This is a genomic window from Sphingomonas sp. Mn802worker (assembly GCF_000382485.1).
Lineage (GTDB): Bacteria > Pseudomonadota > Alphaproteobacteria > Sphingomonadales > Sphingomonadaceae > Sphingomonas.
This window is the reverse complement of the sequence record NZ_AORY01000015.1, coordinates 112519-225931: the sequence shown is the minus strand read 5'-3', so window position 1 is coordinate 225931 and position 113413 is coordinate 112519. Positions and strand designations below refer to the sequence as shown.

The following is a 113413-nucleotide window of genomic DNA, read 5'->3' as shown; positions in this document are numbered from 1 at the left end:
GGCGCGTTCGCGTCCTTGCCGGTGATGGTGAGCGGGATGCGTAGCGGGGCCGTTTGGCGAAATCGCTGCGTTCGCATCGCTGTCGCAGTGGGGTTACCGACTGCGCGGAAGCGCCAGTCGGGCTGGCTGGTCACCAGCACGACGCCGGCACGATCTGTCGCCACGCTGACGCCGGCGGTGCGCGCCCATTGCGCCTCCACGCGGTCGAACTCGACCTTGACGACGACGACGCCCAAAGTGCGGCCATCGCGCACGACACGGCGCGACAGGTAGAGGCCGGGACGGCCGCTGACCGTGCCGAGCGCGAACAATTCGGCCGAGCCGCGCTGCATCGCGTCGATGAAATAGGGACGAAAGCCGTAATCCTGCCCGACGAAGCTGGTCGGCAAGCGCCAGTTGCTCGCCGCCACCGTCCGCCCGGTACGATCGATCGCGTAGATCACCGCGGCATTGGTGCGACCGGCAAGCAGTTCGAGCGTGCGGTCGAGCCGATCACGCGCGCCTTCGCCCGCCAGCGCAGCGGCGACGTCGGGATATTCGACCAGCACCAGCGGCAGTAGGCGGAATTTTTCCAGCTCGCTCGACAACAGCCCCGCGTGGTTGGCGGCGATCGTCGCGGCGGCGACATCGGTGTCCGCGCGCGCGCGCGCCTCGGTCCAGCGCCACCCGATCCATCCGAGCGCCGCACACGCCAGGCTCGCCAAAACGACGAACAGGATCGAGCGCCGCCAATGTGCGGTTTTCCACACACTTTCGTGTCCGACAGCGCCGTCCGACATGGCTAGCCGAACACGCCCACGCCTCGCCCACCCGACATTTCCGCCAAGATCACAGCTACTTGCCCCTCTTGTCGCCCCGATGTGGTGCGTGCTTCATCCTTCTCTACACTGTACGCAACGTTCCGCCCACGAGAACGCGGAAAAGGTGAGGATCATGAACGGCCCGTCTGTCAGCCAGAACGCACATTCGAGCGACGCCCATGCGGCGGCGGCGCGTCGGCCGTTCTACACGCACCTTTACGCGCAGGTGCTGTTCGCGATCCTGCTCGGCGCGCTGATCGGGCACTTCCGTCCCGAGACGGGCGAAGCGCTGAAGCCGCTGGGTGACGCCTTCATCAAGCTGGTGAAGATGGTGATCGCACCGGTTATTTTCCTGACGCTAGTCAGCGGCATCGCGGGCATGAAGGAGCTCGGCGCAGTCGGCCGCGTCGCGGGCAAGGCCTTCGCCTATTTTCTGTTCTTCTCCACGCTGGCGCTGATCGTCGGGCTGATCGTCGCCAATGTGGTGCGGCCGGGCGCGGGGATGAACATCAATCCCGCCGGGCTCGATGCCGGCGCGATCGCGGGCTACGCGCACCAGGCGCACGAGACGACGCTGACCGGGTTCCTGCTCGGCATCATCCCCGACACGCTCGTCTCCGCGTTGATCCAGGGCAACATCCTGCAGGTGCTGCTGGTCGCGATCCTGACCGGCATCACGATCAGCCTGGTGGGCGAGCCGGCGCAGCCCGTGCTCGACCTGATCGAGCGGCTGGGCACGATCGTCTTCCGCCTGACCGGCATCCTGATGCGCGCCGCGCCGATCGGCGCGTTCGGCGCGATCGCGTTCACCGTCGGCAAATACGGGGCGGGCAGCCTCGTCAATCTGGGCGGGCTGGTCGCGACGTTCTACGCGACATCGCTGCTGTTCGTGCTGGTGGTGCTCGGCACGGTCGCGCGGCTGCACGGCTTCTCGATCCTGAAGCTGATCGCGTATCTGAAGGCGGAGCTGCTGCTCGTGCTCGGCACCTCGTCGTCGGAAGCCGCGCTGCCCAATCTGATCGCCAAGCTGGAGGCGGCGGGATGCGACCGCGGCGTCGTCGGCCTCGTGGTGCCGACTGGCTATTCGTTCAACCTCGACGGCACCAACATCTACATGACGCTTGCTGCGCTGTTCATCGCGCAGGCGTGCAACGTCGACCTGACGCTGGGCCAGCAATTGCTGCTGCTCGGCGTCGCCATGCTGTCATCGAAGGGCGCGGCGGGGGTGACCGGTGCGGGGTTCATCACACTCGCCGCCACCTTGTCGATCGTGCCGTCAGTGCCGGTCGCGGGCATGGCGCTGATCCTCGGCGTCGACCGGTTCATGTCGGAATGCCGGAGTCTCACCAATTTCATCGGCAACGGCGTCGCCGCGATCGTCGTCGCGCGCTGGGAAGGCAAGCTCGATCTCGATCGCCTGCGCGCCACGCTCAACAACGAGGAGCCCGTTCAGAAGGCTCCCGCCACCACGATACAGGGAGAGTGATTGTGAACCGTTTCCAACACCTGCTGGCGGGCACCAGCATGCTCGCGGCACTCGTCGCCGCCAGTGGCGCAACCGCGCAGACTACGCCGGCACCGGCGCAGGAAGCCGTACCCGGCCTCGCCGAGGCGACGCCGCAGGCCGATCCAAGTCCCGATACCGCCGCACAGGCGCCCGAGCCGGTCGCCGACATCGTCGTCGTCGGTACGCAGATCAAGGGCGCGAGCGCGACCGCCGCGCTGCCCGTCACGGTGATCGACCAGTCGCAGATCGACGCCACCGGCGCGCTGTCGGGCGACGAGCTGTTCCGTTCGATCCCGCAGGTCGGCGACGTGACGTTCAACGAGGCACAGGGCGCGCAGACGTCGAACTCGGCACGCGGCGACGTCAATTCGATCAACCTGCGCAATCTGGGCGTCGGCAACACGCTGGTTCTGCTCAATGGCCGGCGCCTCGTCCAGCATCCGACCAGCCAGGCGGGCGACGGCAACGTGCCCGTGCTCGGCTACAATTCCAACTCGCTGCCGGTCGCGGGCATCCAGCGGCTGGAGGTGCTGCGCGACGGCGCGGCCGCAATCTACGGCGCGGACGCGGTCGCAGGCGTGGTCAACACCGTGACGAAGGACAAGTTCGACGGCGGCAGCCTCGACTATCGCTTCGGCTTTGCGGAAGGGACCCACCGCAAGGAATTGCAGGTGACGGGCACCTACGGCAAGAATTTCGACGAAGACCGCGGCAACGTGTCGGTGTTCCTCGACTATACGCGCCGCACCGCGCAGCTGCCGCAGGATCAGGATTACACCGCCAGCGATAATCTGCTGCCGCTGTTCGCGAACGATCCCGCTTTCGCCGGCAACCTCGCCGCCGATGGACGCGCGACGCAATCGCCGTGGGCGAACCTGGCGGTGGTCGGAGGACCCGGCACGATCCGCCGCGGGACGACCGCGCTGACCTCGGCGGCGGGCGCGTTCCACACGCAGTCGGCGGCGAACCCAGGCTGCGCGTACATCCTGAACGGCAACACCTGCTACGGCACCGGCACGCGCGCGACCGCGTCGACGCTCAGGTCGGAGCGGTTCGACACGCGCCCGGGCACCACCGTGACGCCGTCGTTCAACCGCTACAATACGTTCCTGTCGGCGCATTACGACGTGTCGAACGCGCTGACCTTCTACACCGAGCTGGGTTACTACCAGGCCGATACGGTGCGTATCCAGCCGCCGACGATCAACCTGAACGCGATCGTCATCCCCGCGTCCAATTACTGGAACCCGTTCGGCCCGGTGCGCTTCGCCGACGGGACGCTCAACCCCAACCGCATCCCCGGCCTGACCAACGTACCCGCCGCCGGTCTGCCGGTACGGCTCAGTACCTACCGCTTCGTCGATGCCGGGCAGCAGCGCGTCGACGTAGCCAACTGGCAGTCGCGCTTCCTGGGTGGCGCGCGCGGCAAGATCGGCAGCTTCGATTTCGACAGCGCGCTGCTCTATTCGGAAGCCAAGTCGACCGATCGCTCCAACGCGATCAACATGACGCGGCTGCAGCAGAACCTCGCGCTCTCGACGCCGGACGCGTACAATCCGTTCTCGGGCGGTTGCTCGGCGACGCCCTCGGTCGGCGATTGCTCGCCGTCCAGCCAGGCATCGATCGACAGCTTCTCGTTCGACCTCGTCCGCCGCAGCAAGACGACGCTGGCGCTGGGCGATTTCAAGCTGTCGAACGCCAGCCTGTTCGCGTTGCCCGGCGGCAACGTCGGCGTGGCGCTGGGCGTCGAGGCGCGGCGCGAGACGCAGGCCGATATCCGCGACGACAATCTGAACGGCACCAACATCTTCCGCGACGCAGTGACCGGCGAGGTCAATTTGTCGAACGTCGCGGCGGTCAGCCCGACGCCCAGCGTCTACGGCCGGCGCACCGTCTTCTCCGCGTTCGGTGAGCTCGCCGTCCCGATTGCCTCGCCCGAAATGGGCGTGCCGCTGATGCATCGCTTCGACGTGCAGCTCGCCGGGCGGTACGAGCATTACAGCGACTTCGGCTCGGTCGCGAAGCCCAAGATCGCCGCCGCCTGGGACCTGGTCGAGGGGTTCCGCCTGCGCGCCTCCGCATCCAAGGGGTTCCGTGCGCCCAACCTCGAGCAGGTCAACACGACGCGCTATTCGCGGCTCGGCTCCAACACCGACTTCATCCGCTGCGAGGCGGACCTGCGTTCAGGGCGGATCGCGACGTTCAATGCTTGCGGCCGCGCCAACAGCTACCAGATTGCGGTGTCGGGCAATCAAGACCTGAAGCCCGAGGACAGCACCAACTGGACCGTCGGCACGGTGCTGCAACCCGCGTTCATTCCGCGCAAATACGGGCGTCTCACGCTGACCGCCGATTTCTGGTCAATCAAGCAGGTCGGCATCGTCGGGCAGTTCGGCGCGCAGAACGCGCTGGTGCTCGACTATCTGCTGCGCCAGCAAGGGTCGTCCAACCCGAACGTCATTCGCGCGGCGCCGACCGCCGACGACACGCCGTTGTTCGCCGGCACCGGCATCGCGCCCGCGGGCACGATCACGCAGATCAACGACCAGTTCGTCAACCTGCTGCCGCAGACGGTACAGGGCCTCGATCTCGCGCTGCTCTACAATGTGCGCACCGACGTGGGTAAGTTCGATCTGGCGATCAACGGCGCGCGTTTGACCAAGTTCAGCCGCGACACCCCGCCCGCGGTGCAGGCCCTGTTCGACGCGCGCGCGGCGGGCCAGATCAATGCCGCCACCCCGCTGACCGACGCACGCGACCTGTTGCAGGACCGCGGTCGCCCGAAATGGCGCGTGACCGGTTCGCTCACCTGGTCGCTCGATCAGTGGCAGGTCGGCGCGTTCGCCAATTACATCGGCCCGGTCAACGACACCAACTTCCTAGACACCGACGGCAATCCCTACGTCGTCGACGGCACCACGACGTTCAACCTGTACGGCCAGTACCGCGTCAAGGGCGGGTTCATGGACGACACGCGGCTGCGCATCGGCGTGCGCAACCTTTTCGACAAGCAGCCGCCGGTCACCGCCGACGGCTATCTCGGCTCGCTCTACGTGCCCTACGCGCGTTACTGGTACCTGACCGTTGGGAAGCGTTTCTGATGCTACGCCTGCTCGCCACCATTTCGCTCCTCGCCGCCACGCCCGCCTTCGCGCAGCAGGCGCCGCCAGCCCCGGCCCCGGCCCCGGCCCCCGCCTCGACCGCGCGGACGAGTGCACCGATCCGCGTGCTGTTCATCGGCAACAGCTTCACGCAGGGCGCGCATTCGGCGGTGCGCAACTGGCATGCGGGAACGGTCACCGACCTCAACCGCGCCGGCTACGGCGGGGTGCCGGCCTTGTTCAAGGCGTTCGCCGACCAGGCCGGGCTCAACTATGAGGTCAGCCTGGAGACGCAGGGCGGCAAGACGCTCGGCTTCCACTATGACGAGCGGCGGCAGCTGTTCGACCGTGCGTGGGACGTGGTGGTGTTGCAGGAACTGTCGACGCTCAACCGCGCGCGCCCCGGCGACGCGACCGACTACGTCCGCGATGTCGGTCGGCTGACGCGGCTGCTCACCGCACGCAACCCGCGCGTGCGCGTCGAACTGATGTCGACGTGGAGCCGCGCGGATCTCGCCTATCGTGGGCAGGGCCGCTGGGCGGGCAAGCCGATCGCGACGATGGCGCTCGACCTGCGCGCCGCCGCCGATCAGGCGCGCGCCGCCACCCCGGGCGTCACGGGCGTGCTGCCGGTCGGACAGGCGTGGAACCGCGCCTTTGCACGGGGGGTCGCCGATCCGAACCCGTATGACGGCATCGCGTTCGGGCAGGCCGACCTGTGGACCTACGACCAATATCACGCCAGCGCCGCGGGCTATTACCTCGAAGCGTTGATCGTGTTCGGGCAGCTGACCGGCGTCGACCCGCGCACGCTCGGCCGGAGCGAGCGATCGGCCGACGAGCTCGGCCTGTCGGAGGACATGGCGGCGGCGTTGCAGGCAATCGCGTCGGACGAGCTGCGCGCCGCCCGCTGACCGCTCACGCGTCCGGCAGCGCGTACCCCGCCATACGCTGCCGCAGCAGTCTCTTGTCGATCTTGCCCGTCGCGCCGAGCGGGATCTCATCAACCACGACGACGTCGTCGGGCATCCACCAGCGCGCGATTCTACCGTCAAGGAAGGCGAGCAGCTCCGCCTTGCCGCAGGTCGCGCCGGCGTGGCGCTGGATCAGCAGGATCGGCCGCTCGTCCCATTTCGGATGCGCGACGCCGATCACCGCGGCAAGCGCGACCTCCGGGTGGCCGACGGCGATATTCTCGATCTCGATCGAGCTGATCCACTCGCCGCCTGATTTGACGATGTCCTTGGCGCGATCGGTGATCTGCATGTAGCCTGCTGCGTCGATCGTCGACACGTCGCCGGTGTCGAAAAACCCTTCCTCGTCGAGCACGTCGCCGCCCTCGCCGCCGAAATAGCCGCTGGTGATCGTCGGACCCTTGATCATCAACCGACCGGCGGTACGCCCATCGTGCGGCAAACGGTTGCCCGAGTCGTCGGCCAGCTTGAACTCCAGCCCGCAGACCAGCCGCCCCTGCATCCCCTTGCGCCGCACCTGCTCGTCGTATGGCTGTTGCAGCACCTCGGGGCTTGGCGTCGACAAGGTCGCGAGCGGCGACGTCTCGGTCATGCCCCAGCCCTGCACCACCTCGACGCCGTAATCGTCCTGGAATGCGCGGATCAGTGCCTCAGGCGGCGCAGAGCCACCGATCACCACGCGCTTCAACGTCGAGAAGCGCGCCCCGCTCGCGCGCAGGTACTGGAGCAGCCCCTGCCACACGGTCGGAACGGCGGCGGAAAAGGTCACGCCCTCGTCCTCGATCAGCCGGTAGATCGACTCGCCATCCATCCGCGCACCCGGCAGCACCAGCTTGGCGCCGACCGCCGGCGCGGAATAGACCACGCCCCAGGCATTGGCATGGTACATCGGCACCACCAGCAGCACCGTGTCGCGCGCCGTCAGCGCGAGCGCGTCGGCCTGCAACGTCATCATCGTGTGCAAATAGTTGGATCGGTGCGAGTAGAGCACGCCCTTCGGGTTGCCCGTCGTGCCCGAGGTATAGCACAGCCCGCACGCCAGCCGCTCGTCGAACCCGCCCCAGGCATATTCGGCCGGCTCGTCCGCGATCCAGTCATCGAAGGCGACGGAAGGGTAATCGGTCGCAGGCAGGTCGGCGGCGGCACACAGGAACACCACCCGCTCGATCGACGGCGCGGCGGCGAGCAGCGGTGCGATCAATGGCGCACAGGCCGGATCGGCGAGCAGGATGCGATCGCCCGCGTGGCTCGCGATATAGGCGATCTGTTCGGGGAACAGCCGCGGGTTGAGCGTGTGGAGCACAGCGCCCATGTTGGTCGCGCCGTACCAGGCGGCGAGGTGCCGCGCGCTGTTCCACCCCATCGTCGCGACCCGGTCACCCTGCCCGATCCCGGCGCGAGCGAGCGCGTTCGACACGCGCTTGGCGGTCGTGTGCAGCCAGGCATAGTCGAGCCGGGTGACGCTGCCGTCCGCCTCGCGCGCCACGATCTCGCGCGCGCCGTGCCAGGTGTTCGCGTGGTTGAGAAAGCCGTCGACCGTCAGTGGCACGTCCTGCATCAATCCGAACAGCGGCTGCGTCATGGCGTCAACTCTCCTATTCACACCGGCTGTGTCGCCGGTTCCGTGCCTTGTGGCCGTTTCCGCCCCAACTTGTCGTGTTTCGTTTGGTGTCGCCAGCCCGCTTACGTAAATTCTGTGGCGGACGCGTCAGACGATCCAGCGCCAGATGCCCGCCGCCCAGCCAGCGAGCGGCATGTGCGCCCAGGTCGCGGCCAGCCACAACACGATGCCGCCGCCAAGCGCGTGACCGCCGAGCCTGCCGATCCGCACGCGTCCAGCCGTGACCGCGGCGAACGGCAGGTAGCTCGTCCGCCGCTCCCACTCGGGCCAGAAATCGGGCTGGAGCCGTGACTTCTTGCGGTCCTGCATATGTGCGCCGACCAATGCCAGGATGATGATCGCGCCGGCCAGCACGACGTTCGAAGGATCGGGATAGACGAGGATGTGCGCCGCGCCCCACAGCGCAAACGCCCACATCATCGGGTGGCGCGTGATCGCGTAAACGCCGCTCGGCTCGGGAACCGGTCTGGTCTTGGCCGTAGGATCAGGGAGCGCCGGGTTGCGGACCAGCGACCCCATGAACAAGACGCTCGCCACCAGCATGATGATCGTCGCGATTGCCCACAATCCGTCGCCGACCGGCCACAGCGGCGCCGCCGCCGGCGCGGCGCGGTACGCGACGACGAGCCAGCCGAGCGTCACCACCGCGACCAGGCTGTAGAGCCCAAGGAACCCGCCCTCGCCGATGCGCCGCACCAGCGGCGCGCGCAGCGGGTGCGACAGGAGGAAGTGCGTTCCCACGAACGCGACCGCGGCAAGTCCCACTTCCTCCATCCCGGCTCTCTCCTGATTTCCGTTCGTCGTTACTGGACCCCGTGCATCCAGCGCTTGATGAACGGCGACAGCGCCAGCAGCACCGCACCGATCACCGCCGCGGTCAGACCGATCGTCCAGAACACCTGATTGTAGGTGTCGAGGCTGACCTTCAGGTTGGTCACCTGCCCGCCGACCGTCTCGACCGAGGCGACTTGGGCCACGATGCCCGCGACGTACTGCGCGACCGAGATCGACAGGAACCAGACGCCCATCATCAACCCGACGATGCGCGCGATCGACAGCTTGGTGATCATGCTCAAGCCCACCGGCGAGATGCACAGTTCGGCGACCGAGTGGATCAGGTACAGCCCCGCCAGCCACCAGATCGCGACCTTGAAGTCTTGGCCGGCGAACTGTCCGCCCCAGACGAGGAACAGGAAGCCCAGCCCGACGCCGATCAGCGCGAGGCCGAACTTGACCGGGATCGTCGGCTCGATCCCGCGCGCGGCAAGCTTGGTCCACAGGATCGACATGACCGGCGCTAATGCGACGATGAAGAACGCGTTGAAGAACTGCGTCTGCGGCGCGGTGATCGCGAACCCGCCGGCGATCGTCAGGTCGGTGTTGCGATCGGCGAACAGCGTCAGGCTCGACCCCGCCTGCTCGAACAAGGTCCAGAATACGACGTTGAACACGATCAGGATCATCGCCGCCAGCATCATCTGAAACTCGGCCTTGCTGCCCTTTGCATAGGACCAGATCAGGATGCCCGGCACGCTGACCAGGAAAGTGCCGAACAGCAGCTTACCCATCAGCGACAAGGACGCGATATAGCCGAGGATACCCGAACCGGGTTCCGGCGCGGTCGAGTTCATCAGGTTGACGAACAGGAAATAGAACACCGGCACGGCCAGGATCGCGCCGGCGAAGATCGCGAGCGTGCGGTCAGGGCCGGCACGCACCGGCGCCTCGCCGATGCCGTTCAGCTTGCCGCCGTTGAACTGGATCAACGCCCAGGAAATCAGCATGCCGAATGCGGCGAGGCCGAACCCTGCCCACCAGCCGACCTTGTCGGCGAGCAGCGGACAGAGCAGCTGCGAGCCGAGCGAGCCGAGATTGATCCCCATGTAGAAGATCGTGAACCCCGCGTCGCGGCGTCGGTCGCCGCCCGCATAGAGCTCACCCACCATGGTCGAGATGTTGGGCTTGAAGAAGCCGTTGCCGACCGAGATGAGACTGAGCGCCAGGAGCAGCACCGCGGTCAGCAGCGCGCTACGCTCACCGCCGGTCTCGAACCCGCCCTTGGCGACGGTCTGCGCGACCGACTTGTCGGGATTGAGCAGCGAGACCGACCCGTCCTCGTTGCCCTTGATCTCCAGCCGTCCCTGCGGCGTCACGAGATAGCGCACCTCGGCCGCGGCGCTGGTCGGCGCATCGCGGAAGCCGTCGACCTGCACCTCGTAGCGCTGTCCGTCGATGGTGGCATACGGCCTGGCCGTCTCACCGCCGAAGCATAGCGTGAAATAGCCGATCGCCATCATGATCGCGCCGAACTTCACCGACCGCTTCGAGCCGAGATACTGGTCGGCCAGATACCCGCCGACCAGCGGGGTCAGGTACACCAGTGCAGTGAAGCCGCCGTAGAGCCCAGTCGCCTCACGGTCGCCGAATACGAAATGCTTGGTGAGGTACAGCGTCAGGAGCGCGCGCATCCCGTAGTAACCGAACCGCTCCCACATTTCGGTGGTGAACAGCCGCGCGAGCTGTCGCGGATGGCCGAACCAGGTTTCCTCGGCGGCCGGATTGGTGTGGGTGATGTCGGGCTCGCCGCGATTGTCGGCCGTCGGAGTGTCCACCATTGTTCGAAATACGCTCCCTGAACTCGGTCCGCGCTTACGCCCAGGCGGCGCGCGCGATGGTTGCATGGGAGACTAGCGGCAAAGCCCGTGCTGTAAATACGCGTTAACACTTCCTAGATGCACGCCCATGTTCAACGATCGCTCCTCGCTTCTCGCGCATCTGTCCACCCGCCGTTCGGGCAAGCCGCGCGATCTGGTCGCGCCCGGGCCTGATCATGCCGAATTGGTGCGGATGATCGCGCTCGCCGCGCGCACCCCCGACCATGGCAAGCTCGCACCGTGGCGCTTCGTGATCGTGGGCGACGATCAGCGCGAGCGGCTGGCGACGTTGCTGGTCGAGGCGTACCGCGCCGAGAAGCCGGAGGCGCGGCAGGCGGAGCTCGACAACATGGTGCAGTTCGCGAACCAGGCACCCGCGCTGGTGGTCGCGCTGTCGTCACCGCGTACCGACAACAAGATACCGTTGTGGGAACAGGAGCTGTCGGCGGGCGCGGCGTGCATGAACCTGCTCCACGCGGTGCACGCGCACGGCTATGCGGCGGGCTGGCTGACCGGCTGGCCGGCCTTCTCGAACACGGTGCGCGACGCCTTCGGTGCGCCGCACGAGCGGATCACCGGCTTCGTCTTCATCGGCACGCCTGCCCGCGCGCTGGACGAGCGGCCACGTCCCGCGATCGAACAGGTGTGGAGCGACTGGCAGGGTTGAGGCATGAGGGTGAGGCTCGACTCCGCTCCCATTTGCTGTATTAAAGCACCATGGCAGCATTGAGCAACGAGGACAGCCCGGTCTACATCCGGCTGCGCGCAACCATCGCCGCGGGGATCCTGCGCGGTGACTTCGCTGCGGGTGACCAGCTTCCCTCGGTACGTGCGCTGGCGGCCGAACACGGCGCCAACCCGCTGACGGTCGCGAAGGCATATCAGAGTTTCCAGGACGACGGCTATGTCGAGGTGCGTCGCGGCGTCGGCATGTTCGTGCTGACGGGCGCGGTGGAGCGCCTGCGCACGGCCGAGCGCGATACGTTCATCAAAACGCAGTGGCCGCGCATTCGCGGGCATATCGACCTGCTCGGGCTCGATCTCGCCGATCTGCTGGAACGTAGCGACGCCTGAGTGACGGGCAACCCGCGACCGGTTCATCCGTTATCGCGAACATGAGCCTGATCGTGTCCTTCCTGCTCGCCAGCGCCGCCGCCGCGCCCGCCGCCACCCCCGCCGAGGCCCGCGCGGTCGTCCAGCATTACTATGCGGCGATTGACCGCGGCGACTATCGCACTGCTTATCGTTCATGGTCGCGCGGCGGGCAGGCGAGCGGGCAGCGCTATCGGCAGTTCGCTCGAGGCTTCTCGAACACACGCCACACCAGCGTCGTCACCGGTACGCCGAGCGACCCCGAGGGGGCGGCGGGATCAAGCTACATCCGCGTGCCGGTCACCGTGCGCGCGACGCTGAAGAACGGCATCGCGCAGCGCTTCACCGGCAGCTACACGCTTCGCCGCGTCAACGACGTCGACGGTTCCACCACGGAGCAGCGGCAGTGGCACCTCGAAGACGCGTCGCTGCGCCGGCGATGAGGAACACGCTTCTCCTGTTGGTCATGGGCGCGCTTGCCGCGTGCAACCGGGCACCCGAGCCGCAGCCTGTGCCGACGCGCGTCATCGGAGCTCCGCGTCCCTCGCCGACGCCGGGTGCGACCATCGTCGCGGTCGATCTGTCACGCTACGTCGGCAAATACCCGTTCGACCTCGTTGCGGGCACGCGCTTCGTCGACGAGCCGACGGTGCGTACCGCCGTTGCACGTGTCGTTTCCGACGCCAGCGTGCGCGACACGGTGCTGAGCCGTGATGCCACCGCCAACCCGGTCGCCGAGTGGGACGGCAGCATCCTGTCCTGGGCGTGCGAGGCGCATAATTGCGGGCCACACAATTGGGCAATCGCGATCACGCCAGACGGTCGCGACGCAGCGGTATGCTATTACGATGCCGATGCGCATGTCTCGCGTTGGTACCCGGCCGGGTACCGCGCCACCACGCCCGACGGTTGCCCGTCGGGCGAGTAAGCATCAGAATGCGTCGGCGCTGAGCGCGTAGAGCTGCGTCGCGGGTGCACTCGCCGCCGCTTCCAGTCCCATCGCCTCCGGCACGACCTGATCGAGGTAGAAGGCAACGCTCGCCCGCTTGGTCACATCTGCTCCATCGGCACGCGCCTGCCGCTCCAGCAGCCAGCCGCAGGTCGCGACGGACAGCATGGTCAGGAACGGATAGCTCGCCGCCTGGCGGTCGTCGGTATCTGCTGTCTGCAACCGGCGCCCGACAGCCTCGCACGCGTCGACTAGCGCGGTCAGCCGCGGATGCTGCGCTTCCCCGCGGATATCGGCGATCAGGCTGGCGAAGGCGGCACCGTTCGACAGCGACAGCTTGCGCCCGACGAGGTCCGCGGCCTGGATGCCATTCGTCCCCTCGTAGATCGGGGTGATCCGCGCGTCGCGGAAGAACTGCGCCGCGCCCGTTTCCTCGACGAAGCCCATTCCGCCATGGACCTGCACGCCGATGCTCGCGATCTCGTTGCCCAGATCGGTCGCGTGCGCCTTGGCGAGCGGAGTGGTGATCTCCAGCCGATCCTTCGCCGCCGCGTCACCCAGCCCGGCGCGGTCGACCTGCCCGCAAGCGTAGTAAACCAACGCACGCGCCGCCATCGTCTGCGCCTTCATCCGCATCAGCATGCGACGCACGTCGGGATGCTCGATGATCGCCGACTGCGCACCCGCGCGCGCGCCCTGCACCCGCTCGCGCGCGTACTCGACCGCCTTCTGCGTCGCCGCCTCGGCCACCTGCACCCCTTGTAGCCCCACGTTGAGGCGCGCGTTGTTCATCATCGTGAACATGGCGCGCATCCCGCCGAACTCGGGGCCGATCAGCTCGCCCGTACAATCGTCGTGGTCACCGAACGACAATACGCAGGTCGGCGAGGCGTGCAGCCCCATCTTGTGCTCGATCGACACGACGCGCACGTCATTCTGCGTGCCGTCCGCGAGGACCTTCGGCACCAGGAACAACGAGATGCCGCGCGTGCCCGCAGGCGCATCGGGCGTGCGCGCAAGCACGAGGTGGACGATGTTGTCCGCCATGTCGTGGTCGCCGAACGAGATGTAGATCTTGGTGCCCTTGATCGCGAACGTGCCGTCACCCCGCGGGGTAGCGGTGGCACGCAGCGCCCCCACGTCGCTGCCCGCCTGCGGCTCGGTCAGGTTCATCGTGCCGGTCCATTCGCCGGTCGCGAGCTTGGGGAGGTACAGCGCCTGCTGCTCAGGCGAGCCGTGATGCTCGATCGCCTCGATCGCGCCGACCGTCAGCGTCGGGCATAGCGCGAAACCCATGTTGGCGCTGCCAAGCGTTTCCAGCACTGCCGCCTGTATGACGAACGGCAGCCCCTGTCCGCCGTGGCTTTCCGACACGCCGATCGTGCCCCAGCCACCCTCAACATAGGCCTGGTACGCCGCGCGGTAGCCATCGGGCATGACGACGCCGTCGGGGGTCCATTTCGCTCCCACCGTATCGCCGGCCCGGTTGAGCGGGGCCCATTCGCCCGCGGCGAACTGCGCCGCGCCCTCCAGCACTGCGTCGATCACGTCCGGGGTCGCGGCGGCAAAGCGTTCGGTATCGGCGAGCGCACCGATGCCGGCGACGGTGTCGAGAACGAAGCGCTGCTCGGCGACAGGGGCGGTGAAGGCCATTTCTCTCTCCTGATTGCACCCGCTATAGCGTGGCGCGATGGCGGCTCAACCACCCCTTCTTTACGCGTTCGGAAACCTCGCGATCGACCGGGCCGCCGCGATCATCCGCGCAGGCGGAATCGTCGCGGTGCCGACCGAGACGGTCTACGGCCTCGCCGCGGATGCGCGCAACGCGCAGGCGGTGGCGCAAATCTATGCGGCGAAGGGGCGGCCGAGCTTCAACCCCTTGATCGTCCATGTCGCCGATCTGGCCGCGGCCAAGGCGATCGCAGTGTTCGACGACGACGCGCTGGCGCTGGCAGAGCGGTTCTGGCCCGGGCCTTTGACGCTGGTGCTGCCGTTGCGTCCCGATGCGGGCATCGCCTCGCTGGTCACCGCCGGGCTGGATACGATCGCGCTGCGTGTGCCGGCGCACCGCGCGATGCAGGCGTTGATTGCCGCCTCGACGGCGCCACTCGCCGCACCGTCCGCGAACATGAGCAACGGCATCAGCCCGACGCGGGCCGAACACGTCGCCGCGAGCCTGGGCGCGCGCGTGCCGCTGATCATCGACGACGGCGCGACCATGGCGGGGGTGGAATCGACCATCGTCGCGGGCAGGACGATCCTGCGACCGGGGCCGGTCACCGCCGAGATGCTCGGCGACGTATTACCGGTCATGCCTGGCACGACCGCGCATGTCAGCGCGCCGGGACAGCTCGCGACGCACTACGCGCCCACCAAGCCGCTCCGGTTGAACGCACGTGAGGCTGGACCCGACGAGTGGCTGATCGGCTTCGGCGAGGTTGCGGGAAATGACACGTTATCGTTGGACGGCGATGTGGTCGAAGCCGCGGCGCGGCTGTTCGACGCGCTGCACCGCGCCGACGCATCGCCAACCGCGCGGATCGCGGTCGCAGCCGTAACGGAGACGGGCGTCGGCGTCGCGATCAACGACCGCTTACGCCGCGCCGCACACAACTAGCGGGGTAAACGGCGCCCGCACATCCACGCTGGCGCGCTCGCAAAAGTCATGCTGAAACCCGGCGCTTCGGTTGAGGCACCGGATCGCGTAGCCTCAGCGGACCGCGGGCGCCTGATTGGCGACGATCGCCGCCTTTTGCTCGGGGCTCATCGCATGCGTGTTGAGGTCGGCGGCATCGATCGCATCGGCGCGCTTCTCACCCGTCTTGCGCACCTGCTTGGCCTCATCCTTCAGGTCGTCGGCACGCTGCTCCAGCTGATCGGCGCGGTTGTCGGCGGCTTTCTTGACCTGATGCGCGAGCTTGTCATCACCCGAGCCACCACATGCCGCCAGCGGCGCGGCAAGGAGCAGAACGGCGGCGGCAAGACGAAACGTGGACATGAACTTTTCCCTGTAGATACGCGGCCGGTCATTCCGGCAGCGCATCAACACGGTCCGATCCGGTACGTTCCCTTGGTCGTCGCCCTCTGTGCTCAGCCCTGCGCCTCGGCCATGCTCTTCGTCCGCGCGGCGTAGCTCTTGCGCAGCTTCTGCAGCTTGGGCGGGATCACCGCCATGCAATAGGGATTGCTGCGCCCTTCCGTTTCCCAATAATCCTGATGGTACCCCTCAGCTGGATACCAGGTGTCATTCGCCTCGATCGTGGTGACGATCGGCTTCGATTGCTCGCCCTGCGCGCGCTGGATCGCCGCCTTCGCCTCGACGGCCTGCTCGTCTGACTGCGGGAAGATCGCCGAGCGGTACTGCGTGCCGACATCGTTGCCCTGACGGTTCAGCTGCGTCGGATCGTGCGTCGCGAAGAAGATGTCGAGCAGGTCGCCGTATTCGATCTTCGCCGGGTCAAAGCCGACCTTGATCGCCTCAGCATGGCCGGTGTCACCGCCGCACACCTGCTTGTAGGTCGGGTTGGGCGCGTGCCCGCCGATGTATCCGCTTTCGACGCTCTCAACGCCGATCACGTCCTTGAACACGGCCTCGGTGCACCAGAAGCATCCGCCGGCGAGGATGGCATATTCGGTCATGGATGAAGTCTCCTTTGAGAAGCATGTAGGAAGCCGCTACCGCGCTCGAAAGGGAGACTGGCATGACGCAGGCAGCGACGCTGGACGGCAAGGTGATGGTGACGGGCGGGGCTGGCTATATCGGCAGCCACGCGGTGCTGGCGCTGCTTGACGCAGGATACGAGGTGGTCGTGCTCGACAATCTCGTCACCGGGTTCGACTGGGCGGTCGATCCGCGCGCGACGCTGGTCGAGATGGCGGTAGAGGACCCCCGCGTCGCCGACGTACTCGCCGACCATGATGTGCGCGCGATCATGCATTTCGCCGGATCGGTAGTGGTGCCCGAATCGGTCAGCGATCCGCTTAAATATTACCGCAACAACACCGCGGCGACGCGCAGCCTGATCGAAAGCGCGGTGAAGGCGGGCGTGCCGCACTTCATCTTCTCCTCGACTGCCGCGACCTACGGCACGCCCGAGCGCGTGCCCGTCGCCGAAACCGATCCAACGGTGCCGATCAACCCATATGGCATGTCGAAGCTGATGAGCGAGGCGATGCTGCGCGATGTCGCGGCGGCACACCCGATCAACTACGCCGCGCTGCGCTACTTCAACGTCGCGGGCGCGGACAGTCAGGGACGCAGCGGACAATCGACCGTGGGGGCAACGCACCTGATCAAGATCGCGGTCGAGGCGGCGACCGGCAGGCGCGCCGCGGTTAGCGTGTTCGGCGAGGATTTCGCCACGCGTGACGGAACGGGGGTGCGCGACTACATCCACGTCAGCGACCTCGCCGAGGCGCATGTCGCGGCACTCGGCTGGCTCGTTGAGCACCCGGCGGAGAGCGTGACGCTCAACGCCGGCTATGGCCGCGGCTTCTCGGTGCTGGAGGTGCTCGACGCGGTAGATCGCGTCACCAACATGCGCGTCGAGCGGCGGATGGAGGGACGCCGCGCCGGCGACCCGGCCGAGCTGGTGGCGAACAATGAAGCGATCCTTGCCACGCTCGACTGGACGCCCACACGTGCCGACCTGGACGGGATCGTCCGCGATGCCTTGGCGTGGGAGCGCAAGCTCGCCGAGATGGGACGCTGAAGGTGCGGCTACGCTCACTGTTGTTCGTCCCCGGCGACCGGCCCGAGCGGATGGAGAAGGCGCTGTCGCTCGGTGCCGACGCGCTGATCCTCGACCTTGAGGATGCGGTCGCGGCGAGCGCCAAGGCAGCGGCGCGCCGCGCGGTGCGCGCGTTCGTCGACATGCGCAGTGCCGATGCGACGCTGTTCGTCCGCGTCAATCCGCTCGACGGCGACTTCATCGCCGACGATCTGGCGGCACTCGACGGCGCGGCGATGGCGGGCGTGGTGCTGCCCAAGGCGGAGGGGCGCGCCTCGATCGCCGAACTGCGCCGACGCCTGCCCGGCGATTATCTGATTCTGCCGATCGCGAGCGAGACGCCGCGCGCGGTCTTCACACTCGGCGACTACGACGGCGTCGATGAGCATGGGGGCCTCGCCGGGTTGACCTGGGGCGCGGAGGATTTGCCCGCGGCTATCGGCGCGTCGACCAGCCGCGAGTCGGATGGCAGCTACACCGACCCATACAAGATGGTGCGCGCGCTCACGCTGTTCGGTGCGCACGTCGCCGGAGTGCCCGCGATCGAAACGGTCTACCCCGACCTCCGCGACCTGGACGGCCTCGCCGCTTATGCTGCGCGCGGGAGGCGCGACGGCTTCACCGGCATGATGGCGATCCACCCGGCGCAGGTGCCGGTCATCAACGCTGCCTTCTCACCCAGCGATGCGGAGATCACGCACGCGCGCGCGGTCGTCGACCTGTTCGCGGCCAACCCCGGCGCTGGCGCGCTGCAACTGGACGGCAAGATGGTTGATGCGCCGCACCTGAAGGCGGCGCAGCGCCTGCTCGCGCTCGCCGGCGTCTAGCGCGACAGCAGCGGCCGCGTCCTCCGCGCGATCTGCCACCAGCCGATCGCCCACAGCGTGCCGTAGCTCCACCCGGCGAGTACGTCCGACGGCCAGTGCACGCCCAGGTAAACGCGACTGGTACCGATCGCGCCGACGAGGATGATCGCCAGCATCAACACCGTGCTGCGCGTCGCCCTCCCCGGCGTCACCTGCGTCACCAATGCGGCGAGCGTCAGATAGACGAGCGCCGAATTGGCGGCATGACCGCTCGGAAAGCTGTCACCCGATACTTGGATCAGCCGATCGGCGATCGGCGGGCGTGGCCGTTGGAAGACGAGCTTCAGCAGGTTGCTGCTCGCCGTTCCCGTGATTACCGCCGCCGCGACCATGCCGGCGGTCAACGCCAGCCGCTGCGCGACCAGCAGCGCCACCGCACCGATCGTGACGATCGTCAGCACCGTGCCGCCGCCGAGCGCGGTCACGTCCGCCATCGCATGGCGCAGCCACGCCGGACCCGACCCCCGCAGCGCATTGCTGATCGCGAGGTCGAACTCGAACGCGTGCCGGCTGAGCATGAAGCCGATCAGCAGCAACAGCGCAATCGCACCGGCGCACAGCCCCGCCGCACGAAGGACGGAAGGCAGATGCCAGCCACCCACCTCTTGCGCAGGCTCGGCCGCGGTCAGCGTGGGAGCAATCGAAGCTACATTGTTGGTCATCGCTCAGCCTTGTCAGCGCTCAATAGGTGTCGTCATCGGCCTCGTCGAACAGGTCCTTGAAGCGATGCGGCTGCGAACGGAGGTACTGGTTCGGCGCGCGCACCCGCCCGCCTAGCGCTGCCGCCGCATGCCAGGGCCAGCGCGGATCGTAGAGGATCGTGCGCGCAAGCGCGATCATGTCGGCGTCACCCGTCGCGACGATCGCCTCCGCCTGCTCGAAGTCAGTGATCAGCCCGACCGTGACGACGGGCATCGACACTGTCGCCTTCACTGCGCGCGCTAACGGCACCTGATAGTTCGGCCCGACCGGGATCTTCTGCGCCGGATCGAGCCCGCCGCTCGACACATGGATCGCGGCGCACTCACGCGCCTCCAGCGCCTTCGCAAAGGCGATCGTGCCATCCACGTCCCAGCCGCCGTCGACCCAGTCGGTGCCCGACACGCGCACCGTGACCGGTTTGTCGGCCGGGAATGCTGCGCGCACCGCGTCGAAGATTTCGAGCGGGTAGCGCATCCGGTTGTCCAGGCTGCCACCGTAATCGTCGTCGCGGGTGTTGGAGAGCGGCGACAGGAACTCGTGCAGCAGATAACCGTGCGCGGCGTGAATTTGCACTGCGTCGAGCCCGAGCCGCGCCGCACGCCGCGTCGCCTCGGCAAAGGCATCGCGGATTTCATCCATCCGCGCGCGCGTCAGCGCATGCGGCGCGGCCTCACCCTCGGCAAAGGGCAGCGCCGACGGCGCCTCGGTCTGCCAGCCGTTCGCGTCGGCCGCCGCGATCTGCTTGCCGCCGGTCCACGGCAGCTCGGTCGACGCCTTGCGCCCGGCATGCGCCAGCTGGATCGCGATCGGCATCTTCGAATAGGCACGGACGCCGTCCAGCACCCGCTTCATCGCCGCTTCGGTCGCATCGTTCCACAGGCCGACGTCGCCGTAAGTGATGCGCCCCTCCGGCACCACCGCCGTCGCCTCGATCGTCAGCACGCCCGCACCCGACAGCGCCAGATGACCGAGGTGGATCAGGTGCCAATCGGTCATGCAGCCATCGACGGCCGAATATTGGCACATCGGCGCGATGACGATGCGGTTGGCGAGTGACAGGCCGCCGACCTGCGTCGGGGTGAACAAGGTCGGGGTGGTCATAAGTCTACTTCTCTCGGTGAGCGGCCCCAACGCGCCGATGGCGGAAGGGATGCCGTCCTGCTCACGCTCGCGCCGGCTGCGGTGCGTCGAGCAACGTGCGGGTCAGCGCGTGATACGCCTCGCTGTCGGCGATCACCGCCGCCTCTGCCTCCAGCGTACGATAGGCGGCAAGCACCGCACGCCCGTCCGCCGTCAACCGAGCGCCGCGGTTCTGCCCGCCGCCCGCCGCCGCCTCGACCAGCCGATCGGAGAAACAACGGTTCATCTCGTCGACCAGCAACCAGGTGCGGCGGTAACTCATGCCAAGCGCGCGTCCGGCCGCCGAGATCGACCCCTCGCGATTGATCGCCTCCAGCAGGTCGGCCTTGCCCGGCCCCATCGCGAACCCGTCGCCGCAGACGAGCTGCAGCTTGAGCTTGAGCGCGCCCAATCTCACCCTCGCATCCTCACCATCGCGTACCTGGGCGTGTCCCTGCCATGGTTGCGGCATATCGCCTCGCGCCGCCGCGCGCTACGCTGACGCGCAGGGAGAGCGGATCAGGCACGAACGGCGCGGCGCAGACATGTTGGGCCATCGCTGGCGTGATCGCGCTCGCGGCCGTGGTCCTGCTCGCGATGGGACGCAGCGCGGTCTGCACCTGCGGGCGCATCGCTTTATGGCATGGTCAGGTGGCCTCGCCCGAGAACAGCCAGCAACTGCTCGATCCCTACAGCGCGACACACGTCGTGCACGGTTTGCTCTTCGACGCCACCGGCTGGTCGCTGTTGCGCCGCGTCGACGGGCGCACACGCCTGCTCGTGGCCGTCGTCATCGAAGCGGCATGGGAGGTGGCGGAGAACTCGCCCACCGTGATCGAGCGCTACCGCAGCGTCATCGCCGCACTCGGCTACACCGGCGACAGCGTGCTCAACTCCGGCGGCGACATTGCCTGCATGATCGCAGGCCTCCTGCTCGCACGTTCCCTGCCGGTGTGGACCGGCATCACGGTGGCGATCGCGCTTGAGCTGCTGCTGCTCGCCACGATCCACGACAATCTGACGCTCAACGTGCTGATGTTGCTCGCGCCCGATCCGCGCATCCTCGCATGGCAACAGGCGGGTGGCTGAGCGTGGTGGTTTGGCGTGCTTCACGTGTCGCTTACCAATGCACGGCTATGTCGACGGCCATGTTCCACGACTCAGCCCTTGCGGGTGCCGCACGCGTCGATCCTCGCCCTACCAGCGCGGTAAGCCACGGCGTCGGCATGGCGGGGCTCGCCGGGCTGATCGCCTGGATCGTGGTCGCGCGACACTTCGGCATGGACGGCACTTATGCTGCGCTGATGAACGTCGCGGCCTGCGCGGTGCCGATGATCCTTTGGTCGCTGTTGGTCGACAAGGTCCACCGCCGCGCGTCGACCGGGATCGACTGGTCGCATGCCAAACCGCTGCGCGAGACGATCGACGTCAGTCTGGTGAAGCTTGCCGGGCTGTGGATCACCTGGGCCGGGATCGCGCTCATCTACATGACCGGGCGGTTTTACTGGGACGGTAACTACCGTTTCGCGATGTGGTGCCTGGAGAGCGCCGCGCCGTGGCTGCTCGCGGCCTCGATCCCTTATGTGTTGTGGCTCGACCGTTATCTGGTCGATGCGCGCGACGGCGCCTGGTCGCTCGGCGCCTGGATCACCGGCACCGCGGTCGCCGACCGCGAGGCGATCTACGCGCACCTACGCGCCTGGGGCGTGAAGGCGTTCTTTCTCGCCTTCATGCTCGCGATCGTGCCGCCCGGCTTCGCCGATTTCGTTGACGCCGATGGCGCCAACCTGCTCGGCTCGCCGACCGCGCTCGCCAATTGGCTGATCAGCTTCATGTTCGTGGTCGATGTCGCCTTCGCGACCGTCGGCTACCTGCTGACGATGCGTCCGCTCGACGCGCATATCCGCTCCGCCAACCCGTTCATGGCCGGCTGGACCGCCGCGCTCATCTGCTACCCGCCATTCATCATGATGGATGACGGACGGCCGTTCGATTATCGCCCCGGCACCGCCGACTGGACGCACTGGATGCAGGGACATCCGACGATGCTGGCGGCGACCGGCGCATTGCTGGTGGTGCTGACCGGCATCTACGCCTGGTCGACCGTCGCCTTTGGTTTGCGATTTTCCAACCTGACCAACCGCGGCATCCTGACGCACGGACCCTATGCGCTGTCGCGGCACCCGGCGTATCTGTCGAAAAACCTGTTCTGGTGGATATCGACGATCCCGTTCCTCACCACCGGCAGCCTGACGGACGCCGTGCGTGCGACGATCCTGATGGCGGCGGTCAGCGGCATCTATTTCTGGCGCGCGAAGACCGAGGAGCGCCACCTGCTACTCGATCCCGACTACCAGGCCTATCACGCCTGGATGGCCCGCCGCGGTGCAGTACCGCGCTTCCTGCGCTGGGCGCGGGGTAGCTCAGCCACGCCGGTAGAGCACGCGCCAGTCTAGGCGCGTCCTCATCCGAACGACCGTCCCGACGTCAGAAGCTCGCCTCGTCGTACACCTTCGACACGTCGCCGCTCCATGCGCCGTGATATCGCTCCAGCAGCACCTCCGCGGGCACCTTGCCGCTACGCACGACCTCGCGCAGCGGGTCGAGGAAGCCGGTCTCGTCGTCACCCGCCGCGTTAAACCGCGCGCGTGCCTTCAACCCGGCATGTGCGATGTCGAGCACGCGTCCGGCCACGTCACGCAACTGCCCGCCATCCGCTATCGGCGCCGACAGCCCCTGCGCCGGCACCGCGTCCCGCAACGCCTGCCGCTCCTCCAGCGTCCAGTCCTTGACCACATCCCACGCCGCATCCAGCGCGGCGTCGTCGTACAGCAAGCCGACCCAGAACGCTGGCAGCGCACAGATGCGGTTCCACGGCCCCCCGTCGGCACCACGCATTTCCAGGAAGGTCTTGAGCCGCACCTCGGGGAAGGCGGTCGACAGATGGTCGTTCCAGTCCTCGATCGTCGGCCGCTCGCCCGGCAGCACCGACAGCTCGCCGCGCAGGAAGTCGCGGAAGCTCAGCCCCGCCGCATCGATGTACTGCCCGTCGCGGTAGACGAAGTACATCGGGACATCGAGCATATAGTCGGCATAGCGCTCGTAGCCGAACCCGTCCTCGAACACGAACGGCAGCATGCCCGTCCGCGCCGGGTCGGTGTCGGACCAAATATGGCTGCGATAGCTGAGGAACCCGTTGGGCTTGCCTTCGGTAAACGGTGAATTGGCGAACAGCGCGGTGGCGAGCGGTTGCAGCGCCAGACCGACGCGGAACTTCTTCACCATGTCGGCTTCGCTGGCATAATCCAGATTCACCTGGATCGTGCAGGTACGCAGCATCATGTCGAGCCCCATCGTGCCGACGCGCGGCATATGGCGCAGCATGATCGCGTAGCGACCCTTCGGCATGATCGGCAGCTCGGCGCGTGTCTTGTCAGGCCACATGCCAAGCCCGAGGAAGCCGATTCCCAGCTTCTCGCCCGCTGCCTTCACCTGCTCCAGGTGGCGGCCCGTTTCGGCGCAGGTCTGGTGCAGGTGCTCGAGCGGCGCCCCCGAAAGCTCGAACTGCCCCGCCGGCTCCAGGCTGACCGATCCGTCGGCGCCAGTCAGCGCGATGACCTTGCCGTTCTCCTCGACCGGACGCCAGCCGTGCTGCTCCAACTCGCCCAGCAGCGCGCGGATGCCAGCCGGCTCATCCCACGACGGCGCATGGTGATCGCTTCGCGCGTAGACGAACTTCTCGTGCTCGGTGCCGATCCGCCAGCGGCTCTGCGGCTTCTCGCCCGAGGCGAAATGTTGGATCAATTGGTCGCGCGATCCGATGACCGCTGCGTTGCTGTCCGAAACGGTCTTCGTCGTCATGCCCGCGCGCTTACGCGTGGATGAACGACAGCGCTAGTGGGCGTGTGGTGGCGTTCGCGCAGTGCCCGACCTGCCTCAGTCACAACGAAAAAAGGAGGCCGGCGATGCGCCGACCTCCCCTCTTTTCGTACGTCAGTGACGATCGACTTACTGGCCCGAACCCGGACCGTAGGTGATCTCCACGCGACGGTTCTGCACTTCGCGCACACCGTCGGCGGTCTGGACGCGCAGGCGGGTTTCGCCGAACGCTTCCGTGGTCATCACGCCGTCCGGAACACCCTTCGACGCGAGGTAGGCCTTCACCGAGTCCGCGCGGCGCTGCGACAGGCCGACGTTGTACTGCGAGGAACCCGACGTATCGGTGTAACCAGCCAGCATGACCTGCGCGTTGCTGCAGTTCTGATACTGGGTGACCGCGTTGTCGAGGATCGACGCTGCTTCCGGCGTGACGTCCGACTTGTCCCACTCGAAGAACACGATGAACGGACCAGGCGAGCAGACCACTTCCGGCGGAGGCGGCGGAGCCGGCTCGGGCGGAGGCGGCGGCGGCGGCGGGGGAGGCGGCGGCGGTGCTGCCGGCTCACCGAAGTTGTAGGTCACGCCGCCCAGGATGCTGTGCGAACGGAACCGGCCGTCGTAGTTGCTGCCGCGCGCATCAACCAAGTTGACGCTGTCCGCGTTGAAGAAGCGATACTTCAGCGAGACGTCGACGTTCTCGCTCAGCGGAGCGCGGATACCCGCCAGCGCCTGCCATGCGAACACGGTGTCCGAATCGTCGACCAGACGGTAGCTGCGGGTCAGAGCGTACTTGCCCTTCACGCGTGCCACACCGGCACCACCGCCGACGAAGCCCTGCAGGCCATCGTCCGGACCGAAGTCCAGCAGGCCATTGACCATGAAGCTGAGCGCCGAGCTGCGGCCGCCTGCATAGTCGTAGCTGCCGGCCGGAACCGACTGACCGGCGTTCGGGCCGACCGGGATACGACCCGACGAACGGATCGCGTCAACAGTCGCCGAGCGATAACCGACCTCGGTCTCGAGGCGGAACGCGCCGAAATCGTAACCGATCACGCCGTCAACGTCGTAACCGTAATTGTGGTCGATGGTGGTCTGACCGGTCAGCGTCGTGTTGGCGCCGCCGTTCACGTTGTAGTCGATGTCTTCGACGATCATCGCACCGCCCTCAACGCCCACGTACCACGCCTTGTCGCGGGCCAGTGCGGGCGAGGCGAGCGCGGTCGAAGCGAGCGCCACAGTTATGGCAAGCTTCCGCATACTATTCCCCTTTCCTTGGTGTCACTACGGACAGCGCAAACCCACTATCCGAGCGTTGGTTTCCACACAAGCGATCAAAATAGCTGACTGTGGCAGGAACAACACACTTTTGGATCAGCCGATCAGCCCATGCGCCCGCATCGCGTTCAGGATCGCGTCGACCGCGACGCGCGCCTCGACATCGATCGTCGCGCCCGCCACCGGTGCCACAATCGCGGGTTGGCGGGCACCGATTACGGGAATGCCGTCGACGATCACGCGACGCGCGCGAACCACGCCGTCCTCCCATTCACCGGCGAACGCGACGCGACGCGCGCGCTGCGTGCACCACACCGACAGCCCTGGTGTCGCCGGTACGAAACGCCACCCGCCATCGGTCCAGCCCGCGATCGCGCGCGCATTGCCGGCCCATTCCGCGACCGGTTCGTCGCCCACGATCCAGCATTGCCCGACTGCGGGATCAGCCGGCGGCACGTTGACCCCGACATCCTCGACGACACCCGCCACGACGATGTCGAGCAGCGCAAGTGCTTCATTGTGCGTCTGTTCTTTCGCCGCCTGGCCGAAATGCAACACTGGCAGACCAAGGCGCGGCGTCGCGTCCTCACTCATGATTTGTTCCCTTCGCTGTTGGCTGATCGATGACGGCGATGCGGGACGTGGCGAACGTGCCGACCTGCGCGACCGTGACGCGTACGTTCCCGCCCGCGACCTCCGCCGGCGTGATCGTCAGCGCCGGTTGGGCGAGCATCTCGACGCGCTCCCCAAACTTGCTCGACACGACGACGCGGTACGTTTCGCGCTCCTCGCCTAACGGCACTTCGCCGTCGTTCCAGCGCCAGCCGACCCGGCTGCGTCTGGTCCAGCTGACGGTCGCACCGCCATCCGGTCTCGCGGTCCAGCGCAGGTGAACCGGGGCAAGCGGCGCGACCGAGCGGCCGTCCAGAAAAGTTTCGGAACCCGCCCGCTCGTCCCTGTCGCCGACACCCTGCGCGCTCACCCGGACGCGATCGCCGAGTCGCACCGCGCCGTCTGCCACCACCAGCAGCGACTCGCGCGCCAGCAGCACGAACCGCGTACCCGGCTCGTGGGCCTGCGCCGGACTGCCGCCGACCCCGCGGGTCAATCGGGACAGCCGCCACAGCGCCGACGCGACCTGCTCGGCGCGCGCGAACTGGATCACCTCGTCGCCGAGCAGCGCCAGATTGTCACCACGCGCCAGCCCCGACGCATCCGCGCTCTGCAACACCATGCCGTCGTGCAGCAGCGTCACCTCGATCACGCTTGCCTGCGCGCCGCCGTCGACGCGTTCATCACCCAGCACGCACCCTGCCGATAGGGGCTGCGCAGGCTCTGCACCAGATCGATCAACCGATCGGGCGCGCCGCTGCCGAAATCGCCCGCCGCCCCGCTAGCGAGATATTGCAGCGTCCCGAAGGCGCGCGTCGCATCGCCCGCATTGCTCGTTGCGGCTTGCAGGAACCCGCGCGGGCGATTGACGCCGTTGCCGTTCACGAACGCCGCGCCCTCCGCCTTGGCGAACTCCGCTGCGATCTCGCCCGCCAGCCAGCTTTCGACGTCGAACAATGCATCGTCCAGCATCGCCTGGCTCGCCGAGGGGTTGGCGAACAGCTCGCCCATCGGCGGCGCGATCTCGGCGAAGACCGGCGTCGCCATCGCCGGCCGCGCATCGGTCTCCGCCGCCCAGCCCGATGGCGTGCCCCCCGTCGTCACCAGCTTGCGATATCCGGCCGATCCCACCTGCACCACGCTGGCGATTCCGCGGATCGGGCTGGCGCTCTTCAGCGTCGCATCGATCACCGCGTCGATCTCCTTTGGGATCGCGTAACCGCCGGCATCCCCGGTCACCCCGGTGAACGCCTTGGTTTCGATCACCGCCCCCGACCTGACAAAACCGTCGAACGCGCCCAGCGCCGCATGCCGCCCCCCTTTTCTACGTTGAACCTCGCACGTCAGATGCGTGCCGGCATTCACCGCTCGCTCGACGCGCATACATCGGCTCGATCGATGGTCCGTCTCAGATACACACCGCTGCCGACCCCCACCTGCGCGCGCGCATCCCCGCCGTCCGGCACGCTTCCCATGCATATCGAGGCTAACCAAACAACAACGGGCCGGCGCAGTGGAGTGTGTCACCCCGCCGCCCGGCCCGCTGTCGCATCATCTCGATGTTCACGTTATGTACTCAAACAGCGTCACGCTGTCAAGCACTTTGTCGCGCCGCCCCTGCTCGGCCGTCCCCGTCCGACGGCACGATCCGACCGCCAGCCTGATCGGCACCCGTCACGCGTCGCGGTCGTCGCTACGCCACCCGCCGGCGCCGCAACCGTAACCACCGTCGCATGTCGCGCTTCGCCTTGCGCAGCCCCATCCACATCCCCGTCGCGCACACCATCGTCACGCCCGACAGCAACACCAGCACGATCACGTCCCAATATGGCCGGGCGCGCAACCCCGGCAGGTCGAGCCGGTGCGCCCCGTCCTGCAACCAGCGGAACAGCCGCGCATCGCGGTTCGCCGCCTGGATCAGCGCGCCCGTCTCCGGATCGATGTAGAGCCGCGTCGTCTCGGCATCCCGCAGGATCGCGCGCCACACCGGCAGCGTCACCGCGCGCTTGTGTCCGTAGTAATAGCTGTCCTCCTCCGCGATCAGCCGCAACGAGCCGAGTGCGGGCCCGCGCCGCAACGCCGCGACGATGTCCTCGCGCCGCAGCGCCGCGACTTGCGCCGCCGCATCGAAGCGCGTGGCGACTCCGGCGTGATCCACCGAGAGCAGGTACACCCGACCATTCAGCGGCGCGCTCTCGATCCGGCGCGTGTCCGCCGGCAGCGCGGTCATCGCACCGATCGCCGCTCGCACGTCGCCCCAGCGCATCGCGCCCGACAAGCGTTCGCGCGCGGCACCGCCCGCGTCGCGGCCGAGCAAGCCCCACGGGTTCATCGACAGCAACCCGCTCGCTACCCAGGTCAGCACCAGCACGCCGAAGAAGAGCCCGGCCATATGATGCCACCACCACAGCCGCTTGTATGGTGACGCCAGTCGCCCGTCGCGCCCGCGGCGCAGCCGTGCGACGCCGACCCACAATCCCGTCACGGTCAGGAAACAACCGAGCAGCGAGGTCCAGATCACCACCTGCGCCCATGCCGCACCATCCTGCCGCAGCATTGTCGGGTAGAGCCAGTGCGGCACCGCACCCAGCCAGCCCCAGAACCGCTCCCGCCGCGTCGTGTGCTGCACGACCTCGCCGCTACGCCCCGAAATGTAGATCGTCGTTCCCGCCGCATCGGCGAAATCGGCGCGGTACAGCGGCCGGTTGCGGCGGAACGTCTGCACCGTCCATTGGTCGATGCCGGTGGCGGCGATGCTGCGCACCCCTCCCGCGATCCCGCTTTCCCGCGCAAACGTCTCGGCGACCCGGCGTACGTCCGCGCGCCCGACTGTCGTCAGCGTCCTGCCGGTGCCGAGATCGACCGTCGAGGGTGCGGCACGCTGCTGCGCGATCCGCCGCTCGGCGACCGCCGCCGGCACGACGCGCAGCACCGCGCGCCCCGCCATCGTCTCGACCCGCACCGAGGCGAGCCGCGCGTCGTCGCGCAGCTCCACCCGCGCCAGCGTCGCCGCGTCGGGCGATCGCGCCGGCGCGAGCCCGCGCAGCTGCGCCTCACCCGTCAGTCGCGGATAATCGGCGTACATCATGACGAAGCCCGACAGGCACCATATCGTCATCACCGCGCCGACCAGAACGCCGAGCCACCGGTGCACGACAAGCACGCCGCGCGGCACCCTCAAAACGTCGCCCCGTAGCTGACCCGCAGCGTCCGCGGCACGCCGCGCGCAAAGTACAGGAAGCGCGCGCCGCCGCTGTCGGGCACCGCCGACTGGAAGCCGCGCGTGGCATAAGCGCGGTTGAGCACATTCTCCACCGACAGGTCGAAGCGGTGGCGGCGCTCCGCATCGGGAAACAGGTGCAGCCCCGCATCGACCAATGCGTAATCACCGTAGTTGCGCCGCCCGAAACCGCTCGCGGTCGAAAAGGCATCGCCGACCCAGTTCACCGACGCATTTGCACCGACCGGCAGCGTCGTTGGCCGCCACGCGACCGAACCCCGCGCCAGCTGCTCGGGCGTGCGATCGCGCTGCACGTCCGATCCGCGATTGCGCGCCTGCACATAGGTGTAGCTGGCATCCAGGTGCCACGCCGCGCCCAGCACCGCGCCCAGTTGCGCCTCGGCACCACGCACGTTCACGCGCGCGTCGGAATTGCTGTAGATGCCATCGGGATAGGCCGGATCGTCGTGCGAGATCGAAATCAGCCGATCGATCCGCCGTGCGAACGCGGTCGCCTGCCACGTCACGCGTCCTTCTGCGATCGACCCGCCGACACCGACGTTGACGCTCAGGCTTTCCTCCGGGCGCAGGTTCGGATTGCCGCGCTCGCAGCATGGATCGATCTGGTACAGCTGCGACGCACTCGGCAGCAGGAACGAGGTGCCGCCGTTCGCTTGCAGGTACAGGCCGTCGTTCACGTCGAACCGTCCGGTGACGTTCCACACCGTCTTCCGCGATCCGCTACCGTCGTTGTAGCGCAACCCGGCCGACGCGCGGGCGCGCCGCGACAGATCGTCGGTGGTGCGGACCTGGAACGTGCCGGCATGGACGCGCTCATTGGTGGCGCCGATCAGCAGCACGTCGTCGCGCCCGTTGAACTGCTGGAAATCGTAACCGATCAGATATTCGAGCCCGCGGTGCAGGCGCAGTTGCGCCAGCGCACTGCCGCCGTAATCCTTGAACCCCCAGAAGGTACCGGCCGGATAGACGACCTCAGGCGCGCCGCCGCCGATCCGGTTGCGGATCTGCACATAGGCCGTGCTCCAATCGTGGTAATAGCCCTTCAGGAACAATTGCACCGCGTCGCTGCCGACATAGTCGAGCCGCGCGCTGGCGGTTTCCTCGTTGCGGTCGTTGCGGCTCTCGCGCGTGCGCGTCACCGCCAGATTGTCGAGCTTGGCCTCGGTATGGATGTATTGCAGGTTCACCTGCCATTCGGGGCCCAGATCGTAGCGGTATTTGCCGCCGGCGCACCACAGGTCATACCCGCGCGCGCGGTCGGTCGCGCTCGGCTCCATCCGGCTGAACGGCTGATAGCCCGCCGACCGGTTGTAAGATCCCCAGGCGACGAACTGATGCCCGCCCGCGCCGCCGCGCACATAACCGCTCAGCGCGGTGCCGCCGAAACTGTCGACGCTCGCATCGACCTGCCCGCCGAGCCGATCGGAGAAACCGCGGGTGATGACGTTGATCACGCCCGCCGCGGCCTGCGTGCCGTAGAACAGGCTCTCGCCGCCGCGCAGCACCTCGACCCGCTCGATCATGCTCGCAGGCAGCGTGTCGTTGGGCGAGGTGCCGCCGTACAGCCGGTTGTTGATGCGGATGCCGTCGATCGTCCACAAAACATCCTGCGTGCGTGATCCCTGCAACGACACGTCGACGTAGCTGAACGGCCCGTTCGCAGGCTGGACGTACAGGCCCGGCATTGCGCTGAGCGCGGTCGCGACATCGACCGCGCCGCTCTCCTTGACCTGCTCCTCGGTCACGATCGCCAGGTCGCTGCCATAGCGTGCCCGCTCCTGCGGCAGCGTTTCCTCCAGGCTCCGGCCGGTGACGAGGATGTCGTCGGTGTCCGGCGTCACCTGCGCGCACGCGGCATCGATCGCGGCAGCGAGAACGGCGGACGCGATCGCGACCCGCCAAACGGTATGTATCGTCATGTATAACCCCCCATCGGCGTCGTCGACGTCGGGCCGGGGCGTGCCGTTCGCGCGAACGGTCGGCCACGCGCGCCGCCCGGACGCCCTTTCGCGACCGACGCACGTATCCGATGCGGCCCCCGCCGCTCGTTCGTCGCTCAGACGGGTTCACCGTGCCGCGGCCATCCCCTGGGCCAGGGCAAGAGCGACCAGACGCCGGCAGGTATCCTGGCTCGCGGGTCATCGCTTGATGCACACCTTCCCAGGCCCTTCGGCCCAGTGGCTGCCCCCGCGAAGGGAGCCTGTGCATCGCGCTCACCGCTTACAGTTGCAGGGACAGCCTCGGCTTCGGGCGACGCATCGCCTTCACCGCGTTCCCTTTTAAGCCTCTCGTCGAGGCACCGGCGCGATCATTCGTCCGCGGCGAAAAACACCACGGACGGCGTCACCGTAGATGCGCACGCGCTGCCCGGCAAGATCGTATCAGACGCTGTGCCCTGCGCCGCGCACCGTCACTGATAGTGCGAGCGGCGGTCGAACCCGGTGTTGCCCTTCGCCATCCGGCGCACCTTTCTGACCGCAGCCCGGACGTGGCGGTCGAAACGGCGGTCGTCATACACGCCGCGCCAGATGTAATCGTCGCGATGGGCCAGTGCGTCGAGCGCGACGATGAAGCCCGCCTGCGTCGCGGTCATGGCGGCGTTGTCGACATGGGAGCAGACCAGTTCCTCCGCCGCGGCCACGTCGCAATCGTCCTCGCCGTCCCGCCCGCGCCGCTGCGCCGTCACCTGATCCGCCCGCGCCGCGGCGACACGACCGCTGAGCCAGGCGCGCACCGCGGCACCGTCCCACTCGCCCGCCGCTCCGCTCCCTGATCCCGCGGTCACGCCCGGTCCTCCATCACCGCCGCGTCACCGCGATCAGGTCCAGCTTGCGCAAGCCCCGCGCAACGCGCCGCGCCTCCAGCAGCCCCAGGCCGCCCTGCCGCAACGCGGTGACCAGCTGCCGCTCGGTCAACGGCGCCGATACCGCATCGAGCAGGTCGAGCGCGGCCGCGCGGACCTCGGCAGGGGCGGCGTGCAGGGCATCGAGGGCAGTCATGCTTCTCCGAACGACAGGGTACAGCGCAGGCTCGGCAGCCGTGAACGCGACGGGGCTGCACACGGCGACACGACGACGCCGGAACGATCGTTATGCCGCGTTTGTCCGCCCCGATCGATCCCAAAACGTCGCGGTCGCACGTCGGCGGCGAAATCCTTGCCGCAAGCGCCTAATCGACGCTGCGGTCGCGCCGCCCCGGCAATGAACGGAAACCCTCCGCGGGGGTGACCTCGCGCGCAATCGCAGTACAAGGCACCTGCCAACCACCGGAGCCTGTATTGAACGTCGTCACCTTGTGCCTCTTCCTGTTGCTCGCGGTTGTCGCCAGCAGCATCGTCTCGCGCCTGCTGCCCTCGGCCCTGCCGCGCCCGCTCGTTCAGATCGGCCTCGGCGCGCTGATCGGCCTGTTCGCCGGCATCCGCGTCGAGCTCGATCCCGAGCTCTTCTTCCTGCTGCTGGTGCCGCCGCTGCTGTTCCTCGACGGCTGGCGCATCCCCAAGGACGAACTGTTCCGCGACAGCGGCGCGATCCTGGGTCTCGCGCTCGGTCTCGTGTTCCTGACCGTGCTGGGCGTCGGACTGTTCATCCACTGGCTGATCCCGGCGATGCCGGTCGCGGTCGCCTTTGCGCTCGCCGCGATCGTCTCGCCGACCGATCCGATCGCGGTCAGCGCGGTCGCGCAAAAGGTGACGGTGCCCAAACGGATGATGCACATCCTTGAGGGCGAATCGCTCCTCAACGACGCGTCCGGCCTCGTCTGCCTGCGCTTTGCGATCGCGGCGGCGTTGAGCGGTACCTTCTCGCTCGGCAGCGCGGCGACGACCTTCGCGTGGATGGCGCTGGCGGGCGTCGCGATCGGGGTCGCCACCGCCTGGGCTGCCGTGCGCGGCAAGGCATTGTTCGCCGACCGCTTCGGCGACGACACCGGCTCGAACATCCTCGTCAGCCTGCTGATCCCGTTCGGCGCCTACCTGCTCGCCGAGCATGTCCACGCCTCGGGCGTGCTCGCGGCGGCGGCATCGGGGATCGCGATGTCCTTTGCCGGCAGCGGCGTCGCGCTCGGCGCCGCCGCGCGGATCAGGCGCGGCGCGGTGTGGGACATGCTCCAGTTCACGTTGAACGGCGTCATCTTCGTGCTGCTGGGTGAGCAATTCCCCGATCTGGTCCACCGCGCACGCGAAACGATTGCGGTCACCGGGCATGACAGCATGTGGTGGCTGCTGCTCTACGTCGGCGCGATCGTCGCCGCGCTCGGCGCCCTGCGCTTCGCCTGGGTGTGGGTGTCGCTGCGCTTCACGCTGCTGCGCGCGCGTCGCGCCGGTGCAACGAACACCGCCAGCCCGCCGCAGCGGATCATCGCCGCGATGTCGGCGGCGGGCGCGCGCGGCGCGATCACGCTGGCGGGTGCGCTGACGCTGCCGATGACGATGAACGACGGCTCGCCCTTCCCGGCGCGCGATCTCGCGATCCTGCTCGCTTCGGGCGTGATCCTCGCGTCGCTCGTGATCGCCTCGGTCGGCCTGCCGCTGCTGCTGCGCGGGCTGCACCTGCCCGTCGACGAGGGCGCAGCGGAGGAACGCGACCGCGCCCGCATCAAGGGCGCGAAGGCCGCGATTGCGGAGATCGAACGGGTGCAGCACCAGATGGCCGAGGAACACGGCGACGCCGATCGCTCGACCGAGATCGCGGCGCGGATCATGGACCAGTACCGCGAACGGATCGACAGCATCACGGGCGACGAGGACGAGCGGTCGCAGCAGGCGCAGCTGACCGCGATCGAGCGCACGCTGCGCCTCGCGGGCATCCGCGCCGAACGAGCGACCACGTTCGCGCTCGCCCGCGGCGGCGAGATCAGCAACACGCTGGCGGATCAGCTCGGGCGCGAACTCGACCTCGCCGACGCACGACTGACGCGGCTCGGTGCGTGAGCGCTAGGGGCATCGATGTGACCGCCCGCAAGCCTGTCGGAACAAAGCCGAGCATCCGTCCCTTGTTCAACGATCGCGCCAAAGGCGTGGCGGGGGAGTTGCAATGAATCATCTGGCCTTCGTGCTGGCGCTCGTCGGGCTGCTGGGCATCGGCGCGCAGTGGATCGCGTGGCGCACCGGCCTGCCCGCGATTGCGCTGATGCTGGTCGCGGGGTTGCTCGCCGGCCCGGCCACCGGCCTCATCCGGCCGGCGGAGGATTTCGGCCACCTGCTCGAACCCGCAGTATCGCTGGCCGTCGCGGTGATCCTGTTCGAGGGCGGGCTAAGCCTCAACCTGCGCGAACTTCAACATGCCGAGGGCGCGGTGCACCGGCTGGTGCTGATCGGCGTACCGCTCGGCTGGGTGCTCGGCGCGCTTGCCTGTTATTATGTCGCGGGGCTCGTCTGGCCGGTCGCGATCCTGTTCGCGGGCATTCTGGTCGTCACCGGCCCGACGGTCGTCCTGCCGCTGCTGCGGCAATCCAGCGTCGCGGCGCGCCCGCGCGCGATCCTGAAATGGGAAGCGATCGTCAACGATCCGATCGGCGCGCTCTGCGCGGTCGTCACCTATGAGGTGTTGCGCCAGGCCGGCAGCGGCGCGACGATCCTCGAAAGCCTGCTCAGCCTGCTCGCCGCCGCGGCGGTCGCGGGGCTGCTCGGCTACGGCGTCGCACGGCTGCTCGGCTGGGCGCTGCCGCGCGGCTATGTGCCCGAATATCTGAAGGCGCCGGTGATCCTCGTCGCAGTGATCGGCACGTTCGTGGGCTCGAACGCGATCCAGCAGGAAACCGGGCTGCTCGCGGTCACCGTCATGGGCGTCGCGCTCGCCAACATGCGGCTGGCGTCGTTGCGCGATTTCCTGACCTTCAAGGAGAATATGACGATCATCCTCGTATCGGGGGTGTTCGTGCTGCTCTCCGCCTCGCTCGATCTCGGCGTGCTGCGCCAGTTCGAGTGGCGTTTCGGGCTGTTCCTCGTCGCGTTGCTGTTCGTCGTGCGCCCGGCAACCGTGCTGCTCAGCCTGTCATTCAGCCGTATTCCGTGGCGCGAACGGTTGCTGATCGGCTGGATCGCGCCGCGCGGCGTCGTCATGATCGCGATCACCGGACTGTTCGCGCTCCGCCTCGATGACCTGGGCTACGGCGACGGCGGTACGCTGGTCGCCTTGTCGTTCGCGGTTGTCGCCTCCACCATCGTCGCGCATGGCTTTACGATCGCCCCTTTCGCCAGGGCGCTGGGGCTCACCGCCGCGGGCGGGCGCGGCGTGCTCGTCGTCGGCTCGACCCGCTGGAGCCTGTCGCTCGCGCGCGCACTGCGCACGTTGGGGATCGGCGTGACGATCAGCGACACCAGCTGGCAGCGGCTCAGCGCCGCCCGGGCCGAGGGGGTGCCGACCTATCACGGCGAAATCCTGGCCGAGGCGACCGAGGAACAGCTCGACCTGCAACAATTCGGCCTGCTCGCCGCCACGACCGAGAACGAGGCGTACAACGCGCTCGTGTGCAGCGAATTCGCCCCCGAGCTCGGCCGCGACAACGTGTACCAGTTGGGCGACGCCGCGGGTGACGATCCCAGACGACTGCCCGATGCGCTGCGCGGCCGGGCGATGTTCCGCTCCGGGCTGGGCGTCGAGGATGTCGCAATGCGCGAGCGCGCGGGCTGGACCTTCGCCGCTGCCGAGGTGGAGGACGCCGCCGACTTCGCCGGCGCGGCGCGGAGCCTGCCCGAGGATGGCGGCCCGCTGCTGCTGCTGCGCAAGGACGGGTCGCTGCGCATGTTCTCGCACGCCTCGACACCGACGCCGTCGACCGGCGACACCGTGCTGCTCTACGTGCCGCGCAGCCGGATCGACCAAACCGGCTGGAGGCCGCTGGGTGCCGCCGACACGCCCCGCCAGACAGAGGAGATGACCGCATGAACAGGCTGCGACTTGCGCTTCCGACGCTGCTGCTGCTCGCCGCCTGCGACGTGCGCGCGCCCGCGCCGGCGCCGAAACCGTCCCCGACGCCATCGTCCGGCTTCGACAATGGCGCCGCGGCGCAATCGATCATGCAGCCCGACGTGATCGCGGCAAGCAAGCCCGAGCCTACGCCCACGGTGTCACCGCCGCCGACCGGTGCGACGATCCTGTTCGAACAGGGTGCCGCCTTGGATGACGAGGGACGCGCCGCGCTCGACGCGCTGCTTGCCGCACCGGCGCTGCCGGCGGACGCGCGCTGGGTTCTGCGCGGCAGCAGCGACAACGACGGCAGCGCCGCCGCGAACCTGCGCGTGTCGGGGCGGCGGGCGGAGGCGGTCCGCGCCTATCTCGTCGCGCACAAGGTCGACCCCGCGCGCATCACCGTGGTCGCGCTGGGTTCGGGCCGCCCCGCTGCGCCCAACGTCAACCTCGACGGCAGCGACGATCCCGCCGGCCGTCGCAAGAACCGCCGCGTCGACGTCGAGATCGTCGCGCCGACCACCGAACCGGCCCCGCCGACGACTGGTGCCGATCAGCCGGTCACAAACGCGCAGGACTGATCCGCATGGCGCGTCCTGTCCGTCGCCCCATCCCGCGTCGAGGCGCCGCGCCCCGCCTGCGCCGCAACACCGCGCCCAGCTGGGCGGCGCTCGCCTGGCGCGTGCTGCTCGTCGCCGGGTTGATCGGCATCGCGCTTGCCGGACACTGGTTCGAACGCGAGGGACTGCGCGACAACATCGACGGCCGCATCAGCGTGGTCGACGTGATCTATTTCACCATGATCACCATCACCACCGTCGGCTACGGCGACATCGTGCCCGTGACCGACGGCGCACGGCTGTTCGACACATTCGTGGTGACGCCGATCCGGCTGTTCGTGTGGCTGATCTTTTTAGGGTCGGCCTATCAATTCCTGCTGCGCGGTGTTTGGGAGAAATGGACCATGCGCTCGATCCAACGCAATCTGAACGCGCACACGGTCGTCGCCGGCTTCGGCACCAGCGGCGAGGAGGCGGTGAGCGAGCTGATCCGCCGCGGCGCCGACCCGCAGACGATCGTGGTGATCGATCCGCGGGCCGAGGCGACCGCCGCCGCCGAGGCCGCGGGCACGGTGGTGATGGAGGGCGACGCGACCCGCAACGTCACGCTGGAGGCGGTTCGCGCCAGCCAGGCGAGCAGCATCCTCGTCTCCGCCGGACGCGACGACACCTCGATCCTGATCGTGCTGACCGCGCGCCGCATCGCGCCTGATGTGCCGATCAGCGTCGTGATCCGGTCGGAGGACAACGAGGTGCTGGCACGGCAGGCAGGCGCGAACACCGTCATCAACCCCGCAAGCTTCGCCGGCCTGCTGCTCGCCGGATCGCGTCACGGCCCGCACATCGCCGATTACCTCGCCGATCTCGCCAATGCGGGCGGTCGCGTGTCGCTGACCGAGCGCACGGTCACCGCCGATGAGATCGGACAGCCCTTGTCCGCGATTACGACCGGGCTCGGCCTGCGCATCTATCGCGGGACCGAGCCGTACGGTTACTGGGATCCGCAGGCCGCGTCGCTGATGGCGGGTGACGTGATCGTAGAGGTTGAGCGCCGCTGCTGAGCCCGCCCCGGCGTCACCCCGCGTCGTAGAGCCGTTCCTCACGCACCTGCGCGATTGCCGCCTCCATCTTCTCGACCGAGCCGAACTGAAAGCCGATCTGCGACGCATAGGCCGCGCACATCACGGTGCGCTCATGCCGATCCTGCGCGCTCAGCACATGTTGCTCCCGCACTGCTTCAACGGGCGTGTGCGAGGCGCGGGTCAGGTAGGGCCAATCCTCCCACAACAACATCGGCCTGTCGATCGCGCTCAACGCATCGCGCACCAGCCAGTGGTCGACGTGGTTGCCGACCGCCAAAGGGGCGAGCAGCACGTCCGGCCGCAACCGGTCGATCGTCTCTTCAAGCTGCTCGGTCAGCGGCTCCTGCATCATGTCGTCCGCACGTCGCGCGGCAAACAACTCGGGTGCGCTCGCATAGCCGCGGTGCGGCGCCTCCAATAGCGGCAGGTGAACCGCGTGTGCGCCGATCACCGCACAGGCCGCGATATCCTCTGCGCGGCGTAGCGCCATGTAATCGAGGTCCGCCGACAATCCCTTGTCGAGCTGGCACGCCAGCGCAAAACCGGTAGGCCGCGCGACGTTCCCGGTGAAGCAGGTGACGATCGTCACCCGCACGCCCGCCCGCGCCCGCGCGGCGAGCAGCCCGCCGACCGAGAAGGCGGCATCGTCCAGATGCGGTGAGATCGCGACGATGTGGGTCATGCCGCCACGCTCACAACAGGTGCGGCTCGGCACGGAAACGGCATGGCGTCATCGCAATGTACGGATCGATGCCCCTGGCGGGCTGGCTACCGCGCAGGTCCTCGTAGATACCCGCGATCTGCGCGCCCACCGCGTGCCAGCTGTACACGCGACGACATTCGGCGAGTCCCGCCGCCGCCAACCGCTCACGCAAGCCGTTATCGATGACGAGCCGCGACAGCGCCGCGGTCAGTGCGGGCACGTCGCCCGGCTCGACCAGCAATCCGTTCTCACCGTCGCGGATGCAGTCAGTCACCCCGACCGCACGACACGACAACACCGCCTGCCCACTCGCCATCGCCTCCAGGATCGTGTTGGAAAACCCCTCGGCATAGGTCGGCGAGACGAACACGTCGTGGTCGCGGTATCGCTCGGGCACGCTGTCATAGTCGGCGTAGCCGGTGAAGCTGACACGATCGCCCAGCTCCAGTTCGGCGGAAAGCGCGTGCGCTGCGTCCACGTCGGGTCCGATGCCCGAGATCGTGCAATGCCACCGGCCCGCGACACCCGGCAGCACGCGGAGCAGGTCGAGTACGCCTTTGCGGCGATCGACACGGCCGTGATAGAAGAAGCGTGTGACGCCATCGGATGCGCGGTCGCCCGGCGTGAAGCGTTGGGTGTCGACCGCGCCGGGCACGATCGTGAACCGCTCCATCGGTGTCCCCAGACGGTCGTGCACCTCCTGCGCGAAGCTTTTCCCGCCGATCAGCAGCGCACCCGCATGGTCGAGCACGCGTTCCATCGCGACGCGGTGCGTGTCGCAGCACGATCCGACCCAATGCCCGTCGCCGCCCTGGATCGACACGACGCACGGCACACCCAGCCGCTCCGCCGCGAGCAGGGTCGCCCAGCCGGTCGGATAGCCATATTGCGCATGCAGCACGTCGAACGGCGCGCGCGCGTGCTCGGCCGTGATCGCCCTGATCATCGTCTCGACATCGCGCTCGAAGTCCCCGCCCGACTGCTCGCCCAGCGCCTCCAGCCCGATGACGCGAACACCCTCGACCGGCGGAGGCGGGCCGCCGCCGTAGACGCGCGCGCGCTTGGGATCGCCGTAATATTGGCTCACCATCGTCACGTCGTGCCCCTGCGCCACCAACTGCCGCAGCAGGTTGATCGCATAGATCGACATGCCCGAGATCGCCGGAAAGAACCGCCGCGAGACGAAGCACACCCTCATCGTGCGCTCACCGGGCGAGGTTCTTAAGATAGTCGATCGACTCCGGGATCGCCGCATGCGCGCGCGGGCTCTCGCGCGACAGTTCCACGCAGACGAGGCGTGTGAAGCCGATCGCGTCGAGCGCGTTCAGCACCGCCGGCATGTTCATGTCGCCCTGCCCGAACGGCAGATGCGTATGGTCGCCGCGCCGCATATCCTCGATCGCAACGGTGCCAAGCCAGGTCGCATAGCGGCGGATCGCATCGGCGGGCTCGATATCCTCGGTGACCAGACAATGGCCGGTATCAAGCGCGAGGCGCAGCCGCGGGTGCCGCTCGACCAGCGTGTCGTAATCGGCGACCGTTTCGATCAGCATGCCGGGCTCTGGCTCGAAGCTCGCGTCCACCCCGACCGCCTCGGCGTGGTCGAGCACCTGCTCCAGCCCCTCGTCCATCCACACGCGCGCCTGCGCATGATCGACGCCGGACAACGGCACCCCCGCCCAGAACGACACCGTCTCGCTGCCCAGCCGGCGGGCGACATCGAGCGCGCGGTTGAGGAAGGCGACGCGGCGCGCGCGTCCGTCCGCGTCGGGGGTGATCAACGTCGGCTCGTGCTTCTGCCGCGGATCGAGCAGATAACGCGCACCCGTCTCGATCACGCTGCCGAGCCCCAAGTCACCCAGCAACCGCGCAACGCGGTCGCACTCCCGTTCCCACGTTTCGGCGAATGGATCGAGGTGATGGTGATCAAGCGTCAGCGCGACCCCGGCGTAACCCGCGTCCGCGATCAACCGCAGCGCATCGTCCAGCCGGTGGTTCGCCGCGCCGTTGGTGTTGTAGGCGTAACGCAACGTCATGCGCCCGCCTTCCACGCGACGTGATGCGCCTCGGGCTCGCGGTACAGCGGGTAGAGCGGGCCCACGAGCCGATCGGCAGCCGCGGTGTCGAACAGCGGATGGTTCAACCGCTCCGCGTCCGCCGGCGACAGCCGGATGCGCCGCAGCGCCGCCCCCTCCTCGCGCCCGAACTGGATCAGCGGCGAGTCGAGCGCGAGCAGCTTTTCGGTGTTGCGCGCGCCGATACGGTAATAGCTCATCGTCTCGACCTCCATGCCGGGCACGATCACCTTGACGACCGTAACCGAGCGGTCGGCCGGCGACATGTCGACGTAGAGCACGTCGAACCCCGCCGCCTCCACCGCCGCACGTGCGGTCGCCGCACGCGCGTGACCGTCGGGTGCGGCCTGCGTCGGCAGCTCGGAGAAACGGTGCGACGAGCGCTCGGCCAGCACATTGTCGGCAAGCCAGCCGCGCAACTCGCTCGCACCCCGCCCGGTCCAGTCGCGCATCGCCTCGAACGCGCGACCGTCGCTCGACTTCGCAGCACCACCCGCCTGCGCCATGAAGCGAGCGACATAACCATCGGGCGCGACCTGCGCGACGAGGTCGACGGGGCCGTGCGCGAACGCCTTGCGCGCGCGGCTGGCGGCGAATTCGGTCAGGCATTTGTCGAGCGCGGCGGCGCGATCGGCGTGGCACGCCTCGCCGCACGCGGTGACCATGATCGGCGCCGCGGGCTCGCCGCGCTCATCGACGCCGGCGCAGTAGAGGTTGGGCAGGCCGTACTGGTCGGTCGCGAACTTCGGGATCGCGCGAATACCCGCGGCATCGAACCGGTCGAGGATCGCGCGCGTCGAAGCGGGCAGGTCGCTGTCGAGCTCGAGCGTCACGCCGCGATCAAGCGCGCGGAACAACAGCCCGTTGCCGTCGCGCTGCAGAATCTCGCACAAACCGTGCCCGATCGCCCAGTCGAGGTCCGGCCCCGCGCCCATGCCGTTCGAGATGATCGTCGTGAACGGCTTGTAGCCGGGCGACAGCTCCTTCGACGAATAGGCCGCGAGGTCGATCGGGACGAGCACGGTCGAGCCGTCGCGCCAGCGCTTCGCCTCGACCCATCCCAGCACCGTGTCGTGATCGACCGGCGACCCCGCGGGCAGGCAGAGCGTGAACGGATCGGCGACGGCATGCACACCCAGCGAGCGCGCCAGCTCGGCATAGCTGCCGCGCGTCTTGGCTCGTTGCCCAAGCGTCAGCGTCGGCCACACCATTTCGGCGATCTCGCCGAGGCCACCGAGCACCGCCGCCTCGTCGGTCGCGCCGTAACCGACACCGTAAGGCATAATCCCCGACAGCGCTTCGTCTTCCGGGAACAGCGCCACCACCCATACCGGCAGACCGAGCCGGTCGAGCGGGTGGATCGGGAAGGCAACCACGTCGCCTTTCGGAAACGCTTCGAGATACCGACGCGCCGCGTCGCTGAGGTCAGCGGGAAGGCCGCTCGTCACGCGCGCGTTCACAAGGAAATCCGCCGCACGCCGGGCGCACGTGCCAGGCCGTCGTCCAGCGCGGCGAGCGCGACCGTGCGGTTCACCTCCGGCGCGTATTCGAACGGGGTCAGCACCGCGTCGAAGTCGAGCGGGGCGATGACGTCGCGGTAGCGACGAAGCTCGGCATGGGTCAGCGGAATATCCTTGTGAAAGGCCTTGTGGCTGGAAATCGCATGGGATCGGCCATCAGAATCCTGGTCGATCTTGAACATGTCACCGCAGAACAATCGGCGTGCCCGCGCGTCGTGGAGCGCCGCCTGCCCCTCGTAATGCCCGCCGACGTGGTGCAGCATGTAACCGGGCGCGAGTTCGAGCATGTCGTCGAACGGCGCGGTGACGCGAAACGCCTTGGTCATCTTCAGATCGTCGCGCTGGATCGCGACGATCTCGGGCTCGAAACGGCGTTGGAGCTGGAACAACGCGCCGTAACCGTGCGCGTGACTGGCCGACAGGAAGGCCATGCCGCCGAGTTGCTCGATCCGATCGAGCATCGCCTCGGTGTAGAAGGGCGCGGCCTCGAACGCGATGTTGCCGCCGTCGCGGACGATCAGCCAGCCGGTGCCGGCGAGACCGAGCTCAGGGCTCGTCGTGAACGCCCACAACCCCGGTGCGACCTCGCGCGCGCTGCCGTCGTGGGTGGCCGCGACCTCCGCCTCGGGCAGGAAGCGCCAGCCGTCCTCGGGCAAATCGTTGCGCACATCGGTGCAGACGGGGCAATCGGGCGGCGCGAAATGCTTCTGCCAGAAGCCGCAATTAGCGCAGGCGAACCAGCTCAAAGCCATCGGCGAGCCTCCGTGTAGGCGCGATCGAACAAGCGCATCAGCGCGAGATCGCGGGTCATCGAGAAATCGTGGCGCTCGCCACGCGCGGCCGCCATGAACGCGGCGGCCTGCGCGGCAAACGGCGACGTAGCAGTGTCGAACGCGACCGGCATCGCCTCGCCACTTCTCCCGCAGCGCCGCACCAGCGTACCGCCGGCAGTCTGCCCCATCGTATCGGTCGCAACCAGCAACCCACGCTCGCCCAGCACCTCGAGCCGCCGTCGCGGCAGCACCTCGGCGCAATTATAGGCGACATGGGATTGGAACAGCACGCCTGACGCGGTGCGCCCCGACAACATGCCGCCGTCGTCAACCGGATAATCGTGGATGCGGCGCTGCAACTGGATCGACAGGTCGGTGAGCGGCTCGCCCAACAACCGCTCGGACAGGTCGAGCCCGTGCAGCGCGAGGTCGATCACCGCGCCCCCGCCCGCGCGCACCGGATCGGCGCGCCAGTTATCGTGCTCACCGCCATCAGGCGTCCACGCCGGATCGACCCAGCAAGCGTACACGATCCGCACTGCGACCGGCCGGCCGATATCGCCGGCGGCGATCGCTTCGGCGAGCGCCACATGCGCGGGATGATGCCGCTGGTCGAACGCCGTGCCGTAGAGCGTAGCCCCAAGCGACGCGGCCATCCCCTCGGCCTGCGCCACGGTCGCCGCGATCGGCTTCTCGCACAGCACCGGCACGCCCGCGGCAGCGCAGGCGGTGACCGGCGCGCCGTGCGCATCGTTCGGCGTGGCGACATAGACCAGGTCGCACGCACCCGCGGCGAGCATCTCCTCGACCCTGTCGAAGGCGGCGATCCCCGCTGCCTCTGCGCGCGCGCGCGACGCGGGCGACGGATCGGCGACCGCCGTCACGACACCGCCCGCCGCCGCAATGCCCGGCACCATGTAGTCGCGCGCGACCCAGCCGTAGCCTACGATCCCCCAGCGCGTCGGCGCAGCCATCACCACCGCTCCGGCAGGTCGACCAGGCGGCGCAATCGCGCGTCGTCGGCGTCGAACGGCAGCGCCGCATCCGGCAGCGCCCAGAAGCAACCGGCGGCATATTCGTCGCGGTAGCGCGGCGAGGGCCAGTCGACCTCGCCGTCGTCGCCGATCAGCGGATTACGCTTCAGCGTCGCGTCGCCAACCGGCATGGCCACACCACCGGTGATCGCGCGCGCCTCACCCGCGCCTTCGACCAGCGACCACGCCTCGACCACCGGATCGTCGCGCCAGTCGGTCGTCGGCGGCACCGACTGCTTCATCAGCGCACACAGCAGCGCGCGCTCGTCGTGCACCTGCGCGGTCGGAAACAAGGCGCGCCACTCCGCACCCGATCGTGCCGGTCCCTTCGCCCCGCCGTTCACGCCCGCGTTGTGCACGTGGCTGACCGCGAGCACGCCACCTTCCGCAGTCACGGCGCGCAGCCGCTCGGCCACGCGCGGCTGATCGGGCAGGAAGTAGAAGGCATCATGACACATGACGAGGTCGAAGCGCTGCCCCCCTTGATTCTGGTCGGCGACCGGCCACTCCCCGGCGGCATCGAACACGACGTAATCGGCGCTTGGTGCGACCCAGTTCTTCGCCAGCCAGCATTTGGCGAACACCACATCGGCGCCGAGGCACGCGACGCCCGCACGCGTCAGATCGCGCAGATAATGGCCGATCCCGCAGGCGAGCTCGAACGCCGTCGCGGGCTGCGTCCAATGCGCCTCCAGCAGCGCAAGCCCGGCGAGATAGGTCGGATCGCTCCAGCGATAGGCGAAATAATCCCCCACCGGCCCCAGCCGCAGCAGCGCCATCGCCTCGCGCAAGCTGAGTGTGTTGCGCTCACGCACCAGCCGCTTCAGTTCGGTCAGATCGGTCGCAGGGCCGGTCCACCACGCGTCCTGATCGGTCAGCAGCGCGACCAGCGCGTCGTCGGGGCACCCTGCGTCGAGGTGATCGAGCGCGACCGCGACCAGCCCCTCGCTTTCGGTGCGCAGATAAGGGATAGCGTCCACCACCGGCCAGCGCTCGCCCAGGCACGCGAGCGAGTGCGGCGTGTCGTGCACCAGCACGCGCCCGGTCAGCGGCGAGCGCCAGCGGCTCGCCTCACCCGTCACATCAACCCCGCGTCGAGCAGGATGCGATCGTGGAATGCCTTCACCGGACCGTCGTGGACAAGGCCGTAATCGCCCAGCACCACCTGCATCGTCAGGCGGGCGGCGCGGGTGTGCTGCTCGATCTCGAGCACGCGGTCGAGCACGTCGGCGACGTGGAACGCGCGCGCCTCGGGCGTCTCGTCGCCACCGATCGGCGCGAGCGCGTCGCCGATGACCTGCGCCAGATCGGGCGCGAGCTCCGCCATGCTCGCCGCGCGCGCGTGCTGAATCGCGGTGTCGAGCGCGTCGCCGAGCAGCATCTCGCCCGAATAGCCGCTGTCGGGCATGTCGGCGTTGTGGAAGTGGTGCGCCATGCCGGCGAGGAACACGCGCACCGGATCGGCATCGTGCCACGCGCTCGCCAGCACGCCGTAGACCGCGACCATCAGGCAGTGTTCGGCGTGGTTCTCGGGAGGTTGCAGCATGATGCGCGGTTGCCCCGGGCAGGTCACGCCCGCGCGTGGTTGCCGCGCCAGCTTGCCGACGAACGCGGGCGTGTCGCCGATCGCCGGGCGACCGAGCGGCAGTGCGGCGCGCAACATCGGGTGGAGCGATGGCGCTACCTCGTCCGCAATCTCGTCGAATGCACGCTCGAGCACCGCGACCGCCTGCTCACCGATCCCCAGCGCCTGCATCGCGGCGAGATCGAGATCGCCGAGCCGTGCCGACACCAGCGCCGCCGCGGTGACGCGTGCGGTCACCTCGGCCGGGTCGTCGCCCCGCACCAGCGCGGCCCAGCCGGCAACGAACAATCGCTCCGCGATCGATCCCGGTGCGGCGGCCGATCGCACGCGTTTGAGGTCACCCAGCTCGCGCAGGAACGGCAAGGCAGCCGGGGTCAGCCCCGGCGCCTCCGCCGCGCGTCCGTTCAGCACTGGCGCATCGGTCACGCGCCCTTGTCGCCCAGCCAATTGTCGAGGATCAGTTGCTGCTCGGGCACGCCGTGCACGGGATCATAGTCGCCGCGCGTCTGCGGCAGCTTGAAGAACAGCCCCATCTGCTCCTGCACGCCGCCTTCCCCGCGCTGCTTGGCCAGATCAAGGCAGCGCGCGATCTCGATCGCGAGCGGCGCGGCGAGGATCGAATCCTTGCACAGGAAATTGAGCTTCAGCTGCATCTTCTGACCCATGAACCCGGTCAGATCGATGTTGTCCCACGCTTCCTTGTCGTCGCCACGCGGCTTGTAATAATGGATCATGATGATGTGATCCTCGACCGGGTAGCCCAGAATCTGGTTGAGCACGCTCTTCTTGGTGCCCAGCTTCGATTGCAGCGACTTCGGATCGTCGAGCGCCAGGCCGTCCGAATTGCCGAGGATATTGGTCGAGAACCAGCCGTCGACGTGGAGCGCGCGATCGCGCAGCGCGGGCGCGATCACTGTCTTCATGAACGTCTGCCCAGTCTTGCCGTCCTTGCCCGCGACCGGCACGTTCCGCTCGGCGGCGAACTGCGCCAGCGGCGCGACGTCGGCGGCGACCGAGGGCGTGAAATTGGCGTAGGGCGTACCTGAATCGATCGCGGCATAAGCGTAGAGCATCGCCGGGCTGATCGCGGCATCGTCCTGGTCGAGCCCCTGCTCGAACGCCTCACGCGATTGCAACGCGGCATCGTCGCCCGGCTTCCGCTCGGTCGAGGCGAGATTGACGACGACGACGCGGTCGAGCTTCTTCTCGTCCTTGAAGCGCGCCAGATCGGCCTGGATCTGCTCAATCGCACCGCGGTGTCCGCCGGTCAGCTTGTTGCTGCCGTCGATGTTGGCGCAATAACCGGTCGACCCCGCCGCCTTCCACGGGCGCATCTGGTTGAGCACCGCGGCGCCATCAGCCAGTTCCTTCTCGCCGATCACGCCGTGCCGCAGCGCACACGCGCCGAGCGTGTCGTCGGCAAGGTCCCAGCCGCCGAACTCCAGGTCGCGGTACGCGACCATGCCCGCGACGTCGCGATCGGCTAGCGGCAGCCCGTCGAGGCTGTTCGACCCCGCCTTGATCATCTCGATCCCCGCAATCGCGGTGGTCGCGACCGCACCACCCACGCCGACGATCGCCACGCCCAGCCGTTCCGCCATGTTCATTCCCCAACCCCGGTCCGAGAGCGGACCCAATGAAAGGCAGAAAGAAGCTGACGACGCCACCGTTCCAATGGCGCACGTACAAAACGCGACTTTGTTCCGACGCGGTGATCTACATCACTGATTTGATCCATCGGTGTAACCTATGTCACTTTTTCCAGCGTCGGAGACACAGCGGCGCCGACCGGCGGCAGCCAGTCGGTCGCGATCACCGCGTGACGATCGTGGAAATCGACCAGCGCGGCGAGCCGGTCGACATCGGTGATCCGCACCACCCGTCCGTCGCGCTCGACCAGCCCGGTCGCCTCCAGCGACTTGAGCGATCGGTTGACGTGCGTCTTGGTCAAACCGACCGCATCGCCGATATCCTTCTGCGTCAGCGGCAGCTCGAACGCGCTGCCCTCCAGATTGTCGACGACGCGTAAGCGCGAACGAATGTCGAGCAACAGCGTCGCGATACGCGTGAACCCATCGGTCTTGCTGATCGAGGTGAGCCGGTCGCCGATCGACACCTGCTCCGACGCGGAAATCGCGAACATCAACGCGCCCAGCCGCGGGTGCTTGCGGAACAGATCGCCGAAATGCTCCTTCGGGATCTCGAACAAGGTCGTGTCGCTGACCGCCTGCAACGTCGCCGCGCTGTGCTGCCAGGCGACCGACAGCGTCGTGGTGATGTCGCCGATGAAGTAGAAGCGCAGGATCTGCCGGTCGCCATCGCGCAGCGTCACCGAACTGTGCAGCCAGCCGCTGCCGACGATATAGAGGCTTTCGATCGCCTCGCCTTCGTGGAAGATCACCGCGCCGGCGGGATACGATCGCTCGCGCCGCTCGAGCCAGCGCAGTGCGTCACGCTCGGCAAAGGTCAGGTCGAGGTGGTGCGACAGACGGGTTTCTAGCTGGCTGGCCGACATGGCGCTGCAAACGCCCGAACCGGTCGCGGTTTCCGTTGGCGGGAGGACGCCGCCTAATGATCCAGTTTATTCCGGCCGGCATGGACATTTCTGAACATTGCCGGGTTCCATCGCCACTTCTGCCTGAGGCGAAATCGATGGAACACCGGCGTGACTGATCCGCATGTTTCCCCCCAGTCGATTACGTGGATCCATATCGGCGACCTGCACCTCGACGAAGCAGACGGCTGGGAGAGCCGCGATCGTCTGGCGGCGATCGTCGATCAGGTCGAAACGCGACTGCGTGGGTCGGTCGATTTCGTCTACCTGCCCGGCGATAACGCAAACCACGGCACGCCCGAGCAATATCGCATCATGACCGACACGCTCGCGCCGCTGAGCGTTCCGTGGCGCATCATCCCCGGCGACCACGATTTCGAGCCCGGCGACCTTGCCGCCTACGACGCGGCGATCCCGCCCGCGAACCGCCCCGACCACGAGGTGATCGCCGGCCATCGCTGCATCTTCCTCGACATCGTGTCGGCGGGCGCCGGAGGTCCCGACTTCCGCCTGACGATGCACGACCGCAACCGCATCGCCGAGGAATGCGCGCGCGCCAACGCCGAGGGTCAGATGCCGCTCGTCTTCATGCACGCTTATCCGGGTGACCTCGCGGCGGATGGCGACGCGGTGGCGCTCAGCTTCATTCACGGCGGCGTTGCCCTCGTCGACACCGGGCACACGCATTACAACGAGCTGCTGAACGACGGCTATGTCGTCTACGGCGCGACGCGCTCGACCGGGCAGATCGAGGAGGATCACGGCTGCCCCGGTTTCGCGATCGTCACCGTCCATGACGGCGTGCCGAGCTGGCGCTTCCGCACGCTCGACGCACCCTGGCCGCATGTGCAGATCGTGTCGCCGTGCGACCGCCGCCTCGTCACACGCCCCGCTGATCCTGGACAGGTACCGCGGCCGGGCAGTGTGACCGTGACCGCGCGCGTCGACGGTGCACCCGACGACATCGCCGTGACGCTGGAGCATGGCTCGACCGCCACAGCGATGAAGCTCAGCCCCGATGGATGGTGGCGTGGCAAGGTGTCGCTCGACGCGGGGTTGCACACGCTGCGCGTCACGTGCGGTGGCGCCCACGACATGATCGACGTGCTGGTGCGCGGCGTCGACGCGATCCCGAAACGCCGCCTGCCGGTCGCGCCGGGTCAGGATTGCCACGCGGTCGGTGCGTGGCCGGTCGCCGGGATCGACGGCGCGCAGCTTGGCCCGAACAAGAACGGTGGCGGATGGTAAGCGTCGCGACCGGCGCCAGCTGGGCGATCGCGGGACTGTCGACCGCGGCGGTCATCGCGCGGCCGATGCGCTGGCCCGAATGGATCTGGGCCGTCGCGGGTGCAGTGCTGCTCGTCCTGCTCGGGCTGATGCCGCTCCACGAGGCCGGCGGCGCGGTCGCCAAAGGGCTCGACGTCTACCTGTTCCTGACCGGCATGATGCTGCTTAGCGAGACCGCGCGCGAACACGGCGCGTTCGACTGGATCGCCGCCACCGCAGTCAACGCCAGCAAGGGATCGCGCGCGCGGCTGTTCCTGCTCGTCTATGCAACCGGCGTGATCGTCACGACGTTCATGTCGAACGACGCGACCGCGGTGGTGCTGACACCCGCGGTGTTCGCCGCGGCGAAGAAGGCGAAGGCCGATCCGCTGCCTTTGCTGTTCGCCTGCGCGCTGATCGCCAATGCGGCCAGCTTCGTGCTGCCGATCTCCAATCCCGCCAACCTTGTGCTCTATGGCGGGCACATGCCGCCACTTGGGCAATGGCTGCGCTCCTTTGCGCTGCCGTCACTCGCGTCGATCGTCGTCACCTTCCTAGTCCTGCGCTGGACGCAGGCACGCCGGATCGCGGGCGCGTGCGAAAGCGACGTTGCGCGAGAGGCGCTGACGTGGCCGGGCAAGCTCGCGATCCTCGGCATCATCGCCACCGCGGCGCTGCTGTTGGTCGCCTCCGCGCTCGACCGTGAACTCGGCCTGCCGACCGCGATGGCCGGGATCGCGACTGCCTTGCTCGTCTCTGCCGCGGCAAAGGCGTCGCCGCTCACGCTCGCGCGGCAAGTGTCGTGGGGCGTGCTGCCGCTCGTCGCCGGGCTGTTCGTGCTGGTCGAGGCGCTCGATCGCACCGGCGTGATCGCGCACGTCGCCGCATCGTTGCGCGCTGCCTCGGCACAGCCGCTCGCAGCCGCCGCCGCATCGGGCACAATCCTCGCGTTCGTGTGCAACCTGATGAACAACCTGCCCGCTGGACTTGTCGCCGCTACGGCGGTCGCGCAGGCGCAGCCACCGCGCATCGTCACGGACGCGCTGCTGATCGGCGTCGACCTCGGCCCCAATCTGTCGGTCACCGGCTCGCTCGCGACCATCCTGTGGTTGCAGGTGATCCGCCGCGAGGGCGAGGATGTCGGCTTTCTTGCCTTTCTGAAGGTCGGCGCGGTGGCGATGCCGCTCGCGCTCGTCGCCGCGCTCGGCGTGCGGCTGCTGGTATGAGGATGACACCATGAACGCGGCCTGGGCTTTTCCCTTCATCTTCGTTGCCGGCATGTTGCAGGCCGCCGGTGCCGCAATGGGTGGCGAGCTAAACAAGTCGCTCGGCAATCCGTGGCTCGCAACGTCGGTGTCGTTCATGCTGGTGCTGTTCGTCACCGCCGCGCTGTTCGCGTGCATGCCGCGCCCGTTGCCTAGCGTCGGCGACCTCGCGGCGATGCCGTGGTGGGCGCCGCTCGGCGGGATCGTCGGCGCGGTCGCGGTGTTCGCAGGCTTCACCTTTATCCAGAAACTGGGCGCGGGACCGGTCAACGGCGTCACCATCACCGCCAACATCCTGGCAAGCCTTGCGATCGATCATTTCGGTCTGCTGCGGATGGAGCAGCATTCCATGAACCCGATGCGCTTTCTGGGCGCCGCGCTGATGATCGGCGGCGTGACGCTGATCTCCAGATTCTGAACGCTGGCTCGAACGACGGGAAACGGATCATGGCGACGGCAACGGCATCGATCATGACGGGCGGCTCGGCCCCGCAGCGGGGAGCGCCCGGCCGCACGCTCGACGCGCTCAACTTCTTCCTCGCCGACGTGCGCGACGGTCTGGGTCCGTACCTCGCCATCTATCTCGTCGCGGTGCGCGGGCCGGCGCACGGCTGGAACGAGGCGACGGTCGGCATGGTGCTGACGATCGCGGGCATCTTCGGCCTGCTGGCGCAGACTCCGGCGGGCAGCCTGATCGACAAAAGCTGCAACAAGCCGCGGATCGTCATGGCCGCCGCGCTGCTCGTCACCTTGACCAGCGTGTCGCTGCCGTTCGTTCACGGGTTCGCCATGGTCACCGCGACGCAGTCGATCGCCGCGGCGGCGGGCGCGCTGTTCGCCCCCGCGATCTCGGGCATCACGCTCGGGCTCGTCGGGCCGAAGGTATTTGCCAAGCGCGTCGGACGTAACGAAGCGTTCAACCACGCCGGCAATGCGGTCTCGGCGGCACTCGCGGGCGCGTTGGCGTGGAAGTTCGGCCCGGTCGTCGTCTTCTACCTGATGGGTGCGCTGACGATCGCCAGCATCGCCAGCGCAGCGCGTATCCGCAACGACGACATCGACAATGCGGTCGCACGCGGGCTCGACTGCGAGCCGGAGGACGGTTGCGAGGAGCCGAGCGGGTGGAAGACGCTGATCGAGAACAAGCCGCTGCTGATCTTCGCCGTCATCGCCTTCCTGTTCCACCTGTCCAACGCCGCGATGCTGACCTCGGTCAGCCAGTTGCTCGCGAAAAGCGTCGGCAAGGATCAGGCGACCTCGCTCACCGCCGCGTGCATCGTCGCGGCGCAGCTGGTGATGGTGCCGGTCGCGATGCTGGTCGGGCGCAATGCCGACCGCTGGGGCACGAAGCCGACCTTCCTTGTCGCCTTCGCCTTCCTCGCCGCGCGAGGGGCACTCTGCACTGTGTCGGACAATCCGTGGTGGCTGGTCGGAGTGCAGGCGCTCGACGGCGTCGGCGCAGGGATCTTCGGCGCGCTGTTCCCTGTCGTGATCGCCGATCTGACCAAAGGCTCAGGCCGCTTCAACGTCAGCCAGGGCGCGGTCGCGACGACGCAGCGGCTAGGGGCCGCGCTGTCGGCAAGCCTCGCGGGCGCGATCATCGTCTGGGCGGGATATAGCGCCAGCTTCCTGACGCTCGCGGCGATCGCGGCGGTCGGATTCTCGCTCTACCTCGTGGCGATGCCGGAGACGAAAGGAGACTGACCGGCTGCCAGGGCCTCAGCCGCGGCGCGGATCGTCGCGGTGTTCCTCCACGGGAACGACCTCGAACAAATAGTCGCGCCAGCCCCGCTGTCGTGCGGCATCGGCCGTTGCCTGCTTCTTCGCGGTCGCTTCCTTCAACGACGCGGCGTGGCCCCAAAACACTTCGGTCCTGCCGTTCTCAAGCGCGGCAACGATCCGCCAGAAATGCGTAAACGGCGAAGCGGTCGGCCCGATCGTCTTGACGTAGCCGTCGGGCATCGTCGCGGTGAGATAGCGCTTCTTTCTCGCCATCATCGCCGCATACAGGCTCGGCTCACGCCCGTCAGCACGGATGCCCAAAGAGCGGGCACGCGACGTACCCTGCGACGCGTGCCCGTACCTCCGATCAGCTCTTGCGCGTACCCGACAGCGGGAAGCTGCCGAACGCGCCCGCGCCGACCTGACCCGTCACGGTGTCGCCGTCGATCGTGGCGCTGCAATCAAGTGTCATCGGCATCGGCGACGTCATCTGCTGCTTCCACTTGAGCGTATTGCCGTCGACCTCGCCCGAGACGTCGGACGCGCCCATCGCGCCCGATGCCTGGCCGGTGAAGCTGTTGCCCTCGGTCTTTACCGTCAGCGTGAGGTTCTGGTCGCCAAGCGGCGATTTGACCGTGCAATCGTAGCTACCGTCGAGATTGGCCATGATGATCTCCTGTAATTGTAACGAAGGGGTGCCGCCTCAACGCCGCGTCGCAGCGGGCGTTGCAGCCGCCGGGGTCGCAGGCGTTCCGGCAGATGGCGCGACCACCGCCGCGGCAGACATCACCTCCACCGGCAGGCCGAGCGTACCGAGCTGCGGCTGGACCTGCTTGGCGTCCCCGACGACCACCCAGACGAACTTCGCCGGATCGATCACCGCCTTGGTCGCCGCATTTACCTGCGGCAGCGTCAGCGCGCGATATTTCTGCGTGATCGTGGCGTAATAATCGTCCGGCCGCTTGTAGAGGTCGTTCGCCTGCATCGCGCGCAGCACGTCGCCCGACGTTTCGAAGTCACCCGATAGCGACCGCGTCGCGCCGTTGATCGCACGCTCGAACTCGGCCTGCGTCATCGGCTGCGCGCCGACATAGCCCGCGATGTCGCTGCGCATCGCCGCAATCGACGGCCCGGTCTGGTTGGCCTGCACCGGCGCCTGCACCGAATAGGGCGCCGCCATCTCGTTGCGGCGGAAACTGCCGCCCGCGCCGTAGGACCAGTGCTTCGTCTCACGCAGGTCCATGTTGATGCGGCCGAGGAAGCTGCCACCCAGCGCATCGTTGCCGACCTCGACCGGCAGCAGGTCGTCGGTACCCTTCAACCCCGTCTGCGCACCCGCGACGATCAGCGACTGCGGGCTGTCCGGGCGATCGATCAGCACGATGCGCGGGCTGGTCGTCTGATCGGCGGCCGGGAACACCTTCTGCCCGGCAGCGCCGCTCGCGCGCCAGTCACCGAAGCGCTGCTCCATCACCTGCCGCACCTCGGCAAGCGGCCGGTCGGAGACGACGAAGATCTTCGCCTTGTCCGGCCGCAGCCACGCCTGCTGGAACGCGAGGAGGTCGGCGCGGGTCAGCGCCTGCACCGCGCGCGGGTCACCCGATCCCTGCGCCTTGGCATAGGGCGAATTTGGCGCGATCAGCTTGGGCAGCACGCGTTGTGCCAGGCCACCCGGGCTGGTCAGCTCCTGCTGGATCTGCGTCAGCTGCTGCGTCTTGACCCGGCCGAGCTCGCTTTCCGGGAAGGCGGGCGCGCGCGCGATGTCGGCCCAGATCTGCGACGCGGCGGCAAGATTCGCACTCGGCACCTGCAACGACAGGGTGGTGCGATCGGCCGAACTGCCCGTCCCGATCGTCGCTCCCAGCCGCTCCTTCGCCTCGGCCAGCTGGACCGAACCCAGCGACCGCGTGCCCTCGTCGATCATCGCCAGCGTCAGCGCCTGCGTGCCTAGCTTGTCAGCCACATCGGCCGCGACCCCGGCGTCGAAGCTCAGCACCGCCTGCGTCATCGGCACGGTGGCGCGCCGCGCATAGACGATCTCCATCCCGTTCGACAGCCGCGCGCGCTCGACCTTGGGGAAGGTCAGCCCTGCGATCTGCCCGACGCCCGGCAGCGGCCCGCGCGTGCCCTTCACCGCCTGTTCGGGTGCGGCCTGCACCACGACCGCCGGCGGCACCTTCGCCTCCTCATACGCGTCGCGCTTGCCCGGCACGACGTCGACCGAGAAGCCCGGACGCGACAGCCACTTGTCCGCCGCTGCCTTGACGCTTGCCGGCGTCTGCGCGGCAAGCTGGGCGAGCTGTTTCTTGTAATAGCCCGGATCGTTCGAATAGAGCGCGCCCTCTGCCAGCGCGACCGCCTTGCCGCCGAAGCCGCCGACTGACTCGAGCCCATTGATCCGGCGGGACACGGTCTGCGTGACGTATCGCTTCACCTCGTCCGCACTCGGCCCGTTTTTCAGGAACTCGGCCATGATCTCGTCCATCCGGCGCGACACGACCGCGGGGTCGACGCCTGGGCGCACGACCGCGTTGATCGTGAACGTGCCGACCTGTGCGAAGCTGCTGTTGTCCGCCGACACCCGCACCGCCAGCTTGTCGCGCTTGACCAGTTCATTGTCGAAGCGCGAGCTTTCCAGCCCGCCGAGCACGCCCGCCGCCACGTCGAGCGGTGCGGCAGCGGGATCGTTCAACCCCGGCACCGCCCAGGTTTTGACGATCATCGTCGCGGCGACATTGTCCTTGATCACCGCGCTCGCGGGGCCGGGCAGCGATGTCGGCACCGGCGCGGCCGGCGCGACGCTCTTGGGTCCGGCGGGGATCGCGCCGAAATACTTCTCGACCAGCGGGCGCGCGGTCGCGACGTCGATATCGCCTGCCAGCACCAGCACCGCATTATTGGGGCCGTAATGGTCGTGGAACCAGTCCTTGACCGTGGTCAGCGTCGCCGCATCCAGGTCAGCCATCGACCCGATCGTGGTGTGACCGTACGGGTGCGTCGCGGGGAACAGCCCCTCGGTCAGCTTGTATTCGAGCAGACCGTAGGGCTGGTTGTCACCCTGCCGCTTCTCGTTCTGGACGACACCGCGCTGCTCGTCGAGCACGCCCTGCGTGATCGCGCCGGTCAGGTAACCCATGCGATCGGATTCGAGGAACAAGGCGCGATCGAGCGCAGCACGCGGCACCGTCTCGAAATAATTGGTGCGGTCGAAATAGGTCGTACCGTTGAAATCGGTCGCGCCGACCTGTTGCAGCGGCTCGAAGAAGTCACCTGGCGCATTCTCGCTGCCGTTGAACATCAGATGCTCGAACAGGTGCGCGAAGCCGGTCTTGCCCTTGGGCTCGTGCTTCGACCCGACATCGTACCATACACTGACCGCAACGACCGGCGCCTTGCGATCGGTATGCACGACGACGCGCAGCCCGTTCTTGAGCGTGAACTGCTGGTACGGGATGTCGATCGCGTTGACGAGCGACGACACCGGCGCCGCCGTGGCCTGCGCGGGTGCGCCCGCTTGGGCCTGCGCCGCGGGGGTGAGGCTGGCGAGCGCGACGCCCGCGGCGAGGAGTGACTTGACGGTCAAGACTGGCACGCTCCCTTGGTGTTTTGCCCGAGCATAGCAGCGGCCCGGCACGCGGCAATGGGCGACCGCCACTAATCTTTACAGCTGCACGGTTGACTGCCGATGCAACCATTGCCATAGCAACCGTCATGAGCGTTTACACGCGAGACACATTCTTTCCCGACACGTCGATCGGTTATCTGCTGCGTGCGAGCCACCAACTGGGGTACGCGCTGCTCGACCGCGTGTGCGCCGATCATGGCATCACCGGCATCCAATGGTCGACCATGATCGCGATCCACTTCGGCATGACCAACTGCGCCGCGCTCGCGCGCGATCTCGCGCACGACAAGGGTGCGATGACGCGGGTGATCGATGTGCTGGAAACGAAAGGTCTGGTGCAGCGCGACCGTGACGATGCCGACCGCCGTCTGGTCAATCTGTCGCTCACCCAGGAAGGCGATGCGGTCGCGATGCGCTGCCGCGACGGAGTGATCGCGTTGTGGAACGCGGTGCTCGCCGACTGGAGCGCGGACGAGGCCGCTTCGCTGATCGCGCAGTTGCAGAAGCTGCGCCGCACGTTGGAACATTTCGCATGACCCGTTTCTCCGCCGCTTTGTCGGCGCGCCTGTTCGCCGCCACCGCGCCGATGGCACTGGCCGGCTGTACGCCGCCCGACACGCGTCCGGTGCTGACGCTCAAGGCGGCGAGCGACCTCGCGCTCGCCGGACCTTCCGTCCAACTTGCGCCCGACTTCTGGACCGTCGTCGGCGATCCCCAACTCGACCGGTTGATCGCCGACGCGCTGGCAGGCAACCCGTCGCTCGACGTCGCGCTCGCGCGGACGCGGCAGGCGCAGGCGGTACTCGCGCGGCAAGGCTCGGAGCGTGGACCGAACGTCACGTTCGACGGGCAGGTGCAGGGCTCGCGACTGTCGGGGCGCTACACCATCCCGCCGCCTTTCGCCGGCACCGTCCGCGCGATCGGCACCGCGCAAGCCGGGCTCGACTGGAACCTCGACCTGTTCGGCCGACAGAAGGCCGCGATCGCGCAGGCGGGTGCCAGCCTCCAGGCCGCACAATATGACATCGCCGCCGCACGGCTGATGATCGCGGGCTCGGTGATGCAAAGCTACGCCGAAGTCGCGCGCGCCGAGCGACAGGCCGCGATCGCGACACGCACCATCGCGGCACGCCAGCAGAGTGTCCGCCTGATCGACGCGCGCGTCCGCAACCGTCTTGCCAGCCGGCTTGATCAACAGGCGGCAGGCACCCTGCTCGCACAGGCGCGCCTCGTGCTGGTGCAGGCGCAGGCCGCGCGCGTGCTCGCCACCAACGCGCTCGCCGCACTGGCCGGACGCGGCAGCGACTATGCCGCGCAGATCGGTGCCACGCATCTGCCGACTGATGTCGCGCTGCCGATCCCGGCGCAAATCCCCGCCGACCTCCTGTCACGCCGCGCCGATGTCGCTGCCGCACGCGCGCGCGTCGAGGCGGCATCAGCCGGGCGGCAGGTCGCGCGCCGCGCCTTCTACCCCAACGTCAACCTGACCGCGCTGGTGGGATTGCAGGCGATCGGCTTCGGCAACTTCCTCGATCTCGACGCCGGCACGGCGGGCGGCGGCGCGGCGATCCATCTGCCGCTGTTCGACAATGGCCGGCTGCGCGCCGAGCTGGAGGGCGCGACCGCGCTCGTCGATGTCGCCACCGCGCAGTACAACCAGTCGGTGATCGACGCCGCGCGCCAGGCCGCCGATGCGATCGCGCAGGTCCGCGCCGCCGACGTCGAACGCACGCGACAGCAGCAGGTCGTCTCGGGCTTCGCCGAGACCGGTCGCCTGAACGCGATTCGGGTGCAGAGCGGGCTCGATAGCCGGCTCGACCTCGTCGACAATGACGTGCGATTGCTCGACGCGCAGCTTGCCGCCGCCAACCTTTCGATCGACGCGCTGCTCGCGCGCGCGCAACTCGCCATCGCGCTCGGTGGCGGCTTCGACCCTGCTCAGGACGTGACACCCCGATGACCGATACTGCTGTAGAGACCCCCGCCGGCAAGCCGCGCGCACGCCGTCGCGCTTTCGCGATCCTGGGCGTGGTCGTGCTTGTCGCGCTGATCGTCTGGGCAGTGTTCCACTTCCTGCTGGCAGCACCGGAGGAGGAGACCGACGACGCTTATGTCGCGGGCGACGTGGTCGCGATCACCGCACGCGATCCCGGCACCGTGCTCGCGCTCCACGCCGACAACACGCAAAGCGTGAAGGCGGGGCAACCGCTGATCGACCTCGATCCCGTCACCGCCGACGTGAACGTCGCCGCCGCCGCCGCCGATCTGGCGAAGGCGGTGCGCGCCACCCGCGCCGACATCACCCGCGTCGGTCAGTCGGATGCGACGATCGTCCAGGCGCAGGCCGAGCTCGCCCGCGCGCGCGACGATTACCAGCGCCGTCGCGGTGCCGCCGCCGAAGGCGCGGTCTCGGGCGAGGAACTGTCCCACGCCGCCGACGCGGTGAAGGTCGCCAGCGCCAATCTGCGGCTGGCCCAGCAGCAGCGCGCGCAGGCGCAGAGCAGCGTCCAGGGCACCGACGTCAACACCAACCCCGCGGTGCTCGCCGCTGTCGCCGCCTATCGCCGCGCCGCGATCACGCGCAGCCACATGCACGTGGTCGCGCCGATCGACGGCGTCGTCGCGCAACGCACGGTGCAGGTCGGGCAGCAGATCGCCGCCGGCACGCCGTTGATGGCCGTGGTGCCGCTGACACGCGTCTGGGTCGACGCCAACTTCCGTGAAACGCAGCTGAAGGACCTGCGCATCGGGCAGCCGGTGCGCGTCACCGCCGACACCTACGGCGACGACATCGTCTTCCACGGCAAGGTAGTCGGCGTGGGCGCGGGCAGCGGCAACGCCTTTGCGCTGCTGCCGCCGCAGAACGCCAGCGGCAACTGGATCAAGATCGTGCAGCGCGTGCCGGTGCGCATCGCGCTCGACCCGCGTGAGCTCGCCGCCAATCCCTTGCGCATCGGCCTGTCGGTCAAGACAGTGGTCGACACCGCCAGCAAGTCGGGCGGTCGGCTGGCACAGCTCGCCGCTGCGCCCTACAAGGGCGAGGTGACCGGCACCGATCCGCAGGTCGAGGCCAACATCCGCCAGATCATCGCCGCGAACCGGTAACATCCCCGTGGTCGAACAGAGCGACGCCAGCAAGCTCGCGGAGGCAGCGCCTGCGCAGGCGCAGGCCAATGCGCCGATCCGTCCCGCCGCGAACCCGGCGCGCGCGGCGGTGAGTGGCGGCCCTCCGCCGATGGTCGGCGGGCAACTCGCGCTGACCTCATTCGCGCTCGCGCTCGGCACCTTCATGATGGTGCTTGATTCGACCATCGCCAACGTCTCGCTGCCGACGATCGCGGGCAATCTCGGCGTCAGCAGCGACAACTCGACCTGGGTCATCACCGCCTTTGCGGTCTCGAACGGGATCGCGGTGCCGCTGACCGGCTGGCTGATGCGGCGCTTCGGCGTTGTGCGCGTGTTCTGCACCGCGGTCGCCCTGTTCACGCTCGCCTCGTTCCTGTGCGGCATCGCGTGGAACCTGCCGTCGCTGATCCTCTTTCGCGTGCTGCAGGGCGCGACCGCCGGCCCAATCATGCCGGGCAGCCAGGCGCTGCTGATCGCGATCTTCCCACCACAGAAACGCGCCACCGCGCTCGGCATCTGGTCGATGACGACGCTGGTCGCGCCGGTGATGGGGCCGATCCTGGGCGGCTATATCTCCGACAATTACCATTGGTCGCTGATCTTCCTCATCAACGTGCCGTTCGGCATCTTTGTCGCGTTCATGTGCTGGACCAACCTGAACTCGCGCGAGTCGCCGACCGCTAAGCTGCCGATCGACGCGGTCGGGCTCGGCTTGCTCGTCGTCTGGGTCGGCGCGCTGCAGGTGATGCTCGACCTCGGCAAGAACGCCGACTGGTTCAATGATCCCGCGATCGTCGTGCTGACGCTCGTCGCCGCGATCGGCTTCGTCGCGTGGGTGATTTGGGAGCTGACCGACGCCAATCCGACCGTCGACCTGTCGCTGTTCGCCCGCCGTAACTTCCTGATCGGCAACCTCGCCTTCGCGCTCGGCTATGCGGTGTTCTTCGCCAACCTGCTGATCCTCCCGCTGTGGTTGCAGACACAGCTCGGCTATACCGCCACCTGGGCCGGGCTGGTTGCAGCGCCCAGTGGCGTCGTCGCGGTGGTGCTGACGCCGTTCGTCGCGCGCCTGTCGGGCAAATTCGACGCGCGGCTGCTCGCCAGTGTCGCGTTCATCGGCTTCGCGATCAGCTACTGGATGCGCTCGGGCTTCACGACCACCGCAAGCTTCACCGACTTCATGCTGCCGCTCCTCGTGCAGGGCGTGTCGATGAGCACATTCTTCCTCTCGATGCTGACGATCGCGATTGACCGCATCCCGGCGGAGCGGCTGCCCTCGGCGACGGGCATCTCCAACTTCGCGCGCATCGTCGCGGGCTCGTTCGCCGCCTCGATCATCACGACCGCCTGGGACCGGCGCGAGGCATTGCACCAGTCGCGGCTGGCAGAAGCGATCGGCAACGGGATGCCGTACCGCATGGCGGCCGAGCAACTGGCGCATATGGGGCTGTCGGCCGAGCAGGCGGCAGGCGCGATCACGCGGCAGATGGTGGGCCAAGCGTATCTGCTCGCCTCGACCGACCTGTTCCGCATCAGCTCGTACCTGAGCGTCGCGTTGCTCGTCATCGTCTGGCTGTGCCGCCGCCCGACCCCGCCCGAAGGACACGTCGTCGCGGCCGATTGACGCGCGCTGCTAGGCGTCGCGCGATGAAGCCGCTAAACCCGCGCGCATGACCGATTTCGCCGCCACGCGCGCGCTGTTCCACCTGCCGGAGGGGGTGATCTACCTCGACGGCAACTCGCTCGGCCCGCTGCCGCTCGCCGCGCAGGCACGCGTCGGGCAAGTGCTGCGCGAGCAATGGGGCGACCAGCTGATCCGCGCCTGGAACGACAGCGACTGGATGATGCTGCCCTCTCGCGTCGGCGACCGCGTCGCGCGGCTGGTGGGTGCACCACCACGCAGCGTCGTCACCGGCGACACCTTGTCGATCAAGGTGTTCCAGGCGCTGGCCGCCGCACTGGCGCTCGCGCCGCCCGATCGTCGCGTGGTCCTGAGCGACAGCGGCAATTTCCCGAGCGACCTGTACATCGCCGACGGCCTGCTCGCCGCACTCGGCGGGCGCGAACTGAAGGTCGTCGCGCCCGAAGAAGTCGCCGACGCGATCGACGAGACGGTCGCGGTCACGATGCTGACCGAGGTCGATTACCGCACCGGGCGCCTCCACGACATGGCGGCGCTGACCGCACGCGCGCACGCGGCCGGCACGATCACCGTCTGGGACCTCGCCCATTCCGCCGGCGCGATCCCCGTCCATCTGGAACAAGCCAATGCCGACTTCGCGGTCGGGTGCACCTACAAATATCTGAACGGCGGTCCCGGCAGCCCCGCCTTCATCTATGTCGCACCCCGCCACGCCGATGTCGCGCAGCCGATCCTGTCGGGCTGGCTCGGCCACGCCGAACCGTTCGCGTTCGAGCGCGGCTATCGCCCCGCCCCCGGCATCGAGCGGATGCGCGTCGGCACGCCGCCGATCGTCGCGCTGTCAATCCTTGACGCCGCGCTCGACGCTTGGGACGGCGTCCATATGGCCGACCTGCGCACCGCCTCGATCGCGCTGTCCGAAACCTTCATCCGCGAGGTCGAGCGGCGCTGCGCCCCCGATAAGTGTGGCCTACAGCTCGCCTCCCCGCGCGATCCTCAAGCACGCGGCAGCCAAGTGTCGTTCCGCCACCACCACGCCTATCCGGTGATGCAGGCGCTGATCGCGCGCGGCGTGATCGGCGACGTGCGCGCACCCGACATCCTGCGCTTCGGCTTCACACCCTTGTACCTGTCCGAGGCCGAGGTGGTGCAGGCCGCCACGATCCTCGCCGACGTCATCGACACCCGCGCCTACGAGGCAGCCGAATACCAGCGCCGCGCGGCCGTCACGTGAGCGACGACGCGCCGCACGCCGCCCCGGCTCATCAGGGCGCCGAGCTCAACTTCGCCGGCAAGATGGCCTATGCCGATTATCTCGCGCTCGACCGCGTGCTCACCGCGCAACACCCGCGATCCGCGGCGCACGACGAGTTGCTGTTCATCATCCAGCACCAGACCAGCGAACTCTGGATGAAGCTGGCAGTGCACGAACTGACCGGTGCGCGCGACGCGATCCTTGCCGACCGACTGCCGGACGCGTTCAAGATGCTCGCGCGCGTCAGCCGCATCCTCGAGCAGTTGAACGGCGCGTGGGACGTGCTGCGCACCATGACGCCGAGCGAGTACACGACCTTTCGCGATGCGCTCGGCCAGTCGTCGGGGTTCCAGTCGTGGCAATATCGCGCGATCGAGTTCCTGTGCGGCAACCGCCACCACGCGATGCTGGACCCGCATCGCCACCGCGCCGACACGCTCGCCGCGCTCGAGCAGATCCTCGCGAGCCCCAGCATCTACGACGCCGCACTGCTGCTGCTTCACGCGCGCGGGCTGCTCGCCGATCCGACGCGCGACTGGCATGCCGAGCGCACGCCCGATGCGGCGGTGACCGATGCCTGGGCGACGATCTACCGCGATCCGACCCGCTACTGGCCGCTTTACGAACTGGCCGAGAAATTGGTCGACCTGGAGGATTACTTCCGCCGCTGGCGCTTCAACCACGTCACCACCGTCGAGCGCGTCATCGGTCTGAAGCGCGGCACCGGCGGTACTGGCGGCGTCAGCTACCTGCGCCGCATGCTCGAGGTCGAGCTCTTCGCCGAACTCTGGCAGGTCCGCACCCAGCTGTAGCTTACGTGATCCGAGCCGCTTGATCGCCTTCGATTTTGAGCGCAGCTTCTCCGTACGGAGTTCGTCGACAGGCGGTTCCACGCTTTCGACAGGTTCTCCGGGTTAGGAGAGATGTCACATGTCCTATTCCGATCAGGCAGCCGGCTCCCGCCGGATCGCCACGATCGCGGGCGTCGCGATCATCCATGGACTGCTCGGCTTCGCGTTCGTCACCAGGATGGCGACCAGCTTCGTCCACGATGTCACGCGCACGCTTGTGACCAGCAACGTGCCGATCGACCCACCGCCGCCGCCGGACACGACGCCGCCACCCGAACAGACCGCCGCGGCTGCGTCGCACTCGTCGGTCATCACCGTGGTCGAACCGCGCGTCCCCTCGCCCGCGGCGAGCAACACGGTGTTCGTCGATCTGGCACCCGCACCACCGATCACCCTGCCCGTTCCGCGCGTCGACGTGGCGCCGCCGCCGCCATCGCCTCCGCTGCCGAGCAAGGCGAACGGCGTCCGCGCGATCGGTAATCGCGGGGCCTGGATCACGACCGACGACTATCCCGCCGCTGCGCTCCGTGCCGAGGACGAGGGCGTGACCGGGATCACCGTACAGGTCGGCACCGATGGCCGTGTCACGAGCTGCGCCGCCGCGACATCGAGTGGATCGAGCGCACTGGATAGCGCAACCTGCCGCCTTTATCAGCGCCGCGCCCGGTTTGAGCCGGCTCGTGACGACACCGGTGCAGCGGTGGCGGCCCGGTATGACGACCGAGTTCGCTGGCAATTGCCGCGCTGATCGCGTGATCGCTCCCCTGTCCGCGCCGGATAGGGGAGCCGATCAGTCGGCGCGCATCGCCTGCGCGATGCCTTCGCGCTCGTTGGCGCGCGCGGTCTCGCTCGCTTCGCTGTCACGCACCTGCACGGCGCTGGCGTAACTCGGCACATCGACGCCGCTGACATAGGCCTCATCGGTCACCTCGACCGTCGCGCCCAGGCTGGTCGCATCGAACAGCTTTTTCGCGAACGCGGTCGGCAGGCGGATGCAGCCGTGCGAGGCAGGAAAACCCGGATTGGCGCCTGCGTGCATCGCGACGCCGTCCCACGTCAGCCGCTGCATGAACGGCATCGGCGCGCTGTCGTAGAGGTTGGAAAAATGCTTCGCGTTCTTCTGCAGGATGGTGAAGCTGCCGGTCGGGGTGTCGTTGCCTGCCTTGCCCGTCGACACGCTCGACGCCGCGACCAACGTCTCGCCGCGAAAGACATAGGCGCGCTGATCGGGGATCGAGATCAGCACGCTGACCGGTCCCTGCGCCTCGTTGTCGGTCCACAGGTAGCGATTGGGCGACAGCGTCGCCGCCGCCTCCGTCAGCGCCAGACTGTCCATCGTCCGCCCGCTCGCGACCAGGGGGAAACAAGCGCCGGCCAGCACCGGGGCCACCATCAACAGCGCGCGTAGCAGCATCCACATCCTCGCGTCTTTTGGCCGCTTCGGCCGGTCCATCACGGTTGACAACTCATTGAAGCGGTTTCGGTGCCCGACCGACGAGCCGTGTGGAATCCGCGCCAAGATGTCGGAAAACATGCCTAAGGTACGGAAAAGATTGCGGATCGTTAAGGCGGATCGTGGTATCAGGAGGCTGCAACGGGTGAGGGATTTTCTTGAGAGATGGAGCTGACGCGCGACACGATGGCATCACGGCGTGCCTTGTTGAAAACCGGTGGGCTGTTCGCGGGGGCGATGATGATCCCGTCCGCGGTCGCCGCCAGCATGCGCCGCGCGCCCGAGTCGCTGCTCCCTGCCGGCCTGTACGAGGGGCATAGCGCGGGCGGCTTCACCGCCGACTCGTTCCCGGCCGACAGCGCGAACAGCCTCGGCACCGTGCGCCCAGCGCTGATGCGGCGCGCGATGGCTGCACTCCAGCAGCACGGCAACAGCATCGCGCGGCACGATCGCATTGCGATCGCCGACTTCGCTGCCGCATCGGGGCAGCCGCGCTTCCACCTGATCAACCTTGAGGACGGGCACACCAATTCCAAGCTGGTCGCGCACGGCTCGGGCTCGGACCCGTCGCATACCGGCTTCGTGCAGCGCTTCTCGAACGCGAACGGCTCGAACGCGTCGTGCGAGGGCGCCTTCCTGACCAGCGATTATTATGTCGGCAAGCATGGCAAGTCGCAGCGGCTGATCGGGCTCGATCACACCAACAACAACGCGCTCGATCGTGCGATCGTGGTGCACGCCGCCTGGTACGCCAATCGCGAGATGGTGGCGGAGCGCGGCATGCTCGGGCGCAGCCAGGGTTGCTTCGCCGTCGGTGAGAACGAACTGGCCGAGGTGTTCGAGCGGCTCGGGCCGGGACGAATGATCTACGCCGCGAAGGTCTGACGCGCGTTATCTCAGGCCGCGTCGGGGTGCCCGGCCGGCAACGTCAAGCGGCAAGCCACGGGCGCAGCTGACCGATCATCCGGCTCCATGCCAGCCGGTCGACCCGCGCGACGGTCGCGACCGGCCCTGCTGCGATCGCATCACGCAACCCGATCGTACCGCGTCGCAGACCGGCGCTCACCACCTGCATCCACACCCGCCGCGTCTCGCGCGCGATCAGGCGCCGGTCGCGCGCATCCGCGGTCGCGGTCGCCAGATAACGCAGCCGCGCATGGTCGAGCAGCGCCGCAAGTCGGCCCAGCGTCTCCCCATCCGGCACCGGCTCGCCGTGCATCAGGTGCCGCACGAACAACCGCGCCGCCGCCGGCGCCATCCCACCGAACGTGTCGTTCAGGCCCTCGCTCAGCACACGCTCGGCGCTCGCCAGCATGATGTCCTCATACCGTTGCGAACAGCCGCCGGCATGACTGCGATAGGTGACCAGCGGCTGGTCGATCCGCGCCACCCTTCCGTACGCGGCGACGCGGTGGTATAGGTCGAAATCCTCGGCATAGAGCATGTCGGGGCGGGTGAACGGATCAAGCGCGCGCGCGACCTCACCACGCACCATCACCGATGACCAGACGAGCGGGTTGGAGAAGCGCAGCAGCCAGCCGACCGACGCAGGCGTCGTGACCGGCGGCTGGCGCGACGGTGCCACGCCGCCGTCGCTCAGCACCTGCGTCGCGGTGCCCGTCAGCGCCACGTCGCGGTGCGCGTCGAGGAACGCGACCTGCCGCGCAAAGCGTTCGGGATGGCACAGGTCGTCTTGGTCGAGTGCTGCGATATAGCGTCCTTGCGCATGGGTAAGCGCGTGGTTGCGCGCGCGAACCGGGCCGCCGTTCTGTTCCAGCGCGATCAGCCGCACGCGCGGATCGTGCCAGCGCGCGACGACCGCGCGCGTGTCGTCGCTCGAACAATCGTCGACGACGATCACCTCGTAATCGCCCATCGTCTGCCGCGCCACGCTGGCAAGCGTTTCCTCGATCAGCCGCGCGCCATTGTACGCGGCCATGATAACGCTGACGACCGGCACCGCGCTCATCCTGCGAGCGCCTTCTCCTGCGTGCCGAGCAACTGATCGACGATCATCATGCCGACATCGTTCTGCCACAGCCAGAGCCCGTTCGCCTGCCCGCGGAAACTCGGCTCCCCGCCCAGCCGTCCCCATGGTACGAAGCCGGCGGCGAGCCCGATGCCGTACAGCCCGGCGACCGGCGCGCCGTTTGCGTCAAGCACGCGACAATGGCGATCGACCATCGCCGCGCCGGTGTCCGCCGCCAGCGCAATCGGCGCGCCCGCGCGGTCGAACACCGACAATGCGTGCGGGCGATAACCGAGTGCCGCGACCACCACATCGGCAGCCTCAACGATCTGCTTCGCGCGCGCGTCCTCGTTGGCGGCGATGCGGTGCAGTCCGACACGCGGATCGGGCACGCGGCCATCGACCGACAGCATCCGCAGCACCAGATCGCGCGCCTCCAACCGGAACCCGGTGAGACGATAGACGAAGCCGGACACCGGACAGATGTCGTCGGGACCAAAGTCGGTGAACCCCTCCGCCTGCGCCGCTGCGACCGACGGGTAGAAGGGTCTGAGCGGACGCCGGTGCAGCAGCGTGATCGCGCCTTCGCCTAGCGGCAGCGGTGCCTTCAGCAACGCGGCGATCGTCGTCATCGCGCTGGTCGACCCGCCGACCACCGCTATTCGTGGATTGCGCACATCGGCGATCAGGTCGGCCACCATCTGCGTGCCCCCGATGCTCAGCACTGCGTCCGACTGCACCAGCCGTCCGCCTGCCAGCACCGACAACGGCACGCCCGCGACCTCCTGCGCCGCCAGCCGGTCGATCGGCTGGTGCCCGCCGGTCGCAATCACGACATGGCGCGCGCGGTGCTCGGTCACGATCCCGCTCGCGACATCCTCGATGCTGGTGCACCACCAGCCACCATCCTGCCGCGCCGACAGCCCGCGGTGCCCGGTCAGCACCTGTCCGCCGTTCGCCCCGACAACCGCGGCCAGCCGATCGCCCAACGCGTCGAGCATCGGGCCGACCTCGACCAGCGGCACGCCCAGCCCATGGCGGTGCGCCGCGACGCGCGCGGTCGCGGGATGATCGACCAGCGCCGCGATCTCGTCATGCGGATTGTTCGACACTGCCGTCAGGAAAGTGTCCGCGCTTGAATCGGAGGTGATGGCGTAATTGCCGAGCCGTCCGCTGCCGAGCGACGCGCCTGCCTCCACTACCGCAAGCCCTTGCGACAGCGCCGGCAGCACGCCCGCCTTTGATGCCGCGGTCAATAGCGCGGTACCCGCCGGGCCGCCGCCGATCACCAACGTCTCGTGCTGCTGCACCGTGCGCGGCCTGGCCGCGGCGCGCGGGCGCGCGACGACGCGGCGCAGCGTGGCGGCGATGATCTGCGCATCAGCCGCGGTCATCGTGTCCGTAACGGGCAAGGACAGCACGCGCGCCGCGACATCGTCGCACACCGGCAGCGGCTCGACCACCGCGACCTCGCGCACCCATGGCTGCTCACCCAGATGCGGGCTGAAATAGGCACCGGCGCCGATCCCTTCCGCCGTCAGGGCGGCGATCACGCCGCTGCGGTCGCACCCACGTGGCAGCAACACGGGAAAGAAACCATGCGCCTGCTCACCCTCCGCCAGCGCCTGCATGGTCAGGAAACCGTCCAAGGCGTCGCGATAAGCCCGTACGACGGCGGCCCGGCTTGCGCTTACCTTTTCGAACGTCGCCAGCTTCGCGCGTGCCATCACCGCCAGCACCTCGGGCAGCTTGGCGTTCAGGCCCGGAACGGTCGCGACACGCGGCCGGGTGAAGCCGAAATTGGCGGCCGCACGCAACCGCTCGATCACGCCGGCGTCGCCGCAGTGGATCAGCCCGCCCTCCGCCACCGCGAACGGCTTGGTTGCGTGCATCGAGAAGACGATCGGAAAAGGCGCGCCTGCACCGAAGTTGACGCCCACTGCATCGGTGGTGCCCAGCGACGCTGCCGCATCCACCACCACCGCCACGCCGTGGCGTGCCGCGAGCCAGCGATAGCGATCGAGATCGATCGCGCGCCCGAACGTCGCATAAGGCATGATCGCGGCGATGCCCTGCCCATGACGCTGGAGCAATCGCTCCTCCTCGCGCGCCGAGGCACCCCAGTCACCCGGATCGACATCGCAGACGAGCGGGATGAGGCCGGCCCACCACGCCGCCTGCGCGGTCGCGGCAAAGGTGAAGCCGGGCATCAACGCCATACGCCCGCGCCCTCGTGCACCGACCGCATCGGCCAGCGCGATCATCAACCCCGTGGTGGCGTTGTTGACCGTCAGCGTCGCACCGCGCCCGGCGAACAAACGTGTCGTCGCTTCCTGCTCGAACGCGCGCGCTTCGGGGCCGTGGTTGCTGTACACGCCACTCGCCTCGACGCGCGACAACGCCTCGGTCAGATCCGACAGACGCGGCGGGTTTGGGGCGATCAGCGGCAGGTCCATGCTGCCGCCATGCACGCGGACGCGCTAACGTCGGGTTACGTCGCGGCCGTCGAATTCTTCCAATTCGTACGCGATCGATGCCTCGACCAGCGTGTCCCACATCGTCGCGATCGCCTGCGCAGGCAACCACGCCGCGGTGGCAGCCTCGACCGCTTGCGCGATCACCTGCTGCTTGCGCGCCTCGTCGCGGACGGCATCGCGCGTCGGTTTGATCCGCGCGGCGGCGTCCATATAGTCGAAGCGCCGCCGCAACAGTGCGACGAGTTCACGGTCGAGCGCATCGACGCCGGCGCGAACCTCCGCCATGGTATTGCACTCGGGTCCAGGCTTCGCGTCCATCGTGTCGCCTGTGCCGGGCGCGACGATCGATGTCCAGTCGGCGCATCTGTAAGAACAGGTCGCAGCTTGCCGTTGACGCCGGCGGCGCAACGCGCGCACGGTGAAGCGTATTTCGGAGACCATCCATGCTGCTCGCACTTGCCCTGATTCAGGCCGCCGTTCCCGCCTCGCAGCCGACGCCTGCACCAGCCGAGGCCAAGCTGGTCTGCAAGCGTGTGCAGGAGGTCGGCTCGCGCCTGCCGGGCAAGAAGACATGCCTGACAAAGGAGGAGTGGGCCGCGCAGGAACGCGATGGCCGCGATGCGCTGTCCACCATGAGCCAGCCGCGCTGAGCCACCGCTCGTCACGGGCTTGCCTCCGCTCGGGCCGTTCACTTGACGCCGCCCGCCCCCGCGGCTAAGCGCGCGCCTTCGCAATTGCCCCTGCACCCCGGTGAAGCGGTGGGCCTGCGTAGTCACCAAAGTGACCACGCGGCGCGATGACCGGGAAGAACCCTGCCTTTCATCCGTGATGACGCGCAGGCCACGTTGTTAGCATTTGCCAAGGATTGAATATGTCGAAGCGTCATAGCGCGAAGCACAAGCTCGATCGCCGTTTGGGCGAGAACATCTGGGGCCGCCCCAAGAGCCCGGTCAACAAGCGCGAGTATGGCCCCGGCCAGCACGGTCAGCGCCGCAAGGGCAAGGTGTCGGACTTCGGCATCCAGCTGCGCGCGAAGCAGAAGCTCAAGGGCTATTACGGCGACGTGACCGAGAAGCAGTTCAAGCACTGCTACGAGGAAGCAGCGCGCATGAAGGGCGACACCTCGCAGAACCTGATCGGCCTGCTCGAGCGTCGCCTCGACATGATCGTGTACCGTGCGAAGTTCGCCCCGACGATCTGGGCCGCGCGCCAGCTCGTCAGCCACGGCCACGTCCGCGTCAACGGCGTGAAGTGCAACATCGCGTCGCGCCGCTGCTACGTCAGCGACGAGATCACGCTGGGCTCGAAGGCGCAGGAGATGGCGTTGGTGCTTGAGGCGCAGCAGCTCGCCGAGCGTGAGGTGCCCGACTACGTCGCGCCCGACGGCACCGCCAAGGTGACCTTTATCCGCGTTCCCACGCTGGACGAGGTCCCCTATCCGGTGAAGATGGAACCGAACCTCGTCGTCGAATTCTACTCGCGCTAAGCGAGGCGAAAACCTCGCTCGGCCGGCGGGGCGTCAGCCCCGATCGACGACGCGGACTTCGCCCGCGGCGAGCCGAACAAGAAAAGGGCGGTCCCGCGGGGCCGCCCTTCTTCGTTTCAGCGCTGGCCGTTGCTCGCGGTGGCGGGTCTTATCTTCTCCGCCGCGATCCAGCGCAGCATCTCCGCCTCCATCGCGGGCAGCGGCACCGATCCCATGTTCAGCAGCGTGTCGTGGAACCGCCGCTGGTCGAAGCGTGGGCCGAGCTCAGCTTCCGCCTTCGCGCGCAACTCACGCATCTTCATCTCGCCCAGCTTGTACGCGAGCGCCTGCCCCGGCCAGCTGATGTAGCGGTCGACCTCGATCTCGACGTCGAGCTTGGAGAGCGCAGTGTGCGAGGCAAGATAATCGATCGCCTGCGCGCGCGTCCACCCCATTGAATGCAGTCCGGTGTCGATCACCAGCCGCGCGGCGCGCCACATCTCGAACGTCTCGCGCCCAAACTCCTCATACGGGGTGCGGTACATGCCGAGCTTGGTGCCGAGCCATTCGGAATAAAGCCCCCACCCCTCGCCATAGCCTGAGAAATAGGTCTGGCGTCGGAACGCGGGACGGTCTGGTGCCTCCAGTGCCATCGCGGCCTGGTGGCTGTGGCCCGGCACGCATTCGTGCAGCGTCAACGAAACGAGATTGTAGAGCGGGCGTGATTTCAGGTCGTAGGTGTTCATCAGGCACGCGCTCAACCCGCCGCGGCCGGAGGTATAGACCGGCGCGATCGCGTCGGGCACAGGCTGGATGGTGAAGCGATAGCGCGGCAGCGTGGTGAACACATCCTTCAACCGTCCGTCCATCCGCTTGGCGACCAGCGCGGAAAAGCCGAGCAGCTCGTCGGGCGTCTTGGCATAGAATTGCGGATCGCTGCGCAGGAAGGCAAGAAACTCAGAGAACGTGCCCTGGAACCCGCTTTGCGCGATCGTCGCCTTCATGTCGCGATCGATCCGCGCGACCTCGGACAGGCCGATCCGGTGTATCTGCTCGGGCGAAAGATCGAGCGTGGTATATTCGCGGATCTGGCTGCGGTAGAAGGCCGGTCCGTTCGGCAAGGCTGCCGCCGACAGCGTCGTCCGCGCGCCGGGCAGATAGGTGTCGCGGAAGAAGGCGAGCAGCTTCGCGTAGGCGGGTGCCGCCTGCGTGTCGATCACGGCCTGCGCTTCGCTCCGTAACCGCGCCTGCTCGGCCGCGGGGATCGAGGCAGGCATTTCCTTGAACGGATCGAACAACGGATTGGTCGCGCCGGTCATCGAATAGGCTTCGATCGTCTTGTCGCGCCCGGCGAGCGTCACGCGCGGCGGGGTGAAGCCGCGTGCCAGCCCGGCACGCATGTTGGCGATGTTGCCGTCGAACCAGCGTGGCACGTCGCGCAGGCGACCGATGTAGCGACGGTAATCCTCCGCACTCTCCAGCGCCGAATAGGGCTTCACCTCGCCCCAGAAGTAGCTGTCGCTGTTGAGCGGCGCCTCGTAGGTGCGGAAGTCGATGTTGGCGACCTCGGCGCGCAGCGATTCGGTGAGTACGGCGGCGTTCAGGCGCTCCTCGGGCGACAGGTCGGCCACCGGGATCGCCGCGATGTGGGACAGAACGTCCTGCCAATAGGCGCGTCGTCGTACCCAGTCGGCAGGGGCGACGGCGGGAAAGTGATCATCGCTCTCGCTGCGCAGACCATCGCTGACCTGCGCGAACTCACGCTGCCGCCACGTCCACTCGGCGTCGTAGATCGCCTTGAGCTGCTGTTCAGCGGGAGTTGCTGTCGCAGCCAAGCGAGATTGCGCGAAGGACGTCGCGGACGGCAACGACGCCAAGCCAAGTACCAGAGCCCAATGCTTCTTCATCGTCCAACCCCGCGAGGCCGTGCAGGAAGGCACGTCACCCGTTCAGGGCATAGGCCCACGATTAGGCGGTGGGCAACCGGGACCCCATGAGGCGGGCTCCGACGTCCGGCTGATCCCGCTGCCGAAGCTACGGGGGAGAGCATCCGGCGGGAACGATAGGGACGCTAGCTAAGCACCGCCGCAACGATCAACCAGAATGGCAGGCAAAGCGCCAAGCCAATTGCCACTCCGGTCATCGGCGGCATCTTCTCCGCAGTGACGACCTGTCCTCTCTCGATCGAAATATTTTTTATCATGGTAACAATAGTACGCCTCGACCCCTTGTCGGTTCCTTAAACGTACCGTCCCCCAGCGTTGATGCGATGTGCGTCCAAGCGCCATTACCGAAAACGCAACCACTTGTGCGCCATGGCAAGCGTCGACCTGCCCGCCGTTCGCAGCGGGCGCGGATGGAAGAGGTGGCTCGTGCTCGGCGGAACGGAACTGAAGGTCTGCGTACTCGGCCTGGGCTATATCGGCCTGCCGACCGCAGCGGTGATCGCGCGGACGGGCGCGCAGGTACTGGGCATCGACGTGTCGCCGCACGTGGTCGAGACGGTCAATTCCGGCCGCGTCCATATCGAGGAGGTCGATCTCGACGGGCTGGTGTCGGGCGTGGTCGCGCGCGGCAGCTTGCGCGCCTCGACGCAGATCGAGCCCGCCGACGTGTTCGTGATCGCGGTGCCGACGCCGTTCGGACCCGACCACGTCCCCGACGTCGGCTACGTGCTGAAAGCCGCGACCGCGGTCGCGTCGGTGCTGAAGGCCGGCGATACGGTGATCCTCGAGTCGACCTCACCCGTCGGCACGACCGAGCAGGTGCGCGACTTCATCGCCGGGTTGCGCCCGGACCTGAAGGTGCCGGGTCGCTGCGGGAACGGGCACGCCGACGTGGCGATCGCCTACTGCCCCGAACGCGTGCTGCCCGGGCGCATCCTGGTCGAGTTGATCGACAACGATCGCGTGATCGGCGGCATCACCCCGCGCTGTGCCAGGCGCGCGCTGCACTTCTACCGCCGCTTCGTGCGCGGCGCCTGCGTCACCACCACTGCGCGCGCGGCGGAAATGACCAAGCTGACCGAGAATGCGTTCCGCGACGTCAACATCGCTTTCGCCAACGAATTGTCGCGCGTGGCGGAGACGCTGGGCGTCGACGTATGGGAGGTGATCCGGCTTGCCAACCGCCACCCGCGCGTCAACATCCTGCAGCCCGGCCCCGGCGTCGGCGGGCACTGCATCGCGGTCGATCCCTGGTTCCTGGTCCACGGCGCGCCCGAGGACACGCAGCTGATCCGCACCGCGCGCGAGGTGAACGATGCCAAGTGCGACCACGTCGTCGCGCGCGCGTCGGCGCTGATCGCCGCCCACCCTGGCGTACCGGTCGCGTGCCTGGGCCTCGCGTTCAAGGCCAATATCGACGATTTCCGCGAGAGCCCCGCGCTGAAGGTCGCGGTGGCATTGGCGACACGATTCGGATCGCGCGTGCAGATCGTCGAGCCCTATGCCGACACGCTGCCGCCCGCGTTCGACGGCACCGGTGCGACGCTGGTCGATCTGGACGATGCGCTGGAGCGCGCGGGCGTGATGATCGCGCTGGTCGACCACGACCTGTTCCGCTCCGTCCCGCTGGAGGAGCGTAGCGACAAGCACGTCTATGATACGCGCGGTATCTGGCCCGATCAGCCGGCCGGGCCAGACGCGCGTGCGATGCGGCTGGCGAGTTAGGCGCTGCGGGCGGCCGAGAAGCACGCTAGGAAAAGCGCGGTCCGCAAAGGAACGACAGATGACGACATTGGTGACCGGCGTCGCCGGATTCATCGGGATGCACGTGGCCGAGCGGCTGCTCGCGCGCGGCGATCGCGTGATCGGCATCGACGTGGTTAACAATTACTATCCGCCCGCGCTCAAGCACGCGCGGCTGGCGCAACTGGCCGAGCGGCACGGCGACGCCTTCACCTTCCTCCGGATCGACTTCGCGGACATGGCGGCGCTGACCGAGGCACTGCGCCTGTACGATTTCGACCGTATCGTCCACCTCGGCGCGCAGCCGGGTGTGCGCTACTCAATCGAAAACCCGCACGCTTATGTGCAGGCGAACCTCGTCGGCCATCTCAACCTGCTCGAGGTTGCACGCCATCGCCGCGTCGCGCATCTCGTCTACGCATCATCGTCCTCGGTCTATGGCGGCAACACCAAGATGCCGTTCGCGGTCGAGGACCGGGTCGACCATCCCGTCTCGCTCTACGCCGCGACCAAGAAGGCGGATGAGTTGATGAGCGAAACCTACGCGCATCTCTATCGCCTGCCGCAGACCGGATTGCGCTTCTTCACCGTCTATGGTCCTTGGGGGCGGCCCGACATGGCGCTGTGGCTGTTCACCGAGGCGATGTTCGCCGGTCGTCCGATCAAGGTGTTCAACAACGGCGACATGCAGCGCGACTTCACCTTTATCGACGATATCGTCTCGGGCGTCGTCGCCTGCCTCGACCATCCGCCCGCCGACGACGGCGCGCCGAAGGCCGGTGGCAGCGTCGCGCCGCACCGGCTCTACAATATCGGCAATAACAATGCCGAGCAGCTCGGCCGCATGATCGACGTGCTGGAGCAGGCGACCGGGCGCACCGCGATCCGCGACTATCAGCCGATGCAGCCCGGCGATGTGCACCGCACCTTTGCCGATATCTCAGCGATCAACCGCGATCTCGGCTACGCGCCGACCACGTCGATCGATGTCGGCATCCCGCGCTTCGTCGACTGGTATCGCGACTATCATGCGATTGACGGCTGATCGCGCCGATCCATGATAACCGCTTCGTTAACCCTGTGCCGCTAGGATGGCAGGCGAACGACCAAGCGGGGGCGCTGTGACGATCAAGGTTCTGTCGGTGTTCGGCACCCGCCCCGAGGCGATCAAAATGGCGCCGCTCGCCCTCGCGCTCGCCGCCGACGCACGCTTCGACGCCAAGGTGTGCGTGACCGGGCAGCATCGCGAGATGCTCGATCAGGTCATGCGGCTGTTCGGCCTCTCTGCCGATCACGATCTCGCCGTCATGCGACCGGGACAGGACCTGACCGGAGTGGCGACCGCGGTCCTGTCGGGCATGGCAGAGGTGTTCGCAGCCACGACGCCTGACATCGTGCTGGTTCACGGCGACACGCTGACGACGCTTGCCGCCTCGTTGTCTGCTTATTGGCACCGCATCCCCGTCGCGCATGTCGAGGCAGGGTTGCGTACCGGCGACCTCTACGCACCATGGCCCGAGGAGGCGAACCGCAAACTGACCGCAGGACTGGCGGCGCTCCATTTCGCGCCGACGATCCGCTCGGCACAGAACCTGCGCGCTGAAGGCATCGATCCGCGGATCATCACGGTGACGGGCAATACCGTCATCGACGCGCTGCTGGCCGTCGTCGCGAAGCTGCGCGGCGACGCCTCGCTCCACGCGCAGGTGACCGCCGACCTGCCGTTGCCGTCACCTGGCCGGCGCATGGTGCTGGTGACCGGCCACCGCCGCGAGAACTTCGGCGCCGGGTTTGAGCGAATCTGCGCGGCGCTCGCGCGGCTCGCGCGCGCATTCCCGGACGTCGACTTCGTCTACCCGGTGCACCTCAACCCGAATGTTCAGGAGCCGGTCAACCGGCTGCTCAGCGATCTCGCCAATGTCCGCCTGATCGCGCCGCTCGACTATCTGCCGTTCGTCGCGATGCTCGACGCCGCGACCTTGGTGCTGACCGACTCGGGTGGCATTCAGGAGGAAGCGCCCTCGCTCGGCAAGCCCGTGCTCGTCATGCGCGACACGACCGAGCGGCCCGAGGCGGTCGATGCAGGCACGGTGCGGCTGGTCGGCACCGACGAGGAAGCGATCGTGCGCGAGGTCACGCGCCTGCTGACCGACGCGCACGCCTATGCCGCGATGAGCGGCGTCCACAACCCCTACGGCGACGGCCACGCGGTACCGCGGATCATCGACGCCTTGGTCAGCTGGGCAGCCGCGCGTGACAAGGCGACATACCGCGCAAGCGCGTAGATCGCTCCGCCGGTTGGCCCCGGCGGAGCGTGAGGCTCAGGCTGCCTTCTGCTTGCCGATGGCCGCGAGCAGGTCGTCGAACGATTTGGTGAAGCTCGCTACACCCTCCTCGACCAGCGTCTTCGTCACGCCGTCGAGATCGAGCCCGAGGCGTTCGGCGTCGGCGATCACCTTGCGCGCTTCGTCCACATCCTCGGTCAGCGTCACCTTGACCGTGCCGTGGTCGCGGAATGCGTCCATCGTCTTGGGCGGCATCGTATTAACCGTGTCGCGACCGATCAGCGTGTCGACGTAAAGCGTGTCGGGATAGTCGGGGTTCTTGGTGCCGGTCGAGGCCCACAGCAATCGCTGCGGTCGCGCGCCCTTGGCGGCCAGCTTCTGCCAGCGGTCGGAGGCGATGAACTCCTCATACCATGCATAGGCAAGCTTCGCGTTGGCGATCGCGACCTTACCCTTCAGCGCCTTCGCCTCGTCGCCGCCAGTACCCGCATCGATCTTGTCGTCGATCTTGCCGTCGATGCGGCTGACGAAGAAGCTCGCGACGCTGGCGATCCGGTCGACGGCCATGTCCTTCGACACGCGCTCCTCCAGCCCCTCGACATAGGCGTGCGCGACATTCTTGTACGCCTCGACCGAGAACAGCAACGTCACGTTGACGTTGATCCCCTTGGCAATCGTGTCGCGGATCGCGCGGACGCCGTCGTCGGTGCCGGGTATCTTGATCATCAGATTGGGACGATCGACCGCCTTCCACAGCCGCTCGGCCTCCTCGGCCGTCTCAGGCCCCTTGAGCGCGAGATAAGGCGAGACCTCAAGGCTGACATAGCCATCCCTGCCCGACAGCCGATCGTAGACCGGGCGCAGCACGTCGCAGGCCGATTGGATGTCCTTGATCGCTTGGGCTTCATACCGCGCCATCGGCTCGGCATTCGGCGTCGCCTTGTCGAACTCGGCAAACCCTTCGGCATAGGCATCGCCCGATCCCATCGCCTTCTCGAAGATGGTCGGATTGGAGGTGACGCCCGTCACGCCGTCCTCCTCCACCAATTTCTTCAGGCCACCGGCGTCGAGGAACTTGCGGTCGACGAAGTCGAGCCACGGCGCCTGGCCGATGTCGCGGAGTTGTTCGAGCTTGCTCATGCCTTGGTCCTCTGGTCGCCGGTGGGCGGAATGTGTGAAGCCGATATGGTGATGCGCGCCGCCTGTTGCCGCGGCGCGCTGATCTGGGTCAGCCCATTACTTCCTTAGCGACCTTCACCACGTTCTCGACCGTGAAGCCGTACTTGTCCTGCAGCTTGGCAATCGGGGCCGACGCGCCGAACGTCGACATCGCGATTGTGCGGCCTTCGTACCCGACATAGCGGTCCCAGCCGATCTCGCCCGCCATCTCGATCGCGACACGCGCCTTGACCGACTTGGGCAGCACGCTTTCCTTGTAGGCGTCGTCCTGCTTCTCGTAGCGATACCAGCTCGGCATCGACACGACGCGCGCAGCGACACCCTCCGCCTTCAACTGCTCATATGCCTTGATCGCCAGCGACACTTCGGAGCCGGTCGCGATCAGGATCACCTGCGGGTCCTCGCTGTCGGCGAGCACATAACCACCCTGCGCGACACCCGCAGCGCTCGCGTATTTGCTGCGATCGATCGTTGGCAGCGCCTGGCGCGAGAGGACCAGTGCCGCCGGCGTGCTGCCGTCCTTCATCAGCGCGCGCCACGCTTCCGCGACCTCGTTCGCGTCACCGGGACGGATCGTATCGAGCCCCGGGATCGCACGCATCGTCGCCAGATGCTCGATCGGCTGGTGAGTCGGGCCGTCCTCGCCGACACCGATCGAATCGTGCGTGTAGATCCACACCGATCCGACCTCCATGATCGCCGACAGGCGTACCGGCGCGCGCATGTAATCGAGGAAGACGAGGAAGGTGGAGCCGTACGCACGCAGGTGCGACAGCGCCATGCCGTTCACCACCGCGCCCATGCCATGCTCGCGGATGCCGAAGTGAAAGTTGGTGCCGCCATAATTGTTCGCCTCGAACGAGGCGGCTTCCTTGATGTCGGTCTTGGTCGAGGGCGCGAGATCGGCCGATCCGCCCAGCAGCCACGGCACCTTCTTCACGATCGCGTTCAGCACCTTGCCGCTCGAATCGCGACTGGCAAGGCCCTTCTCGTCCGCGTCGAAGGTGGGGATCGCGTCTTCCCAGCCCTCGGGCAGTTCGTCGGCGAGCAGTTGCTTCAGCTCAGCCGCCTCGGCCGGGTATTGCTCGCTGTATTTGCCAAGCAGCGCCTCCCACTCCTCGCGCAGCTTGCTTCCGCGGCCGCGCACCGCCTGCTCGAACGCCGTCTTGGCGTCGGCGGGGACGTAGAAATCCTTCTCCGGCCAACCATAGGCCTTCTTGGTCTCGGCGATGGCCTCGACGCCCAGCGGCTCGCCGTGCGCCTTCTCGCTGCCGGCCTTGGGGCTGCCCCATCCGATCACCGAGTGCGCGACGATGAAGGTCGGCTTGTCGTTAGTCGCCTTGAACGTGTCGAGCGCCGCATTCATCGCCGCCACATCGTTGACGTCGTTCACGTGCATCACGTTCCAGCCATAGGCCTCGAACCGCTTGCCCACATCCTCATCGAACGCGAGTGCGGTGTCGCCCTCGATTGAAATGTGGTTGCTGTCGTAGATCCAGCACAGGTTGGAGAGTTTCAGGTGGCCCGCGATGCTCGCCGCCTCGGCGCTGACGCCCTCCATCATGTCGCCGTCGCCGCACAGGACGTAGACGTCGTGATCGAACAAAGTGAAGCCAGGCTTGTTGTAGCGCGCGGCCAGCCAGCGCTCCGCGATCGCCATGCCGACCGAGTTGCCGCAACCCTGCCCCAGCGGCCCGGTCGTCGTCTCGACCCCGGTTGTGTGACGGTATTCGGGATGGCCCGGCGTCTTCGACGACAGCTGCCGGAACTGCTTGATGTCGTCGAGGCTGATCGCCGGCTTGCCGGTCTTCTTGCCCGATCCGTCGACTTCCTCGACGCCCGCCAGGTGCAACAACGCGTAGAGCAGCATCGAGGCGTGGCCCACCGACAGCACGAACCGGTCGCGGTTGGGCCATTGTGGCGCGCCGGGATCATAGCGCAGATAGTTGTTCCACACGGTCCAGCCGACCGGCGCCAGCGCCATCGGCGTACCCGGATGGCCGGAGTTCGCCTTTTGCACCGCGTCCATCGACAATGTGCGGATCGTGTCGATCTGCAGCCGCGCGGGGCTGCCGTCCTCGTGCAGGTCCGTGGCCGTGGCGGCGGGGGCGGTAGCGGTGTCAGTCATCGGGGAGCCTCTTGTCGGGTTGAAGCGCGAACGCACCGATGCGCGCCCGGTTGCCGAATGCCCGCCGCCTTAAACGCTCGCTCCGCCTTGTTCCATAGCCGTAACGGCCTACCTGCGCGGCTCAGAAGTCGATCGCAATGCCCTTCTTTTCCCAGTCGCCATAGCGGACGGGATCGCGGCCGAGCGGGTCTTCGGCCGGACGCTGCATCGGCTCGGGCGCGGGCACGGGAGTGTTGGGCGTCAGATATTCGGGCGGCTTCACGTTGTCGGGGCGCTTTCCCATGAACCGGCCTTTCGGATTGTGCGGGTAGTGCCCAGGCGACATATAGGCCGGCATGAACGGCTTCAAGACGACCGCCCTTTCCTACGAAGCACGCGGCTGATGGCGCGCGACATGACGCGCGCGGGCGAGCCGCTCGGCACCGCGCCCCGGCGCGCCGCGCTCCGCCTGCTCGATGCGGTGCTGCGGCGTGGTGAGGCGCTCGACGCCGCGCTGCCGCTTGCGACGCGCGCGCTCCACGGCGGACCCGACCGCGGGCTCGCACACGCGATCGCGGCGGAGACGCTCCGGCGGCTGCCCGATCTCGACGCGTTGATCGACTCGGCGACGCGGCAGCGGTTGCCCGACGATGCGAAGGCCCGCTTCGTCCTGCGTATCGCGCTCGTTCAGGCGTTGTCGCTCGGCACGCCCCCGCACGCCGCGATCGCGACCGTGCTGCCGTTGATCGACGGTGGTCCGAAGCGGCTGGTCCACGGCGTGTTCGGGGCGCTGATGCGCCAGAACGCTCGCCTGCCCGAACAGCCGACGCTGCCCGCACACGTCGCGGAGCGCTGGCGCGCGAACTGGGGCGAGGCGATGGTCGCTGCCGCCGCACGCGCGATTGCGGTACCTCCGCCTCTCGACCTGACGCTGCGCGACGACGGCGTGGTGCATCCAGACGGCGTTTCGCTCGCCCCCGGTCACGTCCGCGTCGACGGCGGCGACGTCCCGACGCTCGCCGGCTATCCCGAGGGCGGCTGGTGGGTGCAGGATATCGCCGCCACGATCCCCGCGCGGCTGATCGGGCGCGGCACGGGCGAGGCGCTTGACTTGTGCGCCGCGCCCGGCGGCAAGACGCTGCAGCTCGCCGCCGCCGGCTGGCAGGTCGAGGCAGTCGACGTGTCGCAGACGCGCGCCGAGCGGCTGGCGCAAAACCGCGCGCGCACCGGATTGCCGTTCAAGACGACGATCGCCGACGTGCTCGACTGGTCCCCCTCTGAACCAGCCGACGCGGTGCTGATCGACGCGCCGTGCAGCGCGACCGGCATCTTTCGCCGTCACCCCGACGTGCTCTACCGCGCGCACCCGGCGGTGATCGCGGAGGCTGCCGCGTTGCAGGCGCGCATTGTCGATCGCGCGGCCGATTGGGTGAAGCCCGGCGGCGTGCTCGTCTATGCGACCTGCTCGCTCGAGCCGGAGGAAGGCGAGGCGCAGCTTGATCACTTTCTTGCCACGCATGGCGATTATGCGATCGAACCGGCGCGCAGCGACGAACTGCCCGTCGGGATCAGCGCGCACGAACGCGGCTATGTCCGCACGCTGCCGACGATGCTCGGCGACGAAGGGAACTGCGACGGCTTCTTCGTCGCACGCTTGCGCCGCGCTGGCGGATAGCGCGGACGCACGCTAGGGCTGCGCGATGCAGAAAGCCGTCCGCATCGCCCCTTCGATCCTGTCCGCCGACTTTTCCAAGCTGGGCGAGGAAGTGCGCGCGATCGATGCAGCGGGTGCCGACTGGATCCATATCGACGTGATGGACGGGCATTTCGTCCCCAACATTTCGATGGGGCCGGCGGTGGTGAAGGCAATCCGCCCGCACACGACCAAGCCGTTCGACGTCCACCTGATGATCTCGCCTATCGACGCCTACCTGGACGCCTTTGCGGAGGCCGGCGCGGACACGATTACCGTTCATCCCGAGGCCGGGCCGCACATCCATCGCTCGCTCCAGCACATCAAGTCGCTCGGCAAGCGCGCGGGGGTGGTGCTCTGCCCGGGCACGCCAGCCAAGATGCTCGACTATCTAATAGACATGGTCGACCTCGTGCTGGTGATGAGCGTCAACCCCGGCTTCGGCGGCCAGCATTTCATCGACAGCCAGCTGAAGAAGATCGCCGCGATCCGCAAGATGATCGATGCGACCGGGCGCGACATCGATCTGGAGGTTGACGGCGGGATCGATGCCGACACCGCCAGGCGCGCGATCGAGGCGGGCGCCGATGCGCTGGTCGCAGGCACCGCCACCTTCCGCGGCGGACCCCAAGCCTATGCCGCCAATATCGCTGCGATCCGCGGCGAATGAGCGATGCGCGCGCCGACGGGCACACGGACGAAAGCGCGCGCGACACGATCGAGGCCGGGCACCGCATGGTGCGCGCAGCGGGCGAGGGCAGCGCGTCGCTCGGCCAGCGCGTCGCGGACTATTTCGACCGGCTGACCTGGCGCACCCCGATCCACGACATGCGGCTGAAGGGCCGCTACCCGCGAAAACTGCTTGCCGTCCCTGCCGACCCGGTCGCCGGTAGCGTTGAATATGGCGAGGCGCTGACCGCGGGTTGGCTGGCATGGGGCAGCGAGTTTCGCGCCCTTGATGAAGTGACGTTCGCAGCCAGCATCGGCAGCGCCGCGTTTGACGATCACGCGCAGAGCTTCGCTTGGCTGCGTGACCTCTGGACGGCACCCGATCGCGCCGCTGCGACGCGCACCGCAGAGATCCTCACGCAGCGCTGGCTGGCGGTGCACGGCGAGCGCGTGACCGAGCGCGGCTGGCGGCCCGATCTGTGGGGCAGGCGGATGCTGATGTGGACCGCACACGCCCCGCTGCTGCTGTCCTCCGCTGACCTGATCTATCGCAGCAGCGTGTTGAGCGCGATCGCGCGCGGCGCACGCCACCTCGATCGCACGGCCGACAAGGCACCGGTCGGGGTCCGCCGGATCGCCGCCTGGTGCGGCGTCGTCGCGGCCGGGCTGCTGATCCCTGGTGGCGACCCGCGGCGCGCGATCGGCGAGACGGGGCTGGAGCGCGCGTTGGCGCTATCGGTTGGCAGCGACGGCGGTATCGCCAGCCGCAGCCCACGCGACCAGCTGGACGCGATCGAACTGCTCGCCTGCCTGCGCGCCGCCTACGACGCGCGGCGGCTCGACCTGCCCGAGGGCGTCGCGCAGGTACTGGCGCGGATGGTCTCGGCGCTGCTCGGCACGATGATGGGTGACGCCGGGCTGTCGAGCTGGCAGGGCGCCGGACCGATCGCGGCGGACGAGGTGCAGGCGGTGCTGCACGCCAGTCGCGTCGTACGTCGTCCGCTGCGTCAGGCGAGCGACCGTGGCTATCAACGCATCGCGGCCGCGCGCAGCGTGCTGGTGATGGACGCCGCCCCTCCGCCGACGACGCCCGGCGCGGCGGGTGCCTGCGCCTCGACGCTGGCGTTCGAACTGTCGGACGGCGAGGAGCGCGTCGTCGTCAATTGCGGCGGGGCGGCGGTGATCGCGAACATCGGGCTCGCCGCCGGCTTGCGCTCCACCGCGGCGCATTCGACGCTGGTGCTCGCCGACAGCAACTCGACCGCGCTGCTGCCCGACGGATCGCTCGGCCGCGGGGTAAGCGAGGTCGACCTGTCGCGGCAGGAATCGGACGCGGGCAGCCGCATCGAGGCCCGCCACGACGGCTATGCACGACGCTTCGGCTTTCGCCATCACCGCATCGTGACGATGGCCACCGACGGGCTGGAGCTGCGGGGCGAGGATTCGCTGCTGCCGACGGGGAAGCGCCCCGCGCGCGGTGGAACGCCGTTCGCGCTCCGCTTCCACCTGGGCGCGGGCGTCGAGGTGATGGCGAGCGCCGACGCGCAGGGTGCGACGCTGATGACGCCTGGCGGCGCGACATGGCACTTCCGCGCGGCCGGGGCGACCGTGATGATCGACGACAGCGTGTGGATCGATCCCGAGCGGCAGATCGTCCCGACGCGTCAGATCGTGGCAGGCGGGAGCGCCGATCCGGGCGGCGCCACGATCAGCTGGATCTTCAAGCGCGCACGGTGAGCTCGCCTTTGAAGCACGCGCCCGCGCCGAACTGACCCTTGAAGCAAGCGCGCTGAGCGGCCAAGGCGCCCAAAAACATGAGTACAGCCATGACCAGCATCACGATCAAGCGCGCGCTTCTTTCGGTCTCCGACAAGACGGGGGTGATCGACCTCGCCCACGCACTCGCCGTTCGCGGCGTCGAACTCGTCTCGACCGGCGGCACCGCCAAGGCATTGCGCGATGCCGGACTCGACGTGCGCGACATCTCCGATCTGACCGGCTTTCCCGAGATGATGGACGGCCGCGTCAAGACGCTGCATCCGATGGTGCACGGCGGGGTGCTCGCGGTGCGCGACGATGCCGGACACGCCGCCTCGATGCAGGAGCACAAGATCGGCGCGATCGACCTGGTCGTGGTCAACCTTTACCCCTTCGAGGCGACGGTCGCAAAGGGTGCCGAGCGCGACGAGGTGGTCGAGAACATCGATATCGGCGGCCCCAGCATGGTGCGCTCGGCCGCGAAGAACCATGCTTATGTCGCCATCGTCACCGATCCGGCAGATTACGCGCTGGTCGCGGGCGGCGAGACCAGCCTCGATGATCGCAAGCGGTTGGCGGCGAAGGCATTCGCGTTGACCGCCGCCTATGACGGCGCGATCGCGCGCTGGTTCGGGCAGGTCGACCAGGGTGCGGCCTTCCCCGACGTGCTGCCGCTGACGCTCCGTCGGCAGGGCGAGCCGCTGCGATACGGCGAGAACCCGCACCAGTCGGCCGCCTTCTATGCCGCGAACGACGGCGTGCGCGGCGTCGGGCAGGCGCGACAGGTGCAGGGCAAGGCGCTGTCGTACAACAACTACAACGATGCCGACGCGGCGCTGGAGCTGGTGGCGGAGTTCCGCGATGCCGCGCCGACCTGCGTCATCGTCAAGCACGCCAACCCTTGCGGTGTCGCGACCGGCGCGACGCTAGAGGATGCGTACGCACAGGCATTCGCGTGCGATACAGTGTCAGCGTTCGGTGGCATCATCGCGCTCAACCGTCCGCTCGATGCCGCGACCGCAAAGGCGATCACTGGCATCTTCACCGAAGTGGTGGTCGCGCCCGACGCCGATGAGGAGGCGATCGCGCTGTTCGCCGCCAAGAAGAATCTGCGGCTGCTGCTGACCGGTGACCTGCCCGATGTCGCGCGGCCTGCGCTCACCGTGAAGAGCATCGCGGGCGGCTGGCTCGTGCAGGGGCGCGACAACGGTTCGCTCGCTGACGACATGCTCAAGGTGGTGACCAGGCGTCAGCCCACCACGCAGGAGCTTGCCGATTGCCGCTTCGCCTGGACGATCGCCAAGCACGTCAAGTCGAACGCGATCGTCTACGCGAAGGACGGTGCGACCGCGGGCGTCGGCGCAGGGCAGATGAACCGGCTCGAATCCGCGCGGATCGCCGCGTGGAAGGCGAAGGATGCGGCCGAGAAAGCGGGCTGGAGCGAGCCGCGCACGATCGGCTCGGCGGTCGCCTCCGACGCGTTCTTCCCCTTTGCCGACGGGTTGATGGCGGCGGTCGAGGCGGGCGCCACCGCGGTCATCCAGCCCGGCGGATCGATCCGCGACGATGAGGTGATCGCCGCTGCCGATGCGGCAGGGCTCGCGATGGTGTTCACCGGCATGCGCCACTTCCGCCACTGAGGCCGACTAACTGGTGAAGCCACCCTCCTTCGGCAGGGTGGCTTCTTCCGCCTTCGGCATCTTGGTGAACAGTGCGCGGTCCTCCGGTCCGAAGGCGTAGCGCCAGATCATCCACAGGTAGATCGCGGCGGTCGCCGGGATGCCGACCGCCAGCTGGATCGCGCGGTGCCCCGGCGGCAGCAGCGTAAAGGCGCCGCCGACCAGCCCCGCCGCGATCGCCGCCCAGGCAAGCGGCCAACGCATCGGCGACACCGACGCGCCCAGCATCCGCCGCAACACCCGCGCCTTCACCACCGAGGTCAGCAGCAGCGTGACCATCAGCGCGACCGGCGCGCCCGCCGCCTGCTCGGTCAGGCCAAACCCCAGCGCGCGCATGCCGAGGACGAACGCGAACGACAGCGCGACCTGCACCCCCAGCATCGTCGCCGAGATTACCAGATTCCGGTGCCGCGCCATGTAGACGAGCGCCGATTCGCTGACTGCCCCGGTCGAGGCGAACACCTCCGCGAACAGCAGGAACACCATCGCCGCCGCACCGCTCTCGAACTGCGCGCCGACCGAGGCCATCACCGCCTTGCGCGGGATCGACGCCATCAGCGCGAGGCACAATTGCGCCGCGATGATCCAGAACGCGACCTGCCGCACCTGCCGTGCGATCGCCGCGTAGTCGCGTCGCGCAAGGCTCTGCGTCACGACGGGACCGAGGATCGGGTCGAAGCTGGTCTTGAGCTTCTGCGGCAGGCTCGCGACCTGCTGCGCCATGTAATAGATGCCGACCACGCCCGGCGCGAACAGCACACCCAGCACGATGCGGTCGACGTTACGACTTCCCCACTCAAGCGCATCGGCACCCGCGAGCGGCGCGTTGGCGCGGGCGAGCTGGAACAGCCCGCGCAGGTGCGGCGACCATCCGGTCGGCACCCCGTAGCTGCGCACCAGCGGCACGATGCTGGCGATCAGCGCTGCAGTCATCGACGCGACGTAGGAGAGGATCAGCCCGTCGCGCAGCGTGAAGAAGGAAAAGGCATAGGCCGCGCCCGACAGCGTCCACGGCTCCACCACCGCGCGCGCGGTGACGCTCGCCTTCACGTCGTGGCGATAGGCGAGTGCGGCCAGACTCACGTCCGACAACGCTGGCGCCAGGATGATGAGCGGGAAGAAGCGGTCGAGCCCGGTGATCCAGCTGCTCGGATACATCAACTGCGGGAATGCGCACAGCAGCGCGCTGGCGCATAGCGAGACGATCAACGCGACGCTCAGCGCGTCGGCGACGACCGCGTTGTGCGGACGGTCGGTGGAGCTCAGCGCCTGCGCCAGCCCGCGCTTCAACCCCAATGTCGCCACCAGCGCGGCGAGTTCGACCACTACGACCGCGATCGCAAAACGCCCGACCAGCGCCGCGCCGTAGAGATGCCCGGCGATGAACAGGAACGGGATGCGCGCGCCCAGCCGCAGCACGAACCCCGCGACGTTGGTGCGCCCGCCCTTGGCAAGCGCGGCGATGTCCTTCTGTTCAGGCGGTAGCGCTGCGGTGGCGCCCGTCAATGCGCCGCTCCCCAGCTCGCCCCCGTGCCGATCTCGACACCCAGCGGCACGTCGAGCTTCACCGCGGGCTCGGCCGCGGTCGCCATGACACGCTCGATCACACCACGCGCCGTCTCGACCTCGCCGTCCGCCACCTCGAACACCAGCTCGTCGTGGACCTGGAGCAGCATGTGCGTGCCCGTCAGCCCGGCGGCGGCGAGTGCGGGTTCCATCCGCACCATCGCGCGCTTGATGATGTCGGCGCTGGTGCCCTGGATCGGCGCGTTGATCGCGGCGCGCTCTGCCCCCTGCCGTTCGTTCTGCACCTTGCTCTTGATGCGCGGGAAGTGCGTCTTGCGCCCGAACAACGTGGTGGTGAAGCCACGCTCGCGAACCTGCGTCAGCGTTTCCGCGATGTAGCGGTTGATGCCGGGAAAGCGATCGAAATAGCGGTCGATCATCGACTGCGCCTCATCCGCCGTGATGTCGAGCCGACCGGCGAGGCCCCAGCGGCTGATGCCGTACAGGATCGCGAAGTTGATCGTCTTCGCGCGCGCGCGATTGTCGCGCGTCACCTCGCCGAACAGTTCCTGCGCGGTCAGGCTGTGGATGTCGTCGCCGTTGGCGAATGCCTGCTTCAGCGCAGGCACGTCGGCCATGTGCGCGGCCAGGCGCAGCTCGATCTGCGAATAGTCCGCGGCGAGGATGACGTGGCCGGGCTGTGCCACGAACGCATCGCGGATCTGGCGGCCGACCTCCTGCCGGATCGGGATGTTCTGCAGGTTCGGATCGGACGACGACAGTCGCCCGGTCTGCGCGCCGGTCAGCGAATAGCTGGTGTGGACACGACCGGTGACCGCGTTGATCTGTTCCTGCAAGGTATCGGTGTAGGTGTTCTTGAGCTTGGTGAGGCCGCGCCAGTCGAGCACCTTGCGCGCGATCTCCGCGCCCGCCGACTCCTTGTCGGCGGCGAGGCGCTCGAGCTCGGTGACGTCGGTCGAATAAACCCCGCTCTTGCCCTTGCGCCCGCCCTTCAATCCCAGCCGCTCGAACAGCACGTCGCCCAATTGCTTGGGACTGCCGATCGTGAACGGGCCGCCCGCAAGGTCATGGACCACCACCTCAAGCGCGGCAATCTGTTCGGAAAAGTCGGCCGACAAGCCAGCCAGCCGCTCGCGATCGACCATGATCCCGCGCTGCTCCATCCGCGCGATCACCGGAACCAGCGGACGATCGACCATCTCGTAGACGCGGGTGGCGCTTTCCGCGGGCAACCGCGGCTTGAATCGCCGCCACAGCCGGAGCGTCACGTCGGCGTCCTCCGCGGCGTATCGGGTCGCGGCCTTCAGATCGACCTCGTGGAAGCCGAGCGCCTTCTTGCCGGTGCCGACCACGTCCTTGTAGGCGATGCACGAGTGCTGGAGGTGCGTTGCGGCGAGTTCGTCCATGCCGTGGCCGTGAAGCCCGGCGTCGAGGTCGAAGCTCATCACGATCGTATCGTCTAGCGGCGCGACGACCACCCCATCCAACCCGGCGGCGGCATAGGCGCGGTTTAGGACAATCAGGTCGTACTTGAAATTATGCCCGACCTTGAGGACACCCGGGTCCTCGAGCAACGGCTTGAGCTTGGCGAGCACCGATGCAGCGTCGAGTTGCACCGGCCGCTCGGCGAACATGTCCGACCCGCCCCCTCCACCAGTGAAATGCGCCAGCGGCACGTAGCAGGCGCGGTTGGGGGCGAGCGCGATCGAGATGCCGACCAGTTCCGCCGCCATCGGATCCTTGCCCGTCGTTTCGGTATCGAGCGCGACCCAGCCCTGATGATGTGCCGCAGCGATCCACGCGTCGAGCGCGACCTCCTCGACCACTGTCTCGTAGCCGTCGTGATTGCACGCCGGCTCGTCGTCGAACTGGACGCCCGGCACCTTGGCCTCGGGAACGGCTGCGTCGGCCACCTGGCCGAGCCGGGACAGCAGCGACTTGAAGCCGTGATGTTCGAGGAACGCACGCAGCGGCGCCTCCGGGATGCCTTTGAGCGCCAGGTCCTCGAGCGGTTCGGGCAGCGGCACGTCGCAGGCGAGCGCGACCAGCCGGCGCGACAGTCGTGCGTTATCGGCGTGTTCGAGCAGATTGTCCTTCAACTTGCTCTTCTTCATCTCGGGCGCAGCGGCGAGCACGCCCTCGACGTCGCCGAACTCCTGGATCAGCTTGGCCGCCGTCTTGGGTCCGACGCCGGGGACGCCGGGCACGTTGTCGACCGAATCGCCCATCAGCGCCAACACCTCGCCAACCTTGGCCGGGGGCACGCCGAACTTCGCCTCGACATCCGCCGCCATCAACCGGCGGTTTGCCATCGTGTCGAGCATGTCGAGGCTGCCGTCCTCGACCAATTGCATCAGGTCCTTGTCCGATGACACGATCGTCACCTGCCACCCTTCAGCCAGCGCCGCCTTGGCATAGCTGGCGATCAGGTCGTCCGCCTCCCAGCCCTGCTCCTCGATGCACGGCAAGGAGAAGGCGCGCGTCGCGTCCCGGATCATTGGGAATTGCGGAACCAGATCCTCGGGCGGCGGCGGGCGGTGCGCCTTGTACTGGTCGTACATCTCGTTGCGGAAGGTGACCGACGACTTGTCGAGGATCACCGCCATGTGCGTCGGCCCATCGGCCTTGTGCAGATCGTCCGCCAGCCGCCACAGCATCGAGGCATAGCCGTAGACCGCGCCGGCCGGCTCGCCGTGCTTATTGGTGAGCGGCGGCAGACGGTGGTAGGCGCGAAAGATGTAGCCCGAACCGTCGACGAGATAGAGATGCGGCATGGCCGCCGGCTTAGGCGGTTTCAGGCCAGCGCGAAACCGCTGTGCGACGCTTCGCGCACCGGCGTGGCGAAAGCGCAACGCCCGAGCAAATGCTTCGCGCCCTCAGCGCTCAGCCGTCGCTCGCATCCTCGCCGACGCTGGCGCCCGCGCGTCCGCCGGTCAGCGCGGCGGCGACGTTCTGGATCAATTGCTGGCGCTCGCGCATCGGCGCGCGCGTGTCGCCGATCATCACCGCCACTGCGTAGCGCTTGCCATCGGGTGCGGTCAGCAGGCCGACGTCGTTGAAGCCGGCGTTGCGCCCGGCGAGCTCCTGCCCGGTTCCGGTCTTGTGCGCGATCTTCCACCCCGCGGGCAGCGCGGCGCGCAGCCGCGCGCGGCCGGTGATCGAGGCGCCCATCGTATCGAGCATGACACGCGTCGAGGTCTCGCTCAGCAGATCGCCCCGCGCCAGCCGCGCGAGCGCGTCGGCGATCGCAAGCGGGGCGGCGCCATCGGGCGGATTGTCGATGTAGCGCTGCATCGCCGCGGCGCGTACCTGGGGCGACAGGCGCGCGCGCGCCGCCTCGAACCCGCGCCCCATCGCCATCGACTGGTTCCAGGTGAGGCCGGCAGTACCGCTCTGCAGCAGGCGCTCGCCCGGCCCGAAGCGGATCGCGCCCAATTGGTGCTCGGCGATAAAGGCGCGCACCGCCGACGGACCACCGACGAGCGTCAGCAACCGATCGTTGGCGGTGTTGTCGCTCTGCGTCAGCGCACGTGTCAGCAGCCCCATGACCGTGGTCTGGTATCCTTCGCCGCGCACGAGGCTCGCGATCGGCTGGTGGAACAACGTCAGGTCGTTGGTGGTGACGAGCACCGGATCGTCGAGCCGCAGCTTGCCCGCATCACGTTGCGACAGCACGGTCAGCGCCACCCACAATTTGCTGACGCTCTGCTGCGGCATGCTGAGTGCGCCCCCGCGCTGCACGGTCCAGCCGTCATCGACCGCACGGATCGCAGCGCCGGCCTTGCCGGGGAAGCCGGCGATCAGGCGGTCGACCTCAGCGCGCAGGCGCGCAGGCGCCGCATTGGTCGCGGGCAACGGGCGCGCGACGGGCACCGGCATGCTGACGATCGGCCCCGGCGCATCGGTCTGCGTCTCGGCGGCGAGCGGCGCGCGCCCTCCCGGATTGGGCACCACCCCGCCGCTGCACGCCACCACCAGCGCGAGCACACCCGCCAGTCCCAACAACCCGCCGTTACGCATCGATACCCGAACCTCGCCCGCTGCCGATCTGTTGAGCCGAGGCGACGCCGAACGGCAATGCCCGGCCGGCATCTCTGCGACCATCACCCTCATCCATGCGACGAGATGTTGGAACGGCGCGGCCGGCGGACAAGGTTCGTGCGCAACAAGCATTTGTCGCGACAAGGTTTTCACGGCACCAGCACGGTATCGACCGCGCCCGGCAGCATCGCGGGATAGTCGAGCGTGAAGTGCAGCCCGCGGCTCTCGTGCCGGTGCAGCGCGGAGCGGACGATCAGGTCGGCGGTCTGGATCAGGTTGCGCAGCTCGATCAGGTCGGCGGTGACGCGGAAATGGCCGTAATGTTCCTCGACCTCCTGGGTCAGCAGATCGATGCGTCGCTTGGCACGCTGCAACCTTTTTGTGGTGCGCACGATGCCGACGTAATTCCACATGAAGCGGCGGATCTCGGTCCAGTTCTGCTTGATGACGACTTCCTCGTCAGAGTCGGTCACGCGGCTCTCGTCCCACGCTCGGATCGCAGGAACCGTCGGCAACGCATCCCAGCTTTCGGCGATGTGGCGCGCCGCCGCCTCACCGTAGACGAAGCATTCGAGAAGCGAATTGGACGCGAGCCGGTTCGCGCCGTGCAAGCCGCTCTCGGTACATTCGCCCGCGGCATAGAGCCCGGGCAGGTCGGTGCGCCCGTCGCGGTCGACGACGATCCCGCCGCAGGTGTAATGCTGCGCCGGCACGACCGGGATCGGCGCGCACGTCATGTCGATGCTCAACCCGAGCAGTTTCTCGTGGATGTTGGGGAAATGCGCGCGGACGAAGTCGGCGGGCTGGTGGCTGATGTCGAGGTGGACGTAATCGAGCCCGTAGCGCTTGATCTCGGCGTCGATCGCGCGCGCCACCACGTCGCGCGGCGCGAGTTCCATCCGCTCGGCGTCGTAATAGGTCATGAAGCGCTTGCCCGTCGCCGGGTTGATCAGCCGCCCGCCCTCGCCCCGCACCGCCTCGGTGATCAGGAAGTTCTTGACCTCGAGGTTGTAGAGGCAGGTCGGGTGGAATTGCATCATCTCCATGTTGGAGATGCGGCATCCGGCGCGCCACGCCATCGCGATGCCGTCACCGGTCGCCCCACGCGGCGCGGTCGAGAACAGGTAGGTGCGCCCTGCCCCGCCCGTCGCCAGGATCGTCGCACGCGCAGTGTGGAGCTCGACCGTCCCGCTCGCCCGGTCGAGCGCGTAGACGCCCCAGACATTGCCCGCACCCGAGTATCGTTCTTCGTGCCGGCTGGTGGCAAGATCGATCGCGCAGCGGTCGGGCAGCAGCGTGATGTTGGGGTGCGCTTCCGCCGCGCGTTGCAGCGCCTCCTGCACCGCCCAGCCGGTCGCGTCGGCGACATGGACGATGCGGCGGTGCGAGTGGCCGCCCTCGCGCGTGAGATGCAGCGCGCCGGCTTCCTCGGCAAACGGGACGCCCAGTGCGCGCAGCCGCTCGATCGCTTGCGGCGCCTCGCCGACGACGAACTCGACCACGTCGCGATCGTTGAGACCTGCGCCCGCGACCATCGTGTCCTCGACATGGTTGGCGAAGGTGTCGCCGGGCTCCAGCACCGCGGCGATCCCTCCCTGCGCCCAGGCGGTCGACCCTTCGTTGAGCGCCCCCTTCGCCAGCACGGTGACGCGGAAGCGGTCGGCGAGGTTGAGCGCGGCGGTCAGCCCGGCCGCGCCCGAGCCGACGATCAGCACGTCGCCCGCCGTGCTGCTCACGCGGTCACCGTGCGTGGGAAGTCACCAAGGTCGCACCGGCTCTCGCGCGTGCGCGGGCCTGCGTGCAAGGAAGGGGCGGAACGGTCCATCGCGGCGCTATGTGCACGATGCCCGCGGCTTAGGACAGTCCCGTCGATCAGGCGCGCTCAGCCCGCGTTCGCGGCGCGGGTCAGGCTGAGGAACACGTCCTCCAGATCGGCTTCCTTGGTCGTCACGTCGACGATGCCGAGCCCATCGCGCTGCACCGCCGCCAGCACCTCGCCCGCATTCACGCGGTCTTTAGAATAGGTAATCTCGAGCGTGCGCGTGCCCTTGAGCACGATCTTCTCGAAACATGTGGCGTCGGGCAGGTCGGCGACGTCGCGGTCGACCGTCACCGCGACGACCTTCTCCTGCGCCTTGCCGACCAGCTCGGCGGTGGGCTCGTTGGCGATGACGCGGCCGCCGTTGATGATCGCGATCCGGTCGCACAATTCCTCGGCTTCCTCGAGATAGTGCGTCGTCAGCACCACCGTGACGCCAGCGTCGTTGAGGCTGCGCACATAGGTCCACAACTGCTGGCGCAGCTCGATGTCGACACCCGCGGTCGGCTCGTCGAGGACGAGGACGGGGGGCTGGTGAACCATCGCTTTCGCGACCATCAACCGCCGCTTCATGCCCCCCGACAGCGTGCGCGCATACGCCTTCGCCTTGTCCTCCAGATGCACCGCGCGCAGCAGCTCCATCGAGCGCCGCTCACGTTTGGGCACGCCGTAGAGCCCGGCCTGGATCTCCAGCGTCTCGATCGGTGTGAAAAAGGGATCGAACAGGATCTCCTGGTTGACGATGCCGATCGACGCCTTGGCGTTGCGCGGGTGCTGATCGATGTCGAAGCCCCAGATCGACGCCGTCCCGCTGGTCTTGTTGACCAGTCCCGCCAGAATGTTGATCAATGTCGACTTGCCCGCGCCGTTCGGGCCGAGCAGCCCGAACACGCTACCGCGCGGCACGTCGAAGCTGACACCGTCAAGCGCGCGCTTCGCCACCGCGCCCGGCCCTGCGGCGGCGTAGGTCTTGCACAGGTTCTGGATCGAGATCGCGGCTTCGGTCGTCATGCGGGCGCGTTACGCCCCTCTCCCGCGCGTTGCTAGGACGATTGCGAGTCGAGGGCACGCTTGCTAACGCGTGCCCATGCATCCGCCGCTCGAAGTCGTCCGTGTCTCGCAACCCCGCGTCGCCTGCGATGGCGCGAGCGACATTCCCGGCGGCGCAGCGCTGGGCCACCCGCGCGTCTATCTCCAGATCGACGAGCACGGCTATATCGATTGCGGGTACTGCGACCGGCGCTTCGTGCTGATCGGCGGCGCGGCGGACGGCGTCGATCAGGCGACACTGCCCGACATTTCCGAAGGCGCCAGCCCCGACGTTCACTGAGGGCGATCGAGTGAGCGGGGCGGCTTTGCCAACGCGGCGGGCCGTCCTATCTAGTGTGGCATGACCGCACTCGATCCCCGCTCGTTCCTGTACCGCGACTCGCTCGACCCGGACGCGGCGCGGGCGCTCACCGCCGACGCGCTGGCGAAGGCCGACGACGGCGAACTCTACCTGCAATACCGCAAGGCCGAGGCGTTTGGGTTCGATGACGGACGGCTGAAGACCGCAAGCTACGACACCAATGCGGGCTTCGGCCTGCGAGCGGTGTCGGGCGAGATGACCGCTTTCGCGCATGCCAACGAATTGAGCGAGGTTGCGATCAAGCGCGCGGCCGAGACGATGGCGCTGATCGACCCGTCCGCTGGCGCAAAGGCGCAGCCGCCGCGCAGCACCAACCGCCATCTCTACACCGACGCCGATCCGCTTGATCTCGTGCCTTTTGCCGACAAGGTGAATCTGTGCCAGACGATCGATGCCGCGGCGCGCGCGCGCGATCCGCGCGTGGCGCAAGTGTCGGTGGGCTTGAGCGGCACGTGGAGCGTGGTCGAGATCGTCCGTGCCGACGGGTTCGTCGCGACCGACGTACGCCCGCTCGTCCGGTTGAACGTGTCGATCGTGGTCGAGCAGAACGGCCGGCGCGAAACCGGCACGTTCGGCATGGGCGGGCGCTACCTCTACGACCGCCTGTTCGAGCCGGCGGAATGGAACCGCGCGGTCGACGAGGCGCTGCGACAGGCGCTGGTCAACCTCGATTCGGTCGCCGCCCCCGCGGGCGAGATGACGGTGCTGTTGGGGCCGGGATGGCCAGGTATCGTGCTGCACGAGGCTATCGGCCACGGGCTGGAGGGCGATTTCAACCGCAAGGGTACGAGCGCCTTTTCGGGTCGGATCGGCGAGCAGGTCGCGGCGCGCGGCGTCACCGTGGTCGATGACGGCTCGATCGCCGATCGCCGCGGCTCGCTGTCGATCGACGACGAGGGCACGCCAACCAGCGAGACGATCCTGATCGAGGATGGCTTCCTCAAGGGCTATATGCAGGACCGGCTCAACGCGCGACTGATGGGCGTCGAGCCGACGGGCAATGGTCGCCGCGAGAGCTTCGCGCATGCGCCGATGCCGCGCATGACCAACACCTTCATGAAGGGGGGCAAGGACGATCCCGCCGAGCTGCTGTCTCGCGTCAAGCGCGGCATCTTCGCGCAGTCATTTGGCGGCGGTCAGGTCGACATCGTGTCGGGCAAGTTCGTCTTCTCGTGCACCGAGGCGTATCTGGTCGAGAACGGCCGCATCGGCGCGCCGATCAAGGGTGCGACGCTGATCGGCGACGGGCCGAGCGTGCTGACCAAGGTCGAAGGCGTTGGGAACGACTTCGCGCTCGACGAAGGGATCGGCATGTGCGGCAAGGGCGGGCAGAGCGTACCCGCGGGCGTGGGTCAGCCGACGCTGCTGATCGGCGGGCTGACGGTCGGTGGGACCGCGACCGCGTGAGCGGTCAGTAGCGGCCCAACAACAGGTCGAGCGCGGCGCCGATCGCGTATTCGTGCTCGACTAAGTTGGCGACAGGCGCGCGCAGTAATCGGACTGCGACGGCGCCAGATAGATGAGTCTGCATCGTGTAGGCCGTGCCTTCGATCTCGAAAATGGGCGTCAGGCGTGCGTCACCCGCTGGGCGCTCGCTCTCCTCGACCAACGGCGCGACAAAGCGGCTGTTCAGCGCACCAAACTGATCGGATTGGCAATCCAGCCAATATCCTCCGTCCGGCGCCGGATAGACATCGAAGCGCGCCATCAGAACAGGCGATACTTTTCGAGCGGCAGTCCGTTCTTCTCGACCCAGGCGTTGTTGGCCTCGATCCATTCGCGATGGTCCTCGGCCCATTGGCGATCACGCTCAGCCTTGGCGGCGGTGCGTAGCGCCGCCTCGCAGGTCTGCGACAGGTTGATCCCCGCTTCGCGCGCTGCGGCGATGACGCCGGTATCGATCGAGAGATTGACCGCTTTGCGCTTGCCGGAGCTAATCGGATCGTGTCTCATCCACCCAAGCTATGCGCATCACCCATGCGCGTCAACGCGAGGCACATGTCATGGAGTTCTTCCCCGCGCTCACTCCCGAGCATCGCTCCTTTGTCGCAAAGCAGCCGGTGTTTTTCGTCGCCACCGCTGCAACGGACGCGCGCGTGAACCTGAGCCCCAAGGGCATGGACAGCTTCCGCGTGCTCGATGATCGCACCGTCGCCTATCTCGATGTCGCGGGATCGGGGAACGAGACCAACGCGCACCTGCTCGCCGATGGACGCATTACAATCATGTTCTGCGCGTTCGACAATCCCGCGCTGATCCTGCGCATCTACGGGCGCGGACGACCGGTACTGCCGCAGGATGAGGGGTGGTCGGCGCTCGCTGCCGACTTCACGCTGCTGCCCGGCACGCGGCAGATCTTCGTCGTCGATGTCGAGCAGGTGCAGACCTCGTGCGGCTGGGGCGTGCCGTACATGGCGTTCGAGCGCACGCGCGAGACGCTCAACAAATATCACGCGACCCACGACGATCAGACCCGCTTCGCCAAATACGCGCAGCGCACCCGCAGCATCGACGGCCTGCCCGTGCGCAACCCGACGGTGCCCGCGTAATGGCGCTGGTCGAACTCGGTCGCTTCGACCGCAACCTTGCCAACATCATCGTCGGCCGGCTCGCGTCCGAGGGGATCAACGCGGTGGCATTCGACACCGGCGCGTCGATCGCTGATGGCAGCTGGCTGCTGATCCCGGCGCGGGTGATGGTGGACGAGGGCGATCTTTCACAGGCAAGACGGCTGATTGATCCTGCTTGATTATTAGGCAGTGTTGGCCTTTCGCTGCCTGTTTATTGCCTTGCCAGTTAGATTTTTGACACCATTCTGGTGACGCTACACTCTTGCGGCGGTTTGGCACACCGCCTGCAAGGAACCCTCCCACTACTGGGAAGGGGGCGCGATGAAGCTGGTCATTGCCATCATCAAACCGTTCAAGCTCGACGAGGTGCGCGAGGCGCTGACCGCGATCGGGGTGGCGGGCATGACGGTGTCCGAGGTCAAGGGGTTCGGCCGGCAAAAGGGCCAGACCGAGATCTACCGCGGCGCCGAATACAGCACCAACATGGTGCCCAAGATCAAGATCGAGGTCGTGTGTGAAAGTGGCATGGCGGATCGCGTGGTCGAGGCGGTGCAGGCGTCGGCCAACACCGGCGCGATCGGCGACGGAAAGATCTTCGTGCTCGATGTCGGCCAGGCGGTGCGCATCCGCACCGGCGAGACCGACGACAGCGCACTCTGACGGGGGTTGGGGAATGAAGCGATCGATTGAACGACTGGGCGCCGCCGGTGCGGTGATGACGCTGGTGGCGGCGCTGCCCGCCTGGGCGCAGGATGCCGCACTGCAGGCGCCCGCCGCCGCGGCGAGCGCGACCGTTAACAAGGGCGATACCGCGTGGATGCTGACCAGCACGCTTCTGGTCATGATGATGATCCTGCCGGGCCTCGCACTGTTCTATGGCGGGCTCACGCGCACCAAGAACATGCTGTCGACCATGACGCAGATCGGCGCGGTCGCGTGCCTCGCGATGCTGATCTGGGTGATGTGGGGGTACACGCTCGCCTTCGGTGACGGCGGCAACGATTTCGTGTCGGGACTGGGCAAGGCGTTCCTGAGCGGCGTTACGTCGGAAACCACGGCGGCGACGTTCACGCAGGGCGTGGCGATCCCCGAATATGTGTTCGTCTGTTTCCAGATGACCTTCGCCGCCATCACGGTCGCGCTGGTGCTGGGCGCAATGGTGGAGCGGATCAAATTCTCCGCGGTGATGGTCTTTGCCGCAATCTGGCTGACGATCGTGTATTTTCCGATCGCGCATATGGTGTGGGCATCGGGCGGGCTGTTCTTCAAGATGGGAGCGCTCGATTTCGCCGGCGGCACCGTGGTGCACATCAACGCGGGCGTCGCCTCGCTGGTCGCCGCGCTGATCCTGGGCAAGCGGCTCGGTTACCCGACCGAGCGGATCGTGCCGCATTCGCTGACGATGACGGGGATCGGCACCGGGCTGTTGTGGGTCGGCTGGTTCGGGTTCAACGCCGGCTCCGCGCTGGAGGCGAACGGATCGGCGGGCCTGGCGATGATCAACACCTTCGTCGCGACCGCGTCGGGCGCCTTGTTCTGGATGCTGGCGGAGCGCGTCAACGGCCACAAGGGATCGGCGCTGGGCTTCTGCTCGGGCGTGGTCGCCGGGCTGGTCGCGGTGACCCCGGCGGCGGGCAACTCGGGCCCGTTCGGCGCGATCGTGCTCGGCGCGGTCGCCTCGGTGATCTGCTTCTACGCGGTGTCGGTGGTGAAGCCGAAGCTCGGTTACGACGATGCGCTCGACGCCTTCGGTGTCCACGGCATCGGCGGGATCGTCGGCGCGATCGGCACCGCGATCGTCTACGCGCCGTCGCTGGGCGGGCCCGGCAAGCCCGACTACGACATGGCGCACCAGTTGATCGTGCAGATCGAGGCGGTGGTGACCACGATCATCTGGACCGGTGTCGGCACCGCGATCGCGATGTTCGCCGCCCGCGCGCTGACCGGTCTGCGCGTCGCCGCCGACGTAGAGCGCGAGGGCCTCGACCTCGGCGAGCACGGCGAGCGCGCCTACAATTACTGACGACTTTTCGGACGCGGGCCGGTGGTTCGCGCCCATCACGATGTTCCTCCTGCGGACAAACACCTGAGCCCGGTACGGCGACGTACCGGGCTTTTTTTGGGCGTGCGCGCGGCGGAGAGGCGGTGATGCCTGTCCCCGCATTGCACGACACCCGAGAAGCGCGGCGCGCTCGTGCGGTCGAGCATACGCCCCGGGATCGCCTCAGCGCTTCGGCAGCGCGATCTCGAACATCGTGGGCCACAACTTGCCCGTCACGAACAACCGGCGCCTGGCCGCGTCCCAGGCGATGCCGTTCGCCACCGCCTCGGGGTTGGTCGCCGCGACCTCCGCGACGATCGCCCGCAGGTCGATGATCGCGGTGACGTGGCCGCTCACAGGATCGATGCGCAGCACGAACGGCGTGTGCCACACGTTGGCCAGCACCTGACCGTCGACCCATTCGAGCTCGTTGATCTGCGTGACCGCGCGACCGTTCAGCGTCACGTCGACGCGGCGCTGCTCGGCGAGCGTGACGGGATCGTGGAAGGTGAGCGTGGCCGAGCCGTCGGAGCGGATCAGCGAGCGGCCGTCGCTGGTCAGCCCCCAGCCCTCGCCGGTGTAGCGCGCGGTGCCGATCTGTTTCAGTGTCCGCGCCGACCACAGGTGCGCGATGCCGTCGTGCCACGTCAGGCTGACCAGCCGGTCCCCGTGCGCCGCCAGCCCCTCACCGAACTGCGCCGGCGGGATGACGGCGCGCTGCGTGACCTTGCCCGTTGCCAGATCGACGCGGCGCACATCGGAGCGCCCCTCGAGTCCGACGCTCTCGTACATGGCGCCGTCATGCCAGACGAGCCCTTCGGTGAACGCCTGCGCGTCGTGGGGGAAGCGCGCAACAATGCGCGGCGTCAACAGCGGTGGGCGGGCGCGCTCGGGCACGGTTGCGCGACCGGCGGACGGCTGGGTCGATTGCTGCACAGCGGGGCCATCGGGCACGCGCAACGTCAGCGCAGCGCCGGCCGCGGCAAGCGCGACCGTGGGAAGAACCAACCAACGCAGCGTCATGCCTGCTCCCTCGTCATCACCGCTTCAACGAGAACGGCCCGCCCGGCTGATGCCGAACGGGCCGTTCATCAATTACCTGATCGGATGATCAGCTGTTCGGAGCGAGGTTCACCGCTGCGTACTTGCCGCGACGATCGACCTCGATCTCGAAGCTGAGACGGTCGCCCTCGTTGAGCGTCGGCATGCCGGCGCGCTCGACTGCCGAGATGTGGACGAACGCGTCGGGCTGGCCGTCGTCGCGCTGAATGAAGCCGAAGCCCTTCATCGCGTTGAAGAACTTGACGGTGCCTGTCGCCTTCTCTCCGGTCAGCGAACGCTGCGGGGCGCCCTGGCCGCCGCCGCGCGGGCCGCCCGGTGCGCCACCGAAGCCACCGTCGCGCGGCGGTGCACGATCGGTCACCGGCATCGGCTCACCGTCGATCTTCAGGTCGGTCGCCGAGATGCGACCACCGCGGTCGACGAGGGTGAAGCCGAGCGGCTGACCCTCGGCCAGGCCCGACAGGCCCGCCTGCTCGACAGCCGAGATGTGAACGAACACGTCCTCACCACCGTCGTCACGTACGACGAAGCCAAAACCCTTCTGGCCGTTAAAGAATTTGACCACGCCGGTGCCTTCGCCGACGACCTGCGGCGGCATGCCGCGGCCACCGCCGCCGCCGCCACCAAAGCCGCCACCGCCGCCGCGGAAACCACCGCCACCGCCGCCACCGAAGCCACCGCCGCCGAAGCCGCCGCGGTTGCCACCACCGAAGCCGCCGCTACCGCCGCCAAAGCCGCCGCCGCCGAAGCCGCCACGATCACCGCCTTCGAAACCGCCGCCGCCGAAGCCACCGCCGAAATCGTCACCGCCGAAACCGTCGCGCTTGTCGCGTCCACGCCCACCGCGTGCACCGCGGCCGCCCTTGTCGTAACCCATAAACCTGTTCAACTTCCCGGTCCGCCCGTCGCATCCATTTCGAAAACCACGCGCAGGACGGCGAACGCAGCTTTCGGGGCGCGATCGAATAGGCGCCTTGCCCATCGCATAACCTATCGCGAAAGGGTGTGCGAATCGTTTTGTGCGGGTTTCGCCACAAAAAAAGCATAATGTGCCAAATCTGTCGCAAGCAACGCACGTCGTAGCGCAGGGTCGTGCAGCCGCCACGCCAATCTAGCCGCGCTGGATCGCAGTTAAGAGGTCAGGAACCGAACGTGCCGGCCCGGTATAGCAGCGTGATCGCGACACGACGGTTGCGCGGATCGCCTGGCGCATTGCTAATCATCGGCTCGCGATCGGCAACCCCTTCGATCCGGTTGAACCGCGCTTCAGGGATACCCGCAAGCGCAAGCCGGCGCCGGGTCGCCTCGGCGCGGCCCGACGACAGCATCCAGTTGTTCATCGCACGCGGATCACCATAGGGCAGGCTGTCGGTATGGCCGCGTATCATGATCGGATTGCTGGTCGCCGCGATCCCGGTCGCGACCGTGCCGATCAGCTCGGACGCGCGGGTGTCGAGCGCGGTGGTGCCGAGCGCGAACATCGAATAATCGGCATCGTCGATCAGGTCGATCCGCATGCCCTCGGGCGTCATCGTGAAGCGGATGTGCTTGGACAGCTTCGCAATGTCAGCCTTTTTCGCCATGCGCGCCATCACCTCGCGCTTCAACTTGGCAAAGTTCTTCTGATCCTCCAGCATCGCCTCGCGCGGGGCGCTGCGCAGCGATCCCTTGGGCCCGAAACCCTGCTGCGTCCCACCCGCCGACTGAACGACGGTCGCAATCGCCTGCATGCTGGTCTGCCCGGCGTTGGGACCGAGCTTGTTCTGCGACATGATCGATTCGCCGCCGAACGGGCCGATGCCGCCTACGCCTAGCGACTTGTTGTCGATCAGCGTCGGCGCGAAATAGTCGGCGATCCCCTTGCGCTGCTTCTCGGTCGTCGCGCCGAGCAGCCATAGCAGCAGGAAGAATGCCATCATCGCGGTGACGAAATCGGCGTAGGCGACCTTCCACGCGCCGCCGTGGTGGCCACCGTGTCCCTCGATGTAGATCTTCTTGACGATGATCTTGGGCGGCACATTCGCGCCGTGTGGTGCGCGCGCCACGTTACTTGCCCCTCAGACCGTCGAACACCTCGGCGAAGCCGGGCTGGTTCTTGTGCTGGATGCCCGAGCGGGCCGCCTCGATCACCAGCGGTTGCGGGTGGCCGTGCAAAGAAGCGATGATAATCTGCTTGACCACATGGTAGATTGCGGCGTCGGCATCGATCACCTGCTTGAGGCGCCCAGCGAGCGGCGAGACGATGCCATAAGCGAGCAGCACGCCCATGAAGGTGCCGACCAGCGCCGACCCGATCATCCCGCCCAGGATCGAGGGCGGCTTGTCGATCGAGCCCATCGTCTTCACTATCCCGAGCACCGCGGCGACGATGCCGAGTGCTGGCAGCGCGTCGGCGAGGCTGGAGAGTGTCGTGTGCGGCCCCTCGACCTCGTGGTGGTGGGTCTTGATCGCATTGTCCATCACATCCTCGACCGCGTGGACGTCGAGCGTGCCCGACGAGACGACGACGAGCCGGAGCGTGTCGGCGATCAGGTTGACGAGCGTGTGGTCCTTCAGAAGCTTGGGATATTCGGCGAACACCGCCGACGAGCTGGGGTCCTCGACGTGCGGCTCGAGCGCGATCGGCCCTTCCATCCGAAGCATCTTCATCAGTTTCGACACCAGGAAGATGACGTCGAGATAGTCCTGCTTCTTGTACTTCGGACCCTTGAACACCTTGGCGAGCCCGCCGCCCATCGCTTTCAATTCCTTGCCGGAATTGCCGATGATGAGCGCGCCCGCCGCCGCGCCGCCGATGATGAGCATTTCGTGCGGGATCGCCTCGAACACGGGGCCGAGTGCGCCGCCGGTGATCGCGAAACCACCGAACACCATGACGAGGAGGACAACGAGGCCGATGCCGGCGAACATGCGCGATTCCCTGGGTTATTCGACCGCATGGTTAACCGGCAGGTGGTAGCGAAGTGGTTAAGCGCGGCGGCGTTTAATCGCGCGCGCGTTCGACCTTTAGCGAATGTAGTCGAAGAGCGAGAGCTGCGACAGCTTCGAGAAGCTCGCCTGCGTCGCCGACAGGATCGTCATCGTCTTCTGCAACTCGGTGATCGCGGTGGTCACGTCGACATCTTCCATGTCGGAGCGCGCGGTCTCACGGTCGGTACCCACTTGCGTGAAATAGGCCGCCTGCAGGTCAACGCGAACCGCGCGCGCACCGACCGAGGCCTGCGCCTGCGTCGTCTGCGCCGAGATCGCCGACAGATCGGCATTGTCCGCGTCCGAGAGCGTACCGCCCGCCTCCAGCGTCGCGATCATGGAGGTGATGACCTCACCGATGTCGCGCCCGGTGGTGGTACCGTCGTCCTTGATCTTGAGCACGTCGCGCGCGGCGACGCTCGGCTGCACGGTCTGACCGTCGCCGATCGGGATTGCGGACGGTTGCCCGGCGGCAAAGGTGAGCGCGCCGGTAGCGGTCTGCGTGACCGCGGGCGTTTCCGCCTGTCCAGCGACGGCCGCCTCGGAGCCGCCGAACAGCGGCGCACCACGCGCGTCCTTCGCGTTGGCGAGGCCGACGATGCTGGCGAGCACGTCCTTCAACTGCGTCGCGATCGCCTGCTTCGCGTCCTTCGACAGCGTGCCGTTGCCGGCCTGTACCACGAGCTCGGTGGCCTTTTGCAGCTGGTCACCGATGCTGCCGAGCGTCGAGTCGGCCTGTGCGAGCACGCCCTGCGCGATCTTCACGTTGGCGCCGAACGCTGCGTCGTCCGCGCCCGCGGTGCGCATGCCCTGCAACCGCTGATACGCGACCGCATCGTCGGACGGCGCCTGGAGCTTCTTCCCCGTCGACACCTGCGTCTGCAACGCCTCGGCGCGCGCGGTGAGCGCGTTCATCGCGCTGGCCGAGCGGCCGTAGAAGCCGCTGGTGGAAAAACTGACCGGCATCAGCGGATCTCCATCAGCGACTGAAATACGTCCTTCGCGACCGAGATAACGCGGCTGGACGCCTGATATGCTTGCTGGAAGCGGAGCAGCTGCACTGCCTCATCGTCGAGATTGACGCCCGAGATCGCATCGCGGGCGGTGGTCGCGCCAGAGAGGATCGCGTTCTGCGCGTCGCCGACGATGCGGCGGTTGGCGATCGCGGCGGCATTGCCCGCGACCAGGCCGGTGATCCCGCCCTCGAAATTGCCGCTCGCACGCGTCGCCTGCAATTTTGCGAGGTTACTGCCGTCGCGCGTCCCGCTGCCGGTCGCGGCCGCGGCGATGCCGGACGGGTCGGTCATCGCGACGCTCATCCGCGTAGGATCGGCCGCGTCATAGGCGAAGATCGGCTGACCCGCGGCGTTGTTCAGGTCGACGCCTTCGGCCTGGACCGCGTTGACGCTGTCGGCGAAGTCCCGCGCGGTGTCGGCGACCAGCCCGCGCGTGTCGACGATCCGCTGCGCGGCGTCCGCGATGCCGGCGAGCGAGCCGCCGCTCGGCTGGAACGCCTGCGCGTCCTTACCGCGGGTGACCGTGAAGGTGACGTTGCCTTGCGCGCTGCGCGCGTAGGAAACGATGCCGGCGTCGCGACCCGAGACGAGCGTCGGCCCGGCCTCTCCGCCCACGCGAACCGTCGCACGCCCGGCGGCGTCGAACGTTGCCGACACATCGGACAACGCGCTCATCTGTTCAAGCAACTGATCGCGCTGATCGGCGAGGTTCGCCGCTGCTGCGGTGCCCGCCCCTGCGCGGCCAAGCCCATCGTTCACCTTGGCGAGCGCACCCGCGAGGTTGGACAGCGTCGCCGCGTCGCCGTCGGCGGTCTGGTCGAGATCGGCAACGACCTGACTGAGCGCAGCGCCGGTGGCGGCAAAGCCCGAAGCGACGCTCTGCGCGTTCTCGAGCATTACGCTGCGCTGCGCACCCGAGGCCGGGTCGGCAGCCAGCGCGGTGGCCGAGGTGTAGAAACTGGTCAGACGGCCCGACACATCGGGGCCGGTCATTGCGGTTTGTATGCGATCGAGCCATGCCGATCCCGCCTGCGTGCGCGATAGGTCCGCACCCGCGCTGCGCACCGCAGCCGAGCGAATCGCATCGGCGGCGCGCTGCGTGCCGGTGACGACGACGCCGTAGCCGTTGACGCCCTTGATCCCCGCGGCCGACACCTCGGCCATCTGCGCGGTGCGACGCGCGTAGCCGACCGTGCCGGCATTGGCGATATTCTCCGACGTCGTCGTCAGCGCGCTCTGAAACGCGCGAACGCCGCTGGCGCCGATGGAGAGGAGATCGCTCATTCAGGCAGTTTGCCACCACCCTCGTTAAGATTCGGTTGCCCGCGCCCCAGGAACTCGGTCATCGCCCGGCCGATGCCGAGCGGCGTGTGCTCGGCCATCGATTGCACCGTCTTCTGGTCCTGCATGTCGCGGAACGTGTCGAGCGCCTTGCTGTCGAACAACGGGTCGGCGAGCTTTGCCTGACGCATCGACTTCAGCATCATGCCGGTGAACACCGATTCGAACTGCTGTCCCGCCTTGGTCAGATTTTCCTTGGTATTCGCGCGCGCGAACGTGCCGGTGGCGGCGCCAGAGGTAATGGGCGGCGTGAGCGAGGCGCTGGCGGCCGCGATGTTGGGGGTGTCGGTCACAGGACGATCAACTCCGCTTTCAATGCGCCGGCTTCCTTCAGCGCCTCCAGGATCGCGACGAGATCGGCGGGGCTGGCACCGATCGCGTTCACCGCCTTCACCACATCGGCGAGCTTAGGACCGGGATTGAGGAGGAACATCGGCTTGCGCTCTTCATCGACCGAAACGCCCGACTTGCGCTCAAGCGCGGTCTGGCCCTGGCTGAACGGCGCAGGCTGGCTGATCCGCTGGTTTTCGTCGATGCGCACGGTCAGCTTGCCGTGGGTGACCGCCGCTGCGCCGACGCGCACCGCGGAATTGATGACGACGGTGCCGGTGCGCGCGTTGACGATCACCTTCGCAGGCGGCTCGGCACTGGTGACATCGAGGTTTTCGATCTGGCTCATCAACCCGGCGCGAATATCAGCACCAACCGGCGCGCGCACCGCTACCGAGACCGCGTCAATTGCCTGCGCGGTGCCGAAGCCCAGTCGCTGGTTGATCGCGCTGGCGACGTTCTGCGCGGTGGTGAAATCGGCGCGCTGCAAATTATAGGTGAGGAACGGAGTGTCGGCGAACCCGGTCGCGACCGCGCGCTCGACGGTCGCCCCTTCAGGGATGCGGCCGGTCGAGGGGACGTTGATGACGATTTTCGATCCGTCCGCGCCCTCCGCGCCGAGGCCACCGACCGCGAGATTGCCCTGCGCCATCGCATAAATCTGCCCGTCGGCGCCGAGCAGCGGCGCGAGCACCAGGCTGCCGCCACGCAAGCTCTTCGCCTTGCCCATCGAAGCGACGGTGATGTCGATCCGCTGACCCGGCTTGGCGAACGGCGGCAGATCGGCGGTGATCATCACCACCGCGGCGTTCTTCAACCCCGGATTGACGTTAGGCGGCAGTTGCAACCCGAACCGCGACGCGACCGCCTTCACCGATTGCACGGTATATTCGAGGTTGTCATCACCGGTGCCGGGCAGCCCGACGACGATGCCGTAACCGGTCAGCTGATTCGACCGGATGCCCTGGAACCCGCCGAGATCCTTGATGCGATCGGCCTGTGCGGGAACGGCAATCGTCGACAGCGCGATCAACGCGGCAAGCGCGCGAACCATCATCGAGCGTAGAAGGGGAAAGGTCGTCATGATCAGCGAACCTAGGCGAGACATGGTTACCGCGGCGCTAATGCCGTGGGTGCGACGGGCGCTCAGAACGGCGAGATCACGCTAAAAAAGCGCGACAGCCAGCCCTGCCGGCTGGCGCGGGCGACATCGCCCTTGCCGGTGTAGGCGATCTGCGCGTCAGCGACGCGGGTGGAGGGCACGCGATTGTTGAGGTCGACGTCCGCCATCCGCACCAACCCCTTGATTTGCACATATTCGTCGCCGCGGTTGAGCGTCACACGCTTCTGCCCCTGCACCAGCATCGTGCCGTTGGGATAGACCTGCGACACCGTGACCGACACTTCGCCCGACAGCGAATTGGCCTGGTCGGCGGACCCTGCACCGTTGAAGTTACGGTTGCCGCTGGCACGGATCGAACCCGGATCGATGAACGACAGCGGCCCGGTTGCAGGCGGCGTCAGCCCGCCCGCGCCGGTCGAATCAAGCTTCGACGAGGCAGTCTTCGACGCGGCAGTCCGCTCGACCAGCACGATCGTCAGCGGATCGCCAACACGGCGCGCGCGCCAGCCCTCCGTCAAGGCGCCATAGCCTTCCGCGACGTGGAAGATCGCGCCATCTGTGGGCGGCGGCGCGGCGGGCACCATCGGCGACCGCACCGCGGTGAAATCCTCCGCCGGCTTCTTCGAGCCGAACAGCTTCGCATCGGCAGACGACGGCACCACGGCGGCGGCGACGAGCGCAGCGACGGTGGCACCAAGCGCGAGCTCGATCCAGTGCGCGGAGAGGGAATGGGGCATGCGGCTGGCCATCAGAGGTTCTGGTTGACGTATTTAAGCATCTCGTCGGTGGCCGAGATCATCTTTGAATTGACCTCATAGGCGCGCTGCGTCTCGATCATGTCGACCAGTTCCTCGACGACGTTGACGTTCGATGCCTCCAACGCGCCCTGGCGTACCTTCCCGCGACCGTCTTCGCCCGCGATGCCCAGGTTGGCGGCGCCCGACGACGCAGTCTCGCGCAGGTAATTGTCACCGGTGCTCTGCAGACCCGCGGCGTTGGGGAAGCTCGCGACCTGGATCTGGCCGAGGTTCTGCGCATCGGTCTGCCCCGGTACGGTGGCGGACACGGTGCCATCAAGGCCGATCGTCACCTGCGTCGCGTTAGGCGGGATGTTGATGCCGGGCATCACCTGATAGCCCTCGCTGGTGATCAGCTGCCCCTCGGGCGAGCGCGAGAAATTGCCCGCGCGCGTGTAGCCGAGCTCGCCGCCGGGCAGCTGAACTTGGAAATAGCCATCGCCGTCGAGCATCATGTCCAGTGAGTTGCCGGTCTGTTGCGTCGCGCCCTGCGTGTCCATGCGGGCAGTGCCCTGCACGCGCACGCCGGTGCCGAGATTGAGGCCGGTCGCGTACTTGCTCTCCGCGCTCGACGCGGCGCCCGCGGCGGTCACGACCTGGTACGACAGCGTCTCGAACGCCGCGCGGTCGCGCTTGTAGCCGGTCGTGTTCACGTTCGCGAGGTTGTTCGAGATGACGCGCATCCGCATGTCCTGGGCGTCGAGCCCGGTGCGCGCGATGTGCATGGCGGCGGTGGTCATGGCACGGTCCTTGTTCGATTATCTGGTCGGTTTGGAGGATCAGGCGGTGTAGGCGTCGTTTCAGGTCGGCAGCCGCATCAGCGACGCGCTCGACTCGTCCATCGACTTGGCTTCCTTCAGCAGGTTTGCCTGCACTTCGTAGCTGCGCTGGTTCTCGACCATGTCGACTAGCGCCTTGGTCATGTCGACGTTTGACCCCTCGAGCGCACCCGAGGCGAGCTTCGCGTCAAGGTTCTCGGGCAGGTTGCCGCCGCCCTTGACGTGGAGGAGATTGTCGAGGCCCTTGACCGTGGTGGAACCCTTGTCCGACACGAGCTTGATCTTGTCGATTACGGTGGTCTCGGTCGCGGCCGCGCCCAGCGGCACGATCGAGATCGAGCCGTCGCCGGCGATCGACAGCGACTGGTAGGGCGGGATCGTGATCGGACCCGATTGTCCCATCACCAGATAGCCATCGCCGGTCTGGAGCGTGCCCGACTGCGTGACCGACAGATCGCCGCGGCGCGTGTACGCCTCGCTGCCGTCGGACGCCTGCACGGTCATCCAGGTGTCGTTGCCGGTCATCGCGACATCGAGGTTGCGGCCGGTTTGCTGGAGTGCGCCCGGCGTCCGGTCGGCGTCGGTCACTTCCTCCGCGGTCGGCTGGCGCGCCGACAGCGCCTGCGTGCCGTCCGACAGCGTGATGCGGTCGAACACGACGCGGTCGGCACGAAAGCCGGTGGTGGACGCGTTCGCCATGTTGTTGGCGATCGCCGCCTGCGCGGCCATCTGCGCGCGCAGGCCGGTCGCCGCGGTATAGACGAGCTTGTCCACCTATCCTGCTCCCTCTCCGGTCTTACGCGCGGATGTTGAAGATGGTCTGCGAGATCTGGCTCGCAGTATCGAGCGCCTTCGAGTTTGCCTGAAAGTTGCGCTGCGCCGCGATCAGATTGACCAGCTCCTCGGTGATGTCGACGTTCGATCCCTCGATCGTGCCCGACATCAGCTTGCCGTAGCCGTTCTCGTTCGAGCTCCCCATCGTGGCCGAGCCCGACAGGCCGGTCGCGGTCCAGTAATTGCCGCCGTTCTGCTTCAGCCCCGTCGGATTGACGAAGTTGGCGAGCGCGACCTTGCCCAGCTTGACGCTGTCGCCGTTCGAGTAGCTGGCGGTGATGATGCCGGTCTCGTCGACCGCGACACCGGAGAACTCGCCCTTGGCCTTGCCGTCCTGCGTACGCGACACAACCGAGAAGGGCTGCTTCGCCGCGGTGCTGCCGCCGAGGTCAAGCGCGATGGAGCGCGTGCTGCCGTCCGCCGCGGGAGCGAAGTCGAGCACAGTGGTGCCCGCCGGCGCGGTCATGTTGCCGTCGCCGTCGAAGGCGACCGGCGTACCGTTGCCGTTGTTGAGCGGGGCACCCGCAGCGTAGCTGTACATCGTCCACGTGGTCGCGCCCGATGCGTCCGCGGCGGCATCCTTGACGAAGTAGTTGGTGAGCGTGGTCGTATTGCCGGCCTTGTCGACAATGGAGGTGCTGGTGGAGGTATTGTAGCTCGACGCGTCGCCTGCGTTGAACGTGGTCGTGGCAGGCGCGGCCGCTGCCGCGTTCAGCTTCATCTTCAGCGTCACCGCGCCCGTCGCGGTCGCATCACCGCTGGTCAGCGGGATCTTGACGTCACCGAGCTGGCTATTCGCGGGTACGGTACCATCGGTTTCGACCGCATAGGCCTGCAAGCGACCGCCCTGCGAGTCGGTGATGAAGCGGTTGGTGTCGAGCGAGAAGGCACCGTTGCGCGTGAACGCCTGCGTGCCGACCGCGTTGGGCATCTTCACCGCGAAGAAGCCGTCGCCCGAGATCGTCAAGTCGAGCGAATTGCCCGTCGTCTGCAGGCTGCCCTCGCTGAACTGCTGCCGGTTCTGCTGCAGCACCGCGCCCGAGCCGACCATGCGGCGCGGGTCGGAGGTGAAGTTCGACGCCATCACGTCGGCGAACTCGCTGCGCGACTTCTTGAACCCGTTGGTCGACACGTTGGCGAGGTTGTGGCTGATCGTCGAAAGATCGGTCTGCGCGGCCTGAAGACCCGAAAGCGAGGTGTAAAAGGACATGGGGGTTACTCCGAGGAATAGATGAGTGGAATCAGCCGATCTGGCGAACGGCGCTGGCAGGAATTTCGCCCAGGCCCGGTGCGGTCAGCACCGTTTGGCCGGTGGCGGTGGAAACCGACTGGACCGGCGCCCAAACGAGGTTGTTGGCGGACACGAACTGCCCTCCGTTCGACGCGGCCACGCTGACGGTGAACGGACCTGAACCCGCATCCTCGCCGGCATCGGTCTTGCCGTTCCAGTCGTAGCTGACCGTCCCGCCCGGCTTCGCCCCAAGCGACAGGTTCTTGAGCACCATGCCGTTCGCGTCGGTGATGGTGACGCCGACATCACTCGCCGCACCGCCCAGCTCGATCGCGCCCGCGATCCCGCCCGACGTGCGCGCATAGGCGGTCGAACCCGGCGTCAGCACGGTCTTGCCGATATAGCTGACCGCGTCGGCGGTCGTCGTCGCCCCCAGCTTGTCGGAGATCGCCTGCAGCGTCGTCGACATCTGCGTGATGCCGGCGAGCGAGGAGAATTGCGCCATCTGCGCAACCATTTGCGTGTTGTCGACCGGGTTGAACGGATCCTGGTTCTTCATCTGCGCGGTCATCAGCTTCAGGAAGTCGCCCTGGTCGAGCGTCGTCTTGGCACCCGTCAGCGCCTTGTTGGCGTTGGTCGCCGCGCTGGTGCCGGACGTATTCGTAATCGTCGTCATGCTCAGCGGCCCAGCTTGAGGGTGTCGATGATGAGCGACTTGGCGGTCTGCATCACCTCGACGTTGTTCTGATAGGTGCGCGCCGATTCCATCATGTCGACGAGCTCGCGCGATTCATCGACCGCGGCCTCGAACACGTTGCCGTCCTTGTCCGCCATCGGATTGGCGGGGTCGTAGCGCTTGGTCGGCGTCTCGCCGGCGGTAACGATGCGCTCGACATCGACCGTCGACAGCCCGGATGCCGCGTCGAAGCTGGTGCGGAAGACGGGCTTGATCGTCTTATAGGCGGCGTCGGCCGAGCCAGCGACATTGCCGGCATTCGCCAGGTTCGACGCACTGGTATTCATCCGCGTCAGCTGCGCGGACATCGCGCGACCGGCGGTCTGGAAGATGGTGACGGGCGTGCTCACGTACTTATTCCCCCTTCAGCGCGCGGATGATCTGGCCGATGCGCCCGTTCAGAAACGAGAGCGTCGTCTGATACTGGACCGCGTTCTCGGCGAACGCGGTCTGTTCCGAGGCGAGCTCGACCGTGTTGCCGTCCATGCTCGGCTGGCTCGGCACGCGGTACTTGGTCTGCGCGGTGATGCCGGCGTCGACGTTGCCGCCCGCGGTCGCGCTCGCCAGCGCCGACTTCCAGTCAACGTCGCGCGCCTTGAAGCCCGGCGTCGACGCATTGGCGATGTTCGACGCGAGCACGCCCATGCGCTGCGCCCGCACCTCCAATGCCGATCCGTGTACCCCGAACAGACTGTCGCCAGCCATGTTTACTGCCTCCTGCGATGCGCCGAACGAGGCGCTCGCGGGAACATCAGCAAAGCGCGTGCCAGTTCTCGCGATCACAGCGGATGAACCGCGATGCCGGATCTTCATCGGGCGTAAGCGGCAAAGCCTTGCCGGTTGCCGGCAATCGTCCTTGCCGCCGGCGGCAGTGCTGGTAGCCCAGCTCGCGATTACCGAGTGCGTCGCACCACTGGGTGCACTTGGCCCGCGCCTTGCACCGGCGAGCGCGATGACACCCGGCACCTTCCTCGATCCGCTAGCGCTCGCCCTCGTGATTGGCGGCACCGCGCTCGCCACCGCGCTGCGCACGCCGTTCGCCGACCTTCGGCGCGCGGTTGCAGCGCTCCGCGTGCTGACGCGGCGTCGTTTCTCCGCCAGCTCCTTGCTCGAACAGATCACCGCGCAAGACCGCATCGCCCGGCGTCACGGCGCGATGGCGCTTGACCGCAGCGTGATCGCCGATGCCGACGTCGCGGCAGGTATCGCGGGCGTGGTCGACGGCCTCGCGCCCGAGGTGATCGCCGCCGAGCTCGACGCGCGCCGCCGCGCCCGGATCGAGCGCCACCTCGCCGCCGCTGACTGCTGGGCCGGGGCGGCGGAGGCGGCGCCGGCGATGGGGATGGTCGGGACGATCGTCGGATTGGTCGTCATGTTCACGCGGATGAGCGATCCCGCCGCGATTGGCGGTGCGATGGCCGTGGCGCTGCTCGCCACGCTCTATGGTGCGCTGGTCGCCAATCTGATTGCGTTGCCGATCGCCGCGCGGCTGCGCGCCGCGGCGCGAGTCGAGGCGGCCGAGCGGCAGCGGCTGGTCGCGCCACTGGTCGCGCTGGCGGTGCGCGAGGCACCGCGTGCGAGCGGCGTCACCGCGATCCGGGCGAATGCGGCGTGAGCATGTCCCTTCACCCGGCACCGTTCGACGAAGACTTTCCGCCGCTCTCGCGGTCGCGGCCGCTGTGGCTCATCACACTTGCCGACCTGGCGCTGCTGCTGGTCGGCTTCTTCGTGCTGCTCGAGGCCAATCGGCAGCTCGACCCGCGCGTGATTGCGCGCGCCGTGTCCGCGGGATTGGGCGTCGAGCCGCCGCCGCTCGCAGTCGCGGCACAGATCGTGCCCGGGTTCGAGCGCGGTTCGGCGCGCGTGCCGGTCAGCGTCGACGCGCTCGCCGCCTGGGCGCGGGCCGAGTTACGCGATCCGCGCGTCGCCTTGCGCGTGAGCGGCTCGACCGACGGCAGCACGAGCGACGTCGATCCCGCCAGCGGCAGCGCCGCGCTGCTTGCCACCGACCGCGCCCGCGCCGTCGCCGCCGCACTGGCAGCGGCCGGCGTGCCGATCGAGCGCACGCAGATCTCCAACGCCGACGCAGGCACCCGCCCCGCGCGCCACGTCCTCATCACGCTCGCCTTCGTCGGCGAGGAAGGAACACGATGATCATTCTCTCGCTTCTCGCCGCCGCGTCGTTCCAGGACACCGGCTCGCTCGACCGCGCGGTGGCCGCGTTCACCGCGCGTCCGGTCGGCAGCGAAGGCGGCGCGCGCGCGCCGGTCGACCCGCGGCTGCGGCTGGCGCAATGCCCGACGGTTGCGCTTTCGTGGCGCAGCGAGGCGCATGATGCGGTGGTCGTGTCGTGCGCCGGTCCCGACTGGCGCATCTTCGTCCCCGTGCTCGCACCGCCGCGCGCGGTCGCGACGCCCGCCGTCGTGAGCGCAGGCGCGGCGATGACGCCCAAGGCCGCGCCGCCGGTCATCCGCCGCGGCGATCCCGTCACGATCGAGGCGGGGTCCGAAGGCTTCTCGATCACGCGCGAGGGTGTCGCCATCGCCGATGCGGCACCGGGTGCGCGCTTCATGGTGCGCGTCGATGGCACGCCGCGTCCGGTGCAGGCGGTCGCGGTCGACGCGGGCCGCGCGACCCTGCCCGGCTGGAGCGAGTGAAAAAACTCCTAAAGCCATCCGCACAACGGCCGTTTCTCCG

Annotated in this window: 107 protein-coding genes, 1 pseudogene and 1 riboswitch (1 of these 109 cut by a window edge); of the genes and pseudogenes, 46 read left to right on the top strand and 62 right to left on the bottom strand. The window is 67.8% G+C overall.

Annotated elements, in window-relative coordinates; all coding sequences use genetic code 11:
- Window positions 1-749, bottom strand: the beginning of a protein-coding gene (locus SMN802W_RS0114515) for a sensor histidine kinase (RefSeq protein WP_026326164.1). It extends 1015 nt beyond the left edge of the window; only the first 749 of its 1764 coding nucleotides appear in the window; the start codon lies at window positions 747-749; its stop codon lies beyond the left edge, outside the window.
- Window positions 750-933: 184 nt separating this feature from the next.
- Between SMN802W_RS0114515 and SMN802W_RS17280 the strand changes: the two genes are divergently transcribed.
- The 3 genes from SMN802W_RS17280 to SMN802W_RS0114500 are packed head-to-tail and all read left to right on the top strand — an operon-like array spanning window position 934 to window position 6322.
- Entirely contained in the window at window positions 934-2286 is a 1353-nt protein-coding gene (locus tag SMN802W_RS17280; RefSeq protein WP_019517645.1) for a dicarboxylate/amino acid:cation symporter, read from the top strand.
- A 2-nt stretch (window positions 2287-2288) separates the two neighbouring features.
- Window positions 2289-5408, top strand: a complete 3120-nt coding sequence (locus SMN802W_RS0114505) for a TonB-dependent receptor domain-containing protein (RefSeq protein ID WP_202951024.1) — start codon at window positions 2289-2291, stop codon at window positions 5406-5408.
- Entirely contained in the window at window positions 5408-6322 is a 915-nt protein-coding gene (locus SMN802W_RS0114500) for a hypothetical protein (protein WP_019517643.1), read from the top strand. The genes SMN802W_RS0114505 and SMN802W_RS0114500 overlap by 1 nt, the downstream gene beginning before the upstream one ends.
- A 4-nt stretch (window positions 6323-6326) precedes the next feature.
- On the opposite strand, the gene SMN802W_RS0114495 is transcribed toward SMN802W_RS0114500, so the two are convergent.
- The 3 genes from SMN802W_RS0114495 to SMN802W_RS0114485 all read right to left on the bottom strand — a co-directional run bounded on the left by SMN802W_RS0114495 (window position 6327) and on the right by SMN802W_RS0114485 (window position 10618).
- Window positions 6327-7964: a long-chain-fatty-acid--CoA ligase gene (locus tag SMN802W_RS0114495; RefSeq protein WP_019517642.1), complete on the bottom strand. Its 1638-nt coding sequence runs from the start codon at window positions 7962-7964 to the stop codon at window positions 6327-6329.
- A 126-nt stretch (window positions 7965-8090) separates the two neighbouring features.
- Window positions 8091-8777 carry an NnrU family protein gene (locus SMN802W_RS0114490; protein ID WP_026326162.1) on the bottom strand — a complete coding sequence of 229 codons (687 nt, stop codon included), beginning with the start codon at window positions 8775-8777 and terminating at the stop codon, window positions 8091-8093.
- A gap of 29 nt (window positions 8778-8806) precedes the next feature.
- Window positions 8807-10618, bottom strand: a complete 1812-nt coding sequence (locus SMN802W_RS0114485; RefSeq protein ID WP_019517640.1) for a peptide MFS transporter — start codon at window positions 10616-10618, stop codon at window positions 8807-8809.
- Window positions 10619-10745: 127 nt separating this feature from the next.
- Between SMN802W_RS0114485 and SMN802W_RS0114480 the strand changes: the two genes are divergently transcribed.
- The 4 genes from SMN802W_RS0114480 to SMN802W_RS17270 are packed head-to-tail and all read left to right on the top strand — an operon-like array spanning window position 10746 to window position 12677.
- Window positions 10746-11324 carry a nitroreductase family protein gene (locus SMN802W_RS0114480; protein ID WP_019517639.1) on the top strand — a complete coding sequence of 193 codons (579 nt, stop codon included), beginning with the start codon at window positions 10746-10748 and terminating at the stop codon, window positions 11322-11324.
- Window positions 11325-11374: 50 nt separating this feature from the next.
- The gene (locus SMN802W_RS0114475; protein ID WP_019517638.1) at window positions 11375-11731 is read left to right on the top strand and encodes a GntR family transcriptional regulator; all 357 of its coding nucleotides are present in this window, start codon (window positions 11375-11377) and stop codon (window positions 11729-11731) included.
- A 41-nt stretch (window positions 11732-11772) separates the two neighbouring features.
- Window positions 11773-12192: a hypothetical protein gene (locus tag SMN802W_RS17275; RefSeq protein ID WP_019517637.1), complete on the top strand. Its 420-nt coding sequence runs from the start codon at window positions 11773-11775 to the stop codon at window positions 12190-12192.
- Window positions 12189-12677: a hypothetical protein gene (locus SMN802W_RS17270; RefSeq protein ID WP_156818913.1), complete on the top strand. Its 489-nt coding sequence runs from the start codon at window positions 12189-12191 to the stop codon at window positions 12675-12677. The genes SMN802W_RS17275 and SMN802W_RS17270 overlap by 4 nt, the downstream gene beginning before the upstream one ends.
- Window positions 12678-12680: 3 nt before the next feature.
- Here the strand turns inward: SMN802W_RS17270 and SMN802W_RS0114460 are convergent, their stop codons facing one another.
- Window positions 12681-14351 (bottom strand): acyl-CoA dehydrogenase, encoded by a 1671-nt coding sequence (locus SMN802W_RS0114460; protein WP_019517635.1) that lies wholly within the window; start codon window positions 14349-14351, stop codon window positions 12681-12683.
- A 37-nt stretch (window positions 14352-14388) separates the two neighbouring features.
- On the opposite strand from SMN802W_RS0114460, the gene SMN802W_RS0114455 reads away from it, so the two are divergent.
- Complete coding sequence (locus SMN802W_RS0114455) at window positions 14389-15315, top strand: L-threonylcarbamoyladenylate synthase (RefSeq protein WP_019517634.1); 927 nt, start codon at window positions 14389-14391, stop codon at window positions 15313-15315.
- Window positions 15316-15408: 93 nt separating this feature from the next.
- Here the strand turns inward: SMN802W_RS0114455 and SMN802W_RS0114450 are convergent, their stop codons facing one another.
- Together SMN802W_RS0114450 and msrA are read right to left on the bottom strand one after the other, a co-directional pair.
- Window positions 15409-15696, bottom strand: a complete 288-nt coding sequence (locus SMN802W_RS0114450; RefSeq protein ID WP_019517633.1) for a hypothetical protein — start codon at window positions 15694-15696, stop codon at window positions 15409-15411.
- A 92-nt stretch (window positions 15697-15788) separates the two neighbouring features.
- Window positions 15789-16337, bottom strand: coding sequence for a peptide-methionine (S)-S-oxide reductase MsrA (gene msrA, locus SMN802W_RS0114445; protein ID WP_019517632.1), 549 nt, complete (start codon window positions 16335-16337; stop codon window positions 15789-15791).
- Window positions 16338-16399: 62 nt separating this feature from the next.
- On the opposite strand from msrA, the gene galE reads away from it, so the two are divergent.
- Window positions 16400-17410, top strand: a complete 1011-nt coding sequence (gene galE / locus SMN802W_RS0114440; protein WP_019517631.1) for a UDP-glucose 4-epimerase GalE — start codon at window positions 16400-16402, stop codon at window positions 17408-17410.
- A 2-nt stretch (window positions 17411-17412) separates the two neighbouring features.
- Window positions 17413-18255: an HpcH/HpaI aldolase/citrate lyase family protein gene (locus tag SMN802W_RS0114435; protein ID WP_026326161.1), complete on the top strand. Its 843-nt coding sequence runs from the start codon at window positions 17413-17415 to the stop codon at window positions 18253-18255.
- Here SMN802W_RS0114435 and SMN802W_RS17265 read toward each other — a convergent pair.
- From SMN802W_RS17265 to SMN802W_RS0114420, 3 genes are all read right to left on the bottom strand, one after another.
- A complete protein-coding gene (locus tag SMN802W_RS17265; RefSeq protein WP_019517629.1) occupies window positions 18252-18956 on the bottom strand; it encodes a phosphatase PAP2 family protein in 705 nt (234 codons plus the stop codon). The two genes, SMN802W_RS0114435 and SMN802W_RS17265, sit on opposite strands and share 4 nt — an antisense overlap.
- Window positions 18957-18975: 19 nt before the next feature.
- Complete coding sequence (locus tag SMN802W_RS0114425; RefSeq protein WP_019517628.1) at window positions 18976-20097, bottom strand: NADH:flavin oxidoreductase/NADH oxidase; 1122 nt, start codon at window positions 20095-20097, stop codon at window positions 18976-18978.
- Window positions 20098-20158: 61 nt separating this feature from the next.
- Window positions 20159-20533, bottom strand: coding sequence for a winged helix-turn-helix domain-containing protein (locus SMN802W_RS0114420; protein ID WP_026326160.1), 375 nt, complete (start codon window positions 20531-20533; stop codon window positions 20159-20161).
- A gap of 41 nt (window positions 20534-20574) precedes the next feature.
- Between SMN802W_RS0114420 and SMN802W_RS0114415 the strand changes: the two genes are divergently transcribed.
- Together SMN802W_RS0114415 and SMN802W_RS0114410 are read left to right on the top strand one after the other, a co-directional pair.
- Window positions 20575-21204, top strand: a complete 630-nt coding sequence (locus tag SMN802W_RS0114415; protein WP_019517626.1) for a DUF2585 family protein — start codon at window positions 20575-20577, stop codon at window positions 21202-21204.
- Window positions 21205-21263: 59 nt separating this feature from the next.
- The gene (locus SMN802W_RS0114410) at window positions 21264-22571 is read left to right on the top strand and encodes a methyltransferase family protein (protein WP_193378591.1); all 1308 of its coding nucleotides are present in this window, start codon (window positions 21264-21266) and stop codon (window positions 22569-22571) included.
- Window positions 22572-22602: 31 nt separating this feature from the next.
- On the opposite strand, the gene SMN802W_RS0114405 is transcribed toward SMN802W_RS0114410, so the two are convergent.
- From SMN802W_RS0114405 to SMN802W_RS0114360, 9 genes and pseudogenes are all read right to left on the bottom strand, one after another.
- A complete protein-coding gene (locus tag SMN802W_RS0114405; RefSeq protein WP_019517624.1) occupies window positions 22603-23976 on the bottom strand; it encodes a glutamate--cysteine ligase in 1374 nt (457 codons plus the stop codon).
- Window positions 23977-24123: 147 nt separating this feature from the next.
- Window positions 24124-25251 (bottom strand): OmpA family protein, encoded by a 1128-nt coding sequence (locus SMN802W_RS0114400; RefSeq protein ID WP_026326159.1) that lies wholly within the window; start codon window positions 25249-25251, stop codon window positions 24124-24126.
- Window positions 25252-25365: 114 nt separating this feature from the next.
- A complete protein-coding gene (locus tag SMN802W_RS0114395) occupies window positions 25366-25863 on the bottom strand; it encodes a DUF2793 domain-containing protein (RefSeq protein ID WP_019517622.1) in 498 nt (165 codons plus the stop codon).
- Complete coding sequence (locus SMN802W_RS0114390) at window positions 25856-26503, bottom strand: GTA baseplate fiber-binding domain-containing protein (protein ID WP_443209012.1); 648 nt, start codon at window positions 26501-26503, stop codon at window positions 25856-25858. The genes SMN802W_RS0114395 and SMN802W_RS0114390 overlap by 8 nt, the downstream gene beginning before the upstream one ends.
- A 38-nt stretch (window positions 26504-26541) precedes the next feature.
- Window positions 26542-27264, bottom strand: a pseudogene (locus tag SMN802W_RS17260) (phage major capsid protein); the annotation flags it as partial.
- Window positions 27265-27574: 310 nt separating this feature from the next.
- On the bottom strand, window positions 27575-29056 hold the full coding sequence (locus SMN802W_RS0114380) for a PepSY domain-containing protein (RefSeq protein WP_019517619.1): 1482 nt from the start codon (window positions 29054-29056) through the stop codon (window positions 27575-27577).
- Window positions 29057-29058: 2 nt separating this feature from the next.
- The gene (locus SMN802W_RS0114375) at window positions 29059-31041 is read right to left on the bottom strand and encodes a TonB-dependent receptor plug domain-containing protein (protein WP_019517618.1); all 1983 of its coding nucleotides are present in this window, start codon (window positions 31039-31041) and stop codon (window positions 29059-29061) included.
- A 180-nt stretch (window positions 31042-31221) separates the two neighbouring features.
- Window positions 31222-31439: riboswitch (cobalamin riboswitch) on the bottom strand.
- A gap of 93 nt (window positions 31440-31532) precedes the next feature.
- Entirely contained in the window at window positions 31533-31907 is a 375-nt protein-coding gene (locus tag SMN802W_RS0114365) for a hypothetical protein (RefSeq protein WP_019517617.1), read from the bottom strand.
- 13 nt (window positions 31908-31920) lie between these two features.
- Window positions 31921-32121, bottom strand: coding sequence for a hypothetical protein (locus tag SMN802W_RS0114360; RefSeq protein ID WP_019517616.1), 201 nt, complete (start codon window positions 32119-32121; stop codon window positions 31921-31923).
- A gap of 278 nt (window positions 32122-32399) precedes the next feature.
- Between SMN802W_RS0114360 and SMN802W_RS0114350 the strand changes: the two genes are divergently transcribed.
- The 4 genes from SMN802W_RS0114350 (at window position 32400) to SMN802W_RS0114335 (ending at window position 37648) form a co-directional block, all read left to right on the top strand.
- Window positions 32400-34049 (top strand): Na+/H+ antiporter, encoded by a 1650-nt coding sequence (locus SMN802W_RS0114350; protein WP_019517615.1) that lies wholly within the window; start codon window positions 32400-32402, stop codon window positions 34047-34049.
- Between the two features lie 103 nt (window positions 34050-34152).
- Window positions 34153-36006 carry a cation:proton antiporter gene (locus SMN802W_RS0114345; RefSeq protein ID WP_019517614.1) on the top strand — a complete coding sequence of 618 codons (1854 nt, stop codon included), beginning with the start codon at window positions 34153-34155 and terminating at the stop codon, window positions 36004-36006.
- On the top strand, window positions 36003-36608 hold the full coding sequence (locus SMN802W_RS17255) for an OmpA family protein (RefSeq protein WP_019517613.1): 606 nt from the start codon (window positions 36003-36005) through the stop codon (window positions 36606-36608). The genes SMN802W_RS0114345 and SMN802W_RS17255 overlap by 4 nt, the downstream gene beginning before the upstream one ends.
- Window positions 36609-36613: 5 nt before the next feature.
- Entirely contained in the window at window positions 36614-37648 is a 1035-nt protein-coding gene (locus SMN802W_RS0114335) for a potassium channel family protein (protein ID WP_019517612.1), read from the top strand.
- Between the two features lie 13 nt (window positions 37649-37661).
- Here the strand turns inward: SMN802W_RS0114335 and SMN802W_RS17250 are convergent, their stop codons facing one another.
- The 10 genes from SMN802W_RS17250 to SMN802W_RS0114285 form a co-directional block, all read right to left on the bottom strand.
- The gene (locus SMN802W_RS17250; protein WP_019517611.1) at window positions 37662-38351 is read right to left on the bottom strand and encodes a PIG-L deacetylase family protein; all 690 of its coding nucleotides are present in this window, start codon (window positions 38349-38351) and stop codon (window positions 37662-37664) included.
- A gap of 10 nt (window positions 38352-38361) precedes the next feature.
- Window positions 38362-39570 carry a glycosyltransferase family 4 protein gene (locus SMN802W_RS0114325; RefSeq protein WP_019517610.1) on the bottom strand — a complete coding sequence of 403 codons (1209 nt, stop codon included), beginning with the start codon at window positions 39568-39570 and terminating at the stop codon, window positions 38362-38364.
- Between the two features lie 7 nt (window positions 39571-39577).
- On the bottom strand, window positions 39578-40408 hold the full coding sequence (locus tag SMN802W_RS0114320) for a sugar phosphate isomerase/epimerase family protein (RefSeq protein ID WP_026326157.1): 831 nt from the start codon (window positions 40406-40408) through the stop codon (window positions 39578-39580).
- Window positions 40405-41895, bottom strand: a complete 1491-nt coding sequence (locus tag SMN802W_RS0114315) for a YcaO-like family protein (protein ID WP_156818912.1) — start codon at window positions 41893-41895, stop codon at window positions 40405-40407. Before SMN802W_RS0114315 ends, SMN802W_RS0114320 begins: the two co-directional genes overlap by 4 nt.
- An 8-nt stretch (window positions 41896-41903) precedes the next feature.
- Entirely contained in the window at window positions 41904-42719 is an 816-nt protein-coding gene (locus tag SMN802W_RS0114310; protein ID WP_019517607.1) for a hypothetical protein, read from the bottom strand.
- Window positions 42710-43714 carry a Gfo/Idh/MocA family protein gene (locus SMN802W_RS0114305; protein ID WP_019517606.1) on the bottom strand — a complete coding sequence of 335 codons (1005 nt, stop codon included), beginning with the start codon at window positions 43712-43714 and terminating at the stop codon, window positions 42710-42712. The genes SMN802W_RS0114310 and SMN802W_RS0114305 overlap by 10 nt, the downstream gene beginning before the upstream one ends.
- Window positions 43714-44856: a class I SAM-dependent methyltransferase gene (locus SMN802W_RS0114300; RefSeq protein ID WP_019517605.1), complete on the bottom strand. Its 1143-nt coding sequence runs from the start codon at window positions 44854-44856 to the stop codon at window positions 43714-43716. Before SMN802W_RS0114300 ends, SMN802W_RS0114305 begins: the two co-directional genes overlap by 1 nt.
- Entirely contained in the window at window positions 44853-45785 is a 933-nt protein-coding gene (locus SMN802W_RS0114295) for a hypothetical protein (protein WP_019517604.1), read from the bottom strand. Before SMN802W_RS0114295 ends, SMN802W_RS0114300 begins: the two co-directional genes overlap by 4 nt.
- Window positions 45782-46960: an inositol-3-phosphate synthase gene (locus tag SMN802W_RS0114290; RefSeq protein WP_202951023.1), complete on the bottom strand. Its 1179-nt coding sequence runs from the start codon at window positions 46958-46960 to the stop codon at window positions 45782-45784. Before SMN802W_RS0114290 ends, SMN802W_RS0114295 begins: the two co-directional genes overlap by 4 nt.
- Before the next feature lie 146 nt (window positions 46961-47106).
- Entirely contained in the window at window positions 47107-47874 is a 768-nt protein-coding gene (locus tag SMN802W_RS0114285) for a Crp/Fnr family transcriptional regulator (protein ID WP_019517602.1), read from the bottom strand.
- 150 nt (window positions 47875-48024) lie between these two features.
- Here SMN802W_RS0114285 and SMN802W_RS0114280 point away from each other — a divergent pair, with 150 nt between their 5' ends.
- The 4 genes from SMN802W_RS0114280 to SMN802W_RS0114265 are packed head-to-tail and all read left to right on the top strand — an operon-like array spanning window position 48025 to window position 52148.
- The gene (locus tag SMN802W_RS0114280) at window positions 48025-49161 is read left to right on the top strand and encodes a metallophosphoesterase family protein (protein ID WP_019517601.1); all 1137 of its coding nucleotides are present in this window, start codon (window positions 48025-48027) and stop codon (window positions 49159-49161) included.
- A complete protein-coding gene (locus SMN802W_RS0114275; RefSeq protein ID WP_019517600.1) occupies window positions 49155-50405 on the top strand; it encodes an arsenic transporter in 1251 nt (416 codons plus the stop codon). Before SMN802W_RS0114280 ends, SMN802W_RS0114275 begins: the two co-directional genes overlap by 7 nt.
- A 10-nt stretch (window positions 50406-50415) precedes the next feature.
- Complete coding sequence (locus SMN802W_RS0114270) at window positions 50416-50862, top strand: DMT family transporter (RefSeq protein ID WP_019517599.1); 447 nt, start codon at window positions 50416-50418, stop codon at window positions 50860-50862.
- Window positions 50863-50891: 29 nt separating this feature from the next.
- Entirely contained in the window at window positions 50892-52148 is a 1257-nt protein-coding gene (locus tag SMN802W_RS0114265) for an MFS transporter (protein WP_019517598.1), read from the top strand.
- A 15-nt stretch (window positions 52149-52163) separates the two neighbouring features.
- On the opposite strand, the gene SMN802W_RS0114260 is transcribed toward SMN802W_RS0114265, so the two are convergent.
- The 3 genes from SMN802W_RS0114260 to SMN802W_RS0114250 form a co-directional block, all read right to left on the bottom strand.
- On the bottom strand, window positions 52164-52439 hold the full coding sequence (locus tag SMN802W_RS0114260) for a hypothetical protein (RefSeq protein ID WP_026326155.1): 276 nt from the start codon (window positions 52437-52439) through the stop codon (window positions 52164-52166).
- Window positions 52440-52533: 94 nt separating this feature from the next.
- Window positions 52534-52833 (bottom strand): hypothetical protein, encoded by a 300-nt coding sequence (locus SMN802W_RS0114255; protein ID WP_019517596.1) that lies wholly within the window; start codon window positions 52831-52833, stop codon window positions 52534-52536.
- 36 nt (window positions 52834-52869) lie between these two features.
- Entirely contained in the window at window positions 52870-55749 is a 2880-nt protein-coding gene (locus SMN802W_RS0114250; RefSeq protein WP_019517595.1) for a M16 family metallopeptidase, read from the bottom strand.
- Between the two features lie 128 nt (window positions 55750-55877).
- Between SMN802W_RS0114250 and SMN802W_RS0114245 the strand changes: the two genes are divergently transcribed.
- The 7 genes from SMN802W_RS0114245 (at window position 55878) to SMN802W_RS0114215 (ending at window position 63413) form a co-directional block, all read left to right on the top strand.
- Window positions 55878-56327, top strand: coding sequence for a MarR family winged helix-turn-helix transcriptional regulator (locus SMN802W_RS0114245; protein WP_019517594.1), 450 nt, complete (start codon window positions 55878-55880; stop codon window positions 56325-56327).
- On the top strand, window positions 56324-57751 hold the full coding sequence (locus SMN802W_RS0114240; protein ID WP_026326154.1) for an efflux transporter outer membrane subunit: 1428 nt from the start codon (window positions 56324-56326) through the stop codon (window positions 57749-57751). Before SMN802W_RS0114245 ends, SMN802W_RS0114240 begins: the two co-directional genes overlap by 4 nt.
- Window positions 57748-58896, top strand: a complete 1149-nt coding sequence (locus SMN802W_RS0114235) for an efflux RND transporter periplasmic adaptor subunit (protein WP_019517592.1) — start codon at window positions 57748-57750, stop codon at window positions 58894-58896. Before SMN802W_RS0114240 ends, SMN802W_RS0114235 begins: the two co-directional genes overlap by 4 nt.
- Before the next feature lie 130 nt (window positions 58897-59026).
- Window positions 59027-60541, top strand: coding sequence for a DHA2 family efflux MFS transporter permease subunit (locus tag SMN802W_RS0114230; RefSeq protein WP_037524224.1), 1515 nt, complete (start codon window positions 59027-59029; stop codon window positions 60539-60541).
- Window positions 60542-60587: 46 nt separating this feature from the next.
- Entirely contained in the window at window positions 60588-61793 is a 1206-nt protein-coding gene (kynU, locus tag SMN802W_RS0114225; RefSeq protein WP_019517590.1) for a kynureninase, read from the top strand.
- Window positions 61790-62626 carry a tryptophan 2,3-dioxygenase gene (locus SMN802W_RS0114220; RefSeq protein ID WP_019517589.1) on the top strand — a complete coding sequence of 279 codons (837 nt, stop codon included), beginning with the start codon at window positions 61790-61792 and terminating at the stop codon, window positions 62624-62626. The genes kynU and SMN802W_RS0114220 overlap by 4 nt, the downstream gene beginning before the upstream one ends.
- Before the next feature lie 118 nt (window positions 62627-62744).
- A complete protein-coding gene (locus SMN802W_RS0114215) occupies window positions 62745-63413 on the top strand; it encodes a TonB family protein (protein ID WP_019517588.1) in 669 nt (222 codons plus the stop codon).
- Window positions 63414-63455: 42 nt separating this feature from the next.
- On the opposite strand, the gene SMN802W_RS17245 is transcribed toward SMN802W_RS0114215, so the two are convergent.
- Window positions 63456-64085 carry a L,D-transpeptidase family protein gene (locus SMN802W_RS17245; RefSeq protein WP_083925809.1) on the bottom strand — a complete coding sequence of 210 codons (630 nt, stop codon included), beginning with the start codon at window positions 64083-64085 and terminating at the stop codon, window positions 63456-63458.
- A gap of 219 nt (window positions 64086-64304) precedes the next feature.
- Here SMN802W_RS17245 and SMN802W_RS0114205 point away from each other — a divergent pair, with 219 nt between their 5' ends.
- Complete coding sequence (locus tag SMN802W_RS0114205; RefSeq protein ID WP_238560216.1) at window positions 64305-65003, top strand: murein L,D-transpeptidase catalytic domain family protein; 699 nt, start codon at window positions 64305-64307, stop codon at window positions 65001-65003.
- Between the two features lie 43 nt (window positions 65004-65046).
- Here the strand turns inward: SMN802W_RS0114205 and SMN802W_RS0114200 are convergent, their stop codons facing one another.
- From SMN802W_RS0114200 to SMN802W_RS0114190, 3 genes are read right to left on the bottom strand one after another with little or no spacing between them, the layout of a single operon-like run.
- Window positions 65047-66087, bottom strand: coding sequence for a glycosyltransferase family 2 protein (locus SMN802W_RS0114200; RefSeq protein WP_019517585.1), 1041 nt, complete (start codon window positions 66085-66087; stop codon window positions 65047-65049).
- Complete coding sequence (locus tag SMN802W_RS0114195) at window positions 66084-68543, bottom strand: DegT/DnrJ/EryC1/StrS family aminotransferase (RefSeq protein WP_019517584.1); 2460 nt, start codon at window positions 68541-68543, stop codon at window positions 66084-66086. The genes SMN802W_RS0114200 and SMN802W_RS0114195 overlap by 4 nt, the downstream gene beginning before the upstream one ends.
- 24 nt (window positions 68544-68567) lie before the next feature.
- A complete protein-coding gene (locus SMN802W_RS0114190; protein WP_026326151.1) occupies window positions 68568-68882 on the bottom strand; it encodes a chorismate mutase in 315 nt (104 codons plus the stop codon).
- 125 nt (window positions 68883-69007) lie between these two features.
- Here SMN802W_RS0114190 and SMN802W_RS0114185 point away from each other — a divergent pair, with 125 nt between their 5' ends.
- Window positions 69008-69214 carry a hypothetical protein gene (locus tag SMN802W_RS0114185; protein ID WP_019517582.1) on the top strand — a complete coding sequence of 69 codons (207 nt, stop codon included), beginning with the start codon at window positions 69008-69010 and terminating at the stop codon, window positions 69212-69214.
- Window positions 69215-69435: 221 nt separating this feature from the next.
- Window positions 69436-70050, top strand: a complete 615-nt coding sequence (gene rpsD / locus SMN802W_RS0114180) for a 30S ribosomal protein S4 (RefSeq protein ID WP_019517581.1) — start codon at window positions 69436-69438, stop codon at window positions 70048-70050.
- Between the two features lie 116 nt (window positions 70051-70166).
- Here the strand turns inward: rpsD and SMN802W_RS0114175 are convergent, their stop codons facing one another.
- On the bottom strand, window positions 70167-71936 hold the full coding sequence (locus SMN802W_RS0114175) for a DUF885 domain-containing protein (protein WP_026326150.1): 1770 nt from the start codon (window positions 71934-71936) through the stop codon (window positions 70167-70169).
- Window positions 71937-72401: 465 nt separating this feature from the next.
- Here SMN802W_RS0114175 and wecC point away from each other — a divergent pair, with 465 nt between their 5' ends.
- The 3 genes from wecC (at window position 72402) to wecB (ending at window position 76003) form a co-directional block, all read left to right on the top strand.
- Window positions 72402-73700, top strand: a complete 1299-nt coding sequence (gene wecC, locus SMN802W_RS0114170; RefSeq protein ID WP_026326149.1) for a UDP-N-acetyl-D-mannosamine dehydrogenase — start codon at window positions 72402-72404, stop codon at window positions 73698-73700.
- A 58-nt stretch (window positions 73701-73758) separates the two neighbouring features.
- A complete protein-coding gene (locus tag SMN802W_RS0114165; protein WP_026326148.1) occupies window positions 73759-74763 on the top strand; it encodes a GDP-mannose 4,6-dehydratase in 1005 nt (334 codons plus the stop codon).
- A 76-nt stretch (window positions 74764-74839) separates the two neighbouring features.
- Entirely contained in the window at window positions 74840-76003 is a 1164-nt protein-coding gene (wecB, locus tag SMN802W_RS0114160; RefSeq protein WP_019517577.1) for a non-hydrolyzing UDP-N-acetylglucosamine 2-epimerase, read from the top strand.
- Between the two features lie 36 nt (window positions 76004-76039).
- Here wecB and tal read toward each other — a convergent pair whose 3' ends face one another.
- The 3 genes from tal to SMN802W_RS17240 form a co-directional block, all read right to left on the bottom strand.
- Entirely contained in the window at window positions 76040-77143 is a 1104-nt protein-coding gene (tal, locus tag SMN802W_RS0114155) for a transaldolase (protein WP_019517576.1), read from the bottom strand.
- An 88-nt stretch (window positions 77144-77231) separates the two neighbouring features.
- Window positions 77232-79310, bottom strand: a complete 2079-nt coding sequence (gene tkt, locus SMN802W_RS0114150; RefSeq protein ID WP_019517575.1) for a transketolase — start codon at window positions 79308-79310, stop codon at window positions 77232-77234.
- Window positions 79311-79431: 121 nt separating this feature from the next.
- Window positions 79432-79593, bottom strand: a complete 162-nt coding sequence (locus SMN802W_RS17240; protein ID WP_083925808.1) for a DUF1674 domain-containing protein — start codon at window positions 79591-79593, stop codon at window positions 79432-79434.
- Window positions 79594-79692: 99 nt separating this feature from the next.
- Between SMN802W_RS17240 and SMN802W_RS0114140 the strand changes: the two genes are divergently transcribed.
- The 4 genes from SMN802W_RS0114140 to purH all read left to right on the top strand — a co-directional run bounded on the left by SMN802W_RS0114140 (window position 79693) and on the right by purH (window position 85049).
- Window positions 79693-80964 (top strand): RsmB/NOP family class I SAM-dependent RNA methyltransferase, encoded by a 1272-nt coding sequence (locus SMN802W_RS0114140; protein WP_019517573.1) that lies wholly within the window; start codon window positions 79693-79695, stop codon window positions 80962-80964.
- A 25-nt stretch (window positions 80965-80989) separates the two neighbouring features.
- Window positions 80990-81652 (top strand): ribulose-phosphate 3-epimerase, encoded by a 663-nt coding sequence (gene rpe / locus SMN802W_RS0114135; protein WP_019517572.1) that lies wholly within the window; start codon window positions 80990-80992, stop codon window positions 81650-81652.
- Window positions 81649-83388, top strand: coding sequence for a heparinase II/III family protein (locus SMN802W_RS0114130; protein WP_019517571.1), 1740 nt, complete (start codon window positions 81649-81651; stop codon window positions 83386-83388). The genes rpe and SMN802W_RS0114130 overlap by 4 nt, the downstream gene beginning before the upstream one ends.
- 89 nt (window positions 83389-83477) lie before the next feature.
- Complete coding sequence (gene purH, locus SMN802W_RS0114120) at window positions 83478-85049, top strand: bifunctional phosphoribosylaminoimidazolecarboxamide formyltransferase/IMP cyclohydrolase (protein WP_019517569.1); 1572 nt, start codon at window positions 83478-83480, stop codon at window positions 85047-85049.
- A 6-nt stretch (window positions 85050-85055) separates the two neighbouring features.
- Here purH and SMN802W_RS0114115 read toward each other — a convergent pair whose 3' ends face one another.
- The 5 genes from SMN802W_RS0114115 to SMN802W_RS0114095 form a co-directional block, all read right to left on the bottom strand.
- Window positions 85056-86594: a lipopolysaccharide biosynthesis protein gene (locus tag SMN802W_RS0114115; protein ID WP_019517568.1), complete on the bottom strand. Its 1539-nt coding sequence runs from the start codon at window positions 86592-86594 to the stop codon at window positions 85056-85058.
- Window positions 86591-89389 (bottom strand): DNA polymerase I, encoded by a 2799-nt coding sequence (polA, locus tag SMN802W_RS0114110; protein WP_019517567.1) that lies wholly within the window; start codon window positions 89387-89389, stop codon window positions 86591-86593. Before polA ends, SMN802W_RS0114115 begins: the two co-directional genes overlap by 4 nt.
- A gap of 109 nt (window positions 89390-89498) precedes the next feature.
- Window positions 89499-90635, bottom strand: coding sequence for a serine hydrolase (locus tag SMN802W_RS0114105; protein ID WP_019517566.1), 1137 nt, complete (start codon window positions 90633-90635; stop codon window positions 89499-89501).
- Between the two features lie 170 nt (window positions 90636-90805).
- A complete protein-coding gene (gene nadB, locus SMN802W_RS0114100) occupies window positions 90806-92392 on the bottom strand; it encodes an L-aspartate oxidase (protein WP_019517565.1) in 1587 nt (528 codons plus the stop codon).
- Between the two features lie 146 nt (window positions 92393-92538).
- The gene (locus SMN802W_RS0114095; protein ID WP_019517564.1) at window positions 92539-93486 is read right to left on the bottom strand and encodes an ABC transporter ATP-binding protein; all 948 of its coding nucleotides are present in this window, start codon (window positions 93484-93486) and stop codon (window positions 92539-92541) included.
- 76 nt (window positions 93487-93562) lie between these two features.
- Here SMN802W_RS0114095 and SMN802W_RS0114090 point away from each other — a divergent pair, with 76 nt between their 5' ends.
- Together SMN802W_RS0114090 and tldD are read left to right on the top strand one after the other, a co-directional pair.
- A complete protein-coding gene (locus SMN802W_RS0114090) occupies window positions 93563-93805 on the top strand; it encodes a zinc-finger domain-containing protein (protein ID WP_019517563.1) in 243 nt (80 codons plus the stop codon).
- Between the two features lie 60 nt (window positions 93806-93865).
- A complete protein-coding gene (gene tldD / locus SMN802W_RS0114085; RefSeq protein ID WP_019517562.1) occupies window positions 93866-95293 on the top strand; it encodes a metalloprotease TldD in 1428 nt (475 codons plus the stop codon).
- A 4-nt stretch (window positions 95294-95297) separates the two neighbouring features.
- On the opposite strand, the gene SMN802W_RS0114080 is transcribed toward tldD, so the two are convergent.
- Together SMN802W_RS0114080 and SMN802W_RS0114075 are read right to left on the bottom strand one after the other, a co-directional pair.
- On the bottom strand, window positions 95298-95594 hold the full coding sequence (locus SMN802W_RS0114080; protein ID WP_019517561.1) for a CcdB family protein: 297 nt from the start codon (window positions 95592-95594) through the stop codon (window positions 95298-95300).
- The gene (locus SMN802W_RS0114075; RefSeq protein WP_019517560.1) at window positions 95594-95839 is read right to left on the bottom strand and encodes a type II toxin-antitoxin system CcdA family antitoxin; all 246 of its coding nucleotides are present in this window, start codon (window positions 95837-95839) and stop codon (window positions 95594-95596) included. The genes SMN802W_RS0114080 and SMN802W_RS0114075 overlap by 1 nt, the downstream gene beginning before the upstream one ends.
- A gap of 50 nt (window positions 95840-95889) precedes the next feature.
- Here SMN802W_RS0114075 and SMN802W_RS0114070 point away from each other — a divergent pair, with 50 nt between their 5' ends.
- The 4 genes from SMN802W_RS0114070 to SMN802W_RS0114055 all read left to right on the top strand — a co-directional run bounded on the left by SMN802W_RS0114070 (window position 95890) and on the right by SMN802W_RS0114055 (window position 98479).
- Complete coding sequence (locus SMN802W_RS0114070) at window positions 95890-96435, top strand: pyridoxamine 5'-phosphate oxidase family protein (RefSeq protein ID WP_037524217.1); 546 nt, start codon at window positions 95890-95892, stop codon at window positions 96433-96435.
- Entirely contained in the window at window positions 96435-96635 is a 201-nt protein-coding gene (locus tag SMN802W_RS0114065; protein WP_019517558.1) for a putative signal transducing protein, read from the top strand. The genes SMN802W_RS0114070 and SMN802W_RS0114065 overlap by 1 nt, the downstream gene beginning before the upstream one ends.
- Window positions 96636-96777: 142 nt before the next feature.
- On the top strand, window positions 96778-97116 hold the full coding sequence (locus SMN802W_RS0114060) for a P-II family nitrogen regulator (protein ID WP_019517557.1): 339 nt from the start codon (window positions 96778-96780) through the stop codon (window positions 97114-97116).
- A gap of 13 nt (window positions 97117-97129) precedes the next feature.
- Window positions 97130-98479 carry an ammonium transporter gene (locus SMN802W_RS0114055; protein WP_019517556.1) on the top strand — a complete coding sequence of 450 codons (1350 nt, stop codon included), beginning with the start codon at window positions 97130-97132 and terminating at the stop codon, window positions 98477-98479.
- Window positions 98480-98680: 201 nt separating this feature from the next.
- Here SMN802W_RS0114055 and SMN802W_RS0114050 read toward each other — a convergent pair whose 3' ends face one another.
- From SMN802W_RS0114050 to flgB, 15 genes are all read right to left on the bottom strand, one after another.
- Window positions 98681-99520 carry a glutaminyl-peptide cyclotransferase gene (locus SMN802W_RS0114050; RefSeq protein ID WP_019517555.1) on the bottom strand — a complete coding sequence of 280 codons (840 nt, stop codon included), beginning with the start codon at window positions 99518-99520 and terminating at the stop codon, window positions 98681-98683.
- Window positions 99521-99608: 88 nt separating this feature from the next.
- Window positions 99609-100436, bottom strand: a complete 828-nt coding sequence (locus SMN802W_RS18855) for a cold-shock protein (RefSeq protein WP_026326146.1) — start codon at window positions 100434-100436, stop codon at window positions 99609-99611.
- A gap of 262 nt (window positions 100437-100698) precedes the next feature.
- Window positions 100699-101604, bottom strand: a complete 906-nt coding sequence (locus SMN802W_RS0114040; protein ID WP_019517554.1) for a flagellar motor protein MotB — start codon at window positions 101602-101604, stop codon at window positions 100699-100701.
- Window position 101605: 1 nt separating this feature from the next.
- Complete coding sequence (gene motA / locus SMN802W_RS0114035) at window positions 101606-102469, bottom strand: flagellar motor stator protein MotA (protein ID WP_019517553.1); 864 nt, start codon at window positions 102467-102469, stop codon at window positions 101606-101608.
- 96 nt (window positions 102470-102565) lie between these two features.
- Window positions 102566-103495, bottom strand: coding sequence for a flagellin N-terminal helical domain-containing protein (locus tag SMN802W_RS0114030; protein ID WP_019517552.1), 930 nt, complete (start codon window positions 103493-103495; stop codon window positions 102566-102568).
- On the bottom strand, window positions 103495-104829 hold the full coding sequence (gene flgK / locus SMN802W_RS0114025; protein ID WP_019517551.1) for a flagellar hook-associated protein FlgK: 1335 nt from the start codon (window positions 104827-104829) through the stop codon (window positions 103495-103497). The genes SMN802W_RS0114030 and flgK overlap by 1 nt, the downstream gene beginning before the upstream one ends.
- The gene (locus SMN802W_RS18760) at window positions 104826-105179 is read right to left on the bottom strand and encodes a rod-binding protein (protein ID WP_019517550.1); all 354 of its coding nucleotides are present in this window, start codon (window positions 105177-105179) and stop codon (window positions 104826-104828) included. The genes flgK and SMN802W_RS18760 overlap by 4 nt, the downstream gene beginning before the upstream one ends.
- Window positions 105176-106270 (bottom strand): flagellar basal body P-ring protein FlgI, encoded by a 1095-nt coding sequence (locus tag SMN802W_RS0114015; RefSeq protein ID WP_037524212.1) that lies wholly within the window; start codon window positions 106268-106270, stop codon window positions 105176-105178. The genes SMN802W_RS18760 and SMN802W_RS0114015 overlap by 4 nt, the downstream gene beginning before the upstream one ends.
- Before the next feature lie 92 nt (window positions 106271-106362).
- Window positions 106363-107076 carry a flagellar basal body L-ring protein FlgH gene (locus SMN802W_RS0114010; RefSeq protein ID WP_156818911.1) on the bottom strand — a complete coding sequence of 238 codons (714 nt, stop codon included), beginning with the start codon at window positions 107074-107076 and terminating at the stop codon, window positions 106363-106365.
- A gap of 11 nt (window positions 107077-107087) precedes the next feature.
- Window positions 107088-107876 carry a flagellar basal-body rod protein FlgG gene (gene flgG / locus SMN802W_RS0114005; protein WP_026326144.1) on the bottom strand — a complete coding sequence of 263 codons (789 nt, stop codon included), beginning with the start codon at window positions 107874-107876 and terminating at the stop codon, window positions 107088-107090.
- A 60-nt stretch (window positions 107877-107936) separates the two neighbouring features.
- Window positions 107937-108689 (bottom strand): flagellar basal body rod protein FlgF, encoded by a 753-nt coding sequence (locus tag SMN802W_RS0114000; protein WP_019517546.1) that lies wholly within the window; start codon window positions 108687-108689, stop codon window positions 107937-107939.
- Between the two features lie 22 nt (window positions 108690-108711).
- Complete coding sequence (locus SMN802W_RS0113995) at window positions 108712-109959, bottom strand: flagellar hook protein FlgE (RefSeq protein WP_019517545.1); 1248 nt, start codon at window positions 109957-109959, stop codon at window positions 108712-108714.
- A 31-nt stretch (window positions 109960-109990) separates the two neighbouring features.
- Window positions 109991-110656 (bottom strand): flagellar hook assembly protein FlgD, encoded by a 666-nt coding sequence (locus tag SMN802W_RS0113990; RefSeq protein ID WP_019517544.1) that lies wholly within the window; start codon window positions 110654-110656, stop codon window positions 109991-109993.
- A 2-nt stretch (window positions 110657-110658) separates the two neighbouring features.
- Window positions 110659-111066, bottom strand: a complete 408-nt coding sequence (gene flgC / locus SMN802W_RS0113985) for a flagellar basal body rod protein FlgC (protein ID WP_019517543.1) — start codon at window positions 111064-111066, stop codon at window positions 110659-110661.
- Window positions 111067-111070: 4 nt separating this feature from the next.
- Window positions 111071-111421, bottom strand: coding sequence for a flagellar basal body rod protein FlgB (gene flgB, locus SMN802W_RS0113980; RefSeq protein ID WP_026326143.1), 351 nt, complete (start codon window positions 111419-111421; stop codon window positions 111071-111073).
- A gap of 247 nt (window positions 111422-111668) precedes the next feature.
- Between flgB and SMN802W_RS0113975 the strand changes: the two genes are divergently transcribed.
- From SMN802W_RS0113975 to SMN802W_RS0113965, 3 genes are read left to right on the top strand one after another with little or no spacing between them, the layout of a single operon-like run.
- On the top strand, window positions 111669-112331 hold the full coding sequence (locus SMN802W_RS0113975; protein WP_037524210.1) for a MotA/TolQ/ExbB proton channel family protein: 663 nt from the start codon (window positions 111669-111671) through the stop codon (window positions 112329-112331).
- A 2-nt stretch (window positions 112332-112333) separates the two neighbouring features.
- Window positions 112334-112870: a flagellar motor protein MotB gene (locus tag SMN802W_RS17235; RefSeq protein ID WP_238560220.1), complete on the top strand. Its 537-nt coding sequence runs from the start codon at window positions 112334-112336 to the stop codon at window positions 112868-112870.
- Entirely contained in the window at window positions 112867-113373 is a 507-nt protein-coding gene (locus tag SMN802W_RS0113965) for a flagella basal body P-ring formation protein FlgA (protein WP_019517539.1), read from the top strand. Before SMN802W_RS17235 ends, SMN802W_RS0113965 begins: the two co-directional genes overlap by 4 nt.
- Window positions 113374-113413: the final 40 nt, after the last annotated feature.

Excerpts from the sequence above, each read along its gene's own strand:
- SMN802W_RS0114075 (WP_019517560.1), bottom strand. The coding sequence starts at position 95,839 with ATGAGACACGATCCGATTAGCTCCGGCAAGCGCAAAGCGGTCAATCTC.
- SMN802W_RS0114055 (WP_019517556.1), top strand. The coding sequence starts at position 97,130 with ATGAAGCGATCGATTGAACGACTGGGCGCCGCCGGTGCGGTGATGACG.
- flgB (WP_026326143.1), bottom strand. The coding sequence starts at position 111,421 with ATGGCTGGCGACAGTCTGTTCGGGGTACACGGATCGGCATTGGAGGTG.
- tkt (WP_019517575.1), bottom strand. The coding sequence starts at position 79,310 with ATGACTGACACCGCTACCGCCCCCGCCGCCACGGCCACGGACCTGCAC.
- SMN802W_RS0114140 (WP_019517573.1), top strand. The coding sequence starts at position 79,693 with ATGGCGCGCGACATGACGCGCGCGGGCGAGCCGCTCGGCACCGCGCCC.
- SMN802W_RS17280 (WP_019517645.1), top strand. The coding sequence starts at position 934 with ATGAACGGCCCGTCTGTCAGCCAGAACGCACATTCGAGCGACGCCCAT.
- SMN802W_RS0113975 (WP_037524210.1), top strand. The coding sequence starts at position 111,669 with ATGACACCCGGCACCTTCCTCGATCCGCTAGCGCTCGCCCTCGTGATT.
- SMN802W_RS0114415 (WP_019517626.1), top strand. The coding sequence starts at position 20,575 with ATGGTTGCGGCATATCGCCTCGCGCCGCCGCGCGCTACGCTGACGCGC.
- SMN802W_RS0114215 (WP_019517588.1), top strand. The coding sequence starts at position 62,745 with ATGTCCTATTCCGATCAGGCAGCCGGCTCCCGCCGGATCGCCACGATC.
- SMN802W_RS0114245 (WP_019517594.1), top strand. The coding sequence starts at position 55,878 with ATGAGCGTTTACACGCGAGACACATTCTTTCCCGACACGTCGATCGGT.
- SMN802W_RS0114060 (WP_019517557.1), top strand. The coding sequence starts at position 96,778 with ATGAAGCTGGTCATTGCCATCATCAAACCGTTCAAGCTCGACGAGGTG.
- SMN802W_RS0114455 (WP_019517634.1), top strand. The coding sequence starts at position 14,389 with ATGGCGGCTCAACCACCCCTTCTTTACGCGTTCGGAAACCTCGCGATC.
- msrA (WP_019517632.1), bottom strand. The coding sequence starts at position 16,337 with ATGACCGAATATGCCATCCTCGCCGGCGGATGCTTCTGGTGCACCGAG.
- SMN802W_RS0114390 (WP_443209012.1), bottom strand. The coding sequence starts at position 26,503 with ATGGTGTTGCAGAGCGCGGATGCGTCGGGGCTGGCGCGTGGTGACAAT.
- SMN802W_RS0114375 (WP_019517618.1), bottom strand. The coding sequence starts at position 31,041 with ATGACGATACATACCGTTTGGCGGGTCGCGATCGCGTCCGCCGTTCTC.
- SMN802W_RS17250 (WP_019517611.1), bottom strand. The coding sequence starts at position 38,351 with ATGACCCACATCGTCGCGATCTCACCGCATCTGGACGATGCCGCCTTC.
- SMN802W_RS0114485 (WP_019517640.1), bottom strand. The coding sequence starts at position 10,618 with ATGGTGGACACTCCGACGGCCGACAATCGCGGCGAGCCCGACATCACC.
- SMN802W_RS17265 (WP_019517629.1), bottom strand. The coding sequence starts at position 18,956 with ATGACCAACAATGTAGCTTCGATTGCTCCCACGCTGACCGCGGCCGAG.
- SMN802W_RS0114165 (WP_026326148.1), top strand. The coding sequence starts at position 73,759 with ATGACGACATTGGTGACCGGCGTCGCCGGATTCATCGGGATGCACGTG.
- SMN802W_RS17270 (WP_156818913.1), top strand. The coding sequence starts at position 12,189 with ATGAGGAACACGCTTCTCCTGTTGGTCATGGGCGCGCTTGCCGCGTGC.
- SMN802W_RS0114175 (WP_026326150.1), bottom strand. The coding sequence starts at position 71,936 with ATGAAGAAGCATTGGGCTCTGGTACTTGGCTTGGCGTCGTTGCCGTCC.
- SMN802W_RS18855 (WP_026326146.1), bottom strand. The coding sequence starts at position 100,436 with ATGGGTTACGACAAGGGCGGCCGCGGTGCACGCGGTGGGCGTGGACGC.
- SMN802W_RS17275 (WP_019517637.1), top strand. The coding sequence starts at position 11,773 with ATGAGCCTGATCGTGTCCTTCCTGCTCGCCAGCGCCGCCGCCGCGCCC.
- SMN802W_RS0114185 (WP_019517582.1), top strand. The coding sequence starts at position 69,008 with ATGCTGCTCGCACTTGCCCTGATTCAGGCCGCCGTTCCCGCCTCGCAG.
- SMN802W_RS0114255 (WP_019517596.1), bottom strand. The coding sequence starts at position 52,833 with ATGGCCAATCTCGACGGTAGCTACGATTGCACGGTCAAATCGCCGCTT.
- SMN802W_RS0114230 (WP_037524224.1), top strand. The coding sequence starts at position 59,027 with ATGGTCGGCGGGCAACTCGCGCTGACCTCATTCGCGCTCGCGCTCGGC.
- SMN802W_RS0114290 (WP_202951023.1), bottom strand. The coding sequence starts at position 46,960 with ATGGCGGAACGGCTGGGCGTGGCGATCGTCGGCGTGGGTGGTGCGGTC.
- SMN802W_RS0114090 (WP_019517563.1), top strand. The coding sequence starts at position 93,563 with ATGCATCCGCCGCTCGAAGTCGTCCGTGTCTCGCAACCCCGCGTCGCC.
- SMN802W_RS0114410 (WP_193378591.1), top strand. The coding sequence starts at position 21,264 with ATGTTCCACGACTCAGCCCTTGCGGGTGCCGCACGCGTCGATCCTCGC.
- SMN802W_RS0114265 (WP_019517598.1), top strand. The coding sequence starts at position 50,892 with ATGGCGACGGCAACGGCATCGATCATGACGGGCGGCTCGGCCCCGCAG.
- SMN802W_RS0114070 (WP_037524217.1), top strand. The coding sequence starts at position 95,890 with ATGGAGTTCTTCCCCGCGCTCACTCCCGAGCATCGCTCCTTTGTCGCA.
- SMN802W_RS0113995 (WP_019517545.1), bottom strand. The coding sequence starts at position 109,959 with ATGTCCTTTTACACCTCGCTTTCGGGTCTTCAGGCCGCGCAGACCGAT.
- SMN802W_RS0114065 (WP_019517558.1), top strand. The coding sequence starts at position 96,435 with ATGGCGCTGGTCGAACTCGGTCGCTTCGACCGCAACCTTGCCAACATC.
- SMN802W_RS0114325 (WP_019517610.1), bottom strand. The coding sequence starts at position 39,570 with ATGAGGGTGTGCTTCGTCTCGCGGCGGTTCTTTCCGGCGATCTCGGGC.
- tldD (WP_019517562.1), top strand. The coding sequence starts at position 93,866 with ATGACCGCACTCGATCCCCGCTCGTTCCTGTACCGCGACTCGCTCGAC.
- motA (WP_019517553.1), bottom strand. The coding sequence starts at position 102,469 with ATGTTCGCCGGCATCGGCCTCGTTGTCCTCCTCGTCATGGTGTTCGGT.
- SMN802W_RS0114015 (WP_037524212.1), bottom strand. The coding sequence starts at position 106,270 with ATGGTTCGCGCGCTTGCCGCGTTGATCGCGCTGTCGACGATTGCCGTT.
- SMN802W_RS0114475 (WP_019517638.1), top strand. The coding sequence starts at position 11,375 with ATGGCAGCATTGAGCAACGAGGACAGCCCGGTCTACATCCGGCTGCGC.
- SMN802W_RS0114480 (WP_019517639.1), top strand. The coding sequence starts at position 10,746 with ATGTTCAACGATCGCTCCTCGCTTCTCGCGCATCTGTCCACCCGCCGT.
- SMN802W_RS0114095 (WP_019517564.1), bottom strand. The coding sequence starts at position 93,486 with ATGACGACCGAAGCCGCGATCTCGATCCAGAACCTGTGCAAGACCTAC.
- SMN802W_RS0114235 (WP_019517592.1), top strand. The coding sequence starts at position 57,748 with ATGACCGATACTGCTGTAGAGACCCCCGCCGGCAAGCCGCGCGCACGC.
- SMN802W_RS0113990 (WP_019517544.1), bottom strand. The coding sequence starts at position 110,656 with ATGACGACGATTACGAATACGTCCGGCACCAGCGCGGCGACCAACGCC.
- SMN802W_RS0114275 (WP_019517600.1), top strand. The coding sequence starts at position 49,155 with ATGGTAAGCGTCGCGACCGGCGCCAGCTGGGCGATCGCGGGACTGTCG.
- polA (WP_019517567.1), bottom strand. The coding sequence starts at position 89,389 with ATGCCGCATCTCTATCTCGTCGACGGTTCGGGCTACATCTTTCGCGCC.
- SMN802W_RS0114200 (WP_019517585.1), bottom strand. The coding sequence starts at position 66,087 with ATGAGCGCGGTGCCGGTCGTCAGCGTTATCATGGCCGCGTACAATGGC.
- purH (WP_019517569.1), top strand. The coding sequence starts at position 83,478 with ATGACCAGCATCACGATCAAGCGCGCGCTTCTTTCGGTCTCCGACAAG.
- SMN802W_RS0114285 (WP_019517602.1), bottom strand. The coding sequence starts at position 47,874 with ATGTCGGCCAGCCAGCTAGAAACCCGTCTGTCGCACCACCTCGACCTG.
- SMN802W_RS0114490 (WP_026326162.1), bottom strand. The coding sequence starts at position 8,777 with ATGGAGGAAGTGGGACTTGCCGCGGTCGCGTTCGTGGGAACGCACTTC.
- rpe (WP_019517572.1), top strand. The coding sequence starts at position 80,990 with ATGCAGAAAGCCGTCCGCATCGCCCCTTCGATCCTGTCCGCCGACTTT.
- SMN802W_RS0114205 (WP_238560216.1), top strand. The coding sequence starts at position 64,305 with ATGGCATCACGGCGTGCCTTGTTGAAAACCGGTGGGCTGTTCGCGGGG.
- SMN802W_RS17255 (WP_019517613.1), top strand. The coding sequence starts at position 36,003 with ATGAACAGGCTGCGACTTGCGCTTCCGACGCTGCTGCTGCTCGCCGCC.
- SMN802W_RS0114190 (WP_026326151.1), bottom strand. The coding sequence starts at position 68,882 with ATGGACGCGAAGCCTGGACCCGAGTGCAATACCATGGCGGAGGTTCGC.
- rpsD (WP_019517581.1), top strand. The coding sequence starts at position 69,436 with ATGTCGAAGCGTCATAGCGCGAAGCACAAGCTCGATCGCCGTTTGGGC.
- SMN802W_RS0114105 (WP_019517566.1), bottom strand. The coding sequence starts at position 90,635 with ATGCGTAACGGCGGGTTGTTGGGACTGGCGGGTGTGCTCGCGCTGGTG.
- SMN802W_RS0114495 (WP_019517642.1), bottom strand. The coding sequence starts at position 7,964 with ATGACGCAGCCGCTGTTCGGATTGATGCAGGACGTGCCACTGACGGTC.
- SMN802W_RS0114425 (WP_019517628.1), bottom strand. The coding sequence starts at position 20,097 with ATGACCACCCCGACCTTGTTCACCCCGACGCAGGTCGGCGGCCTGTCA.
- SMN802W_RS0114305 (WP_019517606.1), bottom strand. The coding sequence starts at position 43,714 with ATGGCTGCGCCGACGCGCTGGGGGATCGTAGGCTACGGCTGGGTCGCG.
- SMN802W_RS0114080 (WP_019517561.1), bottom strand. The coding sequence starts at position 95,594 with ATGGCGCGCTTCGATGTCTATCCGGCGCCGGACGGAGGATATTGGCTG.
- SMN802W_RS0114500 (WP_019517643.1), top strand. The coding sequence starts at position 5,408 with ATGCTACGCCTGCTCGCCACCATTTCGCTCCTCGCCGCCACGCCCGCC.
- SMN802W_RS0114195 (WP_019517584.1), bottom strand. The coding sequence starts at position 68,543 with ATGGACCTGCCGCTGATCGCCCCAAACCCGCCGCGTCTGTCGGATCTG.
- kynU (WP_019517590.1), top strand. The coding sequence starts at position 60,588 with ATGACCGATTTCGCCGCCACGCGCGCGCTGTTCCACCTGCCGGAGGGG.
- SMN802W_RS0114050 (WP_019517555.1), bottom strand. The coding sequence starts at position 99,520 with ATGACGCTGCGTTGGTTGGTTCTTCCCACGGTCGCGCTTGCCGCGGCC.
- SMN802W_RS17235 (WP_238560220.1), top strand. The coding sequence starts at position 112,334 with ATGTCCCTTCACCCGGCACCGTTCGACGAAGACTTTCCGCCGCTCTCG.
- flgG (WP_026326144.1), bottom strand. The coding sequence starts at position 107,876 with ATGACCACCGCCGCCATGCACATCGCGCGCACCGGGCTCGACGCCCAG.
- SMN802W_RS0114130 (WP_019517571.1), top strand. The coding sequence starts at position 81,649 with ATGAGCGATGCGCGCGCCGACGGGCACACGGACGAAAGCGCGCGCGAC.
- SMN802W_RS0114010 (WP_156818911.1), bottom strand. The coding sequence starts at position 107,076 with ATGCCCCATTCCCTCTCCGCGCACTGGATCGAGCTCGCGCTTGGTGCC.
- SMN802W_RS0114260 (WP_026326155.1), bottom strand. The coding sequence starts at position 52,439 with ATGGCGAGAAAGAAGCGCTATCTCACCGCGACGATGCCCGACGGCTAC.
- SMN802W_RS17245 (WP_083925809.1), bottom strand. The coding sequence starts at position 64,085 with ATGTGGATGCTGCTACGCGCGCTGTTGATGGTGGCCCCGGTGCTGGCC.
- SMN802W_RS0114310 (WP_019517607.1), bottom strand. The coding sequence starts at position 42,719 with ATGGCTTTGAGCTGGTTCGCCTGCGCTAATTGCGGCTTCTGGCAGAAG.
- tal (WP_019517576.1), bottom strand. The coding sequence starts at position 77,143 with ATGAGCAAGCTCGAACAACTCCGCGACATCGGCCAGGCGCCGTGGCTC.
- SMN802W_RS0114270 (WP_019517599.1), top strand. The coding sequence starts at position 50,416 with ATGAACGCGGCCTGGGCTTTTCCCTTCATCTTCGTTGCCGGCATGTTG.
- flgK (WP_019517551.1), bottom strand. The coding sequence starts at position 104,829 with ATGAGCGATCTCCTCTCCATCGGCGCCAGCGGCGTTCGCGCGTTTCAG.
- SMN802W_RS17240 (WP_083925808.1), bottom strand. The coding sequence starts at position 79,593 with ATGGGAAAGCGCCCCGACAACGTGAAGCCGCCCGAATATCTGACGCCC.
- SMN802W_RS0114320 (WP_026326157.1), bottom strand. The coding sequence starts at position 40,408 with ATGACGTTGCGTTACGCCTACAACACCAACGGCGCGGCGAACCACCGG.
- SMN802W_RS0114460 (WP_019517635.1), bottom strand. The coding sequence starts at position 14,351 with ATGGCCTTCACCGCCCCTGTCGCCGAGCAGCGCTTCGTTCTCGACACC.
- SMN802W_RS0114450 (WP_019517633.1), bottom strand. The coding sequence starts at position 15,696 with ATGTCCACGTTTCGTCTTGCCGCCGCCGTTCTGCTCCTTGCCGCGCCG.
- SMN802W_RS0114360 (WP_019517616.1), bottom strand. The coding sequence starts at position 32,121 with ATGACTGCCCTCGATGCCCTGCACGCCGCCCCTGCCGAGGTCCGCGCG.
- SMN802W_RS0114395 (WP_019517622.1), bottom strand. The coding sequence starts at position 25,863 with ATGAGTGAGGACGCGACGCCGCGCCTTGGTCTGCCAGTGTTGCATTTC.
- SMN802W_RS0114030 (WP_019517552.1), bottom strand. The coding sequence starts at position 103,495 with ATGCCGGTCAGTTTTTCCACCAGCGGCTTCTACGGCCGCTCGGCCAGC.
- SMN802W_RS0114345 (WP_019517614.1), top strand. The coding sequence starts at position 34,153 with ATGAATCATCTGGCCTTCGTGCTGGCGCTCGTCGGGCTGCTGGGCATC.
- galE (WP_019517631.1), top strand. The coding sequence starts at position 16,400 with ATGACGCAGGCAGCGACGCTGGACGGCAAGGTGATGGTGACGGGCGGG.
- SMN802W_RS0114400 (WP_026326159.1), bottom strand. The coding sequence starts at position 25,251 with ATGCGGAAGCTTGCCATAACTGTGGCGCTCGCTTCGACCGCGCTCGCC.
- SMN802W_RS0114240 (WP_026326154.1), top strand. The coding sequence starts at position 56,324 with ATGACCCGTTTCTCCGCCGCTTTGTCGGCGCGCCTGTTCGCCGCCACC.
- SMN802W_RS0114335 (WP_019517612.1), top strand. The coding sequence starts at position 36,614 with ATGGCGCGTCCTGTCCGTCGCCCCATCCCGCGTCGAGGCGCCGCGCCC.
- SMN802W_RS0114405 (WP_019517624.1), bottom strand. The coding sequence starts at position 23,976 with ATGACGACGAAGACCGTTTCGGACAGCAACGCAGCGGTCATCGGATCG.
- SMN802W_RS0113965 (WP_019517539.1), top strand. The coding sequence starts at position 112,867 with ATGATCATTCTCTCGCTTCTCGCCGCCGCGTCGTTCCAGGACACCGGC.